Raw genomic sequence first — 115,343 nt, forward strand, 5'->3', positions numbered from 1 at the left:
CATTTCATATCAATATTATTAAAACCGTGTTTAAACATTCAATATTTATTCTACAAATTAATTATGTGTATTTTTGCATGATTTTTTCAATTTTATGGCATACAAAGCGATCATAGCCGGAGCAAGCGGACTTATTGGCAGTAATTTACTGACCATGCTATTGCAGCACCCCGACTATGACGAAGTTTTGTTACTTAATCGTCGCCAATTACCTGTTCAGCATAAAAAACTTATTCAGGCAATAATTAATTTTGATGAGCTTGACAAATATTCCGATCTGATAAAAGGGCACGCTGTATTTTGCTGCCTTGGCACAACTCAAAAACAAACGCCAGACAGAAAAACATATCGCCAAATAGACCATGATTACCCGGTTAAGCTGGCACAATTTGCAGCACAAAATGGCGTTAAGCAATACCATCTGGTTTCGGCTATAGGTGCTAATACTTTAGCAGCTAATTTCTACTTAAAAACGAAAGGTGATGCGGAAAAGGATATTAGGGCTGCCGATGTAGAAAGTCTGCATATATATCAGCCATCTTTTTTAGAAGGCAAGCGCAGTAAGCCGCGCTTGGGCGAGAAAATAGCTACGGCGGTATTTACAGTACTTAATCCCTTACTATTAGGCGGATTTAAAAAATACAGAAGTATAAAGGCAGAAAGCGTTGCAGCCGCAATGCTTAACCAATCATTAACCAACAATAAGGGAGTGTTTGTTTACACCACCGATAAAATAAAACAATTAGCGTGAGCACGTATATTTCAGGAGAAAATTTAGGCCATTCATTTCATGACCACTGGCTATTTAAAAACATGACCGTGGGTATTAACCGCGGCCGCAGGGTGGCATTGGTTGGCGTTAATGGCGCAGGTAAATCAACCCTGTTAAAAATACTTTCAGGTCAGCTCAACCCTACCGAGGGCAAAGCTGTACGCGCACGCGATCTTCGTGTTGGTTACCTGGAGCAAGATCCGGATTTTAAGAGTGCCGTAACCATCAGCGATTATATTTTTAGTGAAGACAACATCCAGCAGCAGCTAATAAAGCGCTACGAGGAATTGCTTGAAAACGACCCGGACAACAGTAAAGCCATTGAAAAAATTATGGAAGAACTGAGCGAGGTTGATGCCTGGGAATATGAGTATAAGATAAAGACAATTCTTGGCAGGTTAGATATTCATCATCTCAACCAAAATATAGCCTCGTTATCAGGTGGGCAGAAAAAGCGTTTGGCGCTTGCCCGTTTGCTTATTGAAGATCCTGACCTGTATATATTGGATGAGCCTACCAACCACCTGGATATTGATACCATCGAGTGGCTTGAAAAGCTACTTACCGAGGGAAACAAAACCATCCTGATGGTTACGCACGACCGTTATTTTCTGGACAATGTATGTAATGAGATTATTGAGATAGATAAGGGTCGCATATTTACTTATGCAGGTAATTATGGCTATTTTCTTGAAAAGAAGGCCGAACGTGAGGCTAATGACGAAGTACAGTTTCAAAAGAACAGCAATCTCTTAAAAAAGGAATTAGAATGGATGCGCCGACAGCCGCAGGCACGTGGAACAAAATCACAAGCCCGTATTAATTCCTTCTACGAACTTGAAGAAAAAACTAAGGGTGCCGGGCCAAAAGCAAAAGTTGAGTTGAGCGTTAAAACAGCGCGCCAGGGAAATAAGATTATGGAGCTTGAACACGTTAATAAAGGCTTTAACGGGCGCACCATTATCGAAGGCTTTGATTATGTATTTAAAAAAGGCGACCGTATTGGCCTTGCCGGTAAAAACGGTACAGGCAAGTCTACCCTATTAAACCTCATTACCGGCAATATATTGCCGGATACTGGCGAGGTTGTAAAGGGTGAAACAACCGTATTAGGTTATTTTCATCAGGCAGGTATTACATTTAAACCCGATGAAAGGGTTATAGATGTAGTAAAAAATGTAGCTGAATTTATTACCATGGCTGATGGAAAGATGATATCAGCTTCACAGCTACTCACCCTATTCTTGTTTCCACCTAAAAAACAACATGGTTTTATTAGTAACCTAAGTGGTGGCGAAAAGAAACGTTTGCAACTAATGAGCATCCTGATGAAGAATCCAAACTTTCTGATACTTGATGAGCCTACTAACGATCTTGATATTGATACTCTAAACGTATTAGAAGAGTTTTTAACGGGTTATAATGGCGTTTTAATGCTGGTATCACACGATAGATACTTGCTGGATAAACTTACCGAACAGCTTTTTATTATGGAAGGCAATGGCGATGTAAGGATATTTAACGGCAATTACTCAGAGTACAGGAATGAATTGGAGGCTGAAAAAGCGGCAGCCAAGCAAAAAAGCGAAGCTAAACCAGTTCAATCAACTCCTACCCCGGCAGCGGTTGTACCAAAAAAGAACAAGCTTAGCTATAAGGATCAGCGCGAATACGAAAACCTGGAGGGAGATATAGCCAAGCTGGAGATATCCATTAAAAACACAAACGACAAACTGAACGCATCCGGATTGGGGAGCGATGAACTTACTAAAATATTAGCCGAATTAGCTGCTTTAAATAGTCAATTAGATGAAAAAAGTATGCGCTGGCTTGAATTAACTGAATTAATTGAAGGGTAATGTTCCACGTGGAACATTATAATGAATAACGAATATTGATATGTTCCACGTGGAACATGGAGGAATTATGTTTAAGAAATATGATGTAATTGTAGTAGGTGCAGGGCACGCGGGCTGTGAAGCCGCTGCTGCTGCAGCCAATATGGGCTCATCTGTATTACTTATTACCATGAACATGAATACCATTGCCCAAATGAGTTGTAACCCTGCCATGGGCGGCGTTGCTAAAGGGCAAATTGTGCGTGAAATCGATGCGATGGGCGGTTATTCAGGAATTATAACTGATAAAACATCCATTCAATTCAGGATGCTTAACCTCTCAAAAGGACCAGCGATGTGGAGCCCACGTGCACAAAGTGATCGTATGCGCTTTGCCGAAGAGTGGCGGTTAGCCCTGGAGAATACACCCAATGTTGATTTTTGGCAGGATATGGTAAGCTCATTACTTGTTAAAGGAAATACGGTTTATGGTGTACGTACCTCCATAGGTGTAGAAATAGAGTCAAAATCTGTAGTTTTAACTAACGGAACTTTTCTTAACGGCATTATCCATATTGGCGAAAAACGTTTCGGCGGTGGCCGTACCGGTGAAAAATCTGCTACGGGATTAACTGAACAATTAACTGAATTAGGCTTTGAAGCCGGAAGGATGAAAACCGGTACTCCCCCACGCGTGGATGGCCGTAGTTTAAATTATTCGGTAATGGAGGAGCAATGGGGCGATGCGGAAAGAGGACGTTTTTCATACACCAAAGTTGAGCAAATACAGGAGCAACGCTGCTGTTGGATAACTTATACAAACTCCGATGTACACGAAACTTTGAAAGAAGGCTTTGAAAAATCGCCCATGTTTACCGGTCGTATAAAAGGTTTAGGTCCTCGTTATTGTCCGTCTATTGAAGATAAGATAAACCGCTTTGCCGAACGCGAGCGCCATCAAATATTTGTTGAGCCGGAAGGTTTAAACACAGTTGAGATATATGTCAATGGTTTCTCTACCTCGCTGCCGGAAGATGTTCAATATAAAGCATTAACCAAAATACCGGGTTTTGAGAACGCTAAAATGTTCCGTCCGGGTTATGCTATCGAATACGATTACTTCCCTCCTACACAATTAGGTTTAACGCTCGAAACAAAACTGATCAGCAACCTGTTTTTTGCCGGACAGATAAATGGTACTACAGGTTATGAAGAGGCAGCATCGCAAGGCTTTATCGCGGGAATAAACGCGCATCAAAAAGTGCATGATAAACATGAGCTGATCATGAAAAGATCAGAATCATACATCGGTGTTTTAATTGATGACCTGGTAACTAAAGGCACGGAAGAACCGTACCGCATGTTCACTTCACGTGCAGAACATCGTTTGCTGCTGCGTCAGGATAATGCGGATATCAGGCTCTCGCCTATTGGCCATGAGTTAGGCCTTATTAGTGATGAGCGCTTAAGCAAGGTTAATGATAAGATTAAAAACTCAGATAACATTGTTGCTTATACTAAAACCAAATCGGTAGAGCCATCAAAAGTAAATACTTTATTAGATGAATTGGGTACAGCCCCTTTATCACAAAACTCTAAAATATTTAATTTAATTAGCAGGCCACAGGTATCCATTAACGATCTGAGAAGAACCGATGATGCATTTAATGAATTATTATCAGCGTATGATAAAGAAACTATTGAGCAGGCTGAAATAAAAATTAAATATGAGAGTTATTTTGAAAAGGAATTGGACATTGTTGCCCGCATGAAAAAAATGGAGGACAAAGAGATCAATCCGGATTTCAACTATCATCAACTTGTATCGGTATCAAAAGAAGCTCGCGAAAAATTAATGAAGATAAAACCGCGCACTTTGGGCCAGGCATCACGCATTTCGGGTGTTTCGCCATCGGATATATCGGTTTTGATGGTACACATTACAAAATAGGTTATAAATAACTGATAATTAAGTATTTATAAAATATCGTCTATAAGGCATTATTTTAAAATTTTAATATCAGCATTCATAAAAAACTAAAAATCGCTTATAAGCCTTAAAAATGCTGTCAAATAAAAAAGTAGCTGTTTTTACTAAAAATTTGCCTGTTGTTATAGCCATCCTGATGTTTTGGGGATGTGCTAACATGAAAAGACCGGAAGGCGGCCCGCGTGACCTTACCCCCCCGAAACTTGTAAAGGCTACACCCGACAACATGACACGCAACTTTAAGGCGAAAGAGATAACCTTACAGTTTGACGAATTTTTTAAGCTGAGCAACCAGTACCAGGAAATAAGTATCAGCCCCGCCCAGGAGAAATTACCGGAGTATAATATTCGGGGCCAAAGCCTGGTAATACAATTTAAAGATACCCTCCAAAAAAATACAACTTATGTAATCAACTTCGGTAAATCCATTGCCGACGTTAATGAATCAAACGCGCTCAAAAATTTCACTTATGTTTTTTCAACAGGTCCGCATATTGATTCGTTAAGTATTAGTGGTTCGGTAACCAACACCCAAACCCAGCAAAAAGAAAAAGATATCGCCGTACTCCTCTATCCTCTTAGCAAGGATACCGCATTCTATAAAAAGAAAAAGCCTGCCATTTTTGCTTTGACAGATTCATCAGGTAATTTTAGTTTAAATAACCTGAAAGAAGATAAGTACCGTATTTACGCACTAAAAGAAACATCGCCCAATAAAATATATGATAATGAAGCCGAACTGGTGGGTTTTATAAAGGATACCATCAACCTTACCAAAGATACGGCTAACATACAACTTCGCTTATTTCAGCAGGAACCAACTAATTTTCGCTTTGTGGACAGGCGTTTTGATGCTGATGGAAAAATAGTATTAGCCTTTAACAAGCCATTACAGCGCCCGTCAGTAAAAATAATAAACCCGGTTAACCTTGATAACCAAAAGATACTTGAATTCAGCAGCAAGCGCGATACAGCCTTAATGTATATGCGTACAATGGATTTTGATTCGGTAAGCATACAAGTGGCTGATAATAATAAACCTGTTGATACGGTTACCTTACGCAAAAGCCGTAAAGAGAACTTTCATAAAGGCGTTAAGCTGAGTTTTAACACAGGCAGCGATAACAAGCTTAAACCAGGTACTGATTTGCTGATAACTGCAAACCTGCCTATTGAAACTATTAATACTCCGCTGATCACTTTAAAAGAAGATTCTGCCACTGTAACGGGCTTTACCATAACTAAGGATAGTACATCGCGCAGGCTATCCATGAAATACAGGTGGAAACAAGGTGTAAACTATCAGTTAAACATACCTGATGACGCGCTGACCGATATATTCGGCAATAAAAACAAAGCCGCAGTTAAAAAATTTGATATTGATAAACCCGAGAACTACAGTATACTTACCTTAAAAATAACCGTACCCGAACCTAACAAAAATTATGTTATACAATTATACCGTGATGAAAAAAACATATTGCGAAGCGATGTGATCACCAAAAATTCATCAGTGGTTTATAACAATTACATTAACGGTAAGTACCATGTTAAGGTGATATATGATGCCAATAAGAATGGCCGTTGGGATAGTGGTAACGTTAAGGAAGGCCGCCAACCGGAAAATATTTGGCTGTACGAAAAAGAAATAACCCTGCGCCCAAACTGGGATGCTGAAGAAGCTTTAACTATACCCAAAGAGCCGGTTACTCCTTAAACCAGCTTGAATACATCATATAATTATTGGGCAAACGGGTAAGCAACTCCCGTTGCTCATCTGTTAATGGCTTTATTTTTTTTGCGGGTGTACCCGCGTAAAGATAACCACTTTCGCAAATGGTATTCTCCAACACTACTGAGCCTGCACCTATAATAACAAAGGGTTGCACTACGGCATTATCCATCACAATGGCACCCATACCTACCAATACATTATTTTGAAGGGTACAGCCATGTACAATAGCGTTATGCCCTATTGATACATTGCTCCCTATATTTGTTGGCGCCTTTTGGTAAGTGGCATGAATAACCGCTCCATCCTGAATATTAGTGTTATCGCCTATTTTGATGTAATGTACATCACCACGAATTACTGCATTGAACCATACCGAGCAATTATCGCCCATAATAACATCGCCAACAATGGTGCAGTTTTCGGCTATAAAGCAATCCTTGCCCCAGCTTGGTGACTTATCTTTTACAGGCAGTATAACAGGCATATTTTAATTTTGAGTTATTGAATTAATGTATTATTGATTGACTGATAAATTTTATATGTTTGGCATTACCAAGCGAAAATAGCTCAGTTGGTAGAGCATCAGTTTCCCAAACTGAAGGCCGCGGGTTCGAATCCCGTTTTTCGCTCATACATCCCTAATGTTATTTAAAAAATAGTATCATGCAGCTCAGTAGCATGTTCAGGGTAATCGGTAGTATAATGCAGCCCCCTGCTCTCCTTACGTGTCATAGCCGATTTTACCACCAGGTATGATACCTGTATCAAATTTCTGAGCTCACATAATTTTACTGAAAGCTTGGTACGCTTATAAAATTCCTCTGTTTCCTCGTGCAATAAACCTAAACGGCGCATAGCCCGCTCCAGCCTGAAATCAGAACGTACTATACCCACGTAATCATTCATCAACTTTTGCATTTCGCGTACATTATGGGTAACCAATATATCTTCGTTTGATAGTTGTACGCCTTTTTCATCCCAATCAGGAATGTCGGCCGGTATTTCAGCAGTTTCAAAAGTTTTAATGGCATCATCATAAATACGGTGCGCAAATACCAGTGCCTCTAATAATGAGTTAGAGGCCAGCCTGTTAGCACCATGTAAACCAGTTGATGAACATTCTCCGCAGGCATATAATTGTAATATGGATGAACGGCCAACATGATCAACCGAAATACCACCACACATATAATGGCAGGCAGGAGCTACAGGTATCATATCCTTTGTCATGTCTAAACCTATATCCAGACACTTGGCATATATATTAGGGAAATGTTGGATAATATCCGCTTTGCTACGATGACGAATATCCAGGTAAACATAATCCTCACCCGATTTTTTTATCTCAGAGTCGATGGCGCGGGCCACCACATCACGCGGTGCTAATGATCTGCGTTCATCATACTCCTGCATAAATTCTTCACCATTGGTACGTTTTAATATACCTCCAAAACCACGCACTGCTTCAGATATTAAAAATGACGGATACTCACCCGGATTATATAATGCTGTAGGATGGAATTGAATAAACTCCATGTTACGCACCTTACCCTTAGCACGATATACCATAGCCACACCATCACCGGTAGCAATGGTGGGGTTTGTTGTTACCGAATATATATGCCCTGCACCGCCCGAAGCCATTACAGTAACTTTTGACAGTATTTTTTCAACTTCATTGGTTTCTGTATTAAAAGCATAGATACCATAGCAGGTAATATCGGTTGATGATTTATCAACAAACTTGCCCAAATGATGCTGCGTGATCAGATCCACGGCAAAATAATGAGTAAGTATTTCAATATTAGGGTTTTGGTGTATCTGCTCCAGCAGAGCACGTTCAATTTCAAAACCGGTGATATCCTTGTAATGCAGCACACGAAATTCAGAGTGTCCACCCTCTTTTGCCAGATCATAAATGCCATCGTGGGTCTTGTCAAAATTGGTTCCGTAGTCAATAATTTCATTAATTCTTTCCGGACCTTCCTTAACAACAATTTCCACAACCTCCGGGTCACATAGCCCGTCGCCGGCAATTAAGGTGTCTTTTATATGCTTTTCAAATGAATCTTCTTTTTTATCCACAACCACAGCTACACCTCCCTGGGCATACTTAGTGTTTGATTCATCTTCATTCGCCTTTGTAACTATCAGTACCTTACCATGCTTTGCAGCCTTTAGTGCAAAACTTAGTCCGGCGATGCCTGAACCAATTACCAGGAAATCCACATTTCGGGTCATATATATACGTATAGATGTGTAAAAGTAATACTTGTGTTAGTAAGCGGGGTAAAACATGTTAATTTTGTGTAAGTAAAAAAATAATAAAACATAAACATGTGAATAACCCTTAGTTTTGCAGTGTTGAAGCAAAATTTGTGAGCCATTTATCAGCATTACAAACATTGAAATCAACATTTTTAACACAGCGAAAATATTAACATAAAAGTTTATTAAATAAATCTTGTTTATCATACCAATCTAATTTTCAATTCGCTGTATAAAATTTAATTAGAATAAATTGTTAATAACTATATTAAAACAACTTTTAGCTCATTTTGTAACATTAGTTTTTAACAAAACTAACACCTTAATAAACTATAGTTTCTTTACTTATATTAAAAAGTGTTGTTTTTATTGATTTGTTGAAATGGATATCTTCGAAGAAATAAATGTGAAAGGTTTTGTTGAGGAGGACATCGATCCTACTCTTGACCTTTTCGTTGAAATTGAAAAATTAAAAAAGCAGAAAAATGCGGTCATACTTGCCCATTACTATCAGGACGGCGATATACAGGATATTGCCGACTATATTGGCGATAGCCTCGGCCTATCGCAGCAGGCAGCAAAAACTGATGCCGATATTATCGTATTCGCCGGGGTACACTTCATGGCCGAAACAGCCAAGATACTATCGCCAGGAAAAAAAGTATTACTGCCCGATGTAAAGGCAGGATGCTCATTGGCGGATAGCTGCCCGCCGCATTTGTTTAAAAAATTTAAGGAGCAATACCCTGATCACCTGGTAATTACCTACGTGAACTGTACTGCCGAACTGAAAGCTTTAAGCGATATTGTTTGTACATCAAGCAACGCGGTGCAGATAGTTGAAAGCCTGCCGAAAGAGCAGAAAATAATATTCGGGCCTGATAAAAATTTGGGTGCCTGGGTAGCCAAAAAAACCGGACGCGACCTGGTGTTATGGAATGGGGCCTGTATGGTTCACGAGATATTTTCGAGAGAAAAGATCACACGTTTAAAGGAGCGCCATCCGGGTGTAAAGCTATTGGCTCACCCTGAATGTGAGGAAGTTATATTGGAAATGGCCGACTATATAGGTTCAACAACCGGTATATTGAAGTACGCTACCAATTCACCTGACAAGGAGTTTATTGTAGCTACAGAATCGGGCATATTACACCAGATGCAAAAGGAGAACCCGGATAAAACATTTATTCCGGCACCGCCAAACAACAATTGCGCTTGTAATGATTGCCCGCACATGAAACGTAACACGCTTGAAAAGCTGTACCTGTGCCTTAAAAATGAATTGCCGGAAGTAACTGTACCCGAGCATATTATTAAGGATGCAGTTAAGCCTATTGAGCGCATGCTGGAGATATCGGCCAAACTGGGATTATAAGTATAAAACTACTTAAATAACAAACCCCGGTATTTTTAAGTACCGGGGTTTTGGTTTTTATAGGTAGATGAAAATATTACTTAAATAGCTTTAGCCAGCCATAATGAAGCATTTAAATGCAGTGCCGGGTGTGATGTATAGCCTGATGGTGCATCGCCTGACCAGCCATTGAAAAGGTTATCATTAGGATCGCCGGTACCATCATCAGATGGTGAACTGTCGCCCACAAAAACTACCCTGCCTGAGCCGTAGGTTGACAGTAAAGCCATAACACCTGTATTACCATTATTGGTGCTGCTGCTGCGCCAAAATAAACCTTGTACAGTTGAATTTTGTGCAGGATACAAAGTTGCTGTGGTACCATTATAAAAAGCGAGTTTATTAGCTGTACCGGTAGCGCCGTTTAATACTGTTTGGGCATTAGCATTTGTACCGGTGTAAACGTTGCTTGATGGCTGATCACTTATATCCACATAATCAACATTAAAACCAAATGGCTTGTTATTATTTATACCATTATTGGTCATAAGGTCATTCCAAACACGTGGCGAGTCATAACCATCACCATCACGGTCTGACGGATTATAGCCATTAGCATCAGTACCGGCAGTGGTAGCCGCAGTATGGTCGGCCACCATAAATAAGCCACCGCCTGCGTTAACAAAATTCATGATAGCGGTTTTCTCAGCAGCGGTAAATAAGCGGTTAGGCTCAATTACTACATAAACATCATAATTGCTTAAATCCTGCGGGTTTGATGTATTACCATAAGTAATAGCAGTACCTACAGGCAGGCTTTCAACCAGTTCGCCTTTTTTAACCAGTTCAACCGCCCAGGCAGACATGGCGCCCTTCCAGTAAGTTTCAGGAGTTGAAGCTGTAATACCTGTGTATGATGGTGTTGGTACACGTTGTGCCTTTATCTCAACAGTAGTACCGCCCGTATAGCTGGGTACGCTTTCTGTACCATCTGCATCTATCAGCCAATCGGCGCTGCCGGCATTTTCATACTTAGTGGCATCAAAAAGGAATTTTTTACCGGTTACTATCGGCCCGCCTGGGTTAGTGGTACCGCCGTTATCATTAACTACAAAATCATCAAAATTTATACGATTGGTACCGCCGGTTAATTTGCGTATCTCAAAACGTACGTTACCGGTAAGCGATAAGGTAAATGTTTGTGTTTGTAAAGTAGTGGTTGATGTAATGGTAGCGCCGGTTTGTGTCCAGGTGCTGCCAGCGTTGGTTGAATAAAACAAACCCCAGGTGCTTGCACCATCGGTACCGTAAAGAGCGTGTTTAACACTAACACTGCTTACCCCGCCGGTAACATCAAACAGCATGGTTACTTTGCCGGTATTGCGTACACGGGCAGACCATGATCCTGCCTTTTTATCGGCACTTAAATTACCTATTAAGGCATCATATAAATTCCATGCTTTGGCTGCAATAGTAACATTATCGCCGCTGCTTGATCCTGTCGGTGATACATCATAAGCTGTTTTAGGGCTGGTTGAACCTACCTCAAAGCCTTCAGTAAGCGTTACAGCCTGCGTTTTAAGTTTGGCTGAAGTGCTGATCTGTTCAGTTTGTGATAAAGCATCAGAATTTTTTTGGCAACTGCTCAGTATTGCCCCGCCGATAATAACCGCTAATAACGGCTTTTTAATAAAATTTAAGTGTAGCATAAATGGGGATGATTGTTTAATAAGTGATGTATGAGTTAAATATATTTTACAAGGTGATTTATATTTTTTAATCAGCGATCAATATTATTACGAATGATTTGATATTTAGGTTGTTAAGTTTCAGAAAAGGTTTAGTGAATTTTGCGTTAAGCTTTCGTAAATTTGCAGCCAGATAAAAAGACCATGTTTGACAATATAGAGCGTACCAACATACAGGAGTTAGGCGAATTCGGGCTGATAAAGCATCTTACTCAAAATATAAAGCTTAAACAACCATCAAGTTTAAAGGGTGTTGGCGATGATGCCGCGGTACTTGATCCGGCAGGTAAAAAGGTACTGGTATCAACCGATATGCTGTTGGAAGGCATACATTTTGACCTGGCTTATACCCCGCTAAAACACCTTGGCTATAAAGCTATACAGGTAAACCTGAGCGATATTTATGCCATGAACGGTATAGCTACCCAGGTTACGGTATCATTAGGTTTATCAAGTAAATTCTCTTTAGAGGCTGTTGAGGAATTGTATGAAGGCATGTACATCGCCTGCGAAAAATATAATGTTGATATTATTGGCGGCGATACCACCTCATCAAAACAAGGTTTGGTGATCAGTGTAACCTCTATTGGTTATGCTGATGAAAAGGATATTGTATACCGTAATACGGCTGAGGAAGGCGACCTGATCTGCGTATCCGGTGATTTAGGTGGAGCTTATATGGGTTTGCAATTACTGGAACGTGAAAAACTGGTTTACCTGGAAAACCCTAACATTCAGCCTGACCTGGAGGGTAAGGATTATATTGTTGAAAGGCAGTTAAAGCCCGAAGCACGCCGAGATATTGTGGAGTTGTTAAAAGATATAGATGTTAAGCCTACGGCCATGATCGATGTATCTGACGGATTAGCATCAGAGATACTGCACATTTGTAAACAAAGCGATAAAGGCTGTAATATTTATGAGGAAAAGATACCGCTTGACCCCATGACGTATGAAACCGCCCGGGAGTTCAATCTCGACCCTACGGTGTGCGCCCTGAGTGGCGGCGAAGACTATGAGCTGCTGTTTACCGTTAAACAGGCCGACTACAACAAAATTAAGTTCAAGATGGACTTCACCATCATTGGTCATATTACCGAGGCCTCAGCAGGCTGTAATCTGGTCAGTAAAACCGGCAATGTACACGCGCTAACCGCGCAGGGATGGAATGCTTTTAAAAACTAATAGCAATATATAAATGAAATCAACCTTCTTAACCTTATCACTGATTGTATCAGTGCTGTTTGCTAATGCACAAAAATCTGTATTACTAAAATTAAAATACTTACCCAGCCGAAATTATCTTTCAAATATTCAGATAAAAATGAATATGCAAATGGATTTTGAAGGAGATTCTGCATCGCTCGATAAAATAAAGTCATCAGGAACTAAAATTCCTATTGTGATGGATATGACAACAGATATGGAAACTTTGATGAAAACAAAGGGTAAAAGTACAAACACCGGATTGCCATTTACCTTAAACTATAACAAGGCAGATGTTATTGCAACTATGAATGGCACTCCTGTACCAATACCTTTAAGCCAATTAAAAAATCAAAAATTGTATGGCAGGTGTACAAATGATTACGTGCTTCAAATAGATTCAATGCCGGGTAAAAAAGCTGATGAAGCTATGAAAGCCCAATTAGCTAAAATGTTAAATGATCTGACCAGTCAGATTAAATTTCCGGAGAAATCCATTGCCATAGGTGAATCATTTTCAATGGAAGTACCCATGTCAATACCAGCCAATGATAATAATATGGAAATGATGGTAAAAATGACCTACAAGCTTACCGATATAAAAAATGGTATAGCTTATTGTGATTTGCTTTCAGAAGTGTCGGCTGATATGAATGTTAAACAATCAGTTATGAAAATGAAGGGTAATGGTAGCGGGAAAATGCAATACTCTATAAAAGATAATTTTTTTACAACGATGAACCAGAATTTCAACTATTCATACAGTATGGATATAAACCAAATAATTATGAAGGGCCAGGCTAAAATGTCAAGTATCTATACTGTGAAAATAACAAACAACGTAAATTGATACGTACTTAAAAGAATAAAAAAAGCTTTGCAACATTTGCAAAGCTTTTTTTATGAGTGAATATAATATCTTATATCTTCGGCATCCTGCGCATCATGTTGGCCATGGCTGCCGGGTTGCTCATTTGTTTCATTACCTTACGCATATCTTCAAACTGTTTTATCAGCCTGTTTACCTCGCCAATATCAGTACCCGAGCCTTTTGCTATACGTGTACGGCGGCTTTGGTTAATGCTGTCGGGGTTTTCCTTCTCAAACGGTGTCATTGATTGAATGATGGCTTCAACACCTTTAAAGGCGTTATCATCCACCTCTACGTCCTTCATCATTTTACCTACGCCCGGTATCATGCCCATCAGATCCTTCATGTTACCCATTTTCTTGATCTGTTGTATCTGGCTGTAAAAATCGTTAAAGTCAAATTTGTTCTTACGTATTTTTTTCTGGAGCTCGGCGGCCTGTTTCTCGTCAAATTGCTGCTGCGCGCGTTCAACAAGCGATACAACGTCGCCCATGCCCAAAATACGCGAAGCCATACGGTCGGGGTGGAAAACGTCCAGCGCTTCCATCTTTTCGCCCGTACCTATGAATTTGATAGGCTTGTTTACAACCGATTTAATAGATAGCGCGGCACCACCACGGGTATCACCATCAAGCTTGGTTAATACAACGCCGGTAAAGTCAAGCCTGTCATTAAAAGTTTTGGCTGTATTAACCGCGTCCTGCCCGGTCATGGAATCTACCACGAACAAAATCTCATGCGGATTGGTAGCGGCTTTAACCTGCTCTATTTCCACCATCATGGCCTCGTCAATAGCTAAACGGCCGGCGGTATCAATAATTACCACGTTATTACCTTGCTGCTTAGCCAGGGCTATACCTTCTTTGGCTATACCTATCGGATCTTTTGATTCCAGATTGGCATATACCGGTACACCTATCTGCTCACCTAAAACCTGTAGCTGATCAATAGCCGCGGGGCGGTAAACGTCGCCGGCTACCAGTAAAGGTTTTTTGTTTTTTTGAGTTTTAAGGAAGTTGGCCAGCTTGCCCGTAAAGGTAGTTTTACCCGCACCGTTCAAACCCGCTATCAATATAATGGTTGGCGTAGCCGGAAAGCTGATCTCAGTAGCTGTACCACCCATTAAGGCGGTTAGCTCATCGTTCATGATCTTGGTAAGCAACTGGCCCGGCGATATGGTGGTCAACACGTTTTCGCCCAGTGCTTTTTGCCTTACCTCATCAGTAAATGCTTTGGCTGTTTTATAGTTTACGTCGGCATCCAGAAGGGCTTTACGAATTTCCTTCATGGTCTCGGCCACGTTTATCTCGGTTATCGATCCCTGTCCCTTCAGGACTTTAAACGCCCTGTCTAATTTATCCGAAAGATTTTCAAACATTGTGTATACCTCTGTTTTTGAGGATGCAAAGTTAACAATTAGTTATGAGTTATGTGTGGCTTATATTCAGCCTGTATTTACGGGAATTTGTATAAAATACCCAAAGCAAGGCCCTCCGTTGCCTGTATATCATTCGAGGTATCCTTATTATAAACTACGGTGCCGTTTATGGTAACGTTTATCAGCTTATTTACTCTTGCAAGCAAAGTGGCATCCAAACGGTGGTTGGTATAGGCTATTGGCCTGCCATAGGGTATAAACAGGGCATAGCGCCAGTTTAGATGCAGGTTTTGCATAATATCCTTATCAAACAAAGCTATAGCCTGAAACGCGAGCTCGTTACGTACAGTTTTACCTATCGGTACACCATAGTTACCCGGTTGGGTGCGGTAAATGGTGGTATCCAAAACCAATGTTTGGCGTGCCGTACCGGTACCTATCCTCAAATCAAAAAACCGCGATGGCTTATACTCCAAACCGAAGGATTCAGTAATATAGCCCGGCGAAAGGAATTTTGAGATCAACACAGGCGGATTAGGATCAGGATATTGGAAGCCCTTATCAACCTGCGACTCCAAACTTAACGACCCAAATAAATACCAGTTTTGTGATAATTTGGTTGATAGTTTGTTATCTATAAAAATACGGTCGTTAGTTTTACGTGCACCCTGACCCTTATTCTTTGAGCGACCGTATAAAAAGTTAACCTCCGCCGTATATATAAACGGCGATTTGTTGTACTCCGTTCTGTAAATAATGTTGGTACCCACCGCAACAGCGCTTACACCACCCGATGCCCAGTTGCTGCTAAATGCCGACTGGTTAAAGTTAATGGCAACGGTAAGCCATTTGCGCCAGCGTTTAATTTCATAATCGGGCATTTTAACAGGAATATACTCCGGCTGTAGCTGCATTGGCCTTATGCGTAGGGGCAATGCGTTTTTACGCGGCTCTATACGGTATTTGTTTAGCAGGTTGGTATCAACCTTAAAAGTATCAACCTTGGCGCTATCAGTTTTTACGCTGTCAGTTTGTGCAAAAGCACCTTTTACAAGGCATAATAAGCCGATGATGATAAATGCGGGTACTTTTTTTAGCATAGATAACCGTTTAATACCACCGCTGCAGGCGGCTTGGGCCAAATTTAGTTATTTGTTTATAAATAGAAACGCCACCACCAAAATCCTCGCTGTTTAAGGTAAACTAAGTTTTGCTCGTTTTTATATGCTTCACGTTCAAATACTATGTTTAAATAGGCTTTATGATGGTTACAATATTTTATCAAATTAATAAAATAATTAAGCAGATAAGCAATATAAAAGAAGATGACCAGCATTTCCCGCTGCTGTTTGAGGTGTATCCGCTCGTGGTTTAGCAATGTAGCATCATTAACGGCATCCTTATTATTAACCAGTATAAACGGATATAAAGCCATACCCGCAACCCGCATTGAGGAGATAACAATTACCGGGTACCTCATTTAGCCGGTTCGAGCGGTGTGATGGTAAAGTTGCTGGGGTTACGCATATAACGTTTAAAGCTGTTGCGGATGTATTTTACAAACTCATAATCGCTTGCTGTGGTAACCAGGTAATAGCCCGGGCGGTATTTTTGCATAAAATCGGTAAGCTGATCATCCTTGAGCCCGGTAATGTTGGCTACGTAAGTGCGGTTAAACCGGTAATCTATCACGTTTTGATGATAATCGCGCTCTATAACTTCCTTCAATCGCTCAGCATTGCGACCGCTGCGGCTCAGCGCATTATAAAGCGCATCAATACCAATGCCTGCTCCGCCGTAGGGCGAGGTAGTTAACAGATCAGGATTGGCCGATGGGCCATACAAACGGGTATAATCTCGCCGGGTAGCCGCCATCCATTTTTCAGGATTTATTAACTTATCATTGATACGTACTTCCTGTAACTGTATACCTGTTGTTTTTAAGTTTACAGCTAACGATTTTTTGTCGGTTATTTTAACGGTATCATTAAAGTAACCTTCTTTTGAAAAAACCAAACGGTCGCCAATAGCGGCATCTATACTGAATTCGCCTTTAAGGTTATTAAAAATGGCCTGCCCATTGCTAAGGTTACGAATGTTAACCCGGGCAATACGGTCATTTATTCCCTTATCATACACAATACCTTCTACCTTTTTATCCTGCGCACAAACATTGAAAGCCACACACAAAGGCAGCACTAAAAGCCATAATTTCATTATAGCTTTAAAACTAACCAATTGTACTGTTTGCAGGTGCATTTTTAACAGATATTAACAGTAAGTTACGGAATAACAATAAGTTTTTGGCCAATTTTTATGCCATCATCCGCAATATTGTTCATGGATTTTAACTGGTCAACTGTTAATGAAAAGCGTTTTGAGATGTTATAAAGCGTATCGCCCTGTTTAACGATGTAAGTTTTATCAACAGGGGTATCCTTTACTACTGTATCCGGGGCGGTTTGGTTAATGTTATTATTAATATCGGCCAGCACCCTGTCTTCACGTTTAATTTTTTGAAGATCAGTTTCAGGGCGATCAAACTGATCGAGGTTATACCTTTTAATAACGCTGATAAGCAATTGCGGGTAACGCGGATTGGTTGCATAGCCGGCGGCTTTTAAGCCGTAAGCCCAGCCCTCATAATCATTTTTTTCCAGTTCAAATAATTTGGCGTAGCGTTTTTTCTTTAAAAATTCGGAGTGGTTGCGAAATGAATCCTCGGGGTTATTATACACGCGGAAGCAATCGTTAGCATTGTCATCGTCTTTATAATAGCCTTTGCCGGCCCAGTCGCCGGTGCATTTTATACCGAAGTGATTATTGGCTACCTTGGCCAGCTCGCCGTTACCATTGCCCGACTCAAACATGCCCTGCGCCAGGGTAATGCTTGCCGGTATGCCATAAAGGTTCATCTCAGTAATGGCGATGGCCTTAAAGCGTTCAATATATTGCTGGGCGGTGTAGTTGCTGTAACCGGCAATAGCATCCTTATTGGCTTTTTGTATGCTTTTGTTGTTTTTGCGGGCCTGTTTATTACTTATACCCTTTTTACGCGATGAGCATGAGGATAAAGCTATAGCTGCAACTATAAATAAAAGGAGGAGTTTACGCATACGGTTACTTTAGTAATGGCTAAACGAAAGCGCCAAAATTAAAGTATTTTTTATTTTTCGGTGTTTTGCGCTAATTGTTTAGGCTCGGGCACGCTGTCAAGCTCATGCAGGCCGTATCTTTTTATAATACCTACCACTTGTGCCGACCATTTTTTGCTGCTGCAATAACCGCTGCGTTGTATGCCTTTGGCCCAGCCTTTATAATCGTACTGGGTAAATTTATCGCCCAGGTGGCTGAATTGCTTACGCTGGGTAAGCACACGGGCAAAATCATTGAATGATTCAAGTACCGAATCGTATTTTTTATAGCTGGTGCGTACTTTACGTTTCTTTTTATAATAAACTGTACGGGTACTGCCCTTTATTCCGAACTGATTGTTCAGTTTTTTAGCGATGGTTGAATTACCGTTACCTGATTCGTGCATGGCTACGGCCATAATTATACTGGCTGGTATGCCGGTTTCGTGCATAATGCTTATGGCATTATCTTTGAACTGCTCAATGTATGATTGTGAAGTATTTTGCGCGAATGACGCAATTGAGAAAATTGAGAACAGTGTAACGAATAAGAGTTTCTTCATAATTACTTTTTTCTGATGAGCAAAAGGCCATCCCGCACAGGAAGAATTAATTTTTCAACCCTTGTGTCAACAGCGATCTGTTCATTTAGTTTGCGGAAGGCCTGTGTGTCGGCATCATTTTGATGCTCATCATACACCTTTCCTTTCCACAAAACGTTATCAATAATTAGCAATCCTCCGGATCTGACTTTATCAATTAATAACTCAAAGTAAGTAAAATTATTTTTCTTATCAGCATCAATAAACACAATATCAATGTTTTGCCAATCCGAATCGGCTATAACGCGCTCTGCGGGGCCAAAATGAACGTTGATTTTTTTATCCACATTTGTGAGTTTCAGATGTGAATTTATCAATTCTTCCATTTCCCGGTTTACTTCAATGGTATGCAAAACACCATCATCAGCAAGCCCTTCAGCCAAACAAATGGCCGAGTACCCGGTGTAGGTACCTATCTCAATAATCAGCTTTGGCTGCATCATTTTACTGAGCATACTCAACAGCCTGCCCTGGTAATGCCCGCTCAGCATGTTAGGCTTTAGCACCTTTAAATAGGTGTTGCGGTTTATTTTTTTCAACGCTTCCGGCTCAGGGTCGGTATGGTTGTCAATGTATGTAAGTAGCGAGGGGTCGAGTATTTCCATTGTCTTAAACCTTGATTTGTGGGATTAATTGATTTTGGGATTTTGATTGGCTGATTATCTTTTAAAGAGTTTGTTGTTGTGTACTTTGTTAAATTGTAGGCTACGGGAGCCGAAGTTAATTAACAGGCCTATTTCCATTTTGTAGGCTTCCAGGTATTCATGGCTTGGGCTAAGTGTACATCTTCCAGTTTTATTATTGCTTTTAGTTCAACCATTATCAGGTCTTCAACAAAAAAGTCGACACGCCTTGTGCCAATATCTATTTCATCATAAAATATAGGCATTTCCATTTCGCGTACATAATGTAAACCCTGTTTACCCATCTCAATAGCCAAAGCCCGCTGATATATCACTTCCTGAAAACCATTGCCCAATGTACCATGCACTTTCATAGCGCACCCAATAATCTTCTCAGTAAGCTCCTTATAAATCATAAAAAAATCTACAATAATTTAATCATCAAATCAAGCAAATCATGGTTTAGACATATACGATTGCAATAATATCACCGCAGATACGGTATCCACCAGTTCCTTATTTTGACGGGCCTTTTTACCCATACCGCTTTGGGCTATAACCGCGGAAGCCATTTTTGAGGTAAACCGTTCATCGAGCATTTCGATAGGTATATCAGGAAAGGTTTTTTTGAGCAGGTTAACAAAGCCCTTTACATGTATGGCCGATTGTGATGGCGTATTATCCATTTGTTTGGGTTCGCCTACAATAAAGCGTTCAATCTGTTCGGTTTGCAGGTATTTTTTCAGGTAGTCGATTATGTGCATCGGGTGTACGGTATCAAGCCCGGTAGCTATGATCTGTAAGGGATCGGTTACCGCTATGCCTATGCGTTTGGTACCGTAATCAAATGCCATTAACCTCATGTTTTGCTTATATAAGTTGGCGCAAAGGTACGGTATATAGCTCCTTGTCAAAAATCACATATATCAATACTCATATCAATTCACTATCTTGCACCAATGCGGTTCAGTGAAATTGTAGGGCAGCATGCTATAAAGCAGCGTTTAATTAACTCGGTGAATGAGAACCGGGTAAGCCATGCGCAATTGTTTTTAGGTCCGGAAGGGTCAGGCAGTTTGGCGCTTGCTGTTGCCTATGCGCAATACCTTTCATGTGATGATAAGCAGCCCGATGACTCATGCGGCGTTTGCGCATCATGCCGAAAGTATCAAAAGCTGATGCATCCTGATCTGCATTTCTCATACCCGTTTTTTGCTAAGCATAAGGATGACGCCGCCATTACCTTTATTGAAAAATGGCGCGAGGCATTTACCAGCCAGCCCTATTTAAGCCTTGATGCCTGGCGCGGCTATTTGGATGCAGATAACAAGCAGGCCAACATTAATATAGCCGAGTGCCACCAGATCATCAAAAAGCTCAGCTTAAAGCCTTTCGAGTCAGAATACAAGATATTGATCCTTTGGTTGCCCGAGTATCTGGACAAAGAAGGCAATGCCCTGCTCAAAATAATTGAGGAGCCGCAGCCTAATACCTTGTTTTTGCTGGTAGCCCAAAATCAGGATCAGATACTGAACACCATACTCTCGCGTACGCAATTGGTAAAAATACCGCCACTGGAGTACAACGATATAAAAACATATTTACTGAATGAGCGTGGCCAGCCTGAAGCTACAGCCGCTGAAATAGCCTACCTGGGCAATGGCAATATGGCCGAAGCGCTTACCATGTTACAACACGATGCCAGTAATTATCACCACCAGTTTATACAGTGGCTGCGCATGTGTTACAGCAATAAGGGTATTGAGGTAGTTACCTTTGTAGAACAGTTGGCAAAGCTGGGCCGCGAAAACCAAAAGAATTTTTTACGCTACGGCATAAACTTTATACGCGAGTGCTGCCTGCTGCTGGCCGGTGCGCCAAACCTGGTGCATTTGCCCGAAAGTGAGCTTGACACGGCGCAAAAAATGATAAAAGTAATGAGCATTGAGGCTACCGAAGCCATAAGCGGTGAGCTGGAAACAGCCCACTACCATGTGGAGCGGAACGCCAACCCTAAAATTTTATTTTTAGATGTATCTTTACAGATTATAACAATATTACATTATAAAACGATTCGCCAGGGGCGAACACAATATATACCGAAATAACTATGGGATGCGGAAGTTGCTCAACAGGTGGTTGTACACCTGCGGGCTGCAAAAGTAACGGCTCATGCCTTACTAATGGTTGCAGCAAATTAGATGTTTACGACTGGCTGTCGCATATGGACATGCCGGCAAATTATAAACCTTTCTCTGTCATCGAAGTAAAATTTAAAGGATCGCGAAAGGAATTCTATAAAAATGCTGATAATATTTACCTCGAGGCAGGTGAACTGGTAGCTGTTGAAACCACTACAGGTGGCTACGATATTGGCCACGTATCCTTAACCGGCGAACTGGTGCGCATGCAAATGGTAAAGCGCCATGTTAAAGAGGCTGATGTGGTAAAAAAAATATACCGCCGCGCCACTGCTGCTGATGTTGATAAGTGGAAAGCCGCAAAAGACCTTGAATGGGAAACAATGCACCGCTCGCGCAAACTGGCTTTGGACCTTAACCTGAGCATGAAGATAAGTGATGTGGATTACCAGGGCGATAAAACCAAGGCCACATTTTACTATACTGCTGAAGGCCGTGTTGATTTCAGGGAACTGATCAAAAAAATGGCTGAGGCTTTCAGGATACGTATTGAGATGCGGCAGATAGGTATGCGCCAGGAAGCAAGTCGCCTGGGTGGTATTGGCTCCTGCGGGCGCGAACTGTGCTGCTCAACCTGGCTTACCGATTTTAAAACCGTATCAACAGCCGCGGCGCGTTATCAAAACCTGTCATTAAATACCCTAAAGCTGGCCGGCCAGTGCGGTAAGCTTAAATGCTGCCTAAACTACGAGCTGGATACGTATATGGATGCCCTGAAGGGTATTCCGGATGATGTATATATACTAAAAACCAAGGTAGGTGATGCCCGTTTGCAAAAAACTGACATATTTAAAAAACTAATGTGGTTTAGCTATCCTAATGCCGAATCATGGATACCGCTGGATATCGCCCTCGTTAAAGAGATCCAGAAGATGAACAAGGAAGGTATCTTTCCGGATGATATTGTACAGGAAACCGAGGTGGAAACCAAACCTGCAAAAGCGCTCGATTACGAGAACGTAGTTGGCCAGGATAGCCTTACCCGCCTTGACGAACGCGCTAAAAAGAAAAAAAATAACAAAAGCCGCGGTAAAGGCAAGCCGTCTGGCGGGGGTAATAACGCCGCACAGCCTCAGCAACCGGGCAACCAGCAACAGGCAAAGCCCCAGCAACCGGGCCAGCAAAGGCCGCAACAGAATAAGCCTCAAAATAACAGACCACAGCAGCCAAACAACCAGCAGCAAGGGCAAAGCAATAACCCGCCTGCCAAAACTGAGGGTGGCCGCAGCGCAAATAATAACAACAGGCGGCACAGGCACCGCCCTAACGGTAACCAAAACAATCAACAACCGGGCAGAGAGCAGTGAAAAACCTGAAAGCTTTTATAGTATTTATTATAGCGGCGGCGGTATTTTCAGCCTGTGCTGACCCAAATACCGTGCTTGATGAAAATAAGGCCATACCCAATCATAACTGGGCTTATACTGACCCGTTGAAGTATGAGGTAAAGATTGATGATGCGGCGCCGCTATATAATATTTATTTAAACCTGCGTGTAACCGGTAATTATAAGTACTCCAACATATTTATAATATTCCGTCGGGCCGGGCATGGCAAAAAAGCACAGTCTACACGGTACGAGTTCAAGCTGGCCAAACCGGATGGTGAGTGGCTGGGTGCCGGTTCAGGTAACCTGTACAGCTATCGTTTTGTACTGCGTAAGGGTTATAAATTCCCTGAAAAGGGGGTATATCATATCGAAATAGAGCAAAATATGCGCGACAACCCGCTACGCGAAGTAAGCGATGCAGGGCTTTGTGTAGAGAAGGCTAAGTAAGTTCTTAAAAAGTAAACGATCGTAATTTTACCGTTCGAGATGACAACTTTAGAAATTCGTCATTGCAAGGTACGAAGCAATCTTCGAGAGGCTTGTATTGAAGAATGTTTTAAGAGATTGCTTCGTACCTCGCAATGACGAGTAAAAGATAAACCTACACCCCTACAACCCCGGCAATTTCACTCAGCAATTCCACCGCCTCATCAATAGTGCTCACACTGTCAATACTTAAACGGAGCGTGTTTTTAACCTCTTTAAGGTTGGTACGGCGCGGGTTTCCCTGTACAAAGGTAAGTACCCGCCTAAATGCCTCTGTTTCAAAGTAAGCTGATTGCTGGTTGGTAATAAAGTAACCGCGCAGAATATTCTTTTTAAGTGAGATCTTTTCAAAGCCAATGGCCTTACCCAGCCATTGCAGGCGCATGGTATTCAGCAGGTCATTCACTTGTGGCGGTACCGGGCCAAAACGGTCGTTAAGCTGCTGTTTAAAGGCCATCAGTTCGGTTTCATTCTCCAGCTTTGAAAGGTCGGTATATAAGTTATACCTTTCAGACAGGTTGGTTACGTACTCGTTAGGTATCAGTATCTCCTGATCGGTATCAATCTGGGTAAATGATATAAAGGCACGCGGTTTTTCTTCCGGAAAAACCTCTTTAAACTCGTCGTCCTTCAATTCCTGAATAGCCTCATCCAATATTTTATGGTACATCTCAAAGCCTATTTCGGCAATAAAGCCGCTTTGCTCGGCACCTAACAGGTTACCACTGCCACGAATGTCCAGATCGCGCATGGCTACGTTAAAGCCGCTGCCCAGATCACTGAACTCTTCAATAGCACTCAAGCGTTTACGGGCTTCGGATGTAAGGGTTGAAAGCGGAGGGCTCAGTAAATAACAGTATGCTTTTTTGTTACTACGCCCTACACGGCCGCGCATCTGGTGCAGGTCGCTCAAGCCAAACATGTGGGCATGGTTGATGATGATAGTGTTGGCATTCGGGATATCCAAACCGGCCTCAATAATAGTAGTAGCTACAAGCACATCATACTCGGCGCTTACAAACTTCATCATCACATCCTCAAGCGCGTCACCGTCCAACTGGCCGTGGGCAATACCTATGCGCGCCTGCGGCACCAGTTTACGTATCAGGCCGCCCAATTGCGGCAGATCGTTCACCCGGTTATGAATGAAGAATACCTGGCCACCACGTGCCAGCTCAAACTCTACTGATTCTTTTATCAGCTTATCGTTAAAAACATGCAGCTCGGTAACTACCGGCTGTCGGTTTGGCGGCGGAGTTGATATGATGGATAAGTCGCGCGCGCCCATCAGCGAGAAGTGCAGCGTACGAGGTATAGGCGTTGCTGTTAGGGTAAGCGTATCCACATTGGCGCGCATTTGTTTCAGCTTCTCTTTGGTTGATACACCGAACTTCTGCTCCTCATCAATGATCATCAGGCCCAGGTCCTTAAATTTAACATCCTTACTCACCAGGCGGTGGGTACCGATGATGATATCAACCTTGCCATCCTTCAGCTTTTCCAATGTATCCTTGATCTGCTTGCTGCTTTTAAAGCGGTTCACATAATCAATATTGCAGGGGAAGCCTTTAAGGCGATCACTAAATGTTTTATAATGCTGTGCCGCCAAAATTGTTGTTGGCACCAGTATGGCTACCTGTTTGCTATCGGCAACGGCCTTAAACGCCGCGCGTACAGCCACCTCGGTTTTACCAAAACCCACATCGCCGCAAATCAAGCGATCCATGGGGTGCGGCGATTCCATATCTTTCTTAAAATCAAGCGTGGCCTTTTCCTGATCCGGGGTGTCCTCGTATAAAAAGGAAGCTTCCAACTCGTTTTGCAGATAGCTATCGGGCGAGAAGGCATTACCCGTTTGCGCCTTACGCACGGCATAAAGCCTGATCAGGTCGCGGGCTATGTCCTTAACTTTTTTTTTTGTTGTTTTCTTCAACCGTTCCCAGGTATCAGTACCCAGCTTATTCATCTTAGGCTGATGGCCTTCTTTACCGCTGTATTTTGAGATGCGGTTAAGCGAGTTGATGTTCACATAAAGCAGGTCATTATCGGCATAAATGAGCCTGATCATTTCCTGCGTTTTACCGTTCACTTCTACTTTTTCAAGTCCGGCATATTTACCTATGCCGTGGTCAATATGGGTTACATAATCGCCGGGTTTTAGCTCCCGCAGGTCTTTAAGGGTGATGGCTTGCGAACGCTGATAGCTCTTTTTAAGCTTGTATTTATAATAGCGGTCAAATATCTGGTGATCGGTATAGCAGGCTATTTTCTGCTCATGATCAACAAAACCTTCGCGCAGCGCAGTGTTCACCGGCGTAAACTTAATGGTTTTGTCAAGGTCATCCAAAATGGCGTAAAGGCGCTCAATCTGTTTTGGCGAGTCAGTAACAATAAAATTCTCGATCTTATCGGCCTCATTGTTTTTGAGGTTGTGGATAAGCAAACTAAAATCCTTATTAAAAGATGGCTGCGGGCGCATTTCAAAATGCAGTTGCTCATCAGCCTCATAAAAAAACTGCTTGCCAAACTCTATCACAGCAAAATCGCGCATCTGATCGCCGATCATCTTTTCATCCGTAAAGCTGAATTTAGGGTCTATCCAATCCGGATTTTGCTGCTTATCTTCAAATGAAAGGGCTTTCCAAAGTTCTGTTGCCTTTTTATGGCCTGACTTGATAATATCCAATGTAAACTGCACATCCTTTATCCAGATCTGCGAGTCGGACTCTACATACTCAAGCAGTGATATATTATTTTCCGTCAGGAATTTTGATTGTACATTAGGTACAATGGTGATGCTTTTTACCTGTTCGGCCGATAGCTGGCTTTCGATCTCGAACGTACGGATAGATTCAACATAATCGCCAAAAAATTCTACCCGGTAAGGCAGGTTGTGTGAAAATGAGAAGATATCAACAATACCGCCGCGTACTGAAAACTGGCCCGGCTCATACACAAAATCAACCCGCTCAAAATCATACTCCACCAAAAACTCGGTTATAAAATCAATGTTCAGGCTGCTGCCCACACTCATTTCGAGCGTGTTTTTTTCGAGCGCCGCGCGGTCAATTACCTTTTCGGCCAATGCCTCCGGGTAAGTAACAATCAGCCTGCCATATTCTGAGGAATGGTTAAGCTCATTCAATACCTCGGCACGTGCCAGCACATTGCTGCTGTCGGGCTGGGTAAATTCAAAAGGTTTGCGGTATGATGATGGAAATAGCAATATCTCTTTGCCGGTAAGGCTTTCCAGATCGGCCTGGAAATAGGCGGCTTCCTCGCGCTCGGGCAGCACAAAAATCATGTGCTTATGCTGCAAAAAATACAATGCTACCGCAATGGCGGCATCTCCTGAGCCAACCAAACCACGCAACTGTATGCGCGGACTTTTTTTAGCATTAAGTGCCGAAGCTAATGCCGTTATCCGCTTATCAGCTTTATAACGTTCTAAAATATCACGTATATCCAAAATTGCCGCAAATATACTTAAAACTGCCTCTTTTATTTATGATAACCCAAATTGTGACATAAAGTTCAAACAAAACATACTTAAATACGCTTTACTAATTACCTGGTGCAGCGGCATCAGGTAATTAGATTAACCTGACTTTTATACTTATAAAGATGAAAAACGCATTACTATCCGGACTGGTTATCGGCATTTTTAGCGGCCTTTGGTTACTTATAATGTACAAGGCCGGTTATAACCTTGAAGACTCAAAAGCATCTCCTTATGAGTACATATCTGTACTGATACCCATTGTTGGTTTGCTGATCGCTATTAAGGATTATCGTGACAATTACCTTGGTGGTAAAATGGGCTTTTTAGAAGCGTTGGTACAAAGTTTCAAGATATTGATATTTGGTGGTATACTGGCTGTATTCGCCGCAATTGTGTTCATTAACTATGTATCAAGCGGAAACAATTTTGAGGAATTTTCGGGCCGTATGTTCGGCGCGTTACTGGTTGGCGTAATAAGTGCATTTGGTGTATCTTTACTATACGCAACCAATTCCGAAAAAGTTGATTAAAAAACTGTTTGCCAAATATTTTGAATTAACCTTTTGGGTGGCAGCCATAATTGCCCTGGCAGTAACCAACCCGGCTGCCGAAACACATTTTAGCCTGTGCCCGTTAAAAATTGCGGGTATAGGCTGGTGCCCGGGCTGCGGCCTGGGCCATTCTATTTCCTGGCTTTTAAGAGGGAATATCAGCAACTCATTTAATGCGCACTGGTTTGGCATACCTGCCCTGGGTATAATTTTATGGCGAGTGTTTACGCTTACACGTGCACGGCTATCAAACTCAAACAGCTTTGTTTAATTGCTTTTTTGATACCGCGAGCCCGATGATTACCAGTATGGCCCCCGCTATTTCGTAAACGGTTATACCCTCTCCTAATATGATATATCCAAGTACATACCCAAATACCGGAGTAAGGTAAAGCCATGTAGCTGCCGAAACGGTATCGCGCTTTACAAGGTATAACCATAGCTGATTAGCCACAAAGGATAACACCACAATCATCCAAAGCAGTGTGATGAATAAGCGCGCATCAATATGCCTGATGTTATCGGCATTAAACAAGGGGCAAAAGGGGAGTAATAATAACCCGCCGATAAATACCTGCCACACATTGAATACCGCGTTTGACAGTGATATTTTAACCGCCGAAAAGTACACGCTGCTTAACGCGTAGGCTGCTATGTAAATGATAAGCAAAACAACGCCCAAGGGCTGTATAGTAGCTTTAATAAAAGCCCCTGATGATGATACCGACAAGCCAACTAAAGCCACCAGCATGCCAATAACCTCATAACGGTTTAGCTTGCGCTTTAATATCAATGTAGAAAACAAGGCAATAAGCAATGGTGTAACCGCGATGAACAGCGTACTTATACCTGCCGAGGCATATTTTTGTGCCGCGAAAAAGGAGCCAAGACACAGTGTAGTGTTTAACAGCCCGTAAATAATAATACTTTTCCACTCGCTGCCCTTTGGCAAAAACCGGTATTTTTTTGATAACAAAAAAATTGGCGCGAACACGATGCCCGTACCTATAAAGCGAATACTTGCCAGCAAAAGCGCATCGGCAGACGGTATACCGAACTTGACCGCTATAGCACCTGTTGACCAAAGAACGGAGAACAATAAACCCGGCAGAATATTTTTGAACATAGACAGTACTTTATCCGCCACAAGTTACACTTCACTCCCGGCAGGGCAAAATACGCCAATGCGCAATAAAAACGCAATAAAATTAATAAGCTAACACAACATGTGGTTTGTAAGTATCGGTACGCACCTCTGCCTTCAGCTCATGCAATATGTTATACAGGCCAAAGTTAGTACGGTTTACATATATAAAGTGCTTTACGCCACGCGCTTGCTTAAACTCGGGCATTTTTGATAGTTTTTCGCCAAAGCGGTACAAGCTGTCAAAAAAGTGCGTTTGCCCGAAATCAAATGTGTTGTTAATATAAGGCATGGCAAACAGGCTGATCATCTCTTTATAAGCGTTGTAATAAAATTCTACCTGTGCGGGTGTATCATTAGTATGGATCATATCCAGCAGGCGGAAAGCCTTGATGGTTTCCTCCTTATTATCCAGCAAATCAGTTGATGTAAGGGAGAAGAACGGCGTATAAAAATCGTCGGGCATTTCTTTGATGCAGCCAAAGTCTATAACACCTAACTTGCCTTCCGGGGTGATCATAAAATTACCCGGATGCGGATCGGCGTGTACAGCACGCAGTTCATGCTGCTGAAAATTGTAGAAATCCCACAGTGCCTGGCCAATCTGGTTACGTAATTCCTGCGAGGGGTTAGTTGCCAAAAACTCACGCAGGTGCTTGCCCTCCAGCCAGTCCATCGTGATGATGCGTTTGCTTGACAGCTCGGGGTAATACACCGGGAAAACTACATTGTTAAGTATAGAGCAGGCGGTTGAAAATTCGATAGAGCGGCGTACCTCCAGTTCGTAATCGGTTTCTTCAAGCAGGCGTTCTTCCACTTCGCGCATATACACATCAAGCTCATGTTCGTTCATTCCCAACAAACGGAAAGCGAAGGGTTTTACCAATTTCAGATCGGATGAGATGCTGTCGCCAACACCGGGATATTGAATTTTCACAGCCAGCGTTTTGCCATTCAGTTCCGCCTGATGTACCTGGCCGATGGATGCCGCGTTGCTTGAGCGCGGGTTGAATTTATCGTATATCTGATCGGGTGTTTTGCCAAAGTATTTGCGGAACGTTTGAACAATCAGCGGCCCCGAAAGCGGCGGCGCATTGTATTGTGATTGCGAGAATTTATCAACATAAGGTTGTGGAAGCAGGTTTTTATCCATGCTCAGCATCTGCGCTACCTTTAGTGCGCTGCCTTTTAATTCACTTAGCGATTGATAAATGTCGGCGGCGTTATCCTGGTCAAGCTCTGATTTATCCATATCCGGATTAAACAGTTTTTTTGAATAATGCTTAACGTAATTACCGCCTATTTTAAGCCCGGTTTTAACAAACTTTGCCGAGCGTTGTACTTTGCTGGTGGGTATGCTGTTTTGTTCTTTTGGCGTTTCGCTCATAAGTTATTTTAAAACCCTCCGTGGGTTATCTGCACAGGCGATTTAAAAACCGGCCTTTTCTTTAAAGCCACTGTTATTGTAAAGGAATTTGCCATAATCTATCAGGTTATCAATCGGCGTACGCTCAAACAGATCAAACGTTACGTTGATACCTTTTTCGATAGCCTCGTCGGTTTTTTCAAATCCGGCAGAGTTATCTTTAATCCAGAAGTTAAGCACAAATCCAAATTGCATCCACAGGCCGTCCTTATACCTTTTGGCGAAGAATTTACGGTCAGACAGTTCGCCGCTTTCCAAACCCTGTTTTAAAATGCTATCAGCAAAGTTTTCAAATACCGTTTTTAACTGCTCAAGCACAACAGGTGTACCCAGTGTACGGCCATGGCTATTTAAGCTGTAAACCGCAAAACTGCGGCGGCCTTTGAGCAACTCAAAAAAGGCGTAAAAAAACGACAGGGCCTTCTCGCGCGAGGTATATTGCGCCCAAACTTCCTGCGTTTCAATTTCGGCAAGGGTCTTCCTGGCAAAGTCAGCCCAGATGCTTTGCTCCACACCCGCAAATGAACCAAAGTAACGGTAAAACTCCTCCTCGGTTGTTTCAATGTTTTTGGCGAATATATAAACTGATTTGGGCTGCGTGCCCTCTGTCAATACATGATCAATATAGGCGTTCTGTATACTTTCGATTGTTGCCATGGCAATTGGTTTTATATATAAAGATACGTAGTAAACAGCAAGTTAGTATCTGCTGCTTCAGCATTATCTTATTAATTACAAAAACCTGTCAATAAGGTTTCTGCTTGCAGCAACAAAAAAGCCCGGCATAACCAGGCTTCTTCCTTAAAATATCTTTATAGATGCTAAAAAGCGATCAGCTTTGGCGCATCCGCTATAAAGCTATCCAATACCCCATCAGCAATTTTTATCGGGCCATCAAAACGGGTTGCACCTTTGATGGATTGAACGGCTGCCGCTTCGGCTGCCAGCTTTTTGGCATTAGCAAAATAGCGTGCGGCTGCTGCACTTTGCTGATCGGCAGCGTTAAGCCCGGCGGCGGTTAATTGCAGGGCCCTGCCCCATAGTTGTAAGGCATCAAGCCATGGGCGTGCCTCCTGCGCGAATGCCGGATCAACAGTACCCGAAAGGATAATATCCGAAGCGGTGGCCAGGCCATCTGCACATTGTATAAGATTGTTAATTGCTTTTTGGCGTGAGGCAGCATCGCCGCCGGCTATGGCTTCGCGCACGTCATCCAGCGTTGCTTTTAAGTGGGGAGCTTGCTCCTGCCAGGGCTGGTTGCCAAAGGTGGGCGCTATATGCTGCGTATCAAAAAAGGTTAGTAAGGCTGCGGTTGTGCGCTCATCGCCGCCAGCCAGCTCACGTGCCGAAAAATGCCAGGTGCGGTTGGCATCGTAAGCCTTATCATTCCAGGCAAAGGCGGCAACGCCCGTTACAGCCGGACGACTGGCCGCTTCCTGGTTCATCGGGTTTGACAGGATGCCACTTAATCCTTCCGCCAAACCCGCTTCGCGGCGGGTGTACGGTGCAAGCAGTAATCGCCCTATGGTTTGCGCATAATCGTTAACCGGGTAATTGTCCCACAACAGTGTTTTACGGCCGAATGCTTTTGTGGCCGCTTGCGCATCTGTAGTGGCAATAGCCGGTGGTACTACATCGGTACCGGTCCATTGTACTACTATTTTTGGATCGAGGTTTTTTCGCAGAGCGGCCTTGTAGGGGCTTTCCTTAGCATCGTAATATTCAGTTGGAACCATTATAAGCGGGCGGGCATCCGGATCGTGCGCGTTAAGGCTTGCCTGTACCGCGTTCAGGAACCTGGCCTGCGCTACACCGGCAGCTTCAGCCCCGGGCGCGCCAAAAGTTTTTTTATCGAGTTCGCAGTTCCACTTAGTATACTCAATATCATCAAGGGCTACATAAAAGTTGTGTACGCCAATTGAGCGCAGGGCATCGAATTTACGTTCGATCAGTTTCAGCTCAGCCGGATCAGAAAAACAAACCGTTGGACCCGGAGATATCGCATAAACAAAATTGATATGGTTGCGTCGGGCTGTTGCAACCAGCTTGCCAAGTTCGGCTAAGGTAGTTTTCGGGTAATCTTCGCGCCAGCGATCACGGGCATAGGGGTCATCCTTAGGGCTATACACATAGGTATTGGCCTTAACGCCAGCCAAAAAGTTGAGGTGTTTGGTACGGTTCTCCATTGTCCATGGCGCACCGTAAAAACCCTCAATGGTACCACGTATCGGCATGGCCGGGTGATCCTGTATTACCAATGCCGGGATTACCGCACGCTGCGCCAACTGGCTAAGGGTTTGCACCGCATGGAACAAGCCATCAGCATCATGCCCGGCAAGTGTAATTATGCCGCCGTTTGCCCTGGCTATGGTGGCAATGGTATAGCCTTCGGCATGGGTATCAATCACAGTACCGCTTTGTTTCAGGGCCTGGCTAATCAGGCTTGCCTTGCCGGTGCCGATCACGATGTAATTACCCTCCGGATTTGATGGCAGGCGCTGTGCAGTTAAAATGTTATTCACTCCTGCCCCGGTGAGTATTTCGCGTACCTGTGCAAGGGTTTCGGCATCGGTGCCCGGTGCTGCTACAAGGGTTACGGACTTGCCTAATAAAATAGTACCCTTGCCAAGCTCAATCGATTGCGGAGCAGGAAAAATCATGGGCATTGTTACCGCCGACGCTGATAACTGATTAATGGTTGGCTGAGCTAAAACATTGCCCGCGCCCAGCATTAATATTGCTGCACAAGTGAATAGTTTATTCATATATTTTTAATATTAATTCCTTAGATATATCATAGTGCGTCATTTAGGATTAAAAGACCTACTGATAGCGATCAAACCGCTATTATAATACTTTTTAGCCAAGCATCGGTTAATTAACTTAAATCGTGCCTTTATAAAACAAAAAAAGCCCGGTTATGCCGGGCTTTTCAATATTATATGTTATTCAGTTAAACACCTAACAGTAACCTTGCAGGGTCTTCAAGTAATTGCTTAACCCTTACCAGGAAGCTTACTGATTCGCGGCCGTCAATAATACGGTGATCGTATGACAGGGCTAAATACATCATCGGCCTTATCACTACCTGTCCGTTTACCGCTACAGGGCGCTCAACGATGTTGTGCATACCTAAAATGGCCGATTGTGGTGAGTTGATGATCGGGGTCGACATCATCGAACCGAACACACCACCATTGGTAATGGTGAAGGTACCGCCGCTCATTTCATCAATACCCAGCTTGTTTTCGCGGGCTTTGCCTGCCAGGCGGATTACTTCTTTTTCGATTTCAGCCAGGCTCAGTTTATCAGCATTGCGGATAACCGGCACTACCAGGCCTTTAGGGGCTGATACCGCTATGGATACATCGGCATAATTGCTGTAAACAATTTCTTCTCCATCAATACGGGCACCAACTGAAGGCCAGTCTTTCAAGGCCTCGGTAACCGCTTTGGTAAAGAACGACATGAAGCCTAAGCCAACGCCATGTTTCTCTTTGAATTTATCTTTGTACTTGCTGCGGATCTCCATAATCGGCGACATGTCAACCTCGTTAAAGGTGGTCAGCATCGCGGTTTCATTTTTAACGGCAACCAGGCGTTTTGCAACTGTTTTGCGCAGTGACGACATTTTTTCGCGGCGCTCATTACGCTCACCTGAAACAACCGGCGCGGCTGCAGGTGCAGCAGCCTTTTGAGCAGGAGCAGCAGGAGTGCTTTCTGCTTTTGGCTTTCCGCTTTGAGCATTAACGGCATCCTCTTTAGTAATACGGCCGGCTACACCGGTGCCGCTTACTGATTGCGGATCAACACCTTTTTCGTTCAATATTTTTGCCGCGGCAGGCGATGGGGTGCCTGACGCGTAAGTTTTTTCTGTTGATACTGAAGCAGCAGGTGCCTGTGCTGCGGCAGCCGGAGCAGTATCCGCTTTTGGCGCACCGCCTGATACCACACCACCGCCTGATATGCTGGCCACCACCGTGCCGATTGGTAAAGTATCACCCTCGGCAGCTAAAGTTTTTAAAGTGCCCGCTTTTTCAGCAGTTAGCTCAAAAGTTGCTTTGTCTGATTCCAGCTCGGCAATAGCCTCATCCATTTCAACAGCCTCGCCATCTTTTTTCAACCAGCGCGAAAGGGTTACTTCGGTAATTGACTCGCCTACCGGTGGAACTTTGATCTCCAGTGTGCTCCCACCTTGTGCAGGTTCAGCGGCAGCTTGTTCAGGTGCCGCGGCTTGTTGTGCCGGGGCAGATGGTGCTGATTCGTCTGCTTTATCCGTATCAGCGGGGGCTGCACTTGCGGCTCCACCATCTTCAATGCTGGCAACTACTGCGCCAATGGCTAAGGTATCACCTTCGGCGGCAATGGTTTTTAAAGTCCCGGCCTTTTCGGCAGTCAGTTCAAATGTTGCTTTATCTGATTCTAACTCGGCGATCACTTCATCCATGGCTACCTGGTCGCCGTCTTTTTTTATCCAGCTCGACAGGGTTACTTCGGTTATTGATTCGCCTACCGGCGGAACTTTTATTTCTAAACTCATATTATTTGTAGATTGTATTTTAAGCTGCAGGTTGTTTCACTCTTTTTTAAAAAGAACCGATTTAATCGGCTCCGGTTTCAGCCATTTTTTTAGTTGTTTTATCTATCGTAGCCTTAACATCTTTTTCGCCCGGAGTTTCAAACGCCTTGTTGATGATGTATAATTGCTGCGCGGCATGTTGTTTTGCATAACCGGTAGCGGTACTGCTACCCTCGTTACGTGATATAACACTCAGCTTAAATACACTGTCGTTATGGAATTTACGGCAGATGTATGGCCAGCCTCCCATATTCTCAGGCTCTTCCTGTACCCAGATAAACTCTTTTGCCTTGGCATATTTTTGTTTGATCTTGAGGATGTGATGAACCGGTGTAGGGTATAACTGCTCAATACGCACAATGGCTACATCCTTACGGTTATCTGTCTGCTGTTTTTCAAGCAGCTCGTAATATATTTTACCGGTACAAAGCAGTACGCGTTTTACTTTTTTAGGATCAGCCCACTCATCCTCATACAGCTCATGGAAACGGCCGTTGGTAAACTCCTCCAGCGGCGATACGCATTTAGGACTGCGCAGCAAGCTCTTCGGCGTAAAAATAACCAGTGGCTTACGGAAGTTGCGTTTTAACTGGCGGCGCAAAATATGAAAGAAGTTGGCTGGTGTAGTACAGTTAGCAACCTGAATATTGTTATCAGCGCAAAGCTCTAAAAAGCGCTCAATACGTGCTGATGAGTGTTCAGGGCCCTGGCCTTCATAACCGTGTGGTAACAGCATCACCAGGCCATTACCCCGCTGCCATTTTGTTTCGGCACTGGCAATGTATTGGTCAACAATAATTTGGGCGCCATTAAAAAAGTCACCAAACTGTGCTTCCCAGATGGTTAGCGCGTTAGGGTTAGCTAAGGCATAGCCATATTCAAAACCCAGCACACCATATTCAGATAGCAATGAGTTGTAAATGTAGAATGGCGTATCGCCTGCCACTGTTTCCAGCGGAGTAAATTCGTTTTCGCTTTCGGCAAGAGTAAGTACCGCGTGCCTGTGCGAGAAGGTACCGCGTTTAACGTCCTCACCGCTCAATCTCACCGGGTGGCCTTCTTTCAATAATGATCCGTAAGCCAGTAACTCGCCCATTGCCCAGTCGAACACATGGGTTTCGTTCACCATCTTATTACGATCCTCAAAAAGCTTTTCTATCTTTTTAAAGAATTGCTTATCCTTTGGTAATTCGGTGATCTGCCGGCCGATCTCCAGTAGTTCAGCTTCGGGCACAGCCGTATCGGTTGATATCAGTACCTCTTTCTCTGTCGGCAAATGCAGTCCTTGCCAAGCGCCGTTAAACATCGGTAACTGGTCGGTAAAGCGATCTTGCGCCTTTACCTCGTCAAGCTCCTTTTGCAGTATGCCCCTGAATGCTTTTTCAGCATCCTTGGCAAATTGCTCGGTAACGCTACCCTCGGCTATCAGTTTTTTCAGATACACTTCGCGCGGGTTAGGGTGCGCGTCAATAGCCTTATACAGTACGGGCTGGGTGAATTTAGGCTCGTCACTTTCGTTATGGCCATAGCGGCGGTAGCACAATATGTCAATAAACACATCGTCATGGAAAACCTGGCGGTACTCCATAGCCATGTTGATTACATAAGCCAAAGCCTCCACATCATCACCGTTAACGTGGAACACCGGTGAAAGCACCGTTTTGGCCACATCAGTACAGTAGGTGCTTGAACGGGCATCCTTAAAGTTGGTGGTAAAGCCTATCTGGTTGTTAATAACCAGGTGTATGGTACCACCTGTGCGGTAACCTTCCAGCTTTTCCATTTGCAATACCTCGTACACAATGCCCTGGCCGGCAATTGATGCATCGCCATGTATAAGTATCGGGGCGATCTTGGTAAAGTCGCAATTATATTTAAAGTCGATTTTTGAGCGTGTCAAACCTTCAACAACCGGGTCAACCGCCTCAAGGTGCGATGGGTTAGGGCAAAGGCTCAGGTGAACCTTTTTGCCGTTAGCCGCCTCAACATCTGTTGAAAAGCCCAGGTGGTATTTAACGTCGCCGCCAAACGGTGAATCAAGATCATAGTTCTTGCCTTCAAACTCAGAGAATATTTCCTTATAGGTTTTCTCCATGATGTTGGCCAGCACGTTCAGGCGGCCACGGTGAGCCATACCCAGTATAAACTCCTCGATACCTATCTGCGCACCCTTTTGAATTACCATGTCAAGCGCAGGTATCAGCGCCTCGGCACCTTCAAGCGAAAAGCGCTTTTGGCCCAGAAATTTGGTGCCTAAGAAGTTCTCAAAAATTACCGCTTCGCTCAGCTTATTCAGCATGTGCTTTTTATCATCAATGGTAAAAGCCGGTTTGTTGCGGATTTTTTCCATGCGCTGCTCAAACCAGTTTATCTTTATCGGGTTACGGATGTAGCGATATTCGGCGCCAATGGTACCGCAATAAGTATCTTCAAGCAGTTGGTGAATATCGCGCAGCTTGGCGGGGCCTAAACCTACCTCAACACCGGCATTAAAAACGGTATCCAGGTCAGCCTCGCTCAGGCCAAATGTATCAAGCTCCTTGCCCGGAAAGTATTTGCGGCGCTCGCGCACGGGATTGGTTTTTGAGAACAGGTGCCCCCGGGTACGATACCCGTTGATCATGTTCAGCACGTTGATCTCTTTTAAAAAGTGCTCGGGCGTATCCGCCGCTACCGCCTGTTCAGCCGGTGAGTCCTTTCCAAAATCAAAACCTTCAAAGAATTTTTGCCATCCGAAATCGACCGATTCGGGGTCTTGTTTATAACTTTCGTATAAAGAGTCGATGTAAGCAGCGTTCCCGCTGTTTATATAATCATGGTCACTCATGGTGAATTATATCTAAAATCAGTGCAAAAGTAAACATAACGTATTAGAAACTTTAAATTTTATTTGTAAATCATACGCTTAACAAAACGTTATTTTAAAAATATGATTTGGCAGTTACTAACAGTGCAATGTTTATAACTATAACTCATTAATTATGCCGAGGTATATATCGGCCTGTTTATTTATTTCGTCAATATCATCGCTGCTCATTTTTTTAAGGATGTTGTACATCATGCCTATGCGGTGGTTGCCTTCAAGTTTACCGGCATTACGGTAAAAAAAATTCCAGTACAAACTGTTGTAAGGGCAGGCCCTTTCGCCGGTTTTCTTCTTATAGTCGTAATGGCAATTGCCGCAGTAATCGCTCATTTTATTAATATACGCTGCTGATGACACATAAGGCTTTGAGCCAATGATGCCCCCATCTGCAAACTGGCTCATACCGCGGGTGTTGGTTATCTCTACCCATTCAATGGCATCAATATATACACCCAGGTACCAGGCATCCACCTCATCGGGGTTTAGCCCGGCAAGCAGCGCGAAGTTGCCTATCACCATCAAACGTTGGATGTGGTGCGCCCAGGCATGGTTTAATGATTGGCCGATGCATTTGCTCAAACAGTTCATTTTGGTTTTGCCTGTCCAAAACCACTCGGGCAATTCGTCGCGGTGGTCAAAAAAGTTAAGCGAAGCAAACTCCGGCATTTTGGCCCAGTAAACGCCGCGCATAAATTCGCGCCAACCCAGCACCTGCCGTATATAGCCTTCAACCTGCGCCAGGGTTATTTCGTGCTTGTTCTTATCGTAATGTGATAGCACCTTGCCGATTACCTCGTGCGGGGCTATCATTTTTGAGTTTTGCGCAAATGATATGCGCGAATGGAAAAGGCTGATATGTTGTTGCAGCATGGCATCCTCGTACGTGCCAAAATGCGGCAACAAATGCTCGCAAAAATAATCCATCAGTTTAAGCGCCTCATTACGGCTTAGTGGCCACGGAAAATGCTTCTCATCCACCTCGCCAAAGTATTTCACTTTTTTAATGTCGATCATTTTCTTTAGCTCCGATACATCATGGTTAAACTCAACAGGCGGCACTAAAGGCGATTTACCATCATACTTCTTCCGGTTTTCATGGTCGAAGTTCCACTTATTGCCTGCTGGTTTGCTGCCCTGCATCAGTACCTGGTGCTTTATCCGCATGTGGCGGTAAAAGTTCTCCATCAAAAAGTACTTGTCGCCAAAAAATTCTTTTACCTCATAACGGGTGGTAAAATAATGTTCGGTATCGGCTGATCCGGTTTCTATTTTCAGCTTTTTGCAGATCTGTTTTAGCTGTTCGTCCAGGCGGTACTCATCGGGTAACTGATATTCAAAACGCTCAATATCTTCGTGTTTAATAATGCGCTTAATATTAGCCTCAATGGTTTGGGCATTATCCGTATCATCTAATTTGATGTAAATTACGCGGTGCCCTTTTTTGGTAAGCTGGTGGGCAAAGTTGCGCATGGCAGCAAAAAAGGCGAGCATTTTTTGCACATGGTGCATTACATACTCCTGCTCCTGCATCACTTCCATCATTACGTAAACCACGTTCTTATCAGCAGCTTTAAGCCAGCTATGACCGCTGTTCAACTGATCGCCAAGAATTAAACGCAGCGTTTTACCCATGCAGGTTTAACAGGGCATTATAAAGGAGGGTTTTGAAAATTTTTTATGAAGATTTGTTTTAAACAACAAGGGCGGGTTAAACCACCTGCTCGGCCTCGTGTGCTGAAAGCCATGTATCAATAAACGGACTTTTGGTTTCGAGCTGTGAAACCTGGCGATGGATAAAATTCTTATTCTCCCGCGGATCATTACCTACACCGGCCACAAATGCCCAGTTGCCCCAATTGCTGGCAGGCGAGTAATCAATCAGTTTTTCTTCAAAATAAAGCGCACCGCGTGTCCAGTTAACCTTTAGGTCGCGCACCAGGTAACCGGCTACTATTTGCCGGGCGTAGTTGTTGATATAGCCGGTAGCATTAAGCTGGTGCATGGCGGCATCAACATAAGGTACGCCGGTATTGCCTGCACACCATTGCTCAAACAACGCATCCTGGTTGGCAGCGGTTTCGGGCGCTTCGCTTTTAAACCCTTCGGGATTGAAGAATTTTTTGCCATGCTTTTTAAACATAAAGCGAAAGTAATCGCGCCAAAGTAATTCCGGTATCAGCGGGTTATTATTGCTGTGCCCCTGCTCGTGCCTGGCCACCTCAAAATAAACGCGCCTTGGCGAAAGGCAACCAAATGCCAGCCATGGCGATAGCCTTGAAGTGTTATCGGCAGCAGTTTGCGGGTTGCGCGCGGCCTTTGCCTTAACAGGTGTGTTATTGGTAAAGTATTCTTCGAGCGCGGCTATACCGGCACATTCGCCACCGGTAAACTTGATAGTGGCACGCGGATCGTCAACCGGCTCATCCAAACCCAGGTCTGTAAGGGTTGGCAGCTCACCGGCATCGGTTATAGCGGGGGTTAGTATCTGTTCGGGTGTATCTGTTTCGGGCCTAACGCTGCTGTCGCGCTCCACCTTTTTCTTAAATACCGAAAAGCTATCAGGGATATCCTTTATCGGGAATGGAAGATCCTCTTTATGATATAAGGTATGGCCGATAAAATGCTTGAGGTTAAGTTTCTGTTTCCACAAAGCGGCCTCTACTTCTTCGGACATGGCGGTTTCCTGCGATGCTACTTCGCGGTGATGGTAAACCTCGTTCACCTGGTATTCGGCGGTTAGCTGCGGAATGATCTCGGCCGGGTTGCCTGTGCGTATAATAAGCTCTCCGCCAAGTTTGCGCAAATTATCGCGCAAATTGGCAATGGATTGCAATAAAAAGCGGGCCCTGAAATTTCCGGTTGTTGATTTGCCGGTTTCGACAATTTTAAAATATTGTGGATCGAAACAATAAACGGGTAATATCTTATCGGCTTTGCGGGTGGCTTCTAACAATATCTCGTTATCATGCACACGCAAATCATTTCTAAACCAAACAAGTATAATCCGTTCACTCATAGTTATTCGGGATAATAACCTACCGCAGTTTTACAAAAATGCAAATTATTTACCTTTGTTTTTATTGCGCCGGTAATATTTGACACCCCATCAACATTATAGCTGTTTGCCAAACAAAGCCCGGCGCAGCGCCAAAATATAGCCATGATGCAAGCCATCATGAAAAGGCAGAAAGCTTATTGCCTCATCGATATTATTAATGTTTACCCCGTAGCGCGTTGTCCATGGCACGTAATTACTGAATATGCCATTTTGATAGTCCTGCTCCAACTGCTCAAGGGTTGTAGTGAATAAATCTCTGAAATCATCCAGTTCAGCCTGGCTTATAAACTTTTCGGGCTTTGTGCCAGGTTTATACAACTCATACATTTCGGTACTGATGTGGGTTTGCAAGCCTGCGCGCAGGTAGCATACGCCCTGCTGGGCTGCCACAATGTGGCCCAAATTCCAGGCTATGTTATTATTAAAGCCGGCGGGCACTTCATTAAGTAAATGGATATCGATACTATCAATTAACTGTAAAAGCTGTAGGCGGGGTTTTTGCAATATTTCAATCGCTTTGATCATAACTGTTGTGGCTGGTGGTTGAAGCCACTAATTTATAATTTTATGATGAACTCAAATCTCTTTATCCTGTCATAAAATAAACTTAACCGTATTAAGTTTACCTTTACAACGTTTAATGCTGTATACACAAAACATACATACTAAAAACAACGGTAAGTATATCGGCTGGTTTCTGGCCGTGTGGACGTTGTTCAACATCATTCAGGCCTGTACGCTTGAACTGCATAGCGATGAAGCTTATTACTGGCTGTATTCCCGCTTTTTAGACTGGGGGTATTTTGATCACCCGCCTATGGTGGCGCTGTTTATCCGCGCCGGGGATGTGTTTATGCACAACCCCTTAGGGTTAAGGTTGGTAAATATTGTTTTGAGTACGGCATCGCTGTTACTGCTATGGAAAACCGCCAAAACAATAGGTGCCAATGCCAAATGGTTTATACTGATAGCAAGCGGCATGTTTACCCTGCACATTTATGGCTTTATTACCACGCCCGACGGGCCGCTACTGCTTTTTACCGCTCTCTTTTTTTATGTTTATCAACGGTATCTGCAACAAAACACCTGGTTGCAGGCCTTGCTGCTGGGTGTAATTTTGGCCGGGCTGCTATATAGTAAATATCATGGCATATTACTGGTTGGCTTTACCCTGTTGGCTGATATTAAGATATTAAAACGCGGCACTTTTTGGCTGATAGCCACGGTGGCATTGACTTTATATACACCGCACATTTTATGGCAGGTAAACCATAATTACCCATCGGTGGCCTATCACCTGGCGGACAGGTCAGAGAAAAGTTACCGGTTTGATTACACCTTTTTCTACATTCTCTCGCAAATGCTGATGGCCGGTGTGCTTACCGGTTGGCTGCTGTTTTATAAAGGATTCGCTCTACCCGCAACGGATAGCTTTATCCGCGTGCTGAAGGTGAATTTTATCGGCATCCTGGTTTTTTTCCTGTTTACCTCCCTGCGAGGAGAGGTACAGCCGCAGTGGACCATCATCGCATTTGCTGCACTGCTGATATGGCTGAGCGCACAGCTAAGCAACATCGCTACGCCTAAGTGGCTGCAGGGCCTGGCAGTGGCCAATATTGTGATCATTGCCATTATACGCTTACTTGTTATAGCCCAACCGGCCCCGATACAACAAGTGCAGGCCATTAAAAAATTCTTTCATTATAAGGATTGGGCGCACACCATCAAACAAAAAGCAGGCGATAGCTGGGTGGTGATGAATGATGGCTTTCAGCTTCCGGCCAAGTATTGCTACTATAACAATACGCTCAAATGCTTCTCGTACGATTCGCGCTACTACCGCCTTACTCAATTTGAGATATGGCCTTTGGAAGATAGCGTGCAAAACAAGCGGGTATTTTATGTAGCCCGAGATCCGGACGTAGCTACTACCGATACCATTACCACCGCTACAGGCAAATGGTATACCGGCTGGATTGATAGCCTGCGCACCTACCAGCGTGTAAGTATCACCACCAATGAAAAGAAGATCAGCCTTGCGCCGGGGCAGCAGCATAGCTTTAACATAACGATAGCCAATCCGTATAAATTCCCCATCAGCTTCAGTAATGCAGGCATTAAACAAAAGGTAACTTTAGAGGCCTGTTTTTTTGATGGTAAGCAGGAAGTGGACGTTCAGGCGGCTGACAGCAGTTTTAATAAGCTTCGAATTGAACCGGGGCATAACGTTCAATATACCTTTACGATAAAGGCACCGTCAACAAAAGGTAAATATGATATGCTTTTCTCCTTACACACAACACCTTTCAACGGAAACCGTAACAGCGGCTTTATAACTTTCGTGGTGGAATAGTACATTTGCGCATGTTGAAAAAACTTTACCTGTTATTTTTATTTATCGCAATTAATTCTGCTGCCTGGGCGCAACAGAACCTTGATATACATTTTAACGCGCTCGGCTTTTTAGATAACCGCGAGTACAAGGCATTCATTCCCCGTTCACGTACTTATTCAGGCACGCGCTTGGCGCTGGATCTGGGGTGGAATGTGGATAGCGTTAACCGCTTTGTAGTGGGCATGAATGGTATACATGAGTTTGGTGCCAAGCCCTACTTTTTAAAGGTTAACCCGGTTGCTTACTATGAATATCACGGTAAAAACTGGTTGTTCAACGCCGGTATGTTCCCGCGTGAAGGGCTGCTGTCTGATTACCCACGCTCGATACTGAATGATACCCTGCGTTACTACCGCCCCAATGTAGAGGGTTTGCTAACGCGATACACTAACGAGCATTTTACCGAAACCGTTTGGCTGGATTGGGTAAGCCGCCAAACCGCTACCGACCGGGAGCAGTTCCTGTTCGGCTTTTCGGGTAAGTATAAACCATCAATAAACGGGTTGTTCTACCTGTCGCACTACTTTATGATGCTGCATGATGCCGGTGCTGAGATTGCCGACCCGACCCACCCGCTGGGCGATAACGGCGCGGCGCAGATCAAACTGGGTTTAAACCTGACTAAGTTAACCGGCCTCGACTCACTAAGCGTTGAAGCCGGTGGTATGATGTCGCTTGAGCGCATGAACCGCGATATCGGCTTCCAAAACCACGCGGGCTTTGTGGCGGCAGCATATTTTAGCTATAAGCGCATTGCCCTTTTTGATGAATTTTACGCGGGCCAGGGCCAGCATGTAATTTATGGCGACTCATACTATCTTAAAAAACTGTACAACCGTTTGGATGTGATCTATACGCCGTTCCTGTTTAAAAACATTAAGGGGCAGTTCGTGTTCAGCTTTCACCAGTCGCCCGCGCACTTGAATGATAACCAGCAAGCCTTCCGCATAGTGGTTGACCTTGGGCGCAAAAAGCTGCTGAACTTCAACTAACCGACACCAACCTGAATGATGAGAAGTAAATTTTTTACCCTGTTGATACTGATGTGCCTGGGCTATGGTAAGCTGTTTGCGCAAAACTCACAATTCACCGTTTGGGGTGCCTGGTTTCATACACAGAAACTTTCTGAGCACTGGGGTTACGCGTTTGACGGGCAACTGCGCTCGGCAGATAAGGTTGATTACCTGCGTAACATTTTACTGCGGCCATCAGTAGCGTATTATTTTAATAAAAACCAGTTTGCCAATTTAGGTTATACCTACGTAACTACTTACGGCCGCACCCTTGATGGCGAAAAAACTTTCAGGCCCGAAAGCCGCATATTTGAGCAGTTTACCCAGGGGCATAAAATCAGCAAAAGCGTGCAGGTATCGCACCGTTTCCGTTTGGAGCAACGTTATTTGGGCGACTCGGCCGACGACCGCGATGATAACTATTTTGCCCAGCGCTTCCGCTACTTTATACGTGCCGTTATCCCGATGCAGCGCGACAGCAATTTTAGCAAAGGCACATTCATCGCCCTGCAAAACGAGGTGTTTTTAAACGTGCAGAACAAGGATAAAGTAAATACCCACTTTTTTGATCAAAACCGTGCGTATGTAGCTTTTGGCTACCGTTTCAGCAAGAAGTTTGATATGGAGGTGGGCTACCTTAACCAGTACACCAAAGCGGCGAGTAGCGGTACCTCAAATAATGTGGTGCAGATGGTGTTTTATACGAGGTTGTGAGCTAAGTATAATACCTAAACCATGAATTACCTTATCAAATCATTAAAAGTATCACTGGCATCCGTAGCTGTTATACTGATCAGTTCATCTGCAACAAATCGTAATGCGGAGAAAGATTATTTTGGCATCAATGAAATATCTTTTAATAATATAAGCTATAAGTTAGCCTGGAGTTCTCACCCCACGTTGCAATATTATAAGCAGGAATACATACCCGAAGACGAAACGGTTGAAAAATTCAATAATATGGTTTTGATTGATTTTATTCAAACACATTTGCCATTGGAAGATGCTGTTACAGCACAAATAAACATCCTTAAAATTCGTAAACAAACGGACGCTGTATGCAAATACGAATTGATCAAAAAGAATAATGAATACATCCTCGACTTTTTGATGAGCGAGGGCAATGAGCATAATTTAAAGTTACTGGAATGGAATGCCTATCACTATAAAGAATATACAGATAAGACTGGAAATAAGGGGATATTAATGTTTGGTTATAGCCATAGAGCATACGATGCCGATGCGGAGCAGTTCATGAACTATTTTTCACAGTACAGGAATAAATTTATGACCACATTCTCCAGCTATCCAATGCCTGAAATCCAACTTAAATAATGCAAAAAAGAGCGATGAGATTTTCTCATCGCTCTTTCATTAACAGGGGTAAAGGGAATTAAAACTTATGTATATCGCCGCTGCCCGCGCTTGATGATGATACATTGGTAGCGCCGCCGGTATAAAATATATCGCCGCTGCCGACTACTGATGCATCAACCTTTTGGCTGGCGTTTACACGTGCATCGCCACTACCGGCTACTTTAACCATAGTGCTTTGGGTAACAAGATCGCCGCCGGTAAAATCGCCGCTGCCCACCACCTTAACGGCTGATGTTTTGGCTGTACCACTTACCTTAATATCGCCTGAGCCGGATATGCTGCTTTCAAGTTCGTTCACATTTACACGGCCTGTAATATCGCCCGAGCCGCTTACACGCAGGGCAAGTTTGTCGCCTTTAATGCCGTTCTTAAAAAATATATCGCCCGAGCCTGACATGGTGATGCTGTTAAGGCTTTTAGCGGTTACATAAATGATGATTTTTTTGTTGCCCCAGTTCCAGCTCCAGTTCTCATTCTTGCTGTGAATTTTCAGGGTACCGCCGTCAACTTCGGTAACGATTTTGCCAATCACATCCGATGGTGCTTCTACCTTAACAGATTCGGTTGAGCCCTGGGTAATGTAAATATCCCAAGAGCCGGATACGGAAACAGCGTTAAAGCCCGAAAGGTGGCGGTCTTCAGTAGTTTGAACGGTTTTATTAATGGCGGTATGATATGGGTTTGAAGCCAGGGTGGCTGCGCTGCTGCCGGCAATAAGCACCGCGGCAAGCATTATTTTACTAATGGTTTTCATGATTAATGGAATTGCTGGTCAATTGTGTTTGAATATTAGACGCAGGTACCTGCTGATAAGTTGCACCACAACCCTAAAAATATTTGCCGGTGTTGATGTTTATTGCTTTAATGACCAAAAAACGCAAACAAAACCAGCATCTTATTTGATTTAAATTACTTAAAGGCATCATTAACTCATTTGTTCCGTTTATAAATAATATGGAGAAACACATGTATAATGCAGGTTTGGTAGGCAACTGCGCTTACCTGGCCCACATCAATAAAAACACTAACATTACGTGGCTTTGCTGGCCACGGTTTGATAGCACCTTTGTTTTCGGCAGCCTGCTTGATAAAGAAAAAGGAGGCGAATTTTCCATTTTGCCCGAGGGGGATTTTGAAACGGAACAATATTACCTGGAAAATACCAATGTGCTTTGCACGGTAGTTACCTGCGATGAGGGCAAGTATCGAATTACTGATTTTGCCCCGCGCTTTCACCAGTACGATCGCTTTTTTAAGCCGCTGATGCTGATACGTAAAATAGAGCCGATTGAAGGTTTGCCCAAGATAAGGGTAAAATGTGAGCCGGTGTGTGATTATGGCCGCCGCAAGCAAAAGGCGCGCATTGGCAGCAACCATATTGATTATGCCGGGTGCGATGAAACCATGCGCCTCACCACCAACATCCCGATTAGTTACATTATAGACCAGCAATATTTTCAGCTTAATGAAACCAAATACCTGCTGATGTCATACGGTGATCCGCTGGAGGCGCCACTGGTAAGTACGGCCGAAACATTTTTACGTAATACCACCCAGTACTGGCGCTTGTGGATCAAGCACTCCTCAATAGCCGGGTATTTCCAGCCCTATGTAATCCGCTCGGCGTTGGTTTTAAAAATTCACCAGTTTGAGGATACCGGCGCAATTATAGCCGCCAGTACAACCAGCTTACCCGAGCACCCTGGTAGTACCCGTAACTGGGATTACCGCTACTGCTGGCTGCGCGATACCTACTATGTACTTACCTCACTTAACCATATCGGCCATTTTGAGGAGATGGAAAGGTATTTTAACTATGTGTCTGACATATCCATCTCCGAGGACGATGAGTTCAGGTATCAGCCTTTGTATGGCATTACCGGCAAAAAAAAGCTGGTAGAGGAGATCATGGATCATTTGGATGGTTATATGGGCGATAAGCCGGTACGTGTAGGTAACCAGGCCTATGAACATATTCAGAATGATATTTACGGGCAGGTATTAATATCCCTGTTGCCGCTATATACCGATCATCGCTTTGTATTCAGCGAGCGTAAGGACTCGGTACGATGGATTGAATCTCTGCTTAATAAAATTGAACGAACCATTGACGAAAAGGATGCCGGTATATGGGAGTTCCGTAATATGGCCAATATACATTGCTACAGCAACCTTTTCCAGTGGGCGGGCTGTAACGCGGCAGAAAAAATGGCGTTAACCATTGGCAATAATGATTTAGTGCAGAAAGCAAACGCGCTAAAGGAGCGTGCCGCCGCGCATATTGAAAGCTGTTACGACCCGGTACGCAAGGTATATACCAACGCGGCAGGCAGTCCGCACCTGGATGCCAGCACGCTGCAACTTATCATGATGAATTACCTCGACCCAGCATCGCAACGGGCGAAGGATCATTTGGCGGCATTGGAAAAGGAATTAAAAACGCCTAATGGCTTATTTTACCGTTACCTGCATGCCGATGATTTTGGCAAGCCGAAAACTACCTTTTTGATCTGCGCTTTTTGGTATGTGGAGGCATTGGCTTGTGTAGGCAGGCTTGACGATGCCATGCGCGAGTTTGAGAGCCTGATGAAATACTGTAACCACTTGCTGCTATTCAGCGAGGATGTGGATGAGGAAACAGGCAGTATGTGGGGTAACTTTCCGCAGGCGTACAGCCACGTGGGTTTAATGAATGCGGCCTATCGCATAGCTATAAAGCTGGACAGGCCTGTGTTTTTATAATCAATAAAGGATTTTATTTTTTTACACAATGAGTGCTGCCTTAACTAAGTAAGGCAGTATCTCTTTTTGAAAGGATACAAAATTCTTGCGCACATCGGCATCACTAACCGAAGTGAACGCGAAACTGAAAACGATGCTCTTGCTGCTCTTGATCAGGAAACGTAAACGCTGCTGAAAGGTATCGTGCTTGCGCATACCGGTTAGTTGGGTGAAGGATAGTACCAGCAAATCCTCCAGCTCGTTTGACAGGTTCTTCAAAAACTCCTGTGAGTTGGCTGATTCGCGGATGAATTCCCAGCCGATGAACTCGTTACATACCGTGTATGACAGGCGGCAGGTTTTCATGATGAGGTTGGTCAAATGTTCCTCCTCGCTTTTTTCGGGGGTGTTGAGGTGTATCAGGTCATCAACGCTAACGCGTATATAATCCATCAGCAGGGAGTGCAGTATTGCTTCCTTGCTTTCAAAGTATTTATAGATGGTAGCCTTAGCGATTTTCGCCTTTTTAGCTATCTCATTAACACTGGTTTTATGGTAGCCAAACTTGCGGAACAGATCCTGCGCTGCCCGCTTTATACTGTCTTTTATTTTATCGGCTTCCATTAACTGTTTACTATTCTGATCTCAAATTGGGTTATAATTACCGTGTACGACCGCAGTGACCGTGTTGCCGGAGCCTTTACCGGCGAGCCATCCAACAGCGAAAACTTTGAGCCGCTGCATGGGTCGGTTACTGTGAACAGGCCTTCATCAACAGTTACGGCGCAAGCTTTTTCGGGCTGATAACTACTACAGCGGTCAAATGCAACAATGCCGCTGCCTGTGTTGTAAACCACAATGCCTGCAATACCTCCGGTTAGCGTAATTACACTACCGGCACTGCTAATGCTATTATATCGTGGGTCGGCACGCTGTATGGTGATATTTACCGGCACATAGGGTACTGCATCATTTTGTTTGCCGCAGCTAACTAATATTATACCCAGTAATGCGCACAGTAATATCCTCATTTAAATAATATCGGTTTTAAACTGTTTCAGGAAACGCACATCGTTCTCTGAGAACAAGCGCAGATCGCGGATAACATATTTAAGGTTGGTAATACGTTCGATACCCATGCCAAAGGCAAAGCCGGTATATTTTTTACTGTCTATACCGCAGTTCTCCAGCACGTTCGGGTCAACCATACCGCAGCCTAATATCTCAACCCAGCCGGTATACTTACACATGTTGCAGCCGTCGCCTTTACAAATAGTACATGAAATATCCATCTCGGCCGATGGCTCTGTGAACGGAAAGTACGACGGGCGGAAACGCACCTTGGTACCCTCGCCATAAAGCTCCTGCACAAAGTGAAACAGCGTTTGCTTCAGGTCAGCAAATGATACATTCTCGTCAACATACAAACCCTCAACCTGGTGAAAGAAGCAATGCGCACGTGCTGATATGGCCTCGTTGCGGTAAACACGCCCCGGCATAATAGCGCGGAATGGCGGCTTACCATTCTCCATCATACGTACCTGTACGGATGAAGTGTGGGTACGCAAAGCAATATCATCCTGGCCATGGTTCTTTTTAATAAAGAAGGTATCCTGCATATCGCGGGCCGGGTGCTCCTCGGGGAAGTTAAGTGCCGAAAAGTTGTGCCAGTCATCCTCAATCTCCGGCCCTTCGGCAACAACAAAGCCCAGGCGCTTAAAAATATCAATGATCTCGTTGCGCACTAATGACAGGGGGTGACGTGAGCCTAATGTAAAACCATCGCCCGGCAGGGTAAGGTCGGCTTCGGTTTTGCTGCTTTCGGCGGCAGTACCGGCGCTTTCTTTAAGCTCATTGTATTTAGCTTCAGCCAGTTGTTTAAACTGGTTAAGCACCTTGCCAAAGGTGCGTTTATCATCAGCACCAACGGTTTTAAACTGCTCAAACAGGTCCTTCACAATACCTTTGGTACCCAAAAACTTTATACGGAAAGTTTCCAGCTCATCGGCTGTAGCTTTTACAAAGTTGTTTATCTCCTGTGTGTACTTATCTATTTGTTGCTGCATTGTATTTTATATCGATCTTAAAAACTGCTCGGCACTTAGTACCGGCAGTGTTGCATGCTTATAATCTTTTATGTTACGGGTGATGATGGCATCGGCTTTTGCATTTGCTGCTGAGTAATACTGAACAGCATCTTCAAAATCGCCAAAGTCAGAAACAATGGCTTGCTTGATGATCTGACCATCTTCTGCAATAATACGCAGATTATCCGACAGTAATTTTATTGAAGCCCTTGCCGGCTTTTCACCCACCCGCTTTTTAAGCAGGTAATGTATATTTAATAAGGAGTGTACAGATGTACACCCGGTATAATTTTTACCATCAAGTAAACGCAGCAGCCCTTTTGCCCAAACCGCATATGTTTCACGCTCAAGCAAAGCATCAAGAAGAATATCAGAATCAATGAAGATTAATTTCATGCTCCGTATTTCTCTTCCAGATATTTGCCATATTCAGCCTTATGGTCAAAGTCAGGCGTTGGCTTGTCAACTACTGTTAGTTGCTTTACCCAATCCGGCATTTCTGCATTTTTGAGCTTCTCCAAAAGCGGGTCTTTTGTGGTTTTCTTCTTAGCTACTTCGTTCAGCATCTTTTTGAATAGTTTTGATACACTGATATTACTTTCAGAAGCGATACGCTTCGCAAGTTCTATCGTATCTTTATCTGCGCTTAACGTTAATTTAGTAGCTGCCATAACCTTAAATTATACGTACAAATATAAATAAAGTATACGTATAATTTATTTAATAACGCCAAGCTCTTTACCCACTTTGGTAAATGCGGCTATGGCTTTATCCAGATGCTCCTGCTCATGCGCGGCTGATAGCTGTACACGTATACGCGCCTTGCCTTGTGGTACTACAGGGTAGTAAAAGCCGATAACATAAATACCTTCTTCAAGCATTTTAGCGGCAAACTCCTGCGCCAGTTTGGCATCGTACAACATTACGGGTACAATAGGGTGTACGCCCGGTTTTATGTCAAAACCTGCGGCGGTCATCTTCTCGCGAAAGTATTGGGTATTGCTTTCCAGCTTATCGCGCAGATCTGTAGTTTCGCTCAGCATATCCAGTACGGCTATTGACGCGCCGGTGATGGCCGGTGCCAGGGTATTGCTGAAAAGGTACGGGCGCGAGCGCTGGCGCAGCATATCAATAATCTCTTTACGGCCAGAGGTAAAACCGCCCGATGCACCACCCAATGCCTTACCCAAAGTACCGGTAATAATATCGATCTTGCCCACTACGTTATGATGCTCATGCGTTCCGCGGCCTGTTTTACCCATAAAGCCCGAGCAATGGCTCTCATCTATCATCACCAGGGCATTATATTTTTCGGCGAGTTCGCAAATTTTATCTAACTGCGCAATGGTACCATCCATGCTGAACGCGCCATCAGTAACGATAATACGGTGACGAAGATCCTGCGTGGCTTTCAGCTTCTCTTCCAGATCGGACATATCATCATGCTTGTAGCGATGGCGTTGCGCTTTACACAGGCGTACGCCGTCAATGATGGAGGCGTGGTTCAGCTCGTCAGATATAATGGCGTCCTTATCATTAAACAAAGGCTCAAACACGCCACCGTTGGCATCAAATGCAGCGGCGTATAAAATGGTATCCTCAGTGCCTAAAAATTCTGATATTTTTTGTTCAAGCTGTTTATGTATATCCTGCGTGCCGCAAATAAAACGTACCGATGATAGGCCGTAACCATGTCCGTCCATCGCGGCCTTGGCTGCTTCAATAACCTTGGGGTGTGATGATAGGCCCAGGTAATTGTTAGCGCAAAAGTTGATCACCTCCTGGCCGCCCTGCACGGTAATATCGGCACCTTGGGGCGATGTAATGATGCGTTCTCTTTTGTATAAGCCGGCGTTCTCTATCTCGGTAAGTTCCTGCTGTAATACAGGTTGCAGTGTATTGTACATAAAGTCAGTTTAATTTATCAGGCAAAATTACGCATTGAAAATTTATTAGTGCCTACAAAATCAAACCCTTTAAAAATATCTACAACCAATAAAACATTTTTTACCGCGGCTGCATTATGTGTTAAACAATATGAAAAAATATTTACTACTGATTTTAAGCGCTTTAAGCACCCTGGCGGCTATGGCACAGCAGCAATATATACTCTCGGGTAAAATTACTGATGCTGATAATAAAACCGTGCCCTTTACCTCGGTTTACATACGTAACTCTACTTATGGCACTACCGCCAATGAGTATGGGCGATATGCGCTCAAATTAAGCCCCGGTGAATATAACGTGGTTTACCGTTTTGTTGGGTTTAAAGAAAAAACAGTTAAAATAACTGTTACCAATAAGGATATTGAAAATAACGTTCAGCTACAGGATGAGATATTTTTGCTCAATCAAGTAAATATTACCGGCAAACGATCCGCTGATGCAGACCCGGGTATGGCCATCATGCGCGAGGTGGTTAAAAAACGCGAATATTATTTGAACGAGGTAAAAGGGTACTCGTGCGCGGTATACATTAAGGGCGTACAAAAGCTCATAAAATCGCCTAAGAACTTAATGAGCAAGGAGGTTACCCGCGCGCTTGATCTTGATTCAAACGGCAGGGGGATACTTTACCAATCCGAATCGTTATCGCAATTCAATTATGAGCGACCGCATAAAGTACACGAGATCACCATATCATCAAAAGTAGCGGGGCAAAACACAGCTTTCAGCTATAATAAGGCATCTGACCTGCAGTTTAATCTGTACGAGAACATCTTTACCATTAACGGCCTAAGCGCACGTGGCTTTGTTACCCCGGTGGCCGATAATGCGTTTGATTTTTACCGGTTTAAGCTGGTGGGTACCACGGTATCAAATGGTGAAACTATTGATAAGATACAGATCATTCCGAAACGTAAGTATAGCCAGGCTTTTCAGGGTAACATATATATTGTGCATGGCGACTGGCGTATTTACGGTGCCGACCTGATGCTGACCAGCAAAACGAACATGATCAACCTGATTGATACCTTGCAGATCAGTCAGCAGTTTGTACCCGTTAAAGATGATATTTGGATGCCGGTATCAGCTCACTTTGATTTTGGCGGCAATGTGTTCGGCTTTCAGTTTGCAGGGTATTATGTGGCTATCTACAATAACTACAAGCTTAACCCAGCCTTTGAGCCCGGATTTTTTAATGGTGAAATATTAAAGGTTGATACGGCGGCCAACACAAAACCCACCGGATACTGGGATGCTGCACGGCCTATACCCCTCACCTTTCAGGAAAAGCGTGATTATTTACGCAAGGATAGTGTATTTGCCATCACCCATACCTCGGCCTACCTCGACTCGGCACAAAAGGCGCATAACAAGTTCAACCCGGTTGCCTGGACCATCTTTCCTTACATAGTTACTGATTGGCGTACTAAGCGCTCGGTAAGGATAGAGCCTTTTCATAAAACCATATTTTATAATACCGTTGAGGGTTGGGGTATTGATTTCAGGCCGACATTCAGCAGGCAGTTTAACGATCTGAGCAATATCACCATTCAGCCCACGCTGCACTATGGTTTTTCGAGCAAGATGCTCAGCGCTAATATTAACGCCAGTTATTTATATGATCAGTTTAACAATGCTAAGTTCTACACCAGTTTTGGTTCTGATGTGCTGGACTTGAACAATGTGGGTACCCGCTCGCTGTTCTTCAACACAGTAAGCTCACTCATTTATGAGAATAACTATGTTAAGTATTACCGTTCTAAATTTGGTGAGTTTGGCTATCAGCGTGAGCTGGCTGCCGGTATTTTATGGAATGTTAGTTTAGGATATGCCAACAGAAGGCAGTTATACAATACCTCTTACAACCATATTTTCAATTCAAAAAACAGGGAGTATACCTCAAATAATCCATTGGCACCGGTTACCGCACCTGCTGACGATCGGTCATTCCTTTTTCCTGACCATAACGCGCTTACTTTTAAAACCTCGGTAGAGTTTACTTTTAGTCCGCGATACCTGAACAGGCCCGATGGTAAGTACTATGTAAAATCAAAATTCCCGACGCTGGTATTCAACTATCGTAAGGGCGTAAATAATCTGTTAGGATCAGACGTTAATTATGATTTCGCATCGCTCGATATATCGCAGGATGAAATAACGATGGGGCTTTATGGGCGATCATCGTATAAAATAACCGCAGGTACCTTTTTTAACCGCAACACCATATATTTTATGGATTATAACCACTTTTTGGGTAACGTAGGTACCACGTTCGACCCTACTTATGTGGGTAGCTTTCACTTTTTGCCTTTTTATGAGTTCAGTACCGACAGGTCTTTTCTGGAAGCGCATTACTTCCATAATTTTTCGGGAGTTTTATTTAACAAGATAGGCTTTTTACGCAGCCTGAAACTTGAAGAGGTAATGGGCGCCAATTATCTGAATGCTAATAACCGCCGTAATTATTATGAGCTGTATGTAGGTATCAAAAAGCTTTTCTTCAGGCTTGATTATGGTATCTCATTCGCCGGTAATCAAAAATACGTACAGGGCATCAGGTTTTATTACGGCATCAGGTAACAATTGGTGTGTGCGGTGCGTCTAAACTATAAATTAAACTATACCGGCATGAAAAAATTAATACCTGTGTTAGCGTTAGGCCTGAGCATTGCAATTGCATCATGCAAATATGGCAGCGAAACCTATAATGAAACCCTAAGCACCTCCGGAAAAATTGTATTGGACAACACAAAGACCAAAATTGTGCACATGGAACCTAACAGTTTTATGTCGTACGAGTTAAATGGGGATAAGATAGCGGTATCAACATTAAACGATAAACCAATGGCTTATGAAGTTGACGGCGAAGAAGTGCCTAAACTTACTGATGAGGATGACATTGAACTATTCAACAAGGCCATAAAAGCTTTAGCTAAGCAGCAGGAAAGCAAAAAAGCTGAGGATGCAAAATAGCCTGAAACGAAGCCTGGTTGGGTTGTTTATTGTTTAATCGAATTTAATTATCTTTGCGGCTCATTTAACACCGTTTGCAGCGGTATCAATGTATTTATGGCAAAGTATAACACACTACTGTACTATTGTTACACCACAATAGCTAATGCGGAGCAATTTGCTGCCGATCACCTTAATTTTTGTAAACAGCTTAATTTAACCGGGCGTATTATTGTAGCCGACGAAGGCTTGAACGGTACCGTATCAGGCACTGTGGAAGCTTGCCGGGCTTATATGGATGCGGTTAAGGCTGATAATCGTTTTGATTCTTTAGAGTTTAAGATTGATGAGGTTGACGAGCCTTCGTTTGTAAAGATGCATGTTCGTTATAAATCCGAAATTGTACACTCCGGCCTGCGCGATCCGCATATCATCAACCCTCAACAGCAAACGGGTAAACATCTGGAGCCTGTCGAGTTTATGGAGATGAAGGACAGGGATGATGTTGTGATACTGGATGTACGTTCAAATTACGAACACTCATTAGGGAAATTCAAGAACGCGGTGACGCTGGACATTGACAACTTTCGCGATTTCCCGGCTATGATCAATGAACTGGCCCAATACAAGGATAAAAAGATACTCACCTATTGCACCGGTGGCATTAAGTGCGAAAAAGCATCGGCCCTGTTACTGCACGAGGGTTTTACCGATGTTTACCAATTGCATGGCGGCATCATCAAATATGGTAAAGAAGCCGGCGGTAAGGATTTTGAAGGTAAATGTTACGTGTTTGATAACCGCCTTTCGGTTGATGTGAACAGCGTTAACCCGGAGGTTATATCAAAATGCTATAACTGTGGTGCCATTACCGATAAAATGATAAACTGCGCCAACCCCGAGTGTAATGAGCACTTTACCCAGTGCGATGCCTGCGGTACCAAAATGGAAGGCTGCTGCAGCGATGCCTGTATGAGCCACCCGCGTAAGCGTAATTACGATGGTACGGGCTACTACGTAAAAGTACCGCAACAGGTAAACGTAAAAAAAACAAAGCTGCAACCAGCTACGGAATTATAAAACGAGAAGAGCCTGCATTTGCAGGCTCTTCTCGTTTTATACCTATTTTTTATGTCATTCCGAACGATAGTGAGGAATCTGTACGCGTTCATTGCCGGGCGGCAGATTTCTCCTCGTACCTCGATCGAAATGACAATTACTATTTTTAAGCCCCCAACAAGAAGGACTTAAGAGAGTTTACACCTTCCTGTAAATCTCTTTCAAATTGCGGCCCAATTCCTGGTAATCCAGCCCGTAACCTATTACATAATCATTCTCTATCTCAAAGCCTACGTATTTAAGTTCCTCTATCTTATGGTCGAGCGCGGCGGGTTTAAGCAATAAAGAAACTACAGTTACTGATTTTGGCTTACTTACGGCGAGTTTATCCAGCAGGTAATGCAGGGTGTTGCCGCTTTCAACAATGTCTTCAATCAGTATCACATCACGGCCTTCAATATCCACGCTTATATCAATATCCTCGCGTATTTTTCGGGTGGTTGAAAGGCCTCCGTAATACGATGCCAGTTTGGTAAATGTAACCTGGCAAGGTATGGTGATCTGCTTCATCAGGTCGGCAATAAAAATAAAGCTGCCGTTAAGTACACCAATTATAACCGGCGTGGAATGTTTAAAGTCAACATTAAGCTGTGCCCCTATTACCCTAACACGTTTTTCAATTTCATCTGCGGCTATAAATGGTTCAAACTCAAGGTCGGCTATCTTAATATTCATATGGTTGATTATGTGGGTGTTTTGTGTTTTGCGCTTAACGCAAAAGGGGTAGCTTTTGGCGCAAATATATTTATAGGACTAAAGTAGTATAAATCAAACAAAAAACAGCAAATAATTATAATTGCTGTGCCAACACGGGTTAACTTTAACGCAAGTTTTGCCCGTACATGCTATCGTCCTTCGCGTTTAATTAAACGCTATCTTTGCGCCAAATGGATTATCAGGTTCACACACTGGCCAATGGTATACGGCTTATTTTTAAACACGCGCCATTTGCTGTTACACACTGCTGTTTTTTGCTTAATGGCGGCTCGCGCGATGAAACACCCGGTAAAGACGGGCTTGCACATTTTATAGAGCACCTGGTTTTTAAGGAAACCGGAAGGCGCAGTACCACACAAATACTTAACCGGCTTGAGCTGGTTGGTGCCGATCTGAATGCTTATACCACTAAGGAATACACCTGCATTCATGCTTCGTTTTTGCAGGAGCACCTGGAAAGAAGCATCGATCTGTTTGAGGATATCCTGTTCCACTCCACGTTTCCGCAGGAGGAGTTGGAGAAAGAGCGTGGTGTTATTCAGGATGAGATCGCCTCTTACCTCGATCAGCCGGAAGAGGCCATACAGGATGATTTTGAAGGCATGTTGTTTAAAGGACACGCGCTGGGCAACAATATATTAGGCACGGCCGAATCAGTAGACGGGCTGACCGCTGAAGACATTCGCGCGTTTATAAAAGCAAACTACGCTACAGACGAAATGGTGTTCGGCGTATTCGGCAATTATGATTTTAAAAAGATAGTAAAGCTTGCCGAAAAATATTTTGCAGCCGTACCGGCTAATTACGCTAAAAAGCAACGTCAGGCACCAATGACTAATGCCTCGGCTTATATTGTACAGCATAAGCCCATTACGCAAACGCATTGCATCATTGGCACTCAGGCATACTCATCAGCGCATCCGCATAAATATGGGTTGTTGCTGGCCAATAACTTATTGGGTGGTATGGGCATGAGCAGCAGGCTCAACCTGGAGATACGTGAAAAGTATGGCATTGCTTATACCATTGAATCAAACTATACCTCGCTTACCGATACCGGCATCTTCTCTATTTATTTTGGTACCGATACTGAAAAGGCCGCCCGGGCGGCAAAGCTGGTTCATCGTGAGCTTAAAAAACTGCGTGATGCCCGGTTGGGTACCCTGCAATTACACCAGGCAAAGCAAAAATTTATTGGGCAGATAGCACTTGCTGAAGAAAGCCGCATGAGCCTCATCATCAGCATGGCCAAAAGTTTGCTCGATTTTGGTTATGCCGATACTTTGGAGGAAGTATTTGATAAAGTGAACGCCGTAACGGCCAACCAGGTGCTGGAGATTTGCAACGAGGTGTTTGATAATAACCGCCTGATGACATTGGTATTTGAACCTAAATAAAATTTTTCACGTATTTTTGCAGCATGAAGTATCCTATTATCGCATACGGCGATCCTGTTTTACGAAAAAAAGCCACCGCTATTGAGCCCGACGAATATCCGCATATAAAGCAACTGGTTGATGATATGTTTGAAACCATGTACAATGCACGCGGTGTTGGGTTGGCTGCTCCGCAAATAGGGCTGTCTATGCGTTTATTTGTAATTGATGCTACGCCGTTTGATGATGAGGAACCTGAACTGGCTAACTTTAAAAAAGCGTTTATTAACGCGCAGATAATTGAGGAAACCGGTGAGGAATGGGGCTTTAACGAGGGCTGCCTGAGCATCCCCGATATCAGGGAGGATGTTTACCGCAAGCCAACCATCAAAATATCATACTACGACGAAAACTGGAAGCACCACGAAGATACCGTATCAGGTATGGCGGCACGCATCATTCAGCACGAGTATGATCATATTGAAGGTAAATTGTTTACCGATAAGCTCAGCCCCCTACGCAAGCGCCTGATTGAAAAACGCCTGGGCGATATTTCAAAAGGTGCCGTTAAGGTTGATTACCGAATGAAATTCCCTGCCGCTAAAAAAGGAAGATAGTTTTGGTGAGTAGTGAATGGTGAAAAGTGAATTTCATCATCATAAATAGATATTAAGAAAGCAGCTTTCGGGCTGTTTTTTTAGTTTTTTAAGGGGCGCGGATTTATAAAGCAAAGTAGCTTTTTAAAAGAGCGTAGGCCTGCCGGAAAACCGGGCCAGGGAGCATGGCCTTGTGCGGCTGAAGGTTTTTTCCGGCTTGATGTTTGGTTACTTTCGCACCAAGGGAATTAACTGGCCTCCGCGGCCAAGAGCAGACTGACAATGCTAAGTGCACAATCTCATAATTAAGCACTAAAAGTATGTTCATTACCTGCCCTCAATTTCTTTTAAACGATCAAAAGAAACAAAACTTAGCATTAGCTAAAAACAAAATAACAGCCAATAATTCGCCGGCTGTTTAATTTTTCTATGAAAGTTAGTGCTTCTTTAGTGCTATCCGAAAATTAAAAGGCCGGAATTATAGGGTATCATCAGTTTGGTGCCTTTGCTTGATCTTATCTTGCTCGTAAAAATAAGGAGATTGCTAATAGATAAAAAGCAGCTTTTGCTCCTTTTTAATTGCTTGAACGGCTCTTATCACCGTCGGATATTTGTTTGATCAAACTGCCCCAGGCCAGTGGGTTAAGCAATGGGTTTGGCTGTATGGAAGTTTGATTGAGTATACGGTTATGTAATGCGCCTGCGTTGGTGGTTTGCATTTCGCGGCCATCGCGGGCAAGGGTGTTTTGCAATGCCATTAGTGATGATTTGCTGACATTTTTTTTAGCAACCTCCAGGTCATCATCAGCAATTTTCATCGCCAAAAAATCTTTCCTGAACTCATCAGTAGTGGCCCACGGAAAAACCCTGAATGTTGGCAGGTTAACAATTTGCGGCTTTAAGGGTACTTTTGTTGTAAAGCTCTTGTTAGTATTTGAGGGTATCACCACCACTATGGGGGCATAACCTACTGATGTGAAACGAAGGCTATCCCCCTCATGTGCTACGAATGAAAAATAGCCTTTATAATTTGATGAACTTGCTGATTTGCCGTTTGAGAGGTTGGTTACCGTTACATAAGGCACAGCTATATTTGCACTGTCTGAATTGAAGGTTACACCCGAAAATTGAACCAAAGGCCGCTCCTGCTGCTGCGCAAATGCGGCAGTAGTAAACATTAAAAATAATATCCCGATCAAAAACTTCATCTGCACTTATTATTTTACCATTTTGATGCCAAAAGGTTTATTCATGCCAAAAATATCCTGTTTTTTTTAAAGCAAGGATGTTTTAACAATACTTAACAAATTACCTCAGGTTTTCCGGCAATACAGCGTTAGGGTCGTCAATATCAGTCAGGTTTATGGCTTCAACACCGGTAATTTCGGGCACAGCCTTTTTAATGGCCTGCTCAATGCCGGCTTTCAGGGTCATGATGCTCATAGGGCATGATCCGCATGATCCAAGCAATTTTAGCTTTACTACATGCTCAGGCGTAATTTCCTCAACAGACACGTTCCCGCCATCGGCCTCCAGATATGGGCGAATGGTATCCAGCGCTTTCTCAACCTGATTTATTAAATCACTCATTTTTATTCTATTATTACTGTAAAGTTAATAATTATTTACAACATTTTTATCCACTACGCCCCGTGCGTTGTATATGGAAACCTGCTGCGCTACCATCTTTGCCATCTCTGTAAAGGCATCGGCAGTAACGCTGTTATCCTGCAAAATAACAGGTACCCCTGCATCGCCCGATTCGCTGATGCTTTTTACCAGTGGTATCTCACCCAAAAACGGTACATCAAGTTGGGTGGCCAGCTTTTTGCCGCCATCCTGTCCAAAAATATAGTACTTATTTTCGGGCAGCTCGGCAGGTGTAAAATAGGCCATGTTTTCAACTACGCCCAATATCGGTACGTTGATAGCGTCCATCATAAACATACCTATTCCCTTTTTAGCATCGGCAAGGGCTACGTTTTGTGGCGTGGTAACAATAACCGCGCCCGTAACCGGGAAGGTTTGTGTTATGGTAATGTGTATATCGCCCGTACCGGGGGGCAAATCGACCACCAGGTAATCCAGCTCGCCCCAGTCAGCATCGTTAAATAACTGCTTTACCGCGGTTGATACCATTGGCCCGCGCCATGGCACAGGTTGGTTAGGGTCGGTAAAAAAGCCGATGGATAACAGCTTTAATCCAAATTTTTCAATAGGCTGGATACGTGTTTTGCCATTTTGCTGGGTAGCGTTTGGCCGCGCGCCTTCCAACCCGAACATAATGGGTAATGAAGGGCCGTAAATATCAGCATCTATCAAGCCTACCCTGGCGTCCGCTTTAACAAGCCCCAGTGCCAGGTTAACCGCCACGGTTGATTTGCCAACCCCGCCTTTGCCTGATGCTACCGCGATAATGTTTTTAACACCCGGTACGCCGGTATCCTTTTGCGAGGTTACGCGCGAAGTCATGTTTATGCTAACTTCTATTTCCTTGCTGATGAAGTGGCCTATCGCATTACGACAGGCGTTCTCGATCAGCCCCTTTAACGGGCAGGCCGGCGTGGTTAATATTACTGAAAAGCTGAGGCGGTTGCCATCAATATGTATATCCTGTATCATGTTCAGGGTAACCAGGTCCTTTTTCAGGTCAGGCTCCTCAACATTGCTAAGGGCTTGTAAAACTTGTTCTTTTGTAATTGTCATTTATCTATCTTAATCGCAAAAATATGAAAACCGCTTGGCTTTGGTTTTGTTACCGAAATAATTTACTGTACTTTAACGTTTGAAGCGGATAAGAATTAATTAGTTTTGGATAAAATTTACTGATGCGTCGCCTTAACCCGAGATATATCCGGATAGCCGGAATTGTGCTTGCTTGTATACTGATCGTTATATTAATAAGTGGCTTTGTAGCTTATTCAAAACGCGAAGCCTTGCTTCAAAAAGTTATTTACAAAGCTAAAGCCAAAGCCAGGAACGATTATAATTTAGATGTAAAAATAGGTTCGGCACATTTTACCGGTCTTAGTGAGGTTGCATTTAATAACATTTCTATCGTGCCTGACGGGCGCGACAGTTTGCTGCGCATAAACAAATTGATTGTTGATGTTAAGCTGATGCCGCTGGTATTAGGCGATGTAAAACTGTCTGACGTAACGCTTGAAGATGGTTTTTTAAGCCTGACCAATGTAAAGGGTGTTAAAAACTTTGATTTTCTGTTCAAAAAGAAAAAGCAGAATACTGAAAGCAAAGGCAAGGTTGACCTGGCCGACCTTTCATACCGCCTGATTAACCAGGTGCTTTATAAAGTGCCCGAAAACCTGGATCTGAAAAACTTCAGTATCTCTTACCAGGAAGATACCACACGTGTTAGCTTATTAGCTAAAACAGCCGTTATTGATGATGGCGACCTGAAATCAACTATCAATGTTAACAATGGCGAATCTACCTGGCACCTGATGGGTAAGATGCACGCGTCTGACAAGGATATTGATGTTAAGCTTTATGCTGATGGCAAAAAGATAGAATTACCCATCATCGAGAAAAAGTTTAAGGCTAAACTTAATGCCGATACCATTACCACCCGCCTTACCAAAGTTGAAAAGGATGGCGACGAAACCCGAATATTCAGTTACTGGGGCGCGCACAACCTGCTGATCAACCATGCCGGCCTTTCAACACAGGATATTATTATACCTAACGGGGCTATTGATGCCAACATCTTTATCGGCGAGAATTACCTGTCGTTGGATAGTACATCAACTATTCACTTTAAAAAGATAACCGCACATCCATTTATAAAGTATACGCTTAACCCGGTTAAAATATATGAGCTGAAGGTGAATACCGGCTGGCTGAACGCGCAGGATGTTTTTGATTCGTTCCCGGTGGGCATGTTCGAGTCGTTAGACGGGATGAAGGTCTCGGGCAAACTAAACTACGCGCTCAACTTTTACATGAACAAAAACCAGGTGGATAGCCTGAAGTTTGATTCGCGCCTGGATAAGGAAGATTTCAAGATATTGAAGTTTGGTAAAGCCGACCTTACCAAGCTTAATAAACCCTTTGTATATGTGCCGTATGAAAAGGGTAAACCTATGGGCCCGCACCTTATAGGGCCTGAAAACCCTGAGTTTACGCCTCTTAACCGTATACCAGCCGATATGCGCAATGCTATCATGACGGCCGAGGACCCATCATTTTACCGGCATAACGGTTTTGTGGAACAATCCATCCGCAGCTCAATAGTTACCGATTTTAAGGAGAAAAAATTTGTTCGGGGTGGTAGTACCATCTCTATGCAGTTGGTAAAAAATGCTTTTTTGAGCCGTAATAAAACGCTGTCGCGCAAGATTGAGGAGATACTGATTGTATGGCTGATAGAAAATAACAGGCTGATGAGCAAGAATCGTATGCTTGAAGTGTATTTTAACATTATTGAGTGGGGGCGCGATATTTATGGTATACACGAGGCGGCGAGGTTTTATTTTGGTAAAAACCCTTCGGAGCTTACCCTGGGCGAAAGTATTTACCTGGCCAGCATAGTGCCTAACCCTAAAGCTGGTTTGTACGCCTTTAACGGCGACGGTACCCTGCGCCGCGGACTGCATGGTTACTTTAACCTGATAGGCAGGCTGATGGCAAGCAAAGGTTTGGTAGCGCGGGATACCAGTGCTTATGGATTTTATAATGTGCGTTTACGCGAGGGTTTACGCCGCGCCGCGCCTGTTGATACTACCGCCGCGCTTGATAGTACCATTTTACAGCAAAACCCGGATGCTATGCCGGTTGATGAGCCCGAAAAGAAATTAAACTTTTTTCAGCGGTTATTTGGCGGCGGTAAAAAGGATAGCACTGATAAGGATGACGACAAGATAGACTCGGCCGAGATACGCAAACAGCGCGAAAAGGAAGAAAAGAAGGAACGTAAGCGTAAGGAAAAACAGCGCCGTGACGAACTCAGGGAGCGCGGTTTATTTTAGTAAGATTAGGCCATGTTGGTACGTAACACATTAACTCCTAACCAATAAAAAAAAATATTTTTCAGAAAGTATAAAGCTTTCATTTTCTAAAAAAGAAAAATGCCTATATTACAGCCGGATTGAGGTGTAGGTATAAGTAATAACAAAAAACAAAATCAGGCAAACTCAACTACTCACTTTACAAGAAAAATTTAATGAACATTTTCGTAGGAAGCCTTCCTTACCAATTACAGGAAGAAGATTTAAGGGCCCTTTTTGAACCATTTGGTGAAGTTAGCTCTGCAAAATTAATTATGGACAGAGAAACAGGCCGTAGCAAAGGCTTTGGTTTTGTTGAAATGCCTGAGGATGAAAGCGCACAAGCAGCTATTGACGCGCTTAATAAAAGCGAAGTTAAAGGCCGTTCAATAGCGGTTAGCCAAGCAGAAAATAAAAAACCAAGCGGCGGCGGTGAGCGCAGAGGCGGTGGTGGTTTTAACCGCGGCGGTGGCGGCGGTGGCTACAACCGTGGCGGTGGCGGCGGTTACAGCCGTGGCGGCGATGGTGGTGGTTATAACCGCGATAAAGGCGGCGATCGCTGGCAATAATATATAAAAAAGGCTTTGAGCGTATTGCTCAAAGCCTTTTTTTATGCTTTGCTAAATTGTTTATTTTAGTGATAGGATGTATTTAACCATCTTATCAGCATCAGCTACGGCAAGCGTAGCATGTGGCGACATTGGTACCTGGCCCCATACGCCCGAACCTCCATCAATTACTTTTTTGGCAAGTGTTGCATAGTTAGCCGGTGTTGCCGGATACTTCTTAGCTACATCAATATAAGCAGGGCCTACCAGCTTAGTATCAACCTTGTGGCAAGCTAAACAATCAGATTTTGTGATCAGGGCTTTGCCTGCAGCAATTTCGGCAGCGGTAGCTTTACCTGCGGCCGGTTTTTTAGCAGCGGCCTTTTTGCCTTTGCTTTGTGCGTGTACCGTATTTATAGCCGGAGTGGCAAGCAACAGTGCCAGCATCATTCCGGGGATAACTAATAATTTTTTCATTCGGATATAATCAGCTTTATTTTTTACAATTAATAAACTCAATAATAAGGTTTTGATTGTTCTGTGACAGTATAATAATCTAATTTTTAAACATTCTAAATAGTGTCATCGTGTTAACTATACACACCCGGGCTTTAATATAAAAGGCGGTCATCAGTTATGATGATCGCCTTATTTGTTGATGGGCATACATAACTTATGTAATAGACTATGTACACCTCAAAAAGTTTAATTTATCAAGCTTCGGCTATTGATTTTATTTTAGCCAGTGCTTCATCCCATGCGGCTAACATTTGTTCGTAGTAGTCCGCGCCCATATCAGAGGATATAGCTAATATGGTGCTGTTTTCGCTTGCGGTAAATGTATAGCTTTCACCAGCACCGTTATATAATTTCGCCATTTCGCTTTTGGTATCCTCCTGATTGTTACTTATAAACCCGTTGAAGGTGATGGCTAATTGTTTCAGGTAATTGCGGGTAGTAATTTTACCTACAATTCCATTGCCGTCCTTATCACCAAAAATAACTTTGCTGCCGAGTTGCCAGTCGGTTTCGGCATAGCATCCTTCTGAGAAACAACCTAACCATGCTGTGTTCAAATGGTTATCAAACAACGCTGTCCAAACTTTTTCGGCAGGCGCGTTTATGGTTATCTGCTTAGCTATTTGTAAAATCTTCATGGCTCTGTTCTTATCAATTATAGTTAGGATTATAACTAAGCATCCATTGTATGCCAAACTTGTCGATAAATGAGCAGTAATAATCGCCCCAAAACATTTGCTCGGGTTGCATTTGCACAACGCCGCCTTCGGATAGATTCTTAAAAATGCTATCAGTTTCTTCTTTGCTATCCGTATTGATGGAGATATACGTGTTATTGCCGGTAACCAGTTTAAAGCCCATTGCTTCAGGCGCATCTGTTCCCATCAGTATATTATTCCCTAATGGCAGGGCAATATGCATAATCATGTTACTGATGTTCGATGTCGGCGTGTTCTGAACTTTTGCAGACATATCGGCACATCCGTTACCGGCATCGGGCATGTCGCCAAAGCGCATAACGGTGATAAACTCTCCTCCAAAAACTGACTTGTAAAAGTTGAATGCTTCTTCGGTAGTACCGTTAAAGTTTAAATACGGGTTTGCTGATTTCATAGCTGTATAGTTAAGTAGTGGTTATTGTTCAAGTTTAACTTTCAGGTTGTTTAGGCCGGTTTGCAAATCATTGCCTATCATTTTCTCCACATCAAAAAACAGGCACATAATATTGAAGGGATATGGCACATGCTCTTCAAATCCCCAGGTTACTTTAGTTTGTACCGGTGCAATACTATCGGTTATCATATAAGCCGGGGCTACCGCTTCCATGGGTTCAATAAACCGTATCTCGTAATCAATGCGTTTGCCCTCATCAATCTTTTTGATTTCCTGCTCGCCTTTACCCACGCTGTCACGGTCGCTGCTCCAGGCCGAAGTAAAGCCGGGTTGTCCGTCTGTACCTCGAAATCCCGTTTTCATGCCCGGATCCATTTTAGCCCACTTGCTGTAATCGTTTTGGTTTTTAAGATACTTGATGTAGTTGAAAACCTCACTTTTAGGCTTATTGATCACAATATCTCTTGTAATAGAATAATCGCCTTTTACAAATAAGGCTGTGATAAGCGCAAGGGCAATTATGGCCACAACAACGAACAGGATAACTTTTAAAATTTTCATGATCTTTTTTGGTTTACAGGTGATTAATATGATCGGTTAGTATAAAGCTAAAGCTTTTTATGCAGGTTCATATTAAATTCACAAACCAAAAATAGGTGCATTTTTGATTGCCTTTGAGGGGTGAAAACGGCAATAAAAGGGGGCAGGCGCGACATAAAAAAAGGGCATCGTATTAAACGATGCCCGAAGGTGCATTTTGGTTAGAAAGGCCACACCACCGCACTTTCTACAAAATATAGAACACCTTATTTTTTGGAGCCTGATCTTCAGGCTTTGCTTCTTCTTTATAGTACTGTTTCAACATCTGCATTATATCCCGTTCAATAGTGCGGGATATTGCTGTGGTTGGCGTATCAGTAGGTTTATTCTCAAATGGGTCCTGCAGGTGTATGGCCATTTTCTCTATCAAAAAGAAAGAGCTGGCAATGGCAATCACCATAGGTATTTCAACCAAACCAAAAAATTCTATCAACCCAAATGGCAGCAGCGCCACAAACAGCATTAGCGAAAAGTGTATATAAACACTGTAGGTTGACGGAAATACCGTGTTTTTGATACGCTCGCAACCGCCCATGTGGTTTGAAAAACGGGTAAGCGTAGCATCCATTTCCACTTGTTGAAACTCGTTTATCCAGCCAAGTTTGTAGGCGTGGCGCAGGTCAGTGCCCTGCAGCTCAAGCAACGCTACAGCCTTATTGCTGTAATTTTTAATGTACTCCACATCCTCGGCACAAAGCCATTTTTCGAGGCCGGGCATTGGGTCATGCCCGCGAAGCTGCCTGCTTAAAACGTAGCACCAGGCTATCTGGCGTTTGGCCATGCGCTCACAAAAGGCCCGTTCTTCGGCAGTGCCATAGTGGGTATCAATGTAAGTGAACAACTGGCGCGTAAGCGAACGGCAATCATTCACAATGGCTCCCCAAAGTGTGCGTGCCTCCCACCAGCGGTCATACGCCTGGTTTGATTTAAAGGCCAGCAGCAATGAAATTACCGTACCTAAAATAGTAGGTACCGCAATGGGTATGGATATGCGTGTAAAATGAAAGTTTTTATACATAAGCGCTATAAGCACCGCATAAACAGTTACCATAAGCACCTCGTTACGTATTTTACCAAATACGTATTTTATAGGAATATTCTCTTTTAATAACATAACTCAAATATTTCTATAGGTTAAATATTCATGCTTCGGCCAATTCAGGTTCTGTTTTGGCTGCAATAATTTGGGCAGGCACGGGTTGCGGTTTTACGCTTAACACGGGCAGGCCGCTTTTTTGGATAAGTACAGCAGGGTCAATGCTTGATCGGTTAATTTTACCTGCATGGCAGTGTTTAATATCAAGTACCTGATCTACCTGGTTATCTTCCAAAAAATTTTTGAACATGCTTAACGTACTACCATACAGAAATTCAACCCGGATAGCGCTTATTTGCGAATACTGCTGCTTTAAGGCAGTACAGCCGTTATAAAACGCATCACTCACCTGCTCGTACTCGCGGCTTCTTCTTGACAGCATCAGCAAGTCGGTTTCCGAGTCGGACAGCTTGAACATGTGTATAAAAATGAAGCTGAGCTTTTGCTCTTTCATTTCATTACACACAAGCGGTATCGCTTTTAAAGCCTCAGTGTTAAAATCCGTCGGTATCAGTATGGTTTGCATGGGCGTAAATTTTAGTTGTTAAACCTTAATTAATTACCAATACAATTTTACACCAAGGGTATTAGAGGGTGTTAAGACAGGAATTAGAATTTTATTAGAGTTAAGGGCTTTAACTTAAGTGTTTACTCTAATAAAAGCCCTTGGTAAGCCCCAAGTCTCTAATAAATACTGTATTCAGAGGGATTTATATTAGAAAGATATTAGAAACGGCCGGCTTGTTTTAGGTTAAGCGAGGGATATTATATCTCTATCTCTCCGGCAAACACCTGCATGGCCGGGCCTTCTAAAAATATATCGGTATAGCGCAGCCCGTCATAGTTAAAACGGATATTGAGGTCGCCACCTAATACTTTTACAGGGGTAGTTATATGGCCGCTTTGCTTATTATGGGTAGCCATGGCCAGTGCAACGGCGGTTACACCTGTGCCGCAGGCAAAGGTTTCATCCTCAACGCCGCGCTCAAAGGTGCGTACAAAGTACCCGTTGTTATCAGCAAGTGGCTCTACAAAATTTACATTGATGCCGTTGGTGCAGTAAGTCTGGTTATTGCGTATGGCCGAGCCTTCAGCATAAACATCCCTGCTTTTCAGATCCTGCGCAAGCGTAACATAATGCGGCGAGCCTGTATTAAGCACATAAGCTTCACCATCACGATCAACCTGCTCTACATCTATCATTTGCAGGCTTACCCAGGTACCTTCTTCTGAAATTTTGGCATAATGCGGCCCGTCAACTGCCACAAATTCCGTCTCGGTATCAATCACCCCTAAAAATTTGGCGAAGGCAACAATGCACCTGCCGCCATTGCCGCACATGCTGCTGGGCCTGCCATCGGCATTGTAATATACCATCTCAAAATCGTAACCATCGGCATGTTGCAAAAACATAATGCCATCGCCGCCTATACCAAAACGGCGGTCGCACAGGCGTTCAAGCAGTTCAGGATTGTGGTGATCAATAGTGTTTTGACGGTTATCAACTAAAATAAAATCGTTACCGGCGCCCTGGTATTTATAGAAATGCAGCTTCACAGCAATAAGTAATTTAATAAAACGTAATATTACTACATATAAACCTAAAACCTGTCATGAGCCTGTTAAATCGGGTTTAACATATTTTAACAAAAAAGCTTATAACATCGCGTTGTTCCTACCGTCTATATGGTATTATATTTGAACATTGTATTATAACCCAAGTAAAAAAGAATAATTATCTGAATAACATGAAAAAAGTTGGTTTAACATTATTAACTGCATTTGTTGGCGGTGCAATGGCGTTAGGCACCTACAAGATCTTTGAAACGAAGTACGCCGATAATATGACCTTTGAGGAACGCCAGAAAGTATATTTTACAAATAACCCCATGACGGTATCCTCTGCCGGCTCGGTTGATTTTACACAGGCTGCCGCGGCGGTTACCCCGGCCGTAGTGTACATACGTACTACTTACTCGCCATCGCAGGGTAATGGCGGCGGCAGCCAGTTAGACGATATGTTCGGCGATTTTTTTGGCCAGCGTATGCGTCCGCGCGGGCCGCAGCAGGCATCGGGCTCGGGTGTTATTATTTCGCCTGATGGTTACATTGTAACCAATAACCACGTGGTTGAAAAGGCAGACAAGATCACCGTTAACCTGAATGATCACCGATCATTCCAGGCCAAAGTTGTAGGTACTGACCCAAGTACCGACCTTGCCCTGATCAAAATAACCGGTACTGACCTGCCGATAGTTAAACTCGGCAACTCTGACGATGCCAAGGTTGGCGAATGGGTGTTGGCCGTAGGTAACCCATTTAATCTTAACTCAACTGTAACTGCCGGTATTGTGAGCGCCAAAGGCCGTAACATAGGCATTATAGGCAGCGAGAATAATGATGAGGACAGTAACCCTTTCGGTATGCGCCAGCAACAGGCTGCGCCTAAGCTGAACAAGGCTATCGAATCATTCATTCAAACGGATGCGGCTATTAACCCGGGTAACAGTGGCGGTGCATTGGTGAATACCAAGGGCGAGCTGATCGGTATCAATGCCGCTATCGCTTCGCACACCGGATCATACGAAGGTTATGGATTTGCCATCCCGATAAACCTGGCTAAAAAAGTACTTAATGATATTAAGCAATTCGGTTCAGTAAAACGTGGTTATATTGGTGTAAGCTTCAGAGAGCTTAATGATGATGCCGCAAAAGATATAGGCATTACCCGCAACACCGGTTTATATGTAAGCGAATTGGTTGAAGGCGGCGGCGCGCAGGCGGCAGGCATCCGTAAAGGCGATATCATTACCAAGGTTGAAGGTAACCCGGTATATGAATCATCAGACCTGCAGGAGCGTGTAGGCCGTTTACAGCCCGGTGACAAGATCAATATCACCGTACTGCGCGATGGCAGCGAGAAAAACTTTGCCATCACCCTGAAAGGCGAAGCAGCAAGCCCTAAAACAGCCGCGGTATCAAAATCAGCCGAAGAACTGTTTAATAAATTGGGTGCCAGCTTCCAGCCTTTATCAAAGGAGCAAAAAGCCAAATTCCATGTAAACAATGGTGTGGTGGTAACCCAGGTTCGCCCGGGCCGCTTGTTCTATGAAACTGAGATCCCGGTTGGCTCGATCATAACCAATATCAACAAACAGCCTATTAACAGCATTGCTGATATTGATAAGGCGATAACCAACCTGCGTAACGGTAACCTGATCATATCAGGTATCTATCCGGACGGAACAACGTTCAACAACATGTTCCAGGTGCAGTAAAACATAATTTGATTAATTAGTTTGCGTAAACGCCCGGCAGTAATGCCGGGCGTTTTGTTTTTAATTGTATTTATTAACCCGCATTCTCCATATCATATACCTGCATCTCATCGGCGCTTGGGCCATAGCTGCCCGGTATGGGTATATCAAGCAAACGCAGAAATACCCCTAACTGCGCGCGATGGTGAACTAACTGGCAAAATGTGGTACGTATCATTTCGGCCTTGCTGCATGTTACATATACTATGTCGCCATTGCGAAGTGTCCAGTCAGGCAGCAGGTCATCCTCGGTTGCTTTTTCAAGCTGCTGCTGTGCCCCGGCCAAATTTTGTTCAAATAATTCTATCGCGGCATCAACGCTTGGGCAATTATGTTCGGTATACCCGTTTTGGGCAAAATCGAGTCCGGTAGTATTAAGTACCATGGTAACCCAGGCCGGTAACTCACCAATATGGCTGGCCAACTGGCGCAGGCTCATGCTTTTGGGGTGTGGTTGCCAGTCAAATTTATCTGCCGGAATAATGCTTAACATTTTGCGGGTAGTAACGGCTTCCTCGGCCATCTCCTTTACTAACATTGGGATAATTTTCATGATGTCATTTATTTGGTTTGATGATACAAAGTAACCCCGCGGTAATGACAGCCCTATGTCAGTAGCATTTAAATTATCCAGATTTAATTCCTCTCACTATTCAGGATGTAATGGCTAAAAACCTTATATAAATAATGCTGAATATTTGCCTGAGATCAGCAATAAAACAGTAGATATTTTTGAAAAAATGCGCACTTCGCCACAATTTTTTTATGTTTTAACTGTTTTTAGGACATATAAAACAACAAAAACATTTTAGCAACTTAAAAAGCGGTAAAAGTGAATGATTAATAGTGTACAATATACAATAATGAAAAAAATTCACAAAAAACGCCAAATATTATGACATTTATAATGTCATCAAACATATGTTGCCATATACACAATTCACAGAAAAAATATTTGAAATTATTTTAAAAAATATTTGCAGCAAATTAAACTTAGTGTTATCTTTACACCGTTGAAACAACAACACAAAATAGTCTTCTCATAATTTAGGTTTATAATTGGTTAGTAAAGGCCTCCTGCCCATCAGGAGGCTTTACTTTTTTAAAGGCTTTTCGCCGCGCTGATACCTCCCTGATAATTATATATGTGAATTTTAAAGTGATTGGAAAAAATTGCGTAAAAGAGCTATATTAAGGTCTTTTTACTATATCTGCAGTTAAATAAAATTATTAAAACATTGTGTTAAGCAAATGCCGTAGTAATTAGTTATACCTATAGTTATATGCAAAATATTAGCTCCTTATCAATTGCTTTACGTAATCTATACTGGTCATTTTTAAATAATTTGCAACTGCATAAAACTGCAGACGGCGAGCACGGCCTTATTTATTGGCAGAACAAACTTTTTGCCACAGCAATATTTTATGCTTTGCCGGTTAGTTTGTTCGCATTAGTGCCAAGCGTTATATTGCAATTGCAGGAAGGGCATATCTACATAGTAGCGTTTAATATTATAGCCCTTATTGCGGTTGCCCTTGTTGCCGTTAATAAAAAGTTGGATCTGCAATTACGCAAATTTTTAATTGCTTTTTTAATAGCGCTTTTTTCCATCATCATGATAGCCTCTATGGGCTCTTTTACAATGGGCTGTGTGTACCTGTTTCCACTCAGTATATTTGCGGCGCTTCAATTCTCAAACAGGATAGCTTACTTATTTGTCGGGTTGAATTTTATTATCTGTGCATTGTTCGCTTTAATAATATGGATAAAACCTTTTAACCTGCCCGAGCTTTTTCATAATCTGTCGCTCAATCACTGGCTTATCTATTCTGTTAACTTTATATTTATGGATCTGGTTGTAGTAATGCTCATCCGTATGTTGCTTACCGGCCTTGACCGTACTATGGTTAAGGAGGCTTTTTTGCATAAAGAATTGCAGAAGGAACTACAGGAAAGAACAATAAGAAATGAGTTATTGAAAGAGTCGGAGGAGCATTATCGCACTTTGTTTTTTCAAAGCCCATTGCCAAAATGGATATTTGATGTGGCAACATTAAAGTTTTTGCAGGTAAACAATGCTGCTATTAATAATTATGGCTACACCGAACAGGAGTTTTTATCGATGACGCTTTCTGACATTCATCACCCCGATAAAATAGCTGATCTGTTACTGGCTATAGAAAGATCATCTGCCGATCATTCATCTTACACCACACAGCATGTACGTAAGGATGGGCAAAATATACATGTGGAGGTAAGGCGAAGTGATATTCTGTTTCAAGGTAAAAAAGCGCGGCTGGTTATTGCTACTGATATTACCGAACAGATGAAGCATACACATGCTATAGAGCTGAGGAATGAGAAGCTGCAGGAAATAGCTTATATGCAATCGCATGTGGTACGGGTGCCATTGGCCAATATAATAGGTATAACTGACCTGATAACACAGCAAACCAAAACTGATGATGAGCGGGAGTTATACGATCATTTAGCCCGGTCAGTAAAGCAATTAGACCACGTAGTTAACCAGATAGTAAGACATGCCGAAGAGGTTTTGCCCGCGCAAAACGGTTAGACTGCTACCGTTTGATACGGATTATTAATGAATTTCAAATTTTCTTTACAAGTTGAAACTGAACTCCTATATTTGCAGCCCACGAATGGGGGATTAGCTCAGCTGGCTAGAGCGCTTGCATGGCATGCAAGAGGTCATCGGTTCGACTCCGATATTCTCCACAACCTTTTTGTAAAATCCGCCGAATTTCGCAAGAAATCGACGGATTTTCTTTTTTTACATACGATTTTACATACAGTCTTAAAGCTTCAGTGATGTGATATCTTATTACACAACTGTAAAGATTATCCGGTTTAAGGCTTTTTAAACCGAAAATTTGAGGATTTTTTCCAAACGCTCGAAAATTCGAGAATCTCATTCAATTAAACTTGAAAGCTTATACAATGTAATGAACCGCCAAAAGTTGCTAGGTGGTCACAGTTGATACCCAAAACATTAAATCCTTGGCCGGTTAACCATTCTTTATTAATCGCATTGTAATCGACTTTGCAATTTGCTGGCATTGTATATTCAGGCATGATTATACAATCATTGAATCGAATGTAATTTACATATATGCCACTAGCAGAAAATAAACAACTTCTAGTTTTCTTTGCTTTACATGCACAACTGATAAGTTCATCAACCGGCCTGTCAAAGATTGGCAAAACATTAAAACCATTATTTAGAGCAATAGATTTGAGCGTTTGCACATACTCATTGTCCCTTTTTAAGTAAGGTAATTTTGGATACTCACTTATAAATAAAGTACTCTCATCTTTAAAGGCCATATATCCATCAGTATGTCCAATAACATCATAGCAACTTCTTCCAACTATAATTGGTAATAATCCGGTGTAATCTTCGATGATCTTTTCTACATCCTTGCCAGGATTGTCCTCATAAACTTTTTCGGTTAGAAAAACCTTCTTACCATTATGTACAAAGTTTCCACCATCAATATTTAAGGGGATATCAACCATGGATGATGAATACACCTCTGTTAATATTCTCTTGGTGAGTTTGTTTACATATTGGTAATATTTGCCTTCACTCTTTAAACCACAGTAGTTAGGCATATATTGGGGTTTATATATTTTATCTCCTGCAAAAATCCCCATGCAATCACGTAGCCATAACTCGTCCCAATAATTTACAACGAGGACTTCTATATTGCCCTTGTGCGAGAACTTGTTCAATAGTTCTCTCTTGACGCTTTGTTTGTTTACAATTACAATCAGGTGAATGTCCTTGGGTATCAGCTCTATCAACCGATCAAAAAAGGGTGTTAAAGTTTCATATTCATTAAAAAATCCTTTTGGATAGCTTAAAAAGAGATGATTAGATTTGCCAAAATCTGTCTTTATCATATTGATTTGCAATTAATTAAAATTACAAACGTAAAAAGAGACTTTGCGAAGGCAAAATCTCTTTTTCATGCTTTCTTTATTTAATTAAAAAACTAATTGCCTATGCTCTTCAACATGATATCACGAAAAAAACCACTGCCAAAAATGAGCACTACCATTACCCAAAAGATAGTTATCCATAATACACTTGATGCCATAATTATACCAGTGTAAATGAATAGTCGTGAAAAAGATATTTTGACATAAATGCTTTCAGGTAAATTGGCAGGCATATACATCGGTATGTTTGAAGGTTGATCTATAAACTTCCTAGTCCCCGTCTCAAAATTTGGAGGAGTAGTTGTACCAAAAGCTAATGAATAGTAATCGTTAATATTTTTGTCAGGGTTTTCTGCTGCCCATTCTTGATAAGTTTTTATTTCCATGTGAGTAAAGCTTGTGTGTTGCCAATATACAAATAACGCATACATACGTCAATAAAAAACACATATATGCTTCATTTTCGATGTTGTGATAAATATCAAAAATGACGAAGTTATAAAGGCCTTTGGCAGAAAGCTAAGAGATTTAAGAACCTCTCAAAAATTATCACAGGAGCAATTAGCCAATATTGCAGAAATACCGTTATCTCAAGTAGGCAGAATTGAAAGAGGAGAAATAAATCCAACATTAAGTACTATTAATGCTCTGGCCACTGCACTTAAAATTGAAATCAAAAACTTTTTTAATTGAAAGCCCGTGCAGATTTGTAGTGGCATTAAACTGCATCAAAGGCCATATACGGTATTTTTCTTCGTCGCGCGATAAAGATTATATCCGAAAAGAATTTTGCGATATAACGGCCACAATGCAGCAACAAAAAAGCCGGGCGTAGACCCAGCTATTTTATATTTTTTAAATTAAATTTTAGCATTATAAATCTTACTATAATGCTTTCTCAGGCTTATTTAAATATTTTTCATAATCATACCTCTCTTTAATTTGTTCTTTTTTACAAAATATTTCTTCTTCTAATTCTTGTGCTTCGTTTATTAAATCATTAATTATTAATGTGTCAATACTTGTATGACACTCGTACACGCGCTCAAGTACTAAATTATTTTTGACTCTTTCCTCCATCATTGGATGAAAGCTGCTTTTATCGATGTCACATAACAATTCCGAATTGCCATTACATATTATTTCAAATAATTTATCTGTTAAATTATCTCTGAAATTATTAAATATCTGTAATAATTCTTCTAACTGATTTTGATAAATCCTACTATTAGTTACCTCATTTATTAATTGTGTATTTTGCATTATCTTATTTGTTAGGAATTTCAGGGTATATTACAAGCCCTGAAACTGATGTACATTTACTAGTGAATTAAATTTGTTAATTAATTTTTCACGAACAACTTGATGATAATTATTGGCTAACTTATCATATCGATTATAAACCTCTCTACAGGACTTGCGCTTTTTATTATATGTATTTATATTTTTATTAAGCTTCAAATCATCTGCTAAGATTTTATTGCAATAGGAATGAACTTTAAAAATATCCTCCTCATTTTGATAGGTATCAATTAAGGGTATCTTTTTTATTGCATCATACATACTCAACAGTCCGTAAAATAACTTGTGCCAGATTTCCTGATCATTCAACGTTTGCAGTGTGATCCTATCGTTTTTGCTAAAACCTAATACATTCCTTATTTTTCTAAGTTCATTATATACAATTTCGTAGCGTAAAATATCTTTAACTGCAATTTCTGCTTGCTTAGATTTATTATATGCTTTTAATTTATAATCGCTTAAATAACACATTCGCTGTATTGGCTTGCCTTTCAAATTGTGAGGTGGACATGTATAAAATTCATTTATTGATGATGTGCCGTAGCTCATGTAACGACTTATTACATCCCATTGAGAGTATTTATCAATCTTAACATTTATTCCGGTCTCAAAATTTGTCGATAACTTAAAATCTTCAATAGGTCTTTCGAAAACTATCTTAGACCAAGATTCACACAACACTTGAAAATTTGAAAACGTAAAATCATTGTGATTAACCCATTGCTTGAGGTTACTATGCATGGCATTATAGTAGCCATGCATAGAGTTTTTTATCAGTAGTTTATTATTGTTAGGGAAAATAATTTATCCTTAATTTAGATAGATCAAACCATACTTTATTTTTGTTAATGGGGCAATCTATATCTAGCCGTTCAGTCAGATGCTCAAACTCCAGGTTTGAAAAATCTTCAATTATAAAAGCAGCATTATCGATCATGATCTTACTCCTTTCATTTTGACTTTAGTAGCTGATATTAAATCGGCCTGTTTAAAATATACTTTCCTTCCAATTTTGTGATATGGCAGAAGGCCGGCCTTCTGATAGCGATGTAAAGTTGGATAGGAAATTTTAAGGAATTTTACAGCTTCAGCACGGGTTATAAAACCGGCTTCTAACTCCTCATTTTTTTGATGGGCAGATTCTTGCTTTAATTCAACTAAAGCATTTCTAACCGCATTCGTTACACATTGCTCAATGCTGTTATTGATGTGTAATAAGAAACTGGTGATGAGAGTTCCAAACTCCGTTTGGAAAGGGATCGCTATCCCCTTGGCCTCTATCGGGCTGGGCATAAAAATTAATTTGTCATGTTTTGTTTTTAAGTTATTTATCATTCTAATTTGTAATGCGCTTTTGACATCAGCTACAATAGCAAAAGAGAAAGAAATTTAAAAACTTTACAAGGCATAGAAAAGATTTAATCAATTGACAATTAATAGGCTATATATATATAACTTAATTTTTATATAGTTTATAATTGCTATTAAAATAAAAAACAGGAGTTTAATTGTTACAGATATTTAATGAAATAACTATATAATATTTTATATAATTATAGAATACAAATTTCTGCGTAAAACGTTTCCGTCACCCATCATTGCTATTAAAGTAACTTATTAAATGCAAGGTTTAATGCATCTGATTTTTGCTTTTCTTGTATGTCATTATATCGAGCAAAGTTTCTATGTGTTTTGTGATTTGATAATTTCATAATGATTTCAGGCGAAATCCCTTGGCTAAACATATAGCTAATGAAAGTCTTTCTAGAGCAGTGAAAATGCAGGATTTCGTGTAAGGGCAAAGTTTCCATGAGCATTTTAGCTCCGCTATATCTTATTTTAGTAATCGGCCTAATCAATTTAGCTTTCGCACCGATCTTTTTTAAATTGTTGTTTATTTTTTGCCCTGTATAAACTGGGATGGCTAAAGTAATTGGAGTACTCTTATATTTTTCAAGTATCGCTTTTGCCTGGCTGTTCAAAGGGAGTCGAAGAAAGTTCTTTGTCTTTTGAACGGCCACATTGATATAGTCGCCGTCAATATCCACTTTACATAACTTCTGAATATCTGAAAACCGTAAACCAGTAAAACAGCCAAAAAGGAGGCATCTTTGGCAACCGACATATAAAAATCTGTGAAGTTTAAATCCATTATGGCTTTAAGCTCATCTATTGTTAGTGCAACTATTTCATTTTCGCTTTGACGAATGTTGCCACTTATTGAAAGATTGATTTCTGACGCATAGCCATTTTTGCTAGCCCACTTGAGAAACCATTTAAAGTTCCCTATGTTCTTATGTATAGTATTATTGGTGTGCTTTAAATCATTGATGTAATAACGTTCGAACCTGTTAATGAACGCATCATCAATATACTTAAATTCAATAGTACCTTCTTTCTTTGAGAAGCCTCTTAAATGCTGCAGGTTGGTATTTAACTTTTTTATAGTGCTCTCGGAGAAATTGGCATTTGATTTTATGAATTCCTCATATAACTGAAACACGGATTTACGTGCAGTGATCTTGTTGCCTTTTAATGCTTCCCGTATGTATTTAATTGATGGCTCAACACCTGCCACAATTGCATTTCTGTAAATGGCCATAATATCTTCTCTCTTCTTCTGCAGCAAATTATTAATCTCGCCAGCGCCAATGGCTGAGCTTTTAACCTTTTGCTTGTCTTCATCCCATTTACTGGCGTCTATACGCTCGCCAGTCTGAATCCACATACGGTTAGCATTGAAGCTAAAAGATAAAAGTATTGGTACATTTTTTACTATTAAATCCCCATTTGGGTCTTTCCGCTTCTCGATATAAAATTTAGTATTAGCCATTAATATATTTATAGTATTTATTATAATTATTTAATTATCAATAAGTTGTATTTTTTTTGGAGGCGCGAAGGACGGGAGGAAAATTTACTTTTGCAAATTTTTTTTAAAAGAAATTTACAGGTGGATAATTAGTATTTTAGTAGTCTAATCTTATCATTATGTTTTTAGGACCATCCGATCTCAAGGAATTTTTAAGCGATAAAATTATTTCTGGCTTTAAGGAAGAGAACATCAAGCAGGCTGCATATGAACTTTCTTTGGGTTCAGAAGTATATAGAACAGATGCACCACAGGGGAAAATCGAAAGCTTAGACGACAAAAATAAGACCGTTGAAATAAACCCTGGCCAATTTATACTGTTGTTGACAAAAGAGACGGTTAATATTCCACCTAATAAATTGGCGTTCATTTCAATCAAAGCCAAACATAAATTAAAAGGGCTAGTGAACGTATCTGGCTTTCATGTTGATCCTGGTTTTCATGGGAAATTATTGTTTTCCGTTTACAACGCAGGACCGTCGACACTTACGTTAAAAACCGGAATCAAATATTTTTTAATTTGGTTTGCAGAACTAAAATCAGAGGCAAGTAAGGAAGAAATTTACAACAAAAAAGACAATCACCATCAAGGGCAAGATGGTATCGATCCAGATTATATTGACGCTTTAAAGAAAGGAGAAATGGCATCTCCCAGCGCATTAATGAAAAAGATAGATGATTTACAGAATGAATTTTCCGAGAAAATCAAAGATGTAGAGCGGAAGAAACTGAGAAATGAATATTTATTGACAGTAATAATTGGCTTTTTCATTGCGTTATTTGTTAAAGTGTATTGGGATTCGAAAGCCGAAGAGGCTGGATATCAAAAACGAATTAAAGAAGAGGAACAGTTTATGGGTATATCGAATCAACTTGACTCAATTAAATCAAATTCAGTATCTTTGAGTCAAGTAGATAGTCTTATTAAAAAAAGATCTAATGCTGTAAATGAAAAACCAAGATAATTATATCGCTCATTTAGACTCTGCATTTGCAACGCATGAACAATTGCCAAGAGAGTTCTCTGTCTCTTTTAATGAAGTTCCTGACTCAATTAAACCACAAGTTAAAGTTTTATTCAATGATCAACAGTTAGGAGATATTATTAACGATAATTCTTTTGTAAATGATTACTATCGCTATCATGATATTTTTCATTACACTTTTGCTACGCTTTTAGGCTGGTCTCCTTGTGCTAGAGCAATGATGAAAAAGAAGCGGAAGAGTGATCCCATAATAGATGAAATAGAGGACGGAGCAAGGGCAACCATTACGGAAGAGGCTGTTTCTTTGATTATATTTAACGAAGCGCGCAAAAAGAACTTTTTTGAGCGTAAAACAAAAGTCAGTAAGGTCACACTTAGGATAATCAAAGAAATGACTGATAGCTTTGAAGTGAATGTTCGAACTGAAAAGGAGTGGGAAAAAGCTATTCTGTCAAGTTATAAAATATTCAGACAGCTAATTAAATATAATGGGGGGAAAGTTCTGTTCAACATGAATAGTAAACAGATTGATTTTATTCCATTGATTAATTAAAGCGGACATAATTAGTAAGTGAGCCGACATCAGTCGGTTTTTTTGTACCTGATGATTACGATATTTAACAAAAAAAAGAAGCCGACTGCCAGTTATGTATTAGACACGTATTGGAAGTTTGCAACTGAGCGGCAAAACATATTCTTTAATCGCATAAAGGGCGAAGGTAAACTGACGAGTGACCCAATTTTGAATAAACACAAGTTTACAAACGCTTATAGGGCTTCTGATCGGGTTAGTCAATATCTTATTAATAATGTCATATACAGTGGGGATACTGATATAAATGAAACACTATTTAGAATTTTATTATTTAAAATATTTAACAAAATTGAAACATGGGAACTGCTTCAGCATGAATTAGGTTTAATCTCTTGGAAAGAATACTCGTTTGATAGGTATAACAAAATATTGCATCAGGCTTTAACTATCAAAGAGTCTATATATTCTGGCGCTTATATAATGGCATCTGGAAAAAGTACGTTTGGTTATAACCGAAAGCACGAGAATCACCTAAAGCTCATAGAAAGCATGATGAAGTCACAGTTAGCTGATAAGTTAAAAAATGCTAAATCACTACAGGAAAGCTTTACGTTATTATTAGAATATCCAACTATAGGTACATTTTTAGCATATCAGTATGCAATTGATATTAATTATAGTGAGTTGACCAATTTTAGCGAAATGGACTTTGTCGTACCAGGACCTGGCGCAAAAGATGGTATAAAAAAATGTTTTGTTGACCTAGGCGATTACTCTGAGGCTGATATTATCCGATTTGTGACGGAAAGCCAAGATCGTGAATTTGAGAGATTAAATTTACAATTCAAGAGTTTATGGGATCGCCCACTTCAATTAATTGATTGCCAAAATTTATTTTGTGAAACGGACAAATATTCAAGAGTAGCTCATCCCGAAGTATCCGGCTTATCAAATCGATCAAGGATTAAACAAATATACAGACCTGTTGGGTCTTATATAAAATATTCATATCCACCTAAATGGAATATTAATAGTAAAATCGAACTGCCACAAAACTCACCAGTTCAAAACATTCAGTTTACCTTAGAGCTTTTGTAAGCGTGAAATAAATTCAATTACATTTTTTACAATCTCGTCGTTAGATAAACCATCTTTACCTAGCCCAACAAAAGACTCTCTAAGCTTAGCATCAGAAGGGAAATATTTATCCATTTCGGCATTCACCCTTTCCCATAAATCTTTTGCCATCCAACCAGTGCTACCAATAGGAACAGGAATCACACCTTGTTTAATACATATATCAAATTCTTCAAGCATGCCTTCGGAGTTCACCAACTTCCCTTCGTCATTAATTTTATTTCCGAATATGAAAATTGCCACTCCTGCATAAGACAACATGTCATTTCTGTAATCTGTCCATATTTCTTTTAAACTTTTAGAGCCCGATTGTGTTTGAGGAAATGGCCTAAGTATTAATAAATCATCCAAGTTGCGATATTTAGAGTTGAGCTTGTAATCGAGTGCTCCTTCTATCACAAAACTTCCTATTCCCAAGCCAAATCCAGAAATTATTTTATAAGCATATTTCGCTAGTTTATAACTTAAATCATGAATTAAACCTTTGGCTATAGTTTCTGTAAATGGGGCATATTCATTTGCTGCACCCGATATAAAGACATTTTTTCTTTTTAGCCTATTTTCGATTTCCCTTAATATATCAGTTATATCAGGGTAGTCATCAATCATTATAGCATTAATGCCGTATCTTAATAAATCTTCGATTTTAAGTTGCTGTTTAATTTTTGCATACAAGAAAGCTTCCTTTTTCTGCTCCGGAGTTATATTTAATTTGTCAAAATCCTTCTCATTAACTGATTTAAAGAAACAGTAGTGTACAGGTGTGTTATCTTTTAATAAAACCTTAATTCGACCTAAAATATAATCTAAATTGGGATCGTCGAAACTGAACCCGATAAAAAGGAAGGTTTTGGATAACAAGTCGCCTCGTAAAGTAATCGAAAAGAATTCCCTTTTGTCATTATAACTTTCATAATCATCTTTAATCAGGACAGCAGATTCTGGTGAATCCTTATCACCATGCATCTTATAAACTGTGGCGTCCTTTTTCTTGATGTTGCTTGAGAAGTCTTCATTTTTAATTTTGAGTTCAACCGTTTTGTTTTCTTCTTCCAAAGATTTTTCAATCAGCTTGTCATAGTTAGTTGTCCAGAAAGTAGATATCCCGATCCTAGCTAAAATTTTATGATTCTCGCTCCCCTTACTTAGAGTAGAGAACTCATTCTTTATCTTATTGTTAATTTTACCACGTTTGTGTTTATTGAAATGATATTGGGCGACCGATATTAAGTCATATTCTTTATCAATATCTAAATTTATTTCGGACGCTAAATCACGTAACAGCTCTTTCCAATTTACAAAGCCGTCGGATGCCGATAGCCCTGCGCCGGCAAAAATTGCTGCATCCCCATTTATAACTTCAGTAACAAACTTTTCAATGAAGTCTTTTTGTTGTGTAGTAAAATTCATTTTATTTTTTTAACCAATCATTTAATGATTCAGTGCTACCGTTGGGATAAATCACTTTATAATAATCGTCGGTATATTCGCTTTCTTCTATACGTGGATATATCTGTAAATATTCGTTACCATCCCAAGTTTTACTATTGTCGGCAAGTGGCAATACACAAATTTTATCGTTGTTTAATTTATAGCTATCACCGATACCGACCTCCCAATTACACCATTTGGATGATACTGCGTCGTTCGTAGCCAATAAGATAAACTTGTCGTTGTCTTTAATCTTTATCTTAATCTTTGCGGCAGTAATACCATTAGTCTTTTCGGGCATAGTTTCATCGGCCCAATCAACATATATACTTAAGCCCAAATTTTGGAAAAAGACCTTCGCCTGCTCAACTATTGGCCGGTCTTTGTGAGAATGCGAGAGAAAAATAGATGTAGTAGCTAGGCTTTTAGAAAAAGCCCTGTTTTCGGTCAAGTGAGCGCTAAGTCCGGTATATCCGGCTTTATTCCTTGCTTTATTTTCGAATTGCTGTTTAGTAAATATTGCCATAATTTATTTATGATTTTTCCAGTTTATCGGGTCTCCGTGTATGCCTGGATCATGTTTTTTTTCAAGCCAACTAACAAATCCATCCGCATCTTTGGTCGGTATAGCGATGCTTTTAACACTACGACCTTCGCTACAAATTGCTAAAAATTCATCAGGTATTTTAATAGCTTGGTCGCCGAAGTAGTAAAAGTTTTTTGCTATTAACACTCGCTCACCCTTTATGTCAGCGTCTAAATGCGCACTGTTTTTAACGCCCTGAGCTAAAGAATGAGCAGAATCGTCTTGTAGCCATTCACCGGTTGCAGGATTTTTATGGTAAATATTATCTCCATATAACTGTACTAAGCTCCCATTTAACACGGGCTTTTTATATTGAAATCTAGGGTCATCCCAGTATTTTTCAAAACTCATCATTTCGTCAACTTGCATCGCATAAATTAAGTAATGCAATTTTTTTAACTTGACGCTTCCGGTTCCAAATATCCAATCGCCGATTTTCAAACGCTTGTTCATTCTAATGGCACCTTTGCAAATTGCCAACGTGCAAAATTCACCGAAGGGGTTTGGAGCTAAACCAAAATCATGTTCTATTTTATATGAATAATATCCCATATTTATGCGCTACATCTAACTCTTGTAATAGTGTAAATTGGTGTTCGTGTCGAACCATCAGCATTTTCAGAGGGCATTGAACAACCTGCCATGGCGTCACCCAACTTATCAAGGGAGTTCCAACCTAGAACAGGGCCCCCATATCTTTTATAACTTTCAGGCAATTCTACATTATCCTTACAGCCATGTAGGTATATTCCTACTATAGTTTTACCTAACAAATGAGCTTGCTTAATTTCGTAGTCTACCCACGGGCGAGAGTGTGTTTTTTCGCCAATTAAACAAATAAAAGTTCCAGCCCAAGAAATACCATTTTTGAGATCCTTAGCAATCTGCGAATTACTAGGTCTAACAGCAGTGTGTTTTGTGCTATCGACAGAGCTGTTTCTTACATTGTAGCCGCTGCTTTTAAGCCTCTCCTTCAAGCTTTGTACATGGTCATCATCTTTGCCATGGTGGCTCATAAATACGTTGTGTGTTTTGTCCATACTCTATACATTATTTAAATACTCAAAAAGCAATAAGCATAGATGGAATTAATGAGGCAGGGAAAATTTCAAATATTGAAACTATTTATACCTTTGCGCAGTTTAAAACAAATATGCCCTGCTGAAAAAGCAGTGTAACTAATAATCGGTCAAGCCTGCATCCGTCGCCAAACTTTGCAGGCTAACCGTTTCTCTCTCATCTAATGTTATGCCAATTTCTTTAGCATAACAATAAATTTGTTACAATTAAGTTATATATTATAAACCTGCGTTCATGTGGCATTAAAAACTGCCTTTATGCCATTTTTTCACAAGACAAAAAGTCATCGTTTTGCTATAATTTAGTCAATCCATTGTCAGTTAGTGTTTTGTGTACACCTAATCGAAGTAGGGCAAGGTGACATACAAAATTCCATACGATTAATACTTTGTTCATTTTGTTTTTCTTTCTACAGGTGAAATGAACAATGGAGGTAAAGACACATTACTATGTAAACATTTAAAAAGGGTGAAATAAGTTGTTTCTTGGAGAGATTTCAAAAGAAGGAACGATATTCTCCACACCTTTAAAAAAAAGGCTTTGCGAATGTTCGTAAAGCCTTTTTTATTTGGGGGCTATCAAAGATACTACCAACCTTTTTATATACTCTTACAAATATTAGGGATCTAACCACATTATTGAAAGCCAATCTTGACAAGCTGATCGAATCTGAATACATTACACATTCAGAAAACCAATTTGTCCTTATGTTTATCTGAAATAATCAGCCTTTAATCAACTCCCGATCGCTGTTTCATTATGGGGTTGCTCCTTACGCCAAAGCTGTCGAGTAAAAGTGGACTCAAGTTGTTTCTAATCGGCCGTAAATTCACACAAATGGCCTCGCTGAATGTTTAATTCACGTGCCATACAATAAATCAACCTATATTCAGGCTGAAAGCCCTACTACAGTGCAAATGAACTGCGGAAATATGCGGATCGCCTTTATTTCATTCTGTATGGTTTTTTGGCTCGGCAGCCTCATATTGTTATGCCAGGCGGCAGCCTACAGCGCTATTCCGTATTTAAACACGCACGCACGGGCCGTCAATGAGTACTTCGGGCATCACACATTAGCATTTATGGCCGCACCCGTCATCATCCTCTGTATGATTCTATACTTTCATTTCAGCCGCACCCGGCTCACTTGGGCAGGCGGCGTTAGGATAGATGGCAAACCTATCGAAGTAGTGCATTACCAGTTCAAACGGCTGATCAATAACGTCCCGGTCATCTATCTGCAAACCCCGAAGCATCTTTACATCTTTTATCCTGTAACTTCGCAGGACGGGCGAAAGATGCCTAATGTGAAGATCATGAAAAGAGAAGCAGCAGAGAATGAGGTCCAGGTCGAAAAGCTTAAGGCCGAACTTGAGGCTTCGGCCGCAACACTAAAGAAGTTTTGGTTCTTTACCAAGGAAGTACCGATCTCGTTTTTGGTATTAGTGGTAATTGTTGCCATTATAATTTTGGCTCAGTGGTAGTACATCTTCGTTCATAGGTGTATTTTGTTCTAAGCTATGAATTGGCGATGTATGGAATATAAAGTTTAGGTAATGCTTTAATTAAATGCAAAGCATAAAAATTCAGTTAGCTGCTTTAATTAACCGGCATTAGCAGGCAATTCATGGTGTTAGCTGATGTTTTAATGTAGATGTTCTTGCCATCGTATGCTTTGATCTGCCTTTCCAGATCGTTAATATATATCGGCTTTTTTTTATCAGCCTGGCATATCATGGAGAAGGTTTGTGTATTTAAAACCTTACCTGTAGCTATACTGTAAAAAGTTATATGTGCCCTGTTTCGGTGATGATTTACACTGTCAACATTGATGTAATATTTGTCGAATTTAAATGCAGTGGCAGGAATGTTTTTAAAGGAATTGTAAGAGTGCTTAATTTGCGGTTGTGAGCAGGATAGTGAAAATACAATCATAACCTTTAATAATGCCGCGTTCTTCATTTTTAAAAATTGCTTCAAACTAAGTTTGAGCTTAATTTAAGTAATATCTTTTTTAAAAAAATGCTACCTTCGTTTTGCTAATATTTTTATCAAAATGATGCCTGTTGTTTTAGTTGTTGTTGCCGTTGTTATATTGCTTGTGGCGGTGCTTTTATTTGTAAAAAAGCCAAAGGCCAATATTATTGATACCGATGAATTGGTGCGCCTTAAAAATGAGGTGGACACATTACGGGTATCATTGGCAAAAGCCGAAGAGAAAGCCATAGGCCTCGCTGCCGAAAAGGAAAATATAACCCACTTTTTAAAAGAAGAAAAAGACAGGCTGGCCACTGAACTGGTACAGGAGCGCGAAAAACTGGCGCAGGCCAATCAATCATTAGAGAGCGCACGTTCATACTTCAAGGCACAACAGGAAAAATTACAGGAGCAAAAAACGGATATTGAGCAAACCCGCCAGCATTTTCAGCGCGAATTTGAAAATGTTGCCGAAAAGCTGCTCAAGGAAAAATCAAAGGAATTTATTGATGTAAATAAAACCAACCTTGACCATATACTTGGTCCGCTAAAAGAGAACCTGAAGGTTTTTGAAGAAAAGGTTGACAAAGTTTACAATATGGAGGCTGCCGAGCGTAATACCCTTAAAGGTGTTATTACACAACTGATGGAGCTGAACCGCCAGATAAGCGACGAGGCGCAAAACCTTACCAAAGCCCTCAAAGGCGATAACAAGCGCCAGGGTAACTGGGGCGAGGTGATCCTGGAGCGTGTGCTGGAGCGCTCGGGTTTGGTTAGGGACCAGGAATACCGCATACAGGCCAGCATGACTACCAATGAGAACATGCGTTTGCAGCCCGATGTGGTTATCGATCTGCCGGATGAAAAACACCTGATCATCGATTCAAAAGTGTCGCTGGTTGCATACGAGCGACTGGTGAACAGCGAGAGCGAGGAAGAGCGTAAGCTGTACTCAAAGGCGCACATCGAATCCATAAGGAGCCATGTGCACAACCTGTCGTCAAAAAACTATCACGATCTGTACCAGATCAACTCGCCTGATTTTGTATTGCTGTTCATCCCTATCGAATCATCGTTCAGCATAGCCGTACAGATAGATGCCGAGCTGTTTAGCGATGCCTGGGATAAGCGCGTGGTGATTGTGAGCCCCTCAACCCTGCTGGCCACGCTGCGCACCATTGCCAGCATGTGGAAACAGGAGCGCCAAAACCGTAACGTGCTGGAGATAGCCCGCCTGAGCGGCGAGATGTACGATAAATTTGTAGGCTTTGTAACTGATATGGAAAGCATCGGCAAAAACATAAAGCAAAGTCAGGATGCTTATGACAAGGCCTTGAACAAACTAACCGATGGCCGCGGCAACCTCACCATAACAGCCGAAAAAATTAAAAAACTGGGAGCTAAGGCCAATAAGCAGATAGATCAGAAATATATTGGTGAGGAATAAGTATTTACGAATTTACCTAATGTCAATTAATCTGTTTATTATTACTCTTGATAATTGACCTATGTATAAATATCTACTTTCCCTTGCGCTGCTTGCCGGTAATATACAACTCCGGGCACAAGTTCCCGGCTCGGCTGTTGATGTGCAGCATTATAACTTTAATATAATCCTGAATGATCAGAATGATGAGATCAAAGGGCAGGCTGATATTCAATTATCCTTATGTCGTGATATTAAATCGATAGCGTTTGATCTGGATAATAAAGCATCTAAAGGTAAGGGTATGCAGGTGCTTGCCGTTACCGAGGGCGGTAAAAAGTTGCCATATGTGCATGCTGATGGTAAGCTGGTTATAAAAACCACAGCCAAGTCAGGCACTAACCATGCTTATCGTATAACCTATAGCGGCGTACCTGCTGATGGTTTGATCATCTCCAAAAATAAATATGGTGATCGTACCTTTTTTGGTGATAACTGGCTGCGCCGGGCACGTAAGTGGCTGCCATGTGTTGATGATGTGGCCGATAAAGCCGGTGTCGATTTTATTGTTACCGCGCCTGCCCATTACAGCGTTGTGGCTAATGGCTTAAAGGTAAGCGAAAAGCAAGCTGGCGAAAATAAAACTACCCATTGGCATGAGGATGTGCCAGTATCTACCAAGGTAATGGTTATAGGGGTGGCTGATTTTGCCATCAGTACGCCCGAGTTTGTGAACCAGGTACCGGTAAATGCCTACACTTTTAAACAGGATAAAAGCAACGGATTTAAAGCCTACGCCTGCGCGCCCGAAATACTGAATTTCTACAATCAGCAGATTGGGCCGTACGCTTATAAAAAGCTGGCCAACGTACAGTCAAAAACCATTTTTGGTGGTATGGAGAACGCCAGCAATATTTTTTACTACGAAAATTCGGTGAATGATAAGGCCATTGAGGCGCTGGTAGCCCACGAGGTAGCTCATCAATGGTTTGGCGATGCCGCTACCGAAAGCGGTGTGGCTCATGTTTGGCTTAGCGAAGGCTTTGCAACTTATTTTACGCATTATTATCACGAGCATAAGTACGGTGCGGATAGTTTGCGCAAGCGCATGATAACCGACCGCAAGGGTATATTCGCTTTTGAAAAGGAACGTATGACCCCGGTGGTTGATACTACTAATGAAAAAGCCGATATCAACCTGCTTAACACCAACAGCTATCAAAAGGCAAGCTGGGTGCTGTACATGCTGAGGCGTCAATTAGGCGATGCCAATTTTATTAAAGGCATACGCACCTATTACAGCACCTACAAAAACGGCAATGCCGGTACTGAAAATTTCAGGGCAGTGATGGAAAAGGCAGGTAACCAAAACCTGGAACAGTTTTTTAAGCAATGGCTGTACACGGCAGGGCATCCGAGATTGCGTATCAGTTACGAAACAGATAAAACCAATCATGGTATTCACCTGCATATTGAGCAGTTGCAGCCGCAGGTTTATCAACTTAAGGTTGACCTGAAAATAGGCAGCACCAACTTTACCGCCGAGATGAAAGACAAAGCACTCGACCTGAACATAGCCGCGCCAACGCAAGCCGGTGAGCTGACCGTTGACCCGAATGTGAATTTACTGGCAGAATATGAAATTGTAAATAACGATAAATAACATGGCTCGCAACGATATATCAGGTGGCGGTGTGTTTTACGGGTTGATTGCTATACCCGTTGGTATAACGGTTTTTGTATTTGCATCAACCGGCGGACTTTGGTACTCCTATATTTTAGCAAGTATAACTTTGTGGGGGCTATTAAAGATATACTTTGCGTTGGTGAGCCATATAAAGTTGGAGCATGACGATGACGATCTTTACATTATCACAAACTCATCCGTAAAAATAATCCCGTTCAAAAATATTCGGTCTATTAGCTATTCAGGATATAGAGTAAATGAAAGGCAGGTTTGGCAAGTTGATTACCTTGATTTTGATGGAATAGTTAAAGTAAAAAAAATTACAAGCAACAAAATGCGATTGGGGATTTTTATTGATGCTGTATCAAAAGTAAACGATAAGGTGTATATTGATAAAAATCTTAAAATAACCACCGCCACAATCGCTAATGGATTTAATAAAACTGTATCAGTTTACAAAAGTGAAGGCTACAATGGTGTTCAATATAGTTACGAGTATTCAATTCCGTTGAGAGGTGAGAAAAATAAAAAAGAGGATCAACAAGTTTCTACTTAGATTCGGCCTATATCATTATATATATTTGCATACCTAAAATCTTAATAATACGTGTTGGTTAAAACTTTCGGCAGCTCGGTATATGGTATTCAGGCCATCACTATCACCGTTGAGGTGAACATTGCACCGGGTACAAAATATTTTATTGTGGGCCTGCCCGATAACGCGGTTAAAGAAAGCTATTACCGCATCGAATCGGCATTAAAGAATTGCGGCTACAAAATGCCCCGCCAGCAGGTAGTGGTAAACATGGCCCCGGCTGATATCCGTAAAGAAGGTTCGGCGTATGACCTCACCATTGCTACTGCTGTATTAGCTGCCTCGGGCCAGATAGAAACCGAGGAACTGGACAAATACCTCATTATGGGTGAGCTATCGCTCGATGGTGGTTTGCAGCCAATAAAAGGTGCTTTGCCTATTGCCATACAGGCACGTAAGGAGGGTTTTAAAGGCTTTATACTCCCTAAGCAAAACGCCCGTGAGGCAGCCATTGTAAACGAACTGGAGGTTTACGGTGTAGAAAATATAAAGGAGGTAGCCAATTTCTTCAACGGCGATGAGCCACTAAAGCGCGAGGTGGTGAATACCCGCGAAGAGTTTTACGATAGCCTTAGCAACTACGACAGCGACTTTAGCGACGTACGAGGGCAGGAAAACATTAAACGCGCCCTCGAGATAGCCGCCGCCGGTGGCCATAATGTGATACTGATCGGTCCGCCGGGAGCGGGTAAAACCATGCTGGCTAAAAGGCTACCATCTATACTGCCGCCCTTAACCCTGCATGAGTCATTGGAAACCACCAAGATCCACTCAGTAGCGGGTAAACTTTCAGCAGCGGATGCGTTGGTAACCATCAGGCCGTTCCGCTCGCCGCACCATACGGTGAGCGATGTGGCTTTAGTGGGCGGTGGCGGCAATCCGCAGCCCGGCGAAATATCGCTGGCACATAATGGCGTTTTGTTTCTGGATGAATTGCCTGAATTTAAGCGTAGTGTTTTAGAGGTAATGCGTCAGCCTTTGGAGGAGCGCCGCATCACCATATCGCGCGCCAAGTTCACGGTTGATTATCCATCGAGCTTTATGCTGATAGCCAGCATGAACCCCTGCCCCTGTGGCTATTACAATCACCCCGAAAAGGAATGTGTTTGCCCGCCCGGAACGGTGCAGAAGTACATGAGCAAAATATCGGGCCCGTTGCTGGACAGGATAGACCTGCACGTTGAGGTCACACCGGTAAACTTCAGCGAATTGGCATCCGACCGCCTGGCCGAAAAAAGTGAGCATATACGCGAACGAGTTATAAAAGCCCGCGATAAGCAGATAGAACGCTTTGGCAGCAAACCGGATTTGCATGCCAACGCGCAAATGAGCCCCCAAATGGTACGCGATATTTGTAAAATAAATGCCGCCGGGCAAGCGTTGCTAAAAAAGGCGATGGAAAAGCTGGGCCTCTCCGCAAGGGCATATGACCGTATATTAAAAGTAGCCCGCACTATTGCCGACTTAGCCGGAAGTGAAGACATTGAGTTAGCGCATCTGGCCGAAGCCATACATTTCAGAAGTTTGGACAGGGAAGGCTGGGCTGGGTAAGTGTATCTTTTTAGTTGGAAGGCGATTGATATTACTTAAACTTCAGTGTCAGCACTGTAATGTCATCTATCGGTTTAGCCTTTACGTTATGATCAATATGGTGAAGTATGGCCTGGTTAAATTTCTCGGCAGATAGTTTGCCATTCTTTTTTACGCAGGTCATCAGGCGGTCCTCGTTCCATATTTTTGAGGCATCAGGTTCGCGGTCAAGCAAGCCATCGGTATAGTTAAATATTAAGGTGCCCGGCTCAATATTTAGTTCTTCGGAATTTATAAAGGGTAATTCATCAAACGCGCCAATAATGGTTGTGCCGCGCTTTAAAGCCATGGCCTCACCGTTTGAGTATAAAATTGCGGGGTTGTGCCCGGCATTAACGTAATTAAGCTTGCGGGTGGTATGGTTGTAAATGGCAATAAAAAGGGTGATGAATTTTTCGCCCTTGGTGTTTCGTAAAACAATTTTGTTGAGCCGCTCCACAATAGTTGCCAGATCATCCTCAACAGATACCCAGGCGCGGAGGCTTGCCTGAAAGTTAGCCATCAGCAACGCGGCAGATATGCCCTTGCCCGATACATCGGCAATACACCAGAGGTATTCATGATCATTAACCTGTACAAAATCAAAATAATCGCCGCCAACATTTTGGTGCGGGAGGTAGCGGGCACTCAGTTCAATACTCGGGTCGGTATAAACCTGCACCGGTATCAGCATACTTTGCATTTCGGCAGCAAGTTCCATTTCACGCTGAAAGCGTTCAGACTCCAGCCGCTCCCTGAAAAGCTTTTTATTTTCAAGCGCTACCAACACCACGTTAATTATGGTTTGCATAAAGTTAAGGTCATTGCTTACCATGTCATCGGGCGAGTTAAAATCGCCGATCAGGGCATACGCGATAGCCTTATTTTTTTGGTAGATGGGTATAAAGTAATCGTAGTTTGAAAGTATGGGGTGGTCAGAACCCTCGAGTGCGGCGGGTTCTTTTATTTTTTTAAGATGTTTACAAGCCTTGTACAATTCGCCGGTAGGTTCAATATGGCCGCCATATTTTGATATGCAGATGTAGTTATTGCCTTCGGCTATTAAAAAGCGTAGTTTACCTATCTGCAAATAATTTCGGCAAATTACTTCCAGCATCTGAATAAGTACCGGGGTGGCTATGTTTTTATTTATTGCCCTGGTAAGCTCTAATAACGAGTTGAGCTCCGATTGTCTTTTCAACAGTAAACGGATCAGCTCATCTTCGCCGGAGTTTGTTTCGTTTGGCGGCATATGTTTGCACGAACGGTGTAAGGCTAAAATAGAAAAATATATGTGTTATATGCGGATATTCTGTGATTTAATATCAAAAGCATCACGAAGGCCGGTTGTAAGCAGGTTAAAAGCGAATACCGTGAGCATAATGGCCACGCCCGGAATAATGGCCAGGTATGCCGCATCCATCACAATATAGCCGTAATGTTCTTTGATCATACCACCCCAGGTAGGCATGGGTGGTTGTGCTCCAAAACCCAAAAAGCTCAAGCCTGACTCAAGTAATATAGCCGAAGCGAAGTTGGATGCCGCTATAACCAGCACCGGTCCTGATATGTTAGGTAAAATATGACGCGTTATGATACGCAGGTGTGAAAAGCCAAGCGCCTGGGCTGCCTCAATATATTCCGATCTTTTAACGGCAAGCACCTGCCCACGCACCAGCCGCGCTACCTCCACCCACATGGACAGGCCTACCGCTACAAATATTTGCCAAAGCCCCTTGCCCAGCGCGAAGGATATGGCAATAACCAGCAGCAATGCCGGTAATGACCATAGTATGTTCATCAGCCAGCTTAACACGGCATCAACCCAGCCGCCAAAATAGCCTGCCGCGGCGCCTATGCAAACCCCGATAAGCAGGCTGATCAGTACCGCTAAAAAGCCAACAGCTAACGATACCCTTGCCCCAAGTATTACGCGGCTCAATATATCCCGCCCGTAAATATCGCTGCCTAACAGATAGGTACGGGTAACTATTTGCGCTTTAGTAATTTCATCGGCTACGCGTTTGTAAGCAGCCCCGCCCGCGCTTACCTGCAATTTTTTGCCATTTGGCCGGATAAAGATTATGTGGCCGTTTTTGTAAATGGGTTTTTGACCGCTGAATACTTCAAAAATATTATAAGCGTGTTTTTCGGGCGCATCCTCGTCACCAATATATTCATCTACATAAATAGAATCTGCTTTAAAGTGATAAGATGTTATAGGCACATCCCGGTAAGCATCGGGCTGGCCTAAAAGCATCTTGCTGACAATGTTTACCGTATCAACCCGTTCAGCTTTTTTAATACGCAGCAGCTTAAAACTTGCCCCGGGGTGCTTCACGCTCAATTGTACCGACATGTTGTTGGCCAGCGGCGTATCATCAGGCATAATTAAATACCCTAAAGTGGCCGTAATAATGCTCAGCAAAATAAATGCAAGGCCACCCGCGGCAAGCTTGTTTTGCCTGAACATTGCCCAAACGCGCGATGTGGTTTTGCTGTCGGCCACTATATTTTATTAAGCAGGAGTTTCATTCAGTTCGTCCCAATATTCAACCGCGCGGCGATAGTGCGGTATCACAATGGAGCCGCCCACCAGGTTAGCTATCATAAATATCTCGTTCATCTCATCGTGTTTTACGCCCGCCTCAAAGCATTTGCCCAGGTGATATTTTATACAATCATCGCAACGTAAAACCATTGAGGCTACCAGGCCCAGCATTTCCTTTGTTTTTACATCAAGCGCGCCATCGGCATAGGTAGTGGTATCAAGCGCGAAAAAGCGTTTAATGTTGGTATTGGCCGTATCCATAATACGGTCGTTCATTTTGGTACGATAGTCGTTAAAATCGTCGATCAGCTTTCCCATATCGTAATATATAGATCAAAAAATTAATTATTCAAAATAGCTACCATTCGGGCAACTTCCGTTTCGCTGGCAATATATACATTGCCGTAATCACTAACTTGTGTGTTGATATAGGTAAGCGGATTTTTAGCTATTATACGTGCCGATGAATGATACTCGGTGGCGTTGCTTTGCTCGATCAGCCTTTGCAGGTTAGTTGATTTTACTCCCGCCCCGGGCATAATGATAATGCGCCCTGCAGCCTGTTCAACCAGTTTACCCAGCAACGCCCCGGCATCCGGCGCCGCGCTGGCCTGCCCCGAGGTGAGCACCCGCTCGCAGCCGCAGGCAATGATATCTTCAAGTGCCTTAAAAGGGTCGGGCGAGCCATCAAACGCGCGGTTACAGGTAACACCCATAGGGCCGGCCCATTCTACAATACGTTTAAGCCATTCAGTATCAATTTCGGCACCAATGGTTTGCGTGCCTACCGATATGCCGTTACAACCCAACTCGCGACAAAGTTCTATATCCTTTTTGATGATGGCATATTCCTCATCGCTGTAATAATAATTGCCCGAACGTGGCCTTATAATAGGATAAATATCAATATTCACACTTTCGCGGGCCTGCTTGATGGTACCATAGCTGGGTGTAGTACCGCCCTCAATCGGGTTATCGCAAAGCTCAACCCGCATGGCCCCGGCACGCTCGGCAATAATGCACGATTGTACAGTGAACGCGCAAACCTCCAGTATCCTTTTAGTCATGAGATGTTTTTTTCAAGTGACTAAAGATAATGGTTTTGATATTGGCTGATTGTCAAAAAATATGGGAGAGCCTCAATAACTCATCTCATCCAACTCCACTTTGCCTTTAAACGTCATGAAAACAAAGGTGGTGTAACCCGCTACCAGCGGTACGCCAATGGCGGCTACGGTGAGCATAATGCCTAATGTTTTTTGTGATGACGCGGCATTATATACGGTCAGGTTATAGGCGGCATCCTGTTTGGATAGCAGCATGTTGGGGTAAAGCTCCATGGCTACCAACACCATCAGCAAACTTATGGTTACGGCTGATGATATAAAGGCGAACATGTATTTGCGTTTGGTGATCTGCCGGGTAATATTAGCTATTGCCAGCACCATCAGTACCGGCACAAAAAACAGCTCGGGGTAACGGCGTATTACCGCGGCCATGTGTGGCAGGTACAGCAAGGTATAAAATGAGGTAAGCAGTATCATAATTACGAAGAAGATAGTGGTGTTGCGCACCATAACCGTAAGCTTGGCATACAGGCGGTTCTCGGTTTTCATGACCAGGTAAATGGAGCCGTGCATCATTAGCAAAGCCAGTGTGGTAACACCGGTAAGCAGGGCATAGGGGTTTAAAAACTCGGTAAAGCTACCACGAAAAACATGGTCGGCACCCATATTGATGCCCTGGGTTACGTTGCCTAAAATTACGCCTAATAAAAAAGCGATCAGCGCGCTTGATATAGAGTAGCTTATATCCCACATCTTGCGCCACCAGGCCATTGGCTCCTTGCTCCTGAACTCAATGGAGATAGCCCTGAAAATAATGGCCACCAAAAACAACATAAAGGGTATGTAAAATGCCGAAAGCATGGTAGCATAAACTTCGGGGAAACCGGCGAACAGCGCCCCGCCACCAATCACTATCCAAACTTCGTTGCCATCCCACACGGGGCCAATGGCATTGAGGGCTATGCGGCGGCTTTCCTCTTTATTAAAAAAAAGGTGGAGGGCCCCCGCGCCAAGGTCAAAACCATCCAGAATAATGTAGCCGGTAAATACAGCCCCTATCAGCAGGAACCACCAGGTTTGATAATCAATGCCTATAAACGTCGCCATGTTGGTAAAGGGTTAAAGTGAATCGGCCATTTCAATGTGCCGCGGACTATGGTCAATATTATGATTATCATACGGCCCGTGCTTTATTTTTTTATTCAGCAGGTAGATGAACAGGATGAACAATATCACATATACTACCGTAAACAATATCAGCGAGAACAATATCTGCCCGGCGCTTACCGCCTGAGATAGCGCCTTTGAGGTGCGCAGCAAGCCGTATACCACCCAGGGCTGCCGGCCAACCTCGGCGCTGTACCAGCCTACCTGGTTAGCTATTTGCGGCAGCAGTACCGAAAAGGAGAATATATACAGCAGCCACCGTTTTTGAAACAAGGTGCCCCGCCACCACAAAAAAGAAGCATAAAGGGTAAGCGCTATCAAAAACATGCCGATGGCTACCATGAGGTGGTAAGTTTGAAAAACGAAATTCACCGCGCCGGGCCTGTCCCCGGGTTTAAAATTGTTGAGGCCGGTTACCGGGGTTTTAAAATCGCCTTTGGTTAAAAAGCTTAGTCCGCCGGGTATGGCAATGCCTTTGGTTTGATTATTTTTTTGGTCTACATAGCCAAACAGGTACATATCGGCAGCTTTAGTGCCATCGTAATGACCTTCAAGGGCGGCCAGTTTGGCGGGTTGATATTCGGCTACTACCTCGGCAGAGCTGTGGCCTACCACAAGCTGCGCTAACGAAAAAAAGGTAGCCACAGCCAGGGCTATTTTGAATGATATGCGGGCAAAATGCGCATGGCGGTTACGCAGCAGGTAAAATGCGCTGATGCTTAAAACCAAAAAAGCTCCTGCTAAAAATGAACCTATCCAAACGTGGGTAAGCCGTGTTACTGATGATGGGTTGAACACCATCGCCCAAAAATCGGTTATCTCGGCACGTGCATTAAGGCCGGTGCCTACAATATGGTAGCCTGCCGGAGTTTGCTGCCAGGAGTTGGCTACCACTATCCACACGGCGGAGAACATGGAACCCAAGGTTACCATCACCGTCGAAAAAAAATGGACGCCGGGGCGCACCTTGTTCCAGCCAAATAATAATATGCCCAAAAAGCCCGACTCCAGCGCGAAAGCGAAAATACCCTCCGCGGCCAGTGCGCTGCCAAAAACATCGCCTACATATTTGGAGTACACTGCCCAGTTGGTGCCAAATTCAAACTCCATAACAATGCCCGTAGCCACGCCTATACCAAATATGAGTGCGAAAATTCGCACATAAAAGCGGGCCATCTGCTCATATAACTTTCGGCCGGTTTTTATATAAAGGCCTTCCATAATGGTCATGATCAACCCGAGGCCAATACTTAACGGCGGATAGATATAATGGAATGCTATAGTGAACGCGAATTGAATGCGGGCTAAAATTTCAACATTCATAATGTGTTTAGTTTGAGGGTAATGCTGCAAGCAAATGTCGTTACTGAAAACTTTGCTTTAGCGGCCTTACAACCGCAAAATACTATTTAGAAAGTATACGAATTACTATTTCAAAAAAATAACAATAGGTTTTGTAACAAAAAAATTGTATAATATTAGGCTCTCCATAAAACAAATGCCAACATGCGCCGTTATTATTACAGTTGATAAAACGGGGCCATCATGGTGTTTTGCATCTTGATCAGCTCGCTTTTATCAACTATAAATTTGTTTACTCAGTATTCGTTTAATATTGAGGTCAGTTAATAGTTAATTAGAAAATGTCAGATACGCGAGGTATCTGACATTTTTTTTGCACTTTGACCAAACTTACACTATGCAGCAGCGCCGTCAACGCATACTTACATTTACACTTATTGGCCTGGTTACAGGCTTTATCCTGCTCTCCGTTTTCGTAGCTTATTTTCCTGATAATAATATCGATCTTGAATTCTCTGAAGAAGTGCAGGAAAACCGGATGCCCATGCTCGACGTATTGATGAAGCTGGTAAGCTACCCGGGCTATGCCTGGATATCGGTTACTATGGCAGCCATAATAGCGGTTACGTTTTTAGCCTTCAGGTACAAAAAGGAAGCACTGTTTACTATGCTTACCTTACTCTCAGCATTAGTAAGTACCATTATTAAAGCAGCGGTTAACCGGGCGCGGCCATCGGCAGATATTGTACAGGTTATTGAAAAAACTGTTCAGCAAAGTTTCCCGAGCGGGCATACGCAGTTTTATGTGGTGTTTTTTGGCTTTATGATAGTGGTAATGTTTACCAGGCGCTCGTTGCCGCAGGCGTTACGCATTGCAACAATCGCAATATCACTGGTACTTATATTCACCATTCCGTTCTCGCGCATTTATTTGGGCGCGCATTGGTTTACTGATGTTTTGGGCGGATTTATTGCTGGCCTGATATGCCTTTGGGTGCTGGCCTGGTTTTACCTCCGCAAGCGCGGTGATGCCGTTTAGCCCAGTATTTCCTTAATATCATCAGCCGAAAGGGATTTGATAAAGCTTTCCTCAGTAGTGATGAGCGAGCGAGCAACGCTCAGCTTGCGGTTTTGCAAGGCCAGTATCTTCTCTTCAACGGTATCCTTGGTGATGAATTTATAGATGAATACATTTTTGGTTTGGCCGATGCGGTGCGTACGGTCAATAGCCTGCTGTTCAACAGCCGGGTTCCACCATGGGTCAAGGATGAACACATAGTCGGCCTGGGTGAGGTTGAGGCCTACGCCACCTGCTTTTATAGAGATCAGAAATACGCGTGTTTTTTCATCCTCCTGAAAGCGTTTAACCACGTCGCCGCGGTTTTGGGTGCTGCCATCGAGATATACATGCGGTACTCCCTGCTTTTCCAGGTGCTCGCGGTATAGTGCTAACTGTTTAACAAATTGTGAGAAGATGAGCACCTTGTGCCCGCCATCCAACACGTTTGCCAGCGTATGTACCACGTTCTCAAACTTACCCGAATCGCCTTCATAGTCCTGGTCGATCATGATCGGGTGATTGGCGATCTGTCGTAATTTGATCAGCCCCTGCAGTACCTGAATCTGCTGCTTGGCATAAGTACCATCCTCAATGCTTTTGAGTAGTTCATTACGGTATTCTGATTTTATTTTTTCGTACACCTCGGCCTGCTCTTCACTCATCTGGCAATAAAACAGGTTTTCGGTTTTAGGCGGCAGCTCGGTGGCTACCTGCTCCTTGGTGCGGCGCATAACAAAGGGCTTTATCAGCGCCTGCAACCGGCGGGCTTTCTCCTCATCCTTCTTCTTCTCTATCGGCGTAACAAACTCATTCTGAAAAAACTGTTGTGTGCCTAACAAACCGGGGTTGATGAATGACATTTGCGTCCACAAATCATTAACCGAATTTTCAACCGGTGTGCCGCTCAATATCAGCCTGAAACGAGATTTTAGCTGCTTAACCGCCTGGTACGATTTTGATGACGGGTTTTTGATGTTCTGGCTTTCATCCAATATAATGTAATCAAAAAAGTAGCTCTTGAACAGCTCAATATCTATACGACTAATACCATAAGTGGTTACGATCACATCGTAATTTTTGAACACCTCCGGCGATTTATAGCGTAAAGTGCCCGTATGTACCATCAGCCTTAACCGTGGTGCGAATTTACGCGCCTCGTTAAGCCAGTTATAAACCAGCGAGGTAGGCATAATCAACAGCGATGTGCTGTGCCCGCCTTCGGCTTCGGTATCTTCTTTATGCTTTTGCAGCAATGCCAGCGTTTGTATGGTTTTACCCAGGCCCATATCATCAGCCAGGCAGCCGCCAAAATGAAAATCCTTTAAAAAATGGAACCAGTTGTACCCCGCCTTTTGGTACGGGCGCAATACACCGGCAAAATCAGCGGGCATAGGCACATCTTCCAATGCCTCAAAATCATTTAATCGTTGCAGCTTCCGCGTCATGGCCAGTCCGGCCATTTCACCGTCGGCAAGCTCACTTACCAGGCCGAGGTGATGGCGGCGCAGTTTCAGGTCCTCGCCGCCCTCGCTAAAGTGCAGCAAGTTGCCATATTGCGAAAACCATTTTTCAGGTATTACCGCAATTTCGCCCGATGGTAATACAAACTCGCGCTTATGATTAAGTATGTGGTTTTTTAGTTCGATAAACGGTATGCGGTACGAGCCAAAATATACCACGGCATTAATATCAAACCAATCGTTGTTCTCCTTTATTTCAAGGTCTATTTTGGTATTGCCGAAGATGTAGCGTTTTTGTCCCTCCGGTTGCTCTATTTCAAAGCCTTCGGCAGTAAGCTCATCATGATATTGGTTGAGCCACTCAAATACGGAAAAAGATTGATCGGCATCATCATCTCCATGTGCCACCTCCAGGTTTTGAAATAATGACGAAGCTGTTTTTAACCCCCGGGCTTCAAGCAGCGCCATTTTATTACGCTCCCAGGTGGTTGAGCGCTTTATACGATGAAAAATATAATCATCGCCATTCTTCTCGATACGAACCGATACGTGCCTGCCATCTCCGTAAGGAAAAACATAACCCGCATATTTAAAATATAATTGCAGTTGCGATGTGCCTGCCTCTACATAAATAGGTTTAAGCACGGGGCGGGCATCATACTTTTCGGTATTAATGGTGAAGCCTTCGGCATATACATTTTGTTTTTCAATAAGCGGGGCCACAAAACGCTCAAAGTATGATTGCTCCGAAGCGCGCGGAATAGCGATGTAGCGCTTATTTAAAAAAGGCTGCAGTTTTTTGCCTTCAATATCCTTATCAAAGTAATACAGGGTATCGTCCAGCAGCATCCAGGCCGGGTGGTTGCAAATTATCTCGGCATTTTTGAACATGAACTCGATGCGCATACCCTGAAATTTGATGGTCGGGAAATAGCGTATCTCGGTATCATCCCGCCTGAAATGGAACAGTACCGATGCCGGTTCGCCCGCTATATGCAGTTCCTTTTCAGCCGGGTAACCCTCCTTGCTCATCAGGAAAATATTTTTGCTGCGCAGCAGGTTAAGCGCTTCGGCCATCCGTTTTTCAATTTTAGGGCGAATGGTATCAAAAAACTGCTCGTTAAATATCTTGGCAAAAAACTCGAAGGGGCGAATCGGCTTTTTATAGTAACGTTTTATAATGTTACCCTGCTCCATTTCCTCCAAAAGCTTTATCAGCTTCAGGTCGGTTTCATCAATACACTGATTGAACTCCTGCGCGGTATTGCTGAAAAGGCGTTGGTGGGTAAGCGAGAACTCGCCGTTGGGGTTAAGCTGAACAATGTGCGGCTCAATAACATAGCCCAAATACTCATGCCTGGCAATGGCATAAATAATTTTGCAGGGCTTGGTGCTGTCTACGCGTAACATTGATCTTTCAGGGTAAAAATTAATGTAAGCTACAACAACAAAAAATTCAAACGTAGTCAGAATTTCGCTGATTTGGAAGTTTTAAGGATATTTTTTTACCGATAACCTGTTTTTAATGATATGGATTATACGTTATGCCCGGTAAGGTGCCCTAACGCGCAGGCGCTATATTGTTTGGATACTGAAAAACCTTTTGGCTTTCGGGGCAAAAATGTACTTTTGCTCACTTTAAACAAATACGTACAATGCTTAGGACACACACTTGCGGCGAATTAAATATCAATCACTTGGGTCAATCAGTAACCCTGTGCGGCTGGGTGCAAAAATCACGCGATCTGGGCGGCACAACCTTTATTGATGTGCGCGATCGTTTTGGTTTAACCCAGTTGGTGCTCAATGTTGATACCGATGCCGATTTGCGTGAAAAAGCGCGTAGCCTGGGTCGCGAGTTTGTGATAAAGGTAAGCGGTAAGGTGCTTGAGCGTACCAGCAAAAACCCTAAAATACCTACCGGTGATATTGAAATTGGCGTTGAGGAACTGGAGATATTGAATGCCGCCAAGATACCTCCGTTTTTAATTGAGGATGAAACCGATGGCGGAGAGGAGCTGCGTGCCAAATACCGCTACCTCGATTTGCGCCGTAACCCTATACGCCAAAACCTGATGCTGCGCCACCGTATGGGGCAGGAGGTACGTAAATACCTGGATGCAAAAGGTTTTATGGAGGTTGAAACACCGGTGCTGATTAAATCGACCCCGGAAGGCGCACGTGATTTTGTGGTACCAAGCCGCATGAACCCGGGCGAGTTTTACGCCCTGCCGCAATCACCGCAAACCTTTAAGCAATTGCTGATGGTGAGCGGTTTCGATCGTTATTTCCAGATCGTAAAATGTTTTCGTGATGAGGACTTGCGTGCCGACCGTCAGCCGGAATTTACACAGATAGACTGCGAACTTTCTTTTGTGGAGCAGGAAGATATATTGAACATTTTTGAAGGCCTTACACGCCATCTGTTCAGCGTGGTAAAGGATATCAACTTAGATACTTTCCCGCGTATGCAGTATGCAGATGCTATGCGCCTGTACGGATCAGATAAACCCGACCTGCGTTTCGGGATGCAATTTGTTGAATTGAATGACGTAGTTAAGGGTAAAAACTTCGCCATTTTTGATAACGCCGAGCTGGTGGTTGGCATTAATGCCAAAGGCTGCGCAGGCTATACCCGTAAACAGGTTGATGAACTGACAGATTGGTTAAAACGCCCGCAAATTGGCGCTACCGGCCTGGTGTACTGCCGTTACAATACTGATGGTACCTTAAAATCATCAGTTGATAAGTTTTACAATGAAGATGAGCTGACTAACTGGGCAGCCGCTTTTGAGGCCGAAGCAGGCGATTTAATGCTGGTGCTTGCAGGCCCTGCCGATAAGGTACGTAAACAATTGAACGAGCTCCGTTTAGAGATAGGCGGCCGTTTAGGTTTACGCGATAAGGACAAATTTGCGCCGCTGTGGGTGGTTGATTTCCCGCTGCTGGAGTGGGATGAGGAAAATGGCCGCTACCACGCCATGCACCACCCGTTCACCTCGCCAAAACCGGAAGATATAGCCCTGCTGGATACCGAACCGGGCAACGTACGCGCCAACGCGTATGACCTTGTGATAAACGGTACCGAGATAGGCGGCGGCTCCATCCGTATCCACGAAAAAACATTACAATCGCTGATGTTCAAGCACCTGGGCTTTTCGGCCGAGGAAGCGCAAAAGCAATTCGGCTTTTTGCTGGATGCATTTGAATATGGCGCCCCTCCGCATGGTGGTATCGCCTTCGGGTTTGACAGGTTGTGTTCTATATTCGCCGGTTTGGATTCTATCCGCGATGTGATCGCCTTTCCTAAAAACAACTCGGGCCGTGATGTGATGATCGATTCACCATCAACCATCGCTCTTGAGCAAATGAAGGAACTAAGTATAGCCACCACAATTTAATATGGCCCTGTAGCGTTTTGCCGCAAAACTGCGTTAGTTGTAAAAAAAGATATATGAACAGATTGAAATACGTATTTGGCGCTTTAGCGATAGTGATGATGGCTTTTACAGCTTGTAAAAAGGATGGAGATAAAGACACTTCAAAACAAGCCGAGAAAGATGATCAGGCTATTCAGGCTTACATTAAAACCTATAACGATACAACCACCAGCGCAAAAATTAACGCTACAAAGGACGAAAACGGCATTTATTATGAAATACTAAAAGCAGGAACCGGTGCTTACCCTAATGTTAACTCAACCATTAGCATTAATTATACCGGTAAATTGCTGAATGGCACACAATTCGATAAAGGAAATACCACCTACCCGCTTATTGGTTTTATAAAAGGCTGGCAGTTGGGTATACCCCGCATAAATTCAGGCGGCCGTATTTTGCTGCTCATTCCATCAGGATTGGCTTATGGCAGTAGCGGTAAGGGAACAATTCCGTCAAATGCTCCGTTAATTTTTATTGTTGATCTACTCAACTTCAAGTAGTATACAGCATAAATATTATCTTTAAGGCAAAACATTCATGCATGAAAAAGTTTTGCCTTATTGCTTTCTCCCTGTTTTCATTAGCCGCATCGGCTCAAAACACCAAACTTAAAGCAACAGCCGCCGCAAAGGCCGATGCCTTGCAGGCCAAACTTGTTGCCTGGCGGCGTGATTTTCATCAAAATCCTGAACTGGGAAATCGTGAGGTACGCACATCAGGCATAATTGCCAAACACTTGCAAAGCCTCGGCATTGAGGTTAAAACAGGTATTGCCACAACAGGCGTGGTAGGCATACTAAAAGGCGGCAAACCCGGCCCTGTGGTAGCCCTGCGTGCCGATATGGATGGCCTGCCGGTTACCGAGCGTGTTAATCTTCCCTTCGCATCCAAAATAAAAACTACCTATAACGGGCAGGATGTAGGTACCATGCATGCTTGCGGGCACGATTCGCATATGGCGATATTGATGACGGTGGCCGAGGTGCTTTCGGGCATGAAAAAGGATCTGGCCGGAACGGTTAAATTCATCTTTCAACCCGCCGAAGAGGGCGCGCCTTATGGCGAAAAAGGCGGTGCTGAAGAAATGGTGAAGCAGGGCGTACTTACCAACCCAAAGGTAGATGCTATATTCGGGCTGCACATTAACTCCAGTTTAGAGGTGGGTACGATAACCTGTCGCCCCGGCGGTACCATGGCCGGTGTTAATGATATGATGATCACCGTAAAAGGCAAATCATCGCACGGGGCTTATCCCTGGCAAAGTGTGGACCCGGTGGTAGTTTCGGCACAGATCATCAGCGGGCTGCAAACCATTGTGAGCCGTAATGTAAACGTAACGCAAAACCCGGCGGTAGTAACCATTGGTGCAATTAAGGGCGGTACCAGGTTCAACATAATCCCCGAAGCGGTGGAGATGCAGGGCACCCTGCGCTTTTTTACCGATGCGGATGAAAAGCTGATCACCACCCGCGTAAAGCAGATCGCCGAAAAAACTGCCGAAGCCTACAACGCCACCGCCGATGTAAAGATACCCTACAGCAACCACTACCCCGTAACGTATAACGACCCGGCGCTTACCGCCAAAATGCTGCCTACCCTACAAGCCACCGCGGGTAAGGATAAGGTATTGCAGGTGCCACCCGTTACCGGTGCCGAAGATTTTAGCTTTTACCAGGAAAAGGTACCCGGCATCTTCTTCTTTTTAGGGGGAATGCCCAAAGGCGGCAATTCGCTTACCGCGCCACCCCACCATACCCCCGATTTTTTTATTGACGAAAGCGGTTTTACCCTCGGCGTAAAGGCCTTGTGTAATTTAACCCTGGATTATATGGCAGCGAAAAGCAAGTAAAAGATTGAATACCGCATGAAAGAATTTGTAACCTTTAAAAAATTTAATGATCCGGCACTGGCCGAAGATCTGGTGGTTTTGCTAAAAAGCAACGGTATATCCTATCAGGTTGAAGAAGATGCCTTGTCATTTAAACCATATTTTAATAATAATGATGAACTTGACAGGGAGTATTTGATTAAAATAAGTCCGGCTGATTTTGACCAGGCTAACAAAGTTTTGAATGAAGCTGAAGCAGACAACATTGCTCAGGTAAATAGCGATCATTACTTGTTTGCCTTTACGGACGCGGAATTGATGGACGTGGTTATCAAAACCGACGAGTGGAGTAACTTTGATCAGTTACTGGCAAGAAGGATTTTGATTGAGCGGGATGTAAACATTACTGACCAGCAAGTATCAGAAGCGAAGCAAGTTCATATCCAGGCGCTTAAAAAGCCTGAGCACAATACCACTCTCTTTATTATAGCCGGATATGTTATGGTATTGGTTTTTAGCTTTATAGGTATTTTTATTGGCTGGGTACTTCGTTATTCAAAAAAAACATTGCCTAATGGTGAGCGGGTGTATATGTACAAGGATGCTGACAGAAAACAAGGGAGTATAATATTCACGCTATCTATTATCAGTGCAATAGTGCTTGCGGCTTTAAGAATCTATAAGGCAGCTTAAGTCAGTTTTAATAGTTTTTGGTAAAGAGAAGTAAGTTGGCCAACCTGTTATTTATCTGTAGTAAAAACCAGTGGCGCAGCCCCACGGCAGAGCATTTGTTCAAAAACCACCATCTGCATTCGGCACGGTCTGCAGGTACAAGCGATAAGGCGCGTATCCGGATCAATCAAAAAATGATAGATTGGGCTGATACGATATTTGTGATGGAGCGAAAGCACCGGTCATTGCTCACGCAGCGTTTTAATATGGCTGACAAACAAATAGTAGTACTTGATATACCTGATGATTATCAGTTTGGCGACCCGGAGCTGATCGATATGCTTCATACTTCGCTTTCTGCTTATCTTTAAAACCCGTAAACAGCTTTTATTTACAGTAGTTATATAAAAAAAGCAAACATGTCGTCACACCATGTAGTACGCGAAAAACAGGAACCGGCCCTGCTGGTGCTGGGATTGAACAATTTTTCGGATGAGTTGCTGGGCCAGTTGCTGGAGTGGAGCCCCACCGTTATTGCCACGTCAGATACTGCCGAGCAGCTCAATGCCTTTGGTATAAAAATAGATTGGCTGATAACGGATGACGCGAATGTTGACCTGCAATCAGACGTTAAACTCATGCCTGCCGGGACAGATGATATGGCTGTAGCGGCCCTTAAATTTTTAGTTACGCATGGCTATCCGGCGGTAAACATTGTAGCGGATGAAATACAGCTAAAGGATTTTATATTTTTTGCTGATAAGATCAACCTTGTGCTGCTGAGCGGCGGGCAGCGCATTTATGCCGTACAAAGCGGCTTTAGTAAATGGAAACCCGCCGGGCAGGTTATCAGGTTGCTATCGCACCCTAACGAGTTGCATACCGGCGGGCTCGAGGCAATAGGTAATGGTGGCTTTAAAACTACACACGATGGCTTTATGAGCCTGCAGTTTGATTTGCCGCAACTGTTTATTGCCGAAGAAATGTAATTACAGGCCGTACGAGTCTATTGGGTCTTCTTCTTTTTCCTTGCTGGCAGGTTTTACCCGCGCAGCTTCGTCCTCTTCCATGGCTTCAATAGCATGTTTTTGCGCATCGCTGTTAAATCTGGTCGCGCTTTCATCATCCTTATTTAAATGCCCATCCCGGTCATTCAAATCATTACTGTTAGCATTCATAATTTAAAATGGTTTATAATCATACTGTAAACATCAGCTTGCCTTATAAGGTTTTACTTGTCAGTATGTTATAATTGTATGGCTGCCGGGTTAGTGTTATAGGTTGTTAAATAATTTAAGCTGCATTAAACCGTTTAATTATTTATTAGTCTGTATTATACAATAACAGCGAAGCTGTTAGTCAACAATATCTTTAAAAGATGAAAAGGTCATATAGAAATTTGCTTTATGTTGCTTTGAGCGGGCTGCTTTGCTCGTTCACAGTATTTAGTGCCGATGCACAGCGCGGTTCTCGCGGTGGCGGTGGTGGCGGAGGATCAAGAGGTGGTGGCAGCGTAGGCGTTTCCCGCCCTTCATTTGGCGGTGGTATGTCTCGCCCCTCAATGAGTTCCGGTGGCTCACGCCCGTCATTTGGCGGCGGCGGTTCAAGGCCGTCATTCGGCAGTTCAAACCAGGGGCCGCGGATGTCGTCACCAGGTACACGTCCAAGCGTATCAGGCGGCTTCAGCAGGCCTGATAATCGTGGTGTAATATCATCAAACGGACGTTATAACAATCAAAACGGAAGGTTTAATAATTACGGTAACCGGGTTGGCAGTCGCCCGCCATATAACGGACGAGGCTATTATAGCAACCGTTATTATGGTAACCGCTACTATGGCAACCGTTACTACGGCGGTCGTGGTTATTATGGCCGCGGATACTATGGTGGCCGTGGTTTTTATTATCCTTACCGCGGGTTTTATTCATCATACTACATGCCTCATATCGGCTTTAGCATAGGTGTGTTGCCTTTTGGTTACTATCCGTTTTACTGGAACAATGCGCAATACTATTATAGCGATGGCTTATACTACCAACAAAGCACTGATGATCAGTATACCGTAGTAGAGCCGCCGGTAGGTGCCGAAATAAAGGAGGTTCCTGAAAAAGCACAATCCATCGTTATAAACGGCAATCAGTATTATGAGCTGAATGGCGTTTACTACCAGCCGGTAACTAAGGATGATGGTACCACCACATACCAGATAGCAGGTAAGGATGGTGAGTTGAACACCGATGAAGGCTATAGCGAACAACTGCCGTTAGTAGGCGATATTGTGGTTGAACTACCTGCCGATACACGTAAAGTAACGCTTAACGGCGAAAAGCTTTATATTGACCAGATGGGTGTTTATTATAAAGAAGACCGTGATGCCAATGATAAAAAAGTGTACAAGGTAGTTGGCGTACCGGAATCAAACAATGATCAGTCGGCAGATGATAATGACGACAATAACGATCAATAACCGTATTTAAATAGTGATTATATAGTGAAGCGGATGGGTACCGGGTGGTATTCATCCGCTTTTTTATGTGTTAAACAAAAGGCGACATCTTATCAGGATATCGCCTTTTGCATGTTATCAGTTTTAAAGCTTAAAAAAGCTGCTGAATAATATCGTCATTAGTAAGGCCTTCGGCTTCGGCATGGTAGCTGCGCACTATGCGGTGGCTAAGGATGGGTTTGGCAATGGCCTGTACATCCTCAATATCCGGCGAGTATTTACCGTTAATAACCGCATGGCATTTAGCGCCCAGTACCAAAAACTGCGATGCACGCGGCCCTGCGCCCCAGTTAAGCAAACGTTTTATTTGCGGGGTGGTAAACTCGCCGTTAGGGCGTGTTTTGGCTACCAGCTTTACGGCATATTCCAGCACGTTATCAGCCACCGGAATGTTACGCACCAATTGCTGAAAGTATACTATCTGCTGCGCATTAAGTACATGGTTAACCTCGCTTTTAGTTGTGCCGGTGGTGTTTTTAACCACCTGCAATTCCTCGGCAAAGGTTGGGTAGTTTAGGGTAACATTAAACATAAACCTGTCAAGTTGCGCTTCGGGCAGCGGGTAAGTGCCCTCCTGTTCAATCGGGTTTTGCGTGGCCAATACAAAAAATGGTTGTGCCAGTTTATGGGTAATGCCTGCGGCGGTAACCGCTTTTTCCTGCATGGCCTCAAGCAATGCCGCCTGTGTTTTAGGTGGCGTACGGTTTATCTCATCGGCCAAAATAATGTTCGAGAACACCGGCCCGTGAATGAATTTGAAATTACGGTCTTCGCCCAATATCTCCGCCCCTATAATGTCCGAGGGCATTAGGTCGGGCGTGAACTGTATGCGTTTAAAATCGAGCTGCAAGGCTTGCGCTACGGTTTGTACCAGTAATGTTTTGGCAAGGCCGGGTACTCCAACCAACAGGCAATGCCCGTTGCTGAAAATAGATACCAGCACATATTTGATCACCTCGTCATGCCCAATAATAACCTTGCCAATCTCGGCACGCAGTTTTTTGTAGGCCTGGCTTAGCGCGTCGGCTGCCTCAACGTCTGATCCGTATTGCATATAGTTAGTTAGCTTGCGCGGTTGTAGTGCTTGCCCAGCCTTTTAACTGAGGGCAGGCGGCATTTTGCTCATCAATGCGGATGTATGTTTCCTTGCGTTTACGCTCAAACCACTCGCTTATCATGCGGCTCATTTTTGCATTGTAGGCCTGCTCCTTCAATTTAGGAAAATCCTTTTCAATGCTGGCCTTATGCGCATCTGTTACTGATTTTAGGTAAAGTATCTTGTAATCCTTTTTGCCATCCTTTTCGGTCAGTAGCTGAGGTTTTGAAAATTCGCCTACTTTCATGGTGTCAATTACAAGGGCAACCTGCGGGTCAAGCTTATCAGTAGGGATAAGCGTACTGCGTGATTGTACGTCCTCCAGGTTCAGCATCATACCACCGTTATATTTGGTTTCTTTATTGTCTGAATAGTAAGCCGCTGCGCTCGAAAAGTCAATAGCTTTGTTCTTTTTCATCACGGTATAAATACTATCGGCCATATGATTTGCCCTGCTAAGGCTGGCTTCAGTAGGCACTGGTACAATTAAAATGTGGCGCACATGTACCTGTTCGCCCCGGCGCTCTATCACCTGTAAAAAGTGAAAACCGAAGTCAGTTTCAAATACCGGCGATATTTCACCTGCTTTCAGCTTAAAGGCATAGGCGGCAAATTCCTTTACGTAAGTGTTACGGTCTGCAAAACCCAGGTCACCGCCTTCAGCAGCCGAACCATCCTGTGAGTATAAACGGGCAAGCGAAGCAAAATCCTCACCTTTTTTTACACGGGCACGCAGGTCTTCGGCCTTTTGTTTGTAAACGGCTTTTTCTTCTTTAGTAAGTTTTGGTTGAAAAACAATCTCGCCAACCTCAACCTCTTTGTTAATGGTAGGCAGGCTGTCCTTTGGTATCTTCTCAAAAAACTCCTTCACTTCCTGTGGGGTAACATTCAGTTTTTCGATGATCTTTTCGCGCATGCGCTGGGCAACCAGTTGCTCATGCAGGTCATCGCGTATCTCATCCTTATATTGAATTACCGAGCGGCCCAAAAAGCCTTCCAGCCGCTCCTGGCCACCTGCACGCTGTATCATGCCGCGCATACGGCGGTCAACCTCGTTGTCAACCTCCTCGTCCTTTACCTGCACGCTGTCAATAACAGCTTGCTGGCCAAGTAGTTTCTGGCTTATCAGGGTTTGCATTATCTGGCATTTAATGTCAGGGTTAGGTGTGCCGCCCTCGGCCTGGTAACGTGCGTATTGCAGTTCAATGTCTGATTGTAGTATGGGGCTGTTGCCTACTACGGCCGCAACCTTATCAAGCGTTTGTTTTTGCGCGAACGCGGTACCTGCCATCAGCATTAACCCTAACGCCGCCTTCGCGATCTTTTTCATGTATGTTAATTTGCTCATTCTGTATCGGATAGCTATCCTTTAAAAAAACACGAATTTCGGTAAAAAATTGTTAATTACCGCGTTTAAATAAATATGCACTTTATTATTGTGCTAATATGCCCATAAAGCTTCAAAGCGTTTAGTTACTTTTGTTAAAATTTGTTAAAGTGAGAGTAGAAGATCCGGCCGCTTACAGGTATTTGTTTGATGACGATGTGTTTTTGCTAAGTACCGAAAAACATTTGTTTAACGGGACAATACAAGCAGTTGAGCCGGCGGGGGCCGCATCACAACAACCAGAACCGCAGCCCGAAGCTGAAACTCCGGCAGAGCCGGTTGCACCAAAGCCTGTTGAATACCTCGGCCAAAATAAAAAAGGCTTTATTGTTTTAACTCATTACACCGATACCCAATTTATCGCTACTGACCACCAGGCCGCCCTCGAGGCAACTTTAAAACGTAAGGATCATACCATAGATGATATTGCCATCGTTAACCTTGGTAAATATCCTGACCTAACCATAACCCAACTCGCGCAGCAGTTTAAACCCCGGCGTATATTGGTACTTGGCAGGGCAGCAGCACCCGGCGAGCTGGCAAATATGGCGTTTAACCAGGCAGGCGCATTTAACAACCTGCCGGTGCTGATCACCTACGCATTTGGTGAGATGATGAGCAGCAACGATATCAAAAAAGCCTTTTGGGAGCAGGTAAAAAACTTTTAAAACATGCACAAACTTGTACTTGCCACTAATAACCGCCACAAGCTGGAAGAGGTTGCACAAATGATTGGCGATAAAATAGAGCTGCTAACCCTTGCCGATATTGGCTTTACCGGTGATATTGACGAAACAGGAACCACTTTTGCTGAGAATGCCGGTATAAAAAGCAGGTATATATTTGAAAAGTATAACGTTAATTGCTTTGCTGATGACAGCGGCCTTGAAATAGATGCCCTGAATGGCGAACCGGGTGTATATTCGGCACGGTACGCGGGCACGCATGGCGATCATGAGGCTAATATGGATAAGGTGCTGAAAAGCCTGGAAGGCGTTACTGGCCGTAAGGCCCGTTTTCGTACGGTAATATCATTGATATGGAACGGGCAGGAGCACTTGTTTGAGGGAACGGTTGAAGGTACTATACGCCCCGGGCGTGCAGGCAATGGCGGTTTCGGGTACGACCCGATATTTGAACCCGATGGGTACACCATCACTTTTGCCCAGATGAGTATGGATGAAAAGAATGCTATAAGCCACCGGGCAAGGGCGCTTAACGGGCTGATCCATTTTTTAGAAAGTGTTGATTAGGCAAAGGCAGAGGATAAATTTATATATGTTTGCTAAATTATGCGTAACCCGTTAAAGCATCAGGAAACAATAGATTATCTGCTGAAGATAGTTTGGCAAAATATGGCCAACCGTTATAACCAGATTGTTATTGAGCATGGCATTACCCAAAAAATAGGTTACCTTTTAATCAATATTGATGAAACGGAAGGTACCACCGTATCACAGGCGGCGCAGTTGCTGGGCTTAAAATCAACCAGCCTTTCGCGTATGCTTAATCACCTGGAAACAACCGGATTGATTTACCGGGAAATGAACGCGGGCGACAAGCGCTCGGTTAAAATATACCTCACCCCCGCGGGTATTGAAAAGCGCCAGCTTGCCCGCCAGGTGGTAAAGCAATTTAACAATTACCTTAACAGCCGCATTAACGAAAAGGAGCGTGATTACCTGAGCAACCTGCTTAAAAAGATCAATACCCTCACCCTTAATTATGATCCTGATAAACATTGATCAACTGCTAAAATAAAGCATCCGCCGCAGCGTTAAACGTTAAAAAGTGTTAAGCTGCTGTTTTTGAATTATAAAAGAATAACTTTGCCGGTTGAGAAGTAAGATGAACAGGATACTGTTGGTTATATTGTGCTTTGCAGCGGTGGCTATGGCCGCGGGCTGTAAAAAATCATTGGTAGGTGCTGAAAGGTACCGTGAGCAAGCCCGTATTGACGACGAGTTGCTACAACAATACATTGCCGATAATAACCTGCAGGATGTAGCTCAGCGTATTGATACAACGGGTGTTTACTACATAGTGGTTAATGAGGGCAGCGGTAATGATGTTTTCACCAACTCGACCAAGGTAACGGTGGGTTATAAGGCCAAATTATTGTTAACCGGCCAAACTGTTGATTCCACTGCCAACTTTCATCCATCATACACGCTGGGCAGCGGCATTATCAGGGCATGGCAATTGGGTATACCACAGGTGCAGGAAGGCGGCAGGGTACGCATTTTATCACCATCGCGCTATGCGTATGGCCCGTACGATCAGCCTAAGTATGGCATACCGGCCAACTCACTCCTCGAATTTGACATAACGCTATACGACGTAACGAACTAACATAGATGAAAAAAAAACTATTTACACTTTTATTGTTCTCAACCGTGATCTTCGCATCATGCAATAAGGATAAAGTTTATCCTAACATTAAGGAGTATGATGACCAGCAGATACAAAACTATATAAGCACCAACGGCCTGAGCGGCATGGTGCGCGATACCAGCGATAGCGATACATCAGGCTTATACTATCAACTTATTGATAAAGGTTTGGTTGATAGCCCGCGAATACAATATTCAGATCGTGTAGCCATGGTATATACCATCCGCAGTTTTGATGGCAGATACATTGCTACTGATACTATAATTAATCATTATTATGGCTTTTTAGGTCAATTTAGAACAGCGAATTTACCCCAGGGCTTGCAAAACGCAATTTATAATGTGCTAAAGTATAAAGGCGCAAGCGCGCGTATACTTATTCCATCGCGTATGGCTTATGGTGTTAACGGTTACGGATCGGGCAGCAGCAGTTCGGGCAACCGTATAGCCGGTAACCAGTGCCTTGATTATTGGGTGCGCATAGTGGCTGACCAAAAGGCTTATGATGATTTAAGCATCAACAAATACGCAAATGCTTATGGCATCGGTATTACAGGCTATACCAAAACTGCTTCCGGCCTTTATTATAAAATTTCAGGATCAGATACCGGCAGGGTAATCGCAAAAACATCAACAGTTGGTGTTACTTACTCATTGTATAACATGAACAATACCAAACTTGACGAAGCTACAACAAGTACAAGCTTTGTTGTTGAACAATTGGTTCCGGGTGTTATTGAAGGTTTAACAAAAGTACGTAACGGGCAAACTATTTCGCTTTTGGTGCCGTCGGGTTTAGCTTATGGTATGTCAGGCAGTACTTCTATTCCCTCATTTAGTTCATTACGATGGGATTTCTCGGTTTCCAGTGTAACAAGCAACAGCGGCGGCGGTGTTGGTGAGGATTAAATCATTCAGATATTTCAAAGAAAACAGAGGCTTGATACAAAATATCAAGCCTCTGTTTTTTTGATATGATCAACGAAACCATTTTTTACTCGCAACCAATAACCCAAATTCTTCCGAAGGATTTTTCTCTGTGGATTTGTGGTGAATTTTATGCGCCCGGCGAATACCCGCCAGGTAACGGTTTCGGCTTTTAAATGCTT

General features: G+C 42.8%; 112 protein-coding genes and 2 tRNA genes (1 of these 114 only partly in view). 50 read left to right on the plus strand and 64 right to left on the minus strand.

The genetic code is table 11. The features are described from left to right. The first annotated feature begins 94 nt into the window (after nucleotides 1-94). From LJ707_RS18380 to LJ707_RS18395, 4 genes are all read left to right on the plus strand, one after another. Complete coding sequence (locus LJ707_RS18380) at nucleotides 95-751, plus strand: NAD(P)H-binding protein (protein WP_228953812.1); 657 nt, start codon at nucleotides 95-97, stop codon at nucleotides 749-751. Continuing rightward, complete coding sequence (locus LJ707_RS18385) at nucleotides 748-2,631, plus strand: ABC-F family ATP-binding cassette domain-containing protein (RefSeq protein WP_228953814.1); 1,884 nt, start codon at nucleotides 748-750, stop codon at nucleotides 2,629-2,631. The genes LJ707_RS18380 and LJ707_RS18385 overlap by 4 nt, the downstream gene beginning before the upstream one ends. Before the next feature lie 67 nt (nucleotides 2,632-2,698). Further along, entirely contained in the window at nucleotides 2,699-4,561 is a 1,863-nt protein-coding gene (gene mnmG / locus LJ707_RS18390; RefSeq protein ID WP_228953816.1) for a tRNA uridine-5-carboxymethylaminomethyl(34) synthesis enzyme MnmG, read from the plus strand. A 196-nt stretch (nucleotides 4,562-4,757) separates the two neighbouring features. Next, nucleotides 4,758-6,317 carry an Ig-like domain-containing protein gene (locus tag LJ707_RS18395; RefSeq protein WP_228953818.1) on the plus strand — a complete coding sequence of 520 codons (1,560 nt, stop codon included), beginning with the start codon at nucleotides 4,758-4,760 and terminating at the stop codon, nucleotides 6,315-6,317. Here LJ707_RS18395 and LJ707_RS18400 read toward each other — a convergent pair. Then, nucleotides 6,307-6,819 carry a gamma carbonic anhydrase family protein gene (locus LJ707_RS18400; protein WP_228953821.1) on the minus strand — a complete coding sequence of 171 codons (513 nt, stop codon included), beginning with the start codon at nucleotides 6,817-6,819 and terminating at the stop codon, nucleotides 6,307-6,309. The two genes, LJ707_RS18395 and LJ707_RS18400, sit on opposite strands and share 11 nt — an antisense overlap. 72 nt (nucleotides 6,820-6,891) lie before the next feature. Between LJ707_RS18400 and LJ707_RS18405 the strand changes: the two genes are divergently transcribed. Further along, nucleotides 6,892-6,964, plus strand: a tRNA-Gly gene (locus tag LJ707_RS18405). A gap of 19 nt (nucleotides 6,965-6,983) precedes the next feature. On the opposite strand, the gene nadB is transcribed toward LJ707_RS18405, so the two are convergent. After that, nucleotides 6,984-8,576, minus strand: a complete 1,593-nt coding sequence (gene nadB / locus LJ707_RS18410; protein WP_228953822.1) for an L-aspartate oxidase — start codon at nucleotides 8,574-8,576, stop codon at nucleotides 6,984-6,986. Nucleotides 8,577-8,985: 409 nt separating this feature from the next. On the opposite strand from nadB, the gene nadA reads away from it, so the two are divergent. Continuing rightward, nucleotides 8,986-9,978: a quinolinate synthase NadA gene (nadA, locus tag LJ707_RS18415; RefSeq protein ID WP_228953824.1), complete on the plus strand. Its 993-nt coding sequence runs from the start codon at nucleotides 8,986-8,988 to the stop codon at nucleotides 9,976-9,978. Nucleotides 9,979-10,058: 80 nt separating this feature from the next. Here the strand turns inward: nadA and LJ707_RS18420 are convergent, their stop codons facing one another. After that, nucleotides 10,059-11,666, minus strand: coding sequence for a hypothetical protein (locus LJ707_RS18420; RefSeq protein WP_228953826.1), 1,608 nt, complete (start codon nucleotides 11,664-11,666; stop codon nucleotides 10,059-10,061). Nucleotides 11,667-11,849: 183 nt separating this feature from the next. Here LJ707_RS18420 and thiL point away from each other — a divergent pair, with 183 nt between their 5' ends. Next, nucleotides 11,850-12,890 carry a thiamine-phosphate kinase gene (gene thiL, locus LJ707_RS18425; protein ID WP_228953828.1) on the plus strand — a complete coding sequence of 347 codons (1,041 nt, stop codon included), beginning with the start codon at nucleotides 11,850-11,852 and terminating at the stop codon, nucleotides 12,888-12,890. Between the two features lie 13 nt (nucleotides 12,891-12,903). Further along, the gene (locus LJ707_RS18430) at nucleotides 12,904-13,761 is read left to right on the plus strand and encodes a hypothetical protein (protein ID WP_228953830.1); all 858 of its coding nucleotides are present in this window, start codon (nucleotides 12,904-12,906) and stop codon (nucleotides 13,759-13,761) included. A gap of 70 nt (nucleotides 13,762-13,831) precedes the next feature. Here the strand turns inward: LJ707_RS18430 and ffh are convergent, their stop codons facing one another. From ffh to ruvX, 9 genes are all read right to left on the minus strand, one after another. Then, nucleotides 13,832-15,160 carry a signal recognition particle protein gene (gene ffh / locus LJ707_RS18435; protein ID WP_228953831.1) on the minus strand — a complete coding sequence of 443 codons (1,329 nt, stop codon included), beginning with the start codon at nucleotides 15,158-15,160 and terminating at the stop codon, nucleotides 13,832-13,834. A 77-nt stretch (nucleotides 15,161-15,237) separates the two neighbouring features. Beyond that, nucleotides 15,238-16,260, minus strand: a complete 1,023-nt coding sequence (locus LJ707_RS18440) for a DUF3078 domain-containing protein (RefSeq protein ID WP_228953834.1) — start codon at nucleotides 16,258-16,260, stop codon at nucleotides 15,238-15,240. Between the two features lie 56 nt (nucleotides 16,261-16,316). Then, nucleotides 16,317-16,640 carry a hypothetical protein gene (locus LJ707_RS18445; RefSeq protein WP_228953836.1) on the minus strand — a complete coding sequence of 108 codons (324 nt, stop codon included), beginning with the start codon at nucleotides 16,638-16,640 and terminating at the stop codon, nucleotides 16,317-16,319. Then, complete coding sequence (locus LJ707_RS18450; protein WP_228953838.1) at nucleotides 16,637-17,377, minus strand: hypothetical protein; 741 nt, start codon at nucleotides 17,375-17,377, stop codon at nucleotides 16,637-16,639. Before LJ707_RS18450 ends, LJ707_RS18445 begins: the two co-directional genes overlap by 4 nt. 65 nt (nucleotides 17,378-17,442) lie before the next feature. Further along, the gene (locus LJ707_RS18455; RefSeq protein ID WP_228953840.1) at nucleotides 17,443-18,276 is read right to left on the minus strand and encodes a glucosaminidase domain-containing protein; all 834 of its coding nucleotides are present in this window, start codon (nucleotides 18,274-18,276) and stop codon (nucleotides 17,443-17,445) included. Between the two features lie 50 nt (nucleotides 18,277-18,326). Beyond that, on the minus strand, nucleotides 18,327-18,857 hold the full coding sequence (locus tag LJ707_RS18460) for a glycoside hydrolase family 73 protein (RefSeq protein ID WP_228953842.1): 531 nt from the start codon (nucleotides 18,855-18,857) through the stop codon (nucleotides 18,327-18,329). Nucleotides 18,858-18,859: 2 nt separating this feature from the next. Continuing rightward, nucleotides 18,860-19,501: an O-methyltransferase gene (locus LJ707_RS18465; protein ID WP_228953844.1), complete on the minus strand. Its 642-nt coding sequence runs from the start codon at nucleotides 19,499-19,501 to the stop codon at nucleotides 18,860-18,862. A gap of 128 nt (nucleotides 19,502-19,629) precedes the next feature. Further along, entirely contained in the window at nucleotides 19,630-19,935 is a 306-nt protein-coding gene (locus tag LJ707_RS18470; protein ID WP_228953846.1) for a GxxExxY protein, read from the minus strand. A 39-nt stretch (nucleotides 19,936-19,974) separates the two neighbouring features. Continuing rightward, nucleotides 19,975-20,382: a Holliday junction resolvase RuvX gene (gene ruvX, locus LJ707_RS18475; protein ID WP_228953848.1), complete on the minus strand. Its 408-nt coding sequence runs from the start codon at nucleotides 20,380-20,382 to the stop codon at nucleotides 19,975-19,977. A 96-nt stretch (nucleotides 20,383-20,478) separates the two neighbouring features. Between ruvX and LJ707_RS18480 the strand changes: the two genes are divergently transcribed. From LJ707_RS18480 to LJ707_RS18490, 3 genes are read left to right on the plus strand one after another with little or no spacing between them, the layout of a single operon-like run. Beyond that, nucleotides 20,479-21,627: an ATP-binding protein gene (locus LJ707_RS18480; protein ID WP_228953849.1), complete on the plus strand. Its 1,149-nt coding sequence runs from the start codon at nucleotides 20,479-20,481 to the stop codon at nucleotides 21,625-21,627. 2 nt (nucleotides 21,628-21,629) lie between these two features. Further along, nucleotides 21,630-23,027, plus strand: coding sequence for a regulatory iron-sulfur-containing complex subunit RicT (locus LJ707_RS18485; protein WP_228953851.1), 1,398 nt, complete (start codon nucleotides 21,630-21,632; stop codon nucleotides 23,025-23,027). Then, nucleotides 23,024-23,497, plus strand: coding sequence for a gliding motility lipoprotein GldH (locus LJ707_RS18490; RefSeq protein ID WP_228953853.1), 474 nt, complete (start codon nucleotides 23,024-23,026; stop codon nucleotides 23,495-23,497). The genes LJ707_RS18485 and LJ707_RS18490 overlap by 4 nt, the downstream gene beginning before the upstream one ends. 154 nt (nucleotides 23,498-23,651) lie before the next feature. Here the strand turns inward: LJ707_RS18490 and mfd are convergent, their stop codons facing one another. Continuing rightward, the gene (gene mfd / locus LJ707_RS18495) at nucleotides 23,652-27,005 is read right to left on the minus strand and encodes a transcription-repair coupling factor (protein ID WP_228953855.1); all 3,354 of its coding nucleotides are present in this window, start codon (nucleotides 27,003-27,005) and stop codon (nucleotides 23,652-23,654) included. 155 nt (nucleotides 27,006-27,160) lie between these two features. On the opposite strand from mfd, the gene LJ707_RS18500 reads away from it, so the two are divergent. Further along, a complete protein-coding gene (locus tag LJ707_RS18500) occupies nucleotides 27,161-27,568 on the plus strand; it encodes a DUF4199 domain-containing protein (protein WP_228953857.1) in 408 nt (135 codons plus the stop codon). Then, complete coding sequence (locus LJ707_RS18505) at nucleotides 27,561-27,860, plus strand: DUF2752 domain-containing protein (protein ID WP_228953859.1); 300 nt, start codon at nucleotides 27,561-27,563, stop codon at nucleotides 27,858-27,860. The genes LJ707_RS18500 and LJ707_RS18505 overlap by 8 nt, the downstream gene beginning before the upstream one ends. Here LJ707_RS18505 and LJ707_RS18510 read toward each other — a convergent pair. The 9 genes from LJ707_RS18510 to LJ707_RS18550 form a co-directional block, all read right to left on the minus strand. Beyond that, nucleotides 27,843-28,715 (minus strand): DMT family transporter, encoded by an 873-nt coding sequence (locus LJ707_RS18510; RefSeq protein ID WP_228953862.1) that lies wholly within the window; start codon nucleotides 28,713-28,715, stop codon nucleotides 27,843-27,845. The genes LJ707_RS18505 and LJ707_RS18510 overlap by 18 nt on opposite strands. A gap of 82 nt (nucleotides 28,716-28,797) precedes the next feature. Continuing rightward, nucleotides 28,798-30,120 (minus strand): AarF/ABC1/UbiB kinase family protein, encoded by a 1,323-nt coding sequence (locus LJ707_RS18515; protein WP_228953865.1) that lies wholly within the window; start codon nucleotides 30,118-30,120, stop codon nucleotides 28,798-28,800. A gap of 42 nt (nucleotides 30,121-30,162) precedes the next feature. Beyond that, entirely contained in the window at nucleotides 30,163-30,816 is a 654-nt protein-coding gene (locus LJ707_RS18520; protein WP_228953867.1) for a TetR family transcriptional regulator C-terminal domain-containing protein, read from the minus strand. 164 nt (nucleotides 30,817-30,980) lie between these two features. Beyond that, nucleotides 30,981-32,924 carry a beta-N-acetylglucosaminidase domain-containing protein gene (locus LJ707_RS18525; RefSeq protein ID WP_228953870.1) on the minus strand — a complete coding sequence of 648 codons (1,944 nt, stop codon included), beginning with the start codon at nucleotides 32,922-32,924 and terminating at the stop codon, nucleotides 30,981-30,983. A 188-nt stretch (nucleotides 32,925-33,112) separates the two neighbouring features. Continuing rightward, the gene (odhB, locus tag LJ707_RS18530) at nucleotides 33,113-34,699 is read right to left on the minus strand and encodes a 2-oxoglutarate dehydrogenase complex dihydrolipoyllysine-residue succinyltransferase (RefSeq protein ID WP_228953872.1); all 1,587 of its coding nucleotides are present in this window, start codon (nucleotides 34,697-34,699) and stop codon (nucleotides 33,113-33,115) included. 61 nt (nucleotides 34,700-34,760) lie between these two features. Next, on the minus strand, nucleotides 34,761-37,565 hold the full coding sequence (locus LJ707_RS18535; RefSeq protein WP_228953874.1) for a 2-oxoglutarate dehydrogenase E1 component: 2,805 nt from the start codon (nucleotides 37,563-37,565) through the stop codon (nucleotides 34,761-34,763). A gap of 138 nt (nucleotides 37,566-37,703) precedes the next feature. Then, nucleotides 37,704-39,236 carry a cryptochrome/photolyase family protein gene (locus tag LJ707_RS18540; protein ID WP_228953876.1) on the minus strand — a complete coding sequence of 511 codons (1,533 nt, stop codon included), beginning with the start codon at nucleotides 39,234-39,236 and terminating at the stop codon, nucleotides 37,704-37,706. Nucleotides 39,237-39,312: 76 nt separating this feature from the next. Then, a complete protein-coding gene (locus LJ707_RS18545) occupies nucleotides 39,313-40,620 on the minus strand; it encodes a DASH family cryptochrome (RefSeq protein ID WP_228953878.1) in 1,308 nt (435 codons plus the stop codon). A 96-nt stretch (nucleotides 40,621-40,716) separates the two neighbouring features. Beyond that, nucleotides 40,717-41,187 (minus strand): DinB family protein, encoded by a 471-nt coding sequence (locus tag LJ707_RS18550; RefSeq protein ID WP_228953880.1) that lies wholly within the window; start codon nucleotides 41,185-41,187, stop codon nucleotides 40,717-40,719. Nucleotides 41,188-41,302: 115 nt separating this feature from the next. Here LJ707_RS18550 and LJ707_RS18555 point away from each other — a divergent pair, with 115 nt between their 5' ends. The 4 genes from LJ707_RS18555 to LJ707_RS18570 are packed head-to-tail and all read left to right on the plus strand — an operon-like array spanning nucleotide 41,303 to nucleotide 45,405. After that, complete coding sequence (locus LJ707_RS18555; RefSeq protein WP_228953882.1) at nucleotides 41,303-43,015, plus strand: glycosyltransferase family 39 protein; 1,713 nt, start codon at nucleotides 41,303-41,305, stop codon at nucleotides 43,013-43,015. A gap of 11 nt (nucleotides 43,016-43,026) precedes the next feature. Further along, nucleotides 43,027-44,049 carry a hypothetical protein gene (locus LJ707_RS18560; protein WP_228953884.1) on the plus strand — a complete coding sequence of 341 codons (1,023 nt, stop codon included), beginning with the start codon at nucleotides 43,027-43,029 and terminating at the stop codon, nucleotides 44,047-44,049. Between the two features lie 15 nt (nucleotides 44,050-44,064). Continuing rightward, nucleotides 44,065-44,784 (plus strand): DUF2490 domain-containing protein, encoded by a 720-nt coding sequence (locus tag LJ707_RS18565; protein ID WP_228953886.1) that lies wholly within the window; start codon nucleotides 44,065-44,067, stop codon nucleotides 44,782-44,784. A gap of 21 nt (nucleotides 44,785-44,805) precedes the next feature. Continuing rightward, entirely contained in the window at nucleotides 44,806-45,405 is a 600-nt protein-coding gene (locus LJ707_RS18570) for a hypothetical protein (RefSeq protein ID WP_228953888.1), read from the plus strand. A gap of 58 nt (nucleotides 45,406-45,463) precedes the next feature. On the opposite strand, the gene LJ707_RS18575 is transcribed toward LJ707_RS18570, so the two are convergent. Continuing rightward, nucleotides 45,464-46,201 (minus strand): head GIN domain-containing protein, encoded by a 738-nt coding sequence (locus tag LJ707_RS18575; RefSeq protein ID WP_228953890.1) that lies wholly within the window; start codon nucleotides 46,199-46,201, stop codon nucleotides 45,464-45,466. Nucleotides 46,202-46,401: 200 nt separating this feature from the next. On the opposite strand from LJ707_RS18575, the gene LJ707_RS18580 reads away from it, so the two are divergent. Beyond that, nucleotides 46,402-48,189, plus strand: a complete 1,788-nt coding sequence (locus LJ707_RS18580) for a glycoside hydrolase family 15 protein (RefSeq protein WP_228953891.1) — start codon at nucleotides 46,402-46,404, stop codon at nucleotides 48,187-48,189. A 21-nt stretch (nucleotides 48,190-48,210) separates the two neighbouring features. On the opposite strand, the gene LJ707_RS18585 is transcribed toward LJ707_RS18580, so the two are convergent. Genes LJ707_RS18585 through kbl form a run of 6 tightly spaced genes read right to left on the minus strand, consistent with a single transcriptional unit; the run spans nucleotide 48,211 to nucleotide 52,162 of the window. Next, entirely contained in the window at nucleotides 48,211-48,792 is a 582-nt protein-coding gene (locus LJ707_RS18585; protein WP_228953894.1) for a TetR/AcrR family transcriptional regulator, read from the minus strand. Further along, nucleotides 48,792-49,199 carry a hypothetical protein gene (locus LJ707_RS18590; RefSeq protein ID WP_228953896.1) on the minus strand — a complete coding sequence of 136 codons (408 nt, stop codon included), beginning with the start codon at nucleotides 49,197-49,199 and terminating at the stop codon, nucleotides 48,792-48,794. Before LJ707_RS18590 ends, LJ707_RS18585 begins: the two co-directional genes overlap by 1 nt. Further along, a complete protein-coding gene (gene pheS, locus LJ707_RS18595) occupies nucleotides 49,200-50,234 on the minus strand; it encodes a phenylalanine--tRNA ligase subunit alpha (protein ID WP_228953897.1) in 1,035 nt (344 codons plus the stop codon). A gap of 6 nt (nucleotides 50,235-50,240) precedes the next feature. Then, nucleotides 50,241-50,651 (minus strand): PIN domain-containing protein, encoded by a 411-nt coding sequence (locus LJ707_RS18600; RefSeq protein ID WP_228953898.1) that lies wholly within the window; start codon nucleotides 50,649-50,651, stop codon nucleotides 50,241-50,243. Then, nucleotides 50,648-50,926 carry a DUF6364 family protein gene (locus LJ707_RS18605; protein ID WP_228953899.1) on the minus strand — a complete coding sequence of 93 codons (279 nt, stop codon included), beginning with the start codon at nucleotides 50,924-50,926 and terminating at the stop codon, nucleotides 50,648-50,650. The genes LJ707_RS18600 and LJ707_RS18605 overlap by 4 nt, the downstream gene beginning before the upstream one ends. A gap of 45 nt (nucleotides 50,927-50,971) precedes the next feature. Beyond that, nucleotides 50,972-52,162 (minus strand): glycine C-acetyltransferase, encoded by a 1,191-nt coding sequence (gene kbl, locus LJ707_RS18610; protein ID WP_228953900.1) that lies wholly within the window; start codon nucleotides 52,160-52,162, stop codon nucleotides 50,972-50,974. Between the two features lie 130 nt (nucleotides 52,163-52,292). Between kbl and LJ707_RS18615 the strand changes: the two genes are divergently transcribed. The 3 genes from LJ707_RS18615 to LJ707_RS18625 all read left to right on the plus strand — a co-directional run bounded on the left by LJ707_RS18615 (nucleotide 52,293) and on the right by LJ707_RS18625 (nucleotide 56,234). Beyond that, on the plus strand, nucleotides 52,293-54,782 hold the full coding sequence (locus LJ707_RS18615) for a DUF5686 and carboxypeptidase regulatory-like domain-containing protein (RefSeq protein WP_228953901.1): 2,490 nt from the start codon (nucleotides 52,293-52,295) through the stop codon (nucleotides 54,780-54,782). Between the two features lie 48 nt (nucleotides 54,783-54,830). Beyond that, on the plus strand, nucleotides 54,831-55,175 hold the full coding sequence (locus LJ707_RS18620; RefSeq protein WP_228953902.1) for a hypothetical protein: 345 nt from the start codon (nucleotides 54,831-54,833) through the stop codon (nucleotides 55,173-55,175). A 96-nt stretch (nucleotides 55,176-55,271) separates the two neighbouring features. Next, the gene (locus LJ707_RS18625) at nucleotides 55,272-56,234 is read left to right on the plus strand and encodes a rhodanese-related sulfurtransferase (RefSeq protein ID WP_228953903.1); all 963 of its coding nucleotides are present in this window, start codon (nucleotides 55,272-55,274) and stop codon (nucleotides 56,232-56,234) included. Nucleotides 56,235-56,411: 177 nt separating this feature from the next. On the opposite strand, the gene hpt is transcribed toward LJ707_RS18625, so the two are convergent. After that, on the minus strand, nucleotides 56,412-56,948 hold the full coding sequence (gene hpt / locus LJ707_RS18630) for a hypoxanthine phosphoribosyltransferase (protein ID WP_228953904.1): 537 nt from the start codon (nucleotides 56,946-56,948) through the stop codon (nucleotides 56,412-56,414). Between the two features lie 212 nt (nucleotides 56,949-57,160). Here hpt and LJ707_RS18635 point away from each other — a divergent pair, with 212 nt between their 5' ends. Together LJ707_RS18635 and def are read left to right on the plus strand one after the other, a co-directional pair. Further along, entirely contained in the window at nucleotides 57,161-58,387 is a 1,227-nt protein-coding gene (locus tag LJ707_RS18635; protein ID WP_228953905.1) for a pitrilysin family protein, read from the plus strand. Between the two features lie 23 nt (nucleotides 58,388-58,410). Beyond that, nucleotides 58,411-58,983 carry a peptide deformylase gene (gene def, locus LJ707_RS18640; RefSeq protein ID WP_228953906.1) on the plus strand — a complete coding sequence of 191 codons (573 nt, stop codon included), beginning with the start codon at nucleotides 58,411-58,413 and terminating at the stop codon, nucleotides 58,981-58,983. A 554-nt stretch (nucleotides 58,984-59,537) separates the two neighbouring features. Here the strand turns inward: def and LJ707_RS18645 are convergent. From LJ707_RS18645 to LJ707_RS18655, 3 genes are all read right to left on the minus strand, one after another. After that, nucleotides 59,538-60,170: a hypothetical protein gene (locus LJ707_RS18645; RefSeq protein WP_228953908.1), complete on the minus strand. Its 633-nt coding sequence runs from the start codon at nucleotides 60,168-60,170 to the stop codon at nucleotides 59,538-59,540. A 100-nt stretch (nucleotides 60,171-60,270) separates the two neighbouring features. Next, a complete protein-coding gene (locus tag LJ707_RS18650) occupies nucleotides 60,271-60,552 on the minus strand; it encodes a NifU family protein (RefSeq protein ID WP_228953910.1) in 282 nt (93 codons plus the stop codon). Between the two features lie 24 nt (nucleotides 60,553-60,576). Beyond that, nucleotides 60,577-61,668: an Mrp/NBP35 family ATP-binding protein gene (locus LJ707_RS18655; protein ID WP_228953912.1), complete on the minus strand. Its 1,092-nt coding sequence runs from the start codon at nucleotides 61,666-61,668 to the stop codon at nucleotides 60,577-60,579. Between the two features lie 122 nt (nucleotides 61,669-61,790). On the opposite strand from LJ707_RS18655, the gene LJ707_RS18660 reads away from it, so the two are divergent. Continuing rightward, the gene (locus tag LJ707_RS18660; RefSeq protein WP_228953914.1) at nucleotides 61,791-63,947 is read left to right on the plus strand and encodes a biosynthetic peptidoglycan transglycosylase; all 2,157 of its coding nucleotides are present in this window, start codon (nucleotides 61,791-61,793) and stop codon (nucleotides 63,945-63,947) included. A gap of 194 nt (nucleotides 63,948-64,141) precedes the next feature. Further along, a complete protein-coding gene (locus LJ707_RS18665; RefSeq protein ID WP_228953916.1) occupies nucleotides 64,142-64,534 on the plus strand; it encodes an RNA-binding protein in 393 nt (130 codons plus the stop codon). A 60-nt stretch (nucleotides 64,535-64,594) separates the two neighbouring features. On the opposite strand, the gene LJ707_RS18670 is transcribed toward LJ707_RS18665, so the two are convergent. From LJ707_RS18670 to dapF, 7 genes are all read right to left on the minus strand, one after another. Further along, entirely contained in the window at nucleotides 64,595-64,990 is a 396-nt protein-coding gene (locus LJ707_RS18670; RefSeq protein WP_228953918.1) for a c-type cytochrome, read from the minus strand. 236 nt (nucleotides 64,991-65,226) lie between these two features. Then, complete coding sequence (locus LJ707_RS18675; protein WP_228953920.1) at nucleotides 65,227-65,670, minus strand: SRPBCC domain-containing protein; 444 nt, start codon at nucleotides 65,668-65,670, stop codon at nucleotides 65,227-65,229. A gap of 13 nt (nucleotides 65,671-65,683) precedes the next feature. Continuing rightward, nucleotides 65,684-66,145 carry a VOC family protein gene (locus LJ707_RS18680; RefSeq protein WP_228953922.1) on the minus strand — a complete coding sequence of 154 codons (462 nt, stop codon included), beginning with the start codon at nucleotides 66,143-66,145 and terminating at the stop codon, nucleotides 65,684-65,686. 21 nt (nucleotides 66,146-66,166) lie between these two features. After that, a complete protein-coding gene (locus LJ707_RS18685; RefSeq protein WP_228953924.1) occupies nucleotides 66,167-66,706 on the minus strand; it encodes an SRPBCC family protein in 540 nt (179 codons plus the stop codon). 226 nt (nucleotides 66,707-66,932) lie between these two features. Beyond that, nucleotides 66,933-67,859 (minus strand): bestrophin family protein, encoded by a 927-nt coding sequence (locus tag LJ707_RS18690; protein WP_228953926.1) that lies wholly within the window; start codon nucleotides 67,857-67,859, stop codon nucleotides 66,933-66,935. A 28-nt stretch (nucleotides 67,860-67,887) separates the two neighbouring features. Beyond that, nucleotides 67,888-68,367, minus strand: a complete 480-nt coding sequence (locus LJ707_RS18695) for a hypothetical protein (protein WP_228953928.1) — start codon at nucleotides 68,365-68,367, stop codon at nucleotides 67,888-67,890. Nucleotides 68,368-68,606: 239 nt separating this feature from the next. Then, on the minus strand, nucleotides 68,607-69,398 hold the full coding sequence (gene dapF, locus LJ707_RS18700) for a diaminopimelate epimerase (RefSeq protein ID WP_228953930.1): 792 nt from the start codon (nucleotides 69,396-69,398) through the stop codon (nucleotides 68,607-68,609). A 191-nt stretch (nucleotides 69,399-69,589) separates the two neighbouring features. Here dapF and LJ707_RS18705 point away from each other — a divergent pair, with 191 nt between their 5' ends. Further along, on the plus strand, nucleotides 69,590-71,119 hold the full coding sequence (locus LJ707_RS18705; protein ID WP_228953933.1) for a Do family serine endopeptidase: 1,530 nt from the start codon (nucleotides 69,590-69,592) through the stop codon (nucleotides 71,117-71,119). 73 nt (nucleotides 71,120-71,192) lie between these two features. Here LJ707_RS18705 and LJ707_RS18710 read toward each other — a convergent pair whose 3' ends face one another. After that, nucleotides 71,193-71,711: a DinB family protein gene (locus tag LJ707_RS18710; RefSeq protein WP_228953935.1), complete on the minus strand. Its 519-nt coding sequence runs from the start codon at nucleotides 71,709-71,711 to the stop codon at nucleotides 71,193-71,195. Between the two features lie 793 nt (nucleotides 71,712-72,504). On the opposite strand from LJ707_RS18710, the gene LJ707_RS18715 reads away from it, so the two are divergent. Continuing rightward, the gene (locus LJ707_RS18715) at nucleotides 72,505-73,734 is read left to right on the plus strand and encodes a PAS domain S-box protein (RefSeq protein WP_228953937.1); all 1,230 of its coding nucleotides are present in this window, start codon (nucleotides 72,505-72,507) and stop codon (nucleotides 73,732-73,734) included. An 87-nt stretch (nucleotides 73,735-73,821) separates the two neighbouring features. After that, a tRNA-Ala gene (locus LJ707_RS18720) sits at nucleotides 73,822-73,895 on the plus strand. Nucleotides 73,896-74,096: 201 nt separating this feature from the next. On the opposite strand, the gene LJ707_RS18725 is transcribed toward LJ707_RS18720, so the two are convergent. Together LJ707_RS18725 and LJ707_RS18730 are read right to left on the minus strand one after the other, a co-directional pair. Further along, a complete protein-coding gene (locus LJ707_RS18725; RefSeq protein WP_228953939.1) occupies nucleotides 74,097-75,083 on the minus strand; it encodes an agmatine deiminase family protein in 987 nt (328 codons plus the stop codon). 92 nt (nucleotides 75,084-75,175) lie between these two features. Beyond that, nucleotides 75,176-75,508, minus strand: coding sequence for a hypothetical protein (locus LJ707_RS18730; RefSeq protein ID WP_228953941.1), 333 nt, complete (start codon nucleotides 75,506-75,508; stop codon nucleotides 75,176-75,178). 85 nt (nucleotides 75,509-75,593) lie between these two features. Between LJ707_RS18730 and LJ707_RS18735 the strand changes: the two genes are divergently transcribed. After that, a complete protein-coding gene (locus LJ707_RS18735; RefSeq protein ID WP_228953943.1) occupies nucleotides 75,594-75,815 on the plus strand; it encodes a helix-turn-helix transcriptional regulator in 222 nt (73 codons plus the stop codon). Nucleotides 75,816-76,007: 192 nt separating this feature from the next. Here the strand turns inward: LJ707_RS18735 and LJ707_RS18740 are convergent, their stop codons facing one another. The 5 genes from LJ707_RS18740 to LJ707_RS18760 form a co-directional block, all read right to left on the minus strand. After that, nucleotides 76,008-76,385: a hypothetical protein gene (locus tag LJ707_RS18740; protein WP_228953945.1), complete on the minus strand. Its 378-nt coding sequence runs from the start codon at nucleotides 76,383-76,385 to the stop codon at nucleotides 76,008-76,010. Between the two features lie 30 nt (nucleotides 76,386-76,415). Beyond that, nucleotides 76,416-77,186, minus strand: a complete 771-nt coding sequence (locus LJ707_RS18745) for a hypothetical protein (RefSeq protein ID WP_228953947.1) — start codon at nucleotides 77,184-77,186, stop codon at nucleotides 76,416-76,418. A 171-nt stretch (nucleotides 77,187-77,357) separates the two neighbouring features. After that, a complete protein-coding gene (locus LJ707_RS18750) occupies nucleotides 77,358-77,759 on the minus strand; it encodes a helix-turn-helix domain-containing protein (RefSeq protein ID WP_228953950.1) in 402 nt (133 codons plus the stop codon). Between the two features lie 269 nt (nucleotides 77,760-78,028). Continuing rightward, the gene (locus LJ707_RS18755; RefSeq protein ID WP_228953951.1) at nucleotides 78,029-78,472 is read right to left on the minus strand and encodes a hypothetical protein; all 444 of its coding nucleotides are present in this window, start codon (nucleotides 78,470-78,472) and stop codon (nucleotides 78,029-78,031) included. Next, nucleotides 78,403-79,257 (minus strand): phage integrase SAM-like domain and Arm DNA-binding domain-containing protein, encoded by an 855-nt coding sequence (locus LJ707_RS18760; protein WP_228953953.1) that lies wholly within the window; start codon nucleotides 79,255-79,257, stop codon nucleotides 78,403-78,405. Before LJ707_RS18760 ends, LJ707_RS18755 begins: the two co-directional genes overlap by 70 nt. Before the next feature lie 158 nt (nucleotides 79,258-79,415). Here LJ707_RS18760 and LJ707_RS18765 point away from each other — a divergent pair, with 158 nt between their 5' ends. From LJ707_RS18765 to LJ707_RS18775, 3 genes are read left to right on the plus strand one after another with little or no spacing between them, the layout of a single operon-like run. Beyond that, nucleotides 79,416-80,261, plus strand: coding sequence for a hypothetical protein (locus LJ707_RS18765; RefSeq protein WP_228953955.1), 846 nt, complete (start codon nucleotides 79,416-79,418; stop codon nucleotides 80,259-80,261). Then, on the plus strand, nucleotides 80,245-80,835 hold the full coding sequence (locus LJ707_RS18770) for a hypothetical protein (RefSeq protein ID WP_228953957.1): 591 nt from the start codon (nucleotides 80,245-80,247) through the stop codon (nucleotides 80,833-80,835). Before LJ707_RS18765 ends, LJ707_RS18770 begins: the two co-directional genes overlap by 17 nt. Before the next feature lie 51 nt (nucleotides 80,836-80,886). After that, on the plus strand, nucleotides 80,887-81,915 hold the full coding sequence (locus tag LJ707_RS18775; protein WP_228953961.1) for a nucleotide kinase domain-containing protein: 1,029 nt from the start codon (nucleotides 80,887-80,889) through the stop codon (nucleotides 81,913-81,915). Here LJ707_RS18775 and LJ707_RS18780 read toward each other — a convergent pair. The 4 genes from LJ707_RS18780 to LJ707_RS18795 are packed head-to-tail and all read right to left on the minus strand — an operon-like array spanning nucleotide 81,901 to nucleotide 85,011. Beyond that, the gene (locus tag LJ707_RS18780) at nucleotides 81,901-83,364 is read right to left on the minus strand and encodes an SIR2 family protein (protein ID WP_228953963.1); all 1,464 of its coding nucleotides are present in this window, start codon (nucleotides 83,362-83,364) and stop codon (nucleotides 81,901-81,903) included. The genes LJ707_RS18775 and LJ707_RS18780 overlap by 15 nt on opposite strands. 1 nt (nucleotide 83,365) lies before the next feature. Continuing rightward, complete coding sequence (locus LJ707_RS18785) at nucleotides 83,366-83,911, minus strand: toll/interleukin-1 receptor domain-containing protein (RefSeq protein WP_228953965.1); 546 nt, start codon at nucleotides 83,909-83,911, stop codon at nucleotides 83,366-83,368. Between the two features lie 3 nt (nucleotides 83,912-83,914). After that, the gene (locus LJ707_RS18790) at nucleotides 83,915-84,523 is read right to left on the minus strand and encodes a hypothetical protein (protein ID WP_228953966.1); all 609 of its coding nucleotides are present in this window, start codon (nucleotides 84,521-84,523) and stop codon (nucleotides 83,915-83,917) included. 2 nt (nucleotides 84,524-84,525) lie between these two features. Next, entirely contained in the window at nucleotides 84,526-85,011 is a 486-nt protein-coding gene (locus LJ707_RS18795) for a TIR domain-containing protein (protein ID WP_228953967.1), read from the minus strand. Between the two features lie 999 nt (nucleotides 85,012-86,010). Between LJ707_RS18795 and LJ707_RS18800 the strand changes: the two genes are divergently transcribed. Then, complete coding sequence (locus tag LJ707_RS18800; protein ID WP_228953968.1) at nucleotides 86,011-86,535, plus strand: hypothetical protein; 525 nt, start codon at nucleotides 86,011-86,013, stop codon at nucleotides 86,533-86,535. A gap of 115 nt (nucleotides 86,536-86,650) precedes the next feature. On the opposite strand, the gene LJ707_RS18805 is transcribed toward LJ707_RS18800, so the two are convergent. Then, entirely contained in the window at nucleotides 86,651-87,013 is a 363-nt protein-coding gene (locus LJ707_RS18805) for a hypothetical protein (RefSeq protein WP_228953970.1), read from the minus strand. A 94-nt stretch (nucleotides 87,014-87,107) separates the two neighbouring features. On the opposite strand from LJ707_RS18805, the gene LJ707_RS18810 reads away from it, so the two are divergent. The 4 genes from LJ707_RS18810 to LJ707_RS18825 all read left to right on the plus strand — a co-directional run bounded on the left by LJ707_RS18810 (nucleotide 87,108) and on the right by LJ707_RS18825 (nucleotide 92,287). Continuing rightward, nucleotides 87,108-88,475: a DNA recombination protein RmuC gene (locus tag LJ707_RS18810; protein ID WP_370632425.1), complete on the plus strand. Its 1,368-nt coding sequence runs from the start codon at nucleotides 87,108-87,110 to the stop codon at nucleotides 88,473-88,475. 61 nt (nucleotides 88,476-88,536) lie between these two features. After that, nucleotides 88,537-90,117, plus strand: a complete 1,581-nt coding sequence (locus LJ707_RS18815; protein ID WP_228953972.1) for a M1 family metallopeptidase — start codon at nucleotides 88,537-88,539, stop codon at nucleotides 90,115-90,117. A gap of 1 nt (nucleotide 90,118) precedes the next feature. Next, nucleotides 90,119-90,697, plus strand: a complete 579-nt coding sequence (locus tag LJ707_RS18820; RefSeq protein WP_228953980.1) for a hypothetical protein — start codon at nucleotides 90,119-90,121, stop codon at nucleotides 90,695-90,697. 51 nt (nucleotides 90,698-90,748) lie between these two features. Next, nucleotides 90,749-92,287, plus strand: coding sequence for a YifB family Mg chelatase-like AAA ATPase (locus LJ707_RS18825; protein WP_228953982.1), 1,539 nt, complete (start codon nucleotides 90,749-90,751; stop codon nucleotides 92,285-92,287). A gap of 31 nt (nucleotides 92,288-92,318) precedes the next feature. On the opposite strand, the gene LJ707_RS18830 is transcribed toward LJ707_RS18825, so the two are convergent. The 6 genes from LJ707_RS18830 to LJ707_RS18855 all read right to left on the minus strand — a co-directional run bounded on the left by LJ707_RS18830 (nucleotide 92,319) and on the right by LJ707_RS18855 (nucleotide 98,413). Further along, complete coding sequence (locus tag LJ707_RS18830) at nucleotides 92,319-93,557, minus strand: PP2C family protein-serine/threonine phosphatase (RefSeq protein WP_228953985.1); 1,239 nt, start codon at nucleotides 93,555-93,557, stop codon at nucleotides 92,319-92,321. A 45-nt stretch (nucleotides 93,558-93,602) separates the two neighbouring features. Further along, nucleotides 93,603-94,814, minus strand: coding sequence for an ABC transporter permease (locus LJ707_RS18835; protein WP_228953987.1), 1,212 nt, complete (start codon nucleotides 94,812-94,814; stop codon nucleotides 93,603-93,605). A 9-nt stretch (nucleotides 94,815-94,823) separates the two neighbouring features. Continuing rightward, on the minus strand, nucleotides 94,824-95,174 hold the full coding sequence (locus LJ707_RS18840) for a carboxymuconolactone decarboxylase family protein (RefSeq protein ID WP_228953989.1): 351 nt from the start codon (nucleotides 95,172-95,174) through the stop codon (nucleotides 94,824-94,826). Between the two features lie 23 nt (nucleotides 95,175-95,197). Next, nucleotides 95,198-95,923, minus strand: coding sequence for a copper homeostasis protein CutC (locus tag LJ707_RS18845; RefSeq protein ID WP_228953991.1), 726 nt, complete (start codon nucleotides 95,921-95,923; stop codon nucleotides 95,198-95,200). Nucleotides 95,924-95,995: 72 nt separating this feature from the next. Beyond that, nucleotides 95,996-97,030, minus strand: a complete 1,035-nt coding sequence (gene cydB / locus LJ707_RS18850; RefSeq protein WP_228953993.1) for a cytochrome d ubiquinol oxidase subunit II — start codon at nucleotides 97,028-97,030, stop codon at nucleotides 95,996-95,998. 12 nt (nucleotides 97,031-97,042) lie between these two features. Continuing rightward, a complete protein-coding gene (locus LJ707_RS18855) occupies nucleotides 97,043-98,413 on the minus strand; it encodes a cytochrome ubiquinol oxidase subunit I (protein ID WP_228953995.1) in 1,371 nt (456 codons plus the stop codon). 376 nt (nucleotides 98,414-98,789) lie between these two features. Here LJ707_RS18855 and LJ707_RS18860 point away from each other — a divergent pair, with 376 nt between their 5' ends. After that, the gene (locus LJ707_RS18860; protein ID WP_228953996.1) at nucleotides 98,790-99,431 is read left to right on the plus strand and encodes a phosphatase PAP2 family protein; all 642 of its coding nucleotides are present in this window, start codon (nucleotides 98,790-98,792) and stop codon (nucleotides 99,429-99,431) included. Here LJ707_RS18860 and LJ707_RS18865 read toward each other — a convergent pair. Then, on the minus strand, nucleotides 99,428-102,322 hold the full coding sequence (locus LJ707_RS18865) for a DEAD/DEAH box helicase (protein WP_228953997.1): 2,895 nt from the start codon (nucleotides 102,320-102,322) through the stop codon (nucleotides 99,428-99,430). The two genes, LJ707_RS18860 and LJ707_RS18865, sit on opposite strands and share 4 nt — an antisense overlap. 245 nt (nucleotides 102,323-102,567) lie before the next feature. On the opposite strand from LJ707_RS18865, the gene aspS reads away from it, so the two are divergent. From aspS to LJ707_RS18895, 6 genes are read left to right on the plus strand one after another with little or no spacing between them, the layout of a single operon-like run. Beyond that, nucleotides 102,568-104,313: an aspartate--tRNA ligase gene (gene aspS, locus LJ707_RS18870; RefSeq protein ID WP_228953998.1), complete on the plus strand. Its 1,746-nt coding sequence runs from the start codon at nucleotides 102,568-102,570 to the stop codon at nucleotides 104,311-104,313. A gap of 53 nt (nucleotides 104,314-104,366) precedes the next feature. Next, on the plus strand, nucleotides 104,367-104,852 hold the full coding sequence (locus tag LJ707_RS18875; protein ID WP_228953999.1) for an FKBP-type peptidyl-prolyl cis-trans isomerase: 486 nt from the start codon (nucleotides 104,367-104,369) through the stop codon (nucleotides 104,850-104,852). A 41-nt stretch (nucleotides 104,853-104,893) separates the two neighbouring features. Continuing rightward, nucleotides 104,894-106,201: an amidohydrolase gene (locus LJ707_RS18880; protein WP_228954001.1), complete on the plus strand. Its 1,308-nt coding sequence runs from the start codon at nucleotides 104,894-104,896 to the stop codon at nucleotides 106,199-106,201. A gap of 15 nt (nucleotides 106,202-106,216) precedes the next feature. Then, nucleotides 106,217-106,873 (plus strand): hypothetical protein, encoded by a 657-nt coding sequence (locus LJ707_RS18885; RefSeq protein ID WP_228954003.1) that lies wholly within the window; start codon nucleotides 106,217-106,219, stop codon nucleotides 106,871-106,873. A 17-nt stretch (nucleotides 106,874-106,890) separates the two neighbouring features. Further along, on the plus strand, nucleotides 106,891-107,223 hold the full coding sequence (locus tag LJ707_RS18890) for a low molecular weight protein tyrosine phosphatase family protein (RefSeq protein ID WP_228954005.1): 333 nt from the start codon (nucleotides 106,891-106,893) through the stop codon (nucleotides 107,221-107,223). A 48-nt stretch (nucleotides 107,224-107,271) separates the two neighbouring features. Continuing rightward, nucleotides 107,272-107,841: a thiamine diphosphokinase gene (locus LJ707_RS18895; RefSeq protein WP_228954007.1), complete on the plus strand. Its 570-nt coding sequence runs from the start codon at nucleotides 107,272-107,274 to the stop codon at nucleotides 107,839-107,841. Here the strand turns inward: LJ707_RS18895 and LJ707_RS18900 are convergent, their stop codons facing one another. Continuing rightward, complete coding sequence (locus LJ707_RS18900; protein WP_228954010.1) at nucleotides 107,842-108,030, minus strand: hypothetical protein; 189 nt, start codon at nucleotides 108,028-108,030, stop codon at nucleotides 107,842-107,844. Nucleotides 108,031-108,230: 200 nt separating this feature from the next. Between LJ707_RS18900 and LJ707_RS18905 the strand changes: the two genes are divergently transcribed. Continuing rightward, nucleotides 108,231-109,319, plus strand: coding sequence for a DUF6515 family protein (locus tag LJ707_RS18905; protein WP_228954012.1), 1,089 nt, complete (start codon nucleotides 108,231-108,233; stop codon nucleotides 109,317-109,319). Nucleotides 109,320-109,449: 130 nt separating this feature from the next. Here LJ707_RS18905 and LJ707_RS18910 read toward each other — a convergent pair whose 3' ends face one another. Further along, complete coding sequence (locus LJ707_RS18910; protein ID WP_228954014.1) at nucleotides 109,450-110,412, minus strand: MoxR family ATPase; 963 nt, start codon at nucleotides 110,410-110,412, stop codon at nucleotides 109,450-109,452. Nucleotides 110,413-110,416: 4 nt separating this feature from the next. Beyond that, nucleotides 110,417-111,784 carry a peptidylprolyl isomerase gene (locus LJ707_RS18915; RefSeq protein ID WP_228954016.1) on the minus strand — a complete coding sequence of 456 codons (1,368 nt, stop codon included), beginning with the start codon at nucleotides 111,782-111,784 and terminating at the stop codon, nucleotides 110,417-110,419. 167 nt (nucleotides 111,785-111,951) lie between these two features. On the opposite strand from LJ707_RS18915, the gene LJ707_RS18920 reads away from it, so the two are divergent. From LJ707_RS18920 to LJ707_RS18940, 5 genes are all read left to right on the plus strand, one after another. Continuing rightward, a complete protein-coding gene (locus tag LJ707_RS18920; protein ID WP_228954018.1) occupies nucleotides 111,952-112,509 on the plus strand; it encodes a hypothetical protein in 558 nt (185 codons plus the stop codon). Nucleotides 112,510-112,512: 3 nt separating this feature from the next. Beyond that, on the plus strand, nucleotides 112,513-113,094 hold the full coding sequence (locus tag LJ707_RS18925; protein WP_228954020.1) for a non-canonical purine NTP diphosphatase: 582 nt from the start codon (nucleotides 112,513-112,515) through the stop codon (nucleotides 113,092-113,094). Between the two features lie 39 nt (nucleotides 113,095-113,133). Beyond that, the gene (locus tag LJ707_RS18930) at nucleotides 113,134-113,586 is read left to right on the plus strand and encodes a MarR family winged helix-turn-helix transcriptional regulator (RefSeq protein ID WP_228954022.1); all 453 of its coding nucleotides are present in this window, start codon (nucleotides 113,134-113,136) and stop codon (nucleotides 113,584-113,586) included. Between the two features lie 103 nt (nucleotides 113,587-113,689). Beyond that, nucleotides 113,690-114,193 carry an FKBP-type peptidyl-prolyl cis-trans isomerase gene (locus LJ707_RS18935; RefSeq protein ID WP_228954025.1) on the plus strand — a complete coding sequence of 168 codons (504 nt, stop codon included), beginning with the start codon at nucleotides 113,690-113,692 and terminating at the stop codon, nucleotides 114,191-114,193. A gap of 5 nt (nucleotides 114,194-114,198) precedes the next feature. Beyond that, nucleotides 114,199-115,143, plus strand: coding sequence for an FKBP-type peptidyl-prolyl cis-trans isomerase (locus LJ707_RS18940; protein ID WP_228954026.1), 945 nt, complete (start codon nucleotides 114,199-114,201; stop codon nucleotides 115,141-115,143). 69 nt (nucleotides 115,144-115,212) lie between these two features. Here LJ707_RS18940 and LJ707_RS18945 read toward each other — a convergent pair whose 3' ends face one another. After that, nucleotides 115,213-115,343, minus strand: partial view of a sterol desaturase family protein gene (locus LJ707_RS18945; protein WP_228954028.1) — the 3' portion only. The gene runs 307 nt beyond the window's last position; 131 of the gene's 438 nt are visible here — the last part of the coding sequence; its start codon lies beyond the right edge, outside the window; the stop codon is at nucleotides 115,213-115,215.

Origin of the sequence: Mucilaginibacter sp. UR6-1 (assembly GCF_020880975.1) — a bacterium.
Classification (GTDB): Bacteria; Bacteroidota; Bacteroidia; order Sphingobacteriales; family Sphingobacteriaceae; genus Mucilaginibacter.

Bases quoted from the DNA above. Each gene is read 5' to 3' on its own strand.
- LJ707_RS18380 (WP_228953812.1), top strand. From the start codon at position 95: ATGGCATACAAAGCGATCATAGCCGGAGCAAGCGGACTTATTGGCAGT.
- mnmG (WP_228953816.1), top strand. From the start codon at position 2,699: ATGTTTAAGAAATATGATGTAATTGTAGTAGGTGCAGGGCACGCGGGC.
- LJ707_RS18395 (WP_228953818.1), top strand. From the start codon at position 4,758: ATGAAAAGACCGGAAGGCGGCCCGCGTGACCTTACCCCCCCGAAACTT.
- LJ707_RS18400 (WP_228953821.1), bottom strand. From the start codon at position 6,819: ATGCCTGTTATACTGCCTGTAAAAGATAAGTCACCAAGCTGGGGCAAG.
- nadB (WP_228953822.1), bottom strand. From the start codon at position 8,576: ATGACCCGAAATGTGGATTTCCTGGTAATTGGTTCAGGCATCGCCGGA.
- nadA (WP_228953824.1), top strand. From the start codon at position 8,986: ATGGATATCTTCGAAGAAATAAATGTGAAAGGTTTTGTTGAGGAGGAC.
- LJ707_RS18420 (WP_228953826.1), bottom strand. From the start codon at position 11,666: ATGCTACACTTAAATTTTATTAAAAAGCCGTTATTAGCGGTTATTATC.
- thiL (WP_228953828.1), top strand. From the start codon at position 11,850: ATGTTTGACAATATAGAGCGTACCAACATACAGGAGTTAGGCGAATTC.
- LJ707_RS18430 (WP_228953830.1), top strand. From the start codon at position 12,904: ATGAAATCAACCTTCTTAACCTTATCACTGATTGTATCAGTGCTGTTT.
- ffh (WP_228953831.1), bottom strand. From the start codon at position 15,160: ATGTTTGAAAATCTTTCGGATAAATTAGACAGGGCGTTTAAAGTCCTG.
- LJ707_RS18440 (WP_228953834.1), bottom strand. From the start codon at position 16,260: ATGCTAAAAAAAGTACCCGCATTTATCATCATCGGCTTATTATGCCTT.
- LJ707_RS18445 (WP_228953836.1), bottom strand. From the start codon at position 16,640: ATGAGGTACCCGGTAATTGTTATCTCCTCAATGCGGGTTGCGGGTATG.
- LJ707_RS18450 (WP_228953838.1), bottom strand. From the start codon at position 17,377: ATGAAATTATGGCTTTTAGTGCTGCCTTTGTGTGTGGCTTTCAATGTT.
- LJ707_RS18455 (WP_228953840.1), bottom strand. From the start codon at position 18,276: ATGCGTAAACTCCTCCTTTTATTTATAGTTGCAGCTATAGCTTTATCC.
- LJ707_RS18460 (WP_228953842.1), bottom strand. From the start codon at position 18,857: ATGAAGAAACTCTTATTCGTTACACTGTTCTCAATTTTCTCAATTGCG.
- LJ707_RS18465 (WP_228953844.1), bottom strand. From the start codon at position 19,501: ATGGAAATACTCGACCCCTCGCTACTTACATACATTGACAACCATACC.
- LJ707_RS18470 (WP_228953846.1), bottom strand. From the start codon at position 19,935: ATGATTTATAAGGAGCTTACTGAGAAGATTATTGGGTGCGCTATGAAA.
- ruvX (WP_228953848.1), bottom strand. From the start codon at position 20,382: ATGAGGTTAATGGCATTTGATTACGGTACCAAACGCATAGGCATAGCG.
- LJ707_RS18480 (WP_228953849.1), top strand. From the start codon at position 20,479: ATGCGGTTCAGTGAAATTGTAGGGCAGCATGCTATAAAGCAGCGTTTA.
- LJ707_RS18485 (WP_228953851.1), top strand. From the start codon at position 21,630: ATGGGATGCGGAAGTTGCTCAACAGGTGGTTGTACACCTGCGGGCTGC.
- LJ707_RS18500 (WP_228953857.1), top strand. From the start codon at position 27,161: ATGAAAAACGCATTACTATCCGGACTGGTTATCGGCATTTTTAGCGGC.
- LJ707_RS18510 (WP_228953862.1), bottom strand. From the start codon at position 28,715: ATGTTCAAAAATATTCTGCCGGGTTTATTGTTCTCCGTTCTTTGGTCA.
- LJ707_RS18515 (WP_228953865.1), bottom strand. From the start codon at position 30,120: ATGAGCGAAACGCCAAAAGAACAAAACAGCATACCCACCAGCAAAGTA.
- LJ707_RS18520 (WP_228953867.1), bottom strand. From the start codon at position 30,816: ATGGCAACAATCGAAAGTATACAGAACGCCTATATTGATCATGTATTG.
- LJ707_RS18525 (WP_228953870.1), bottom strand. From the start codon at position 32,924: ATGAATAAACTATTCACTTGTGCAGCAATATTAATGCTGGGCGCGGGC.
- odhB (WP_228953872.1), bottom strand. From the start codon at position 34,699: ATGAGTTTAGAAATAAAAGTTCCGCCGGTAGGCGAATCAATAACCGAA.
- LJ707_RS18535 (WP_228953874.1), bottom strand. From the start codon at position 37,565: ATGAGTGACCATGATTATATAAACAGCGGGAACGCTGCTTACATCGAC.
- LJ707_RS18540 (WP_228953876.1), bottom strand. From the start codon at position 39,236: ATGGGTAAAACGCTGCGTTTAATTCTTGGCGATCAGTTGAACAGCGGT.
- LJ707_RS18545 (WP_228953878.1), bottom strand. From the start codon at position 40,620: ATGAGTGAACGGATTATACTTGTTTGGTTTAGAAATGATTTGCGTGTG.
- LJ707_RS18550 (WP_228953880.1), bottom strand. From the start codon at position 41,187: ATGATCAAAGCGATTGAAATATTGCAAAAACCCCGCCTACAGCTTTTA.
- LJ707_RS18555 (WP_228953882.1), top strand. From the start codon at position 41,303: ATGCTGTATACACAAAACATACATACTAAAAACAACGGTAAGTATATC.
- LJ707_RS18560 (WP_228953884.1), top strand. From the start codon at position 43,027: ATGTTGAAAAAACTTTACCTGTTATTTTTATTTATCGCAATTAATTCT.
- LJ707_RS18565 (WP_228953886.1), top strand. From the start codon at position 44,065: ATGATGAGAAGTAAATTTTTTACCCTGTTGATACTGATGTGCCTGGGC.
- LJ707_RS18570 (WP_228953888.1), top strand. From the start codon at position 44,806: ATGAATTACCTTATCAAATCATTAAAAGTATCACTGGCATCCGTAGCT.
- LJ707_RS18575 (WP_228953890.1), bottom strand. From the start codon at position 46,201: ATGAAAACCATTAGTAAAATAATGCTTGCCGCGGTGCTTATTGCCGGC.
- LJ707_RS18580 (WP_228953891.1), top strand. From the start codon at position 46,402: ATGGAGAAACACATGTATAATGCAGGTTTGGTAGGCAACTGCGCTTAC.
- LJ707_RS18585 (WP_228953894.1), bottom strand. From the start codon at position 48,792: ATGGAAGCCGATAAAATAAAAGACAGTATAAAGCGGGCAGCGCAGGAT.
- LJ707_RS18590 (WP_228953896.1), bottom strand. From the start codon at position 49,199: ATGAGGATATTACTGTGCGCATTACTGGGTATAATATTAGTTAGCTGC.
- pheS (WP_228953897.1), bottom strand. From the start codon at position 50,234: ATGCAGCAACAAATAGATAAGTACACACAGGAGATAAACAACTTTGTA.
- LJ707_RS18600 (WP_228953898.1), bottom strand. From the start codon at position 50,651: ATGAAATTAATCTTCATTGATTCTGATATTCTTCTTGATGCTTTGCTT.
- LJ707_RS18605 (WP_228953899.1), bottom strand. From the start codon at position 50,926: ATGGCAGCTACTAAATTAACGTTAAGCGCAGATAAAGATACGATAGAA.
- kbl (WP_228953900.1), bottom strand. From the start codon at position 52,162: ATGTACAATACACTGCAACCTGTATTACAGCAGGAACTTACCGAGATA.
- LJ707_RS18615 (WP_228953901.1), top strand. From the start codon at position 52,293: ATGAAAAAATATTTACTACTGATTTTAAGCGCTTTAAGCACCCTGGCG.
- LJ707_RS18620 (WP_228953902.1), top strand. From the start codon at position 54,831: ATGAAAAAATTAATACCTGTGTTAGCGTTAGGCCTGAGCATTGCAATT.
- LJ707_RS18625 (WP_228953903.1), top strand. From the start codon at position 55,272: ATGGCAAAGTATAACACACTACTGTACTATTGTTACACCACAATAGCT.
- hpt (WP_228953904.1), bottom strand. From the start codon at position 56,948: ATGAATATTAAGATAGCCGACCTTGAGTTTGAACCATTTATAGCCGCA.
- LJ707_RS18635 (WP_228953905.1), top strand. From the start codon at position 57,161: ATGGATTATCAGGTTCACACACTGGCCAATGGTATACGGCTTATTTTT.
- def (WP_228953906.1), top strand. From the start codon at position 58,411: ATGAAGTATCCTATTATCGCATACGGCGATCCTGTTTTACGAAAAAAA.
- LJ707_RS18645 (WP_228953908.1), bottom strand. From the start codon at position 60,170: ATGAAGTTTTTGATCGGGATATTATTTTTAATGTTTACTACTGCCGCA.
- LJ707_RS18650 (WP_228953910.1), bottom strand. From the start codon at position 60,552: ATGAGTGATTTAATAAATCAGGTTGAGAAAGCGCTGGATACCATTCGC.
- LJ707_RS18655 (WP_228953912.1), bottom strand. From the start codon at position 61,668: ATGACAATTACAAAAGAACAAGTTTTACAAGCCCTTAGCAATGTTGAG.
- LJ707_RS18660 (WP_228953914.1), top strand. From the start codon at position 61,791: ATGCGTCGCCTTAACCCGAGATATATCCGGATAGCCGGAATTGTGCTT.
- LJ707_RS18665 (WP_228953916.1), top strand. From the start codon at position 64,142: ATGAACATTTTCGTAGGAAGCCTTCCTTACCAATTACAGGAAGAAGAT.
- LJ707_RS18670 (WP_228953918.1), bottom strand. From the start codon at position 64,990: ATGAAAAAATTATTAGTTATCCCCGGAATGATGCTGGCACTGTTGCTT.
- LJ707_RS18675 (WP_228953920.1), bottom strand. From the start codon at position 65,670: ATGAAGATTTTACAAATAGCTAAGCAGATAACCATAAACGCGCCTGCC.
- LJ707_RS18680 (WP_228953922.1), bottom strand. From the start codon at position 66,145: ATGAAATCAGCAAACCCGTATTTAAACTTTAACGGTACTACCGAAGAA.
- LJ707_RS18685 (WP_228953924.1), bottom strand. From the start codon at position 66,706: ATGAAAATTTTAAAAGTTATCCTGTTCGTTGTTGTGGCCATAATTGCC.
- LJ707_RS18690 (WP_228953926.1), bottom strand. From the start codon at position 67,859: ATGTTATTAAAAGAGAATATTCCTATAAAATACGTATTTGGTAAAATA.
- LJ707_RS18695 (WP_228953928.1), bottom strand. From the start codon at position 68,367: ATGCAAACCATACTGATACCGACGGATTTTAACACTGAGGCTTTAAAA.
- LJ707_RS18705 (WP_228953933.1), top strand. From the start codon at position 69,590: ATGAAAAAAGTTGGTTTAACATTATTAACTGCATTTGTTGGCGGTGCA.
- LJ707_RS18710 (WP_228953935.1), bottom strand. From the start codon at position 71,711: ATGAAAATTATCCCAATGTTAGTAAAGGAGATGGCCGAGGAAGCCGTT.
- LJ707_RS18725 (WP_228953939.1), bottom strand. From the start codon at position 75,083: ATGATAAAGACAGATTTTGGCAAATCTAATCATCTCTTTTTAAGCTAT.
- LJ707_RS18730 (WP_228953941.1), bottom strand. From the start codon at position 75,508: ATGGAAATAAAAACTTATCAAGAATGGGCAGCAGAAAACCCTGACAAA.
- LJ707_RS18740 (WP_228953945.1), bottom strand. From the start codon at position 76,385: ATGCAAAATACACAATTAATAAATGAGGTAACTAATAGTAGGATTTAT.
- LJ707_RS18745 (WP_228953947.1), bottom strand. From the start codon at position 77,186: ATGCATGGCTACTATAATGCCATGCATAGTAACCTCAAGCAATGGGTT.
- LJ707_RS18750 (WP_228953950.1), bottom strand. From the start codon at position 77,759: ATGATAAATAACTTAAAAACAAAACATGACAAATTAATTTTTATGCCC.
- LJ707_RS18760 (WP_228953953.1), bottom strand. From the start codon at position 79,257: ATGGCTAATACTAAATTTTATATCGAGAAGCGGAAAGACCCAAATGGG.
- LJ707_RS18765 (WP_228953955.1), top strand. From the start codon at position 79,416: ATGTTTTTAGGACCATCCGATCTCAAGGAATTTTTAAGCGATAAAATT.
- LJ707_RS18770 (WP_228953957.1), top strand. From the start codon at position 80,245: ATGAAAAACCAAGATAATTATATCGCTCATTTAGACTCTGCATTTGCA.
- LJ707_RS18775 (WP_228953961.1), top strand. From the start codon at position 80,887: ATGATTACGATATTTAACAAAAAAAAGAAGCCGACTGCCAGTTATGTA.
- LJ707_RS18780 (WP_228953963.1), bottom strand. From the start codon at position 83,364: ATGAATTTTACTACACAACAAAAAGACTTCATTGAAAAGTTTGTTACT.
- LJ707_RS18785 (WP_228953965.1), bottom strand. From the start codon at position 83,911: ATGGCAATATTTACTAAACAGCAATTCGAAAATAAAGCAAGGAATAAA.
- LJ707_RS18790 (WP_228953966.1), bottom strand. From the start codon at position 84,523: ATGGGATATTATTCATATAAAATAGAACATGATTTTGGTTTAGCTCCA.
- LJ707_RS18795 (WP_228953967.1), bottom strand. From the start codon at position 85,011: ATGGACAAAACACACAACGTATTTATGAGCCACCATGGCAAAGATGAT.
- LJ707_RS18800 (WP_228953968.1), top strand. From the start codon at position 86,011: ATGGTTTTTTGGCTCGGCAGCCTCATATTGTTATGCCAGGCGGCAGCC.
- LJ707_RS18805 (WP_228953970.1), bottom strand. From the start codon at position 87,013: ATGAAGAACGCGGCATTATTAAAGGTTATGATTGTATTTTCACTATCC.
- LJ707_RS18810 (WP_370632425.1), top strand. From the start codon at position 87,108: ATGATGCCTGTTGTTTTAGTTGTTGTTGCCGTTGTTATATTGCTTGTG.
- LJ707_RS18815 (WP_228953972.1), top strand. From the start codon at position 88,537: ATGTATAAATATCTACTTTCCCTTGCGCTGCTTGCCGGTAATATACAA.
- LJ707_RS18820 (WP_228953980.1), top strand. From the start codon at position 90,119: ATGGCTCGCAACGATATATCAGGTGGCGGTGTGTTTTACGGGTTGATT.
- LJ707_RS18830 (WP_228953985.1), bottom strand. From the start codon at position 93,557: ATGCCGCCAAACGAAACAAACTCCGGCGAAGATGAGCTGATCCGTTTA.
- LJ707_RS18840 (WP_228953989.1), bottom strand. From the start codon at position 95,174: ATGGGAAAGCTGATCGACGATTTTAACGACTATCGTACCAAAATGAAC.
- LJ707_RS18845 (WP_228953991.1), bottom strand. From the start codon at position 95,923: ATGACTAAAAGGATACTGGAGGTTTGCGCGTTCACTGTACAATCGTGC.
- cydB (WP_228953993.1), bottom strand. From the start codon at position 97,030: ATGGCGACGTTTATAGGCATTGATTATCAAACCTGGTGGTTCCTGCTG.
- LJ707_RS18855 (WP_228953995.1), bottom strand. From the start codon at position 98,413: ATGAATGTTGAAATTTTAGCCCGCATTCAATTCGCGTTCACTATAGCA.
- LJ707_RS18860 (WP_228953996.1), top strand. From the start codon at position 98,790: ATGCAGCAGCGCCGTCAACGCATACTTACATTTACACTTATTGGCCTG.
- LJ707_RS18865 (WP_228953997.1), bottom strand. From the start codon at position 102,322: ATGTTACGCGTAGACAGCACCAAGCCCTGCAAAATTATTTATGCCATT.
- aspS (WP_228953998.1), top strand. From the start codon at position 102,568: ATGCTTAGGACACACACTTGCGGCGAATTAAATATCAATCACTTGGGT.
- LJ707_RS18875 (WP_228953999.1), top strand. From the start codon at position 104,367: ATGAACAGATTGAAATACGTATTTGGCGCTTTAGCGATAGTGATGATG.
- LJ707_RS18880 (WP_228954001.1), top strand. From the start codon at position 104,894: ATGAAAAAGTTTTGCCTTATTGCTTTCTCCCTGTTTTCATTAGCCGCA.
- LJ707_RS18885 (WP_228954003.1), top strand. From the start codon at position 106,217: ATGAAAGAATTTGTAACCTTTAAAAAATTTAATGATCCGGCACTGGCC.
- LJ707_RS18895 (WP_228954007.1), top strand. From the start codon at position 107,272: ATGTCGTCACACCATGTAGTACGCGAAAAACAGGAACCGGCCCTGCTG.
- LJ707_RS18900 (WP_228954010.1), bottom strand. From the start codon at position 108,030: ATGAATGCTAACAGTAATGATTTGAATGACCGGGATGGGCATTTAAAT.
- LJ707_RS18905 (WP_228954012.1), top strand. From the start codon at position 108,231: ATGAAAAGGTCATATAGAAATTTGCTTTATGTTGCTTTGAGCGGGCTG.
- LJ707_RS18910 (WP_228954014.1), bottom strand. From the start codon at position 110,412: ATGCAATACGGATCAGACGTTGAGGCAGCCGACGCGCTAAGCCAGGCC.
- LJ707_RS18915 (WP_228954016.1), bottom strand. From the start codon at position 111,784: ATGAAAAAGATCGCGAAGGCGGCGTTAGGGTTAATGCTGATGGCAGGT.
- LJ707_RS18925 (WP_228954020.1), top strand. From the start codon at position 112,513: ATGCACAAACTTGTACTTGCCACTAATAACCGCCACAAGCTGGAAGAG.
- LJ707_RS18930 (WP_228954022.1), top strand. From the start codon at position 113,134: ATGCGTAACCCGTTAAAGCATCAGGAAACAATAGATTATCTGCTGAAG.
- LJ707_RS18935 (WP_228954025.1), top strand. From the start codon at position 113,690: ATGAACAGGATACTGTTGGTTATATTGTGCTTTGCAGCGGTGGCTATG.
- LJ707_RS18940 (WP_228954026.1), top strand. From the start codon at position 114,199: ATGAAAAAAAAACTATTTACACTTTTATTGTTCTCAACCGTGATCTTC.